We start from the raw sequence: 113,992 nt of genomic DNA, 5'->3' as shown, positions 1-113,992 counted from the left end.
GTATGACCGCTCAGCGGGCTCCCGATCAGGTCGCCCGACTCCACGTCCCACACCCGCACCGTGTTGTCGTCGGAGCCACTGGCCAGCAGCAAGCCGCCATCGGAACTAGTCCCGAACACGACCGCATTTACCCCGCCGGTATGACCGCTCAGCGGGCTCCCGATCAGGTCGCCCGACTCCACGTCCCACACCCGCACCGTGTTGTCGTCGGAGCCACTGGCCAGCAGCAAGCCGCCATCAGAACTAGTCCCGAACACCACGGTATTTACCCCGCCAGAATGACCGATTAGGCGTCGGCGTCTGATCGTTTCGCCCGACTCCATGTCCCATACTCGGACGGTTTTATCGGATCCGCCGCTCGCCAGCAGGAGGCTGCCGTCGACGCGACGCCCGAATGCCACTGACCACACTCCACCGGTGTGGCCGCTCAGGCGTCGTCGGCTGATTTGCTCGCCCGACTCCACGTCCCAAATCCGCACCGTGTTGTCTTGGGAGGCGCTGGCCAGCAGCAGGCTGCCATCAGCACGAATTCCGAACGCCACCGCATTCACGCCGTCGGAATGAATGCTCAGGGGCGACCCGATCGGCTCGCCCGACTTCACGTCCCACATCTGCACCGTGTTGTCATCGGAAGCACTGGCCAGCAGCGGGCTGCCGTCGGCGCGAGTCCCGAACGCCACCGACCACACCACGCCGGAATGACCGCTCATGTGTCGTCGTCTGATCGTTTCGCCCGAGGTCACCTCCCATACCCGCACCGTGTTGTCGTCGGAGCCGCTAGCCAGCAGCGGGCTGCCGTCGGCGCGAGTCCCGAACGCCACCGACCACACCACGCCGGAATGACCGCTCAGGGGCGCCCCAATTAACTCGCCCGACTCCACATCCCACACCCGGACGGACATGTCGGATCCGCCCCCGGCTACCAGTAGCCTGCCATCGGTGCGAGTCCCGAGTGCCACCGACCACACTTCGCTGGTGTGCCCCCTCAACGGCGCCCCAATCCGCTCTTCCGACTCCAGGTCCCACACCCTTACCGTCTTGCCGGCACCGCTGGCCAGCAGCAGGCTGCCGTCGGCGCGACTCCCGAACGCCACCGACCTCACCCCACTGGTGTGACCGCTCAGGAGCTCTCTCCCAATCTGTTCGCCCGACTCAATGTCCCAGACCCGCATCAAGTTGTCGGCACCGCTAGCCAGCAGCAGCCTGCCGTCGGCGCGACTCCCGAACGCCACCGACCAGACCCAACTGGTATGGCCACTCAGTGGTGCCCCGATCGGCTCGCCCGACTCCACATCCCATATCCGCACCAAGTTGTCGGCAGTGCTGGCCAACAGGAGGCTGCCGTCGGCGCGACTCCCGAACGCCACCGCATTCACCCTGCCAGTGTGGCCGCTCAGGGGCATTCCGATCTGTTCACCTAACTCCACATCCCATACCCGCACCGACCTGTCGGATCCGCCGCTAGCCAACAGCAGGCCACCGTCGGCGCGACTCCCGAACGCCACCGCATTCACCCTGCCAGTGTGGCCGCTCAGGGGCATTCCGATCTGTTCACCTAACTCCACATCCCATACCCGCACCGACCTGTCGGATCCGCCGCTAGCCAACAGCAGGCCACCGTCGGCGCGAGTCCCGAACGCTACGGACCTAACCGCACCGGTGTGACCAGGGAATGTCCGATGAATGGTGGTGGGTTGGGCTGTTGTCCACCGTGCCTGCCAGAGGTGCTCTGGTGTAGTAGTGAGAAATTGCAACGATTGGGGTTCGTCGCGAAGCGCGAATGCGTGCAGGATCTCGGCTCGTGCGCCGGGGTCGCTGGTGGTGCGGAGAGAGTCGAGTGTTCGGCGTAGGAGCCGGGTCGTGGGGGTATCGGGAAGGTTGGTGGAGAGTGCGCTGGTGAGGCGGTTGATGTCGGTGTAGAGCCAGAACCGGGTGTCGGTAAGTAGGTCGGGGAGGGTGTGGCCGGCCGCGGCATGGGTGGCGAGGTGTCGGCGGATGTAGGGATTGGTGTGAGCCCAGTCCCGTTCGGTTGGTTGGGGCGGGCTTGTCATGGGCGTTGGGTGAGTTCGAGAAGAGCGTGGGTGATGGTGGCTTGGACGTGGATGTGGTTGATGTTGTGTTGGAAGTAGTCGTTGAAGGCTTGGTGATAGAGCCGGTAGACGGTTTGCCCGTCTTCGCCAGATTCGATGATGTGCGCTCCGGCGTGTTCGAGGACCCAGGCTATGTCTTGTTCGGTGTAGATGATTCCGGGGCGGGCGAGGGCGTTCGCGAGGGCGAGCCAGATATCGCGGCGCGGCAGCCCGGCGCCTTCAGCCCAGGCCAGGGGCGCGAGCAGGTCGTAAACGCGGTCGCGGTCTGCTCCGTAGTTGGTAAGGTCCGCGGCGAATGCTTCAGCTACACCACCGTTGAAAAGCGCAGTGGTGTCGCTGTCGGTGAGGCCGAGTGGCTCTGCCCGGCTGATCAGGGAGCGGGCCAGGAGCCGCGCAAACAAGAAGATGCCGTCGCTGTGCTCGGCGATGGTGGCCGCAGTCATCTTGGCCAGTTCGTGGGAGTGATGCAGGTAGGGGGACGCCGTGGTGGCGTCGAGGAGCCGGTTGGTGATGTAAGTGGTGATGGAGTGCGTTGAGCCAGGGTCGGTATCGAGGCGAATCACCCTGCCGCAGTCAGGTGTAAGGGCACGGATGAGTGGCCCGTCCGCGGTCCAGGGGCCGTCGGGGGGTGTGGTTTCGGTGGTGCGCTGGGTGGGGTCTTCACGGTTGGGTCGGGTACCAACAATGACCCGCACGCCTTGTTGTTTAGCGAGGGCGGCGAGCAGGTCGACCGCGATGCGGGTTTGGTCAGCGGAATGCGCCTCGTCGAGGGCGTCGAGCAGGATTGTGATCGTGCGAGATTCGCGTTCGGCGCGTTCGGCGATCTGTTCGACGAGAGGGCCGGGTTCTTGCCATCCGCCTGCGGGTGGGATGAGCTCAAGGGCTTCACCGAGGATATTGACGCATTCCTGGAGAGTGTGCTGTTTGGCGTGGACGCCAGCGTCGATCACACCTTCCGGTGGCGGTTCGGTACTGCCGGAGCGGTTGGTTTTGTCGACGGCGTGCTGGCGGTAGTCCGGTGAGGACATCGCGGCCAACCACCCCAACAGCGCGGATTTACCCGAGCCAGGTGGGCCAGTGACAACCAGCATGCCGTCGCCGTCACGCAGCCATGCGGTGATGTGGGTTTGCGGGCCGGGGCGCGGTGCGTAGTACCAGCCGTCGGCGGTGAGGGTGTCGATGCCACGGAACTTGATCAGGAAATGCTCAAGCAGGTCGGATTCGGCAAACCCGTGGTCGCGCAAAGTTTCCACGGTGGCGTCGGGTAGGTGCGGCTGGTGCTGGTGGTTGGTGAAGAACGGGAAGAACCGACCCACCGATCGCGCCTGAGAGAACTCGGGCTGTTGAAATGCGCCGACTTCGTTCAGACGCATAGTCAACGCGACGAACAACTCCTCGGGAGTGATCGAAGCATCGTGCGCGGTCCAACCATTGTATGTGTCCGTCGACGTCGGTGGGCCTTTGCGCAGAACGTGCTCCAACGCGCTCGTGAAGACTCCATCGCGTGCGAGTTCACCGTCTCTGGCCGAGGTGAGCACAGCCAAACCTGGTTCCAGCCCGACAGCGGAATCACCGACGTGATGTTTGAAAGCGGTGATGATCGTGTCGACCCCGATCCCTGACTTGCAGGTATCGATGATCACGACGATGTCGACCGCGGAACGTTTGGCCAACAGTTCGCCCAGATCACGGCCCGAGATCACCGCGAACGTCTTGCCAGGTTCGTAGTCCCCGCAGAACAAGGCGATGTCGTTGACGCCAGCCTGGGCGTGCCCTGTCCAGTACAACAGCAGACGCCGTGTCGATGGCTTCCATCGGTCCAGCCAGTCCCGCACTTCGTGCGCGGAGGTACCGCCGGATCTGTGGTCTTCCTCGAAACCTCGCTCACGGAACAACGCAGAGACCCTGGCGGCGTGGCCGGCAATGGTGGACAGCTTCAGTGTCGGGTCGTCGTAGTCGTCGATGACAACCATCGCGAACCGCCCGTGAACATTCTTACCGTCCACTCCGTACCTGCCTTTACTTGCTGACCGTTCGCGGCCTCAGTCGACAACTGGATCGACGGCAGTCACACCACCGTGATCAAGTCCTCTACAAACGCCCGCGGTGTCTTGGTGATCTCCTCGACTCGGACCTGCCATAACCCCGACGGCAACTCCAGCGATCGCTGATAACGGTGTCCAGCGGGATCAGGCAACACCGGAATATGACTGGCATATAACCCGTCGTCGGCGTCGTAGACGCTCGCGTGCAACCGCAAATTCGGAGACTCGCTGGTGACCGTCAACTCGACCAGCTCACCCGTCTCAGCGACTTCGGGCAACTGCAACGACAATTCGTCCAACGGAGCAAGGATCGCACCGAGTTCACGGGAGGTGGCCTTGGCGATCACATCTTCAAGCAGATCCCAATGCTTGGCCAACGGACCATGTTTAGCAGCCCGGAATAGTGCGTGCTCGTCGCGTTCCCATTCCGGCGGGACTGCACTGAAACACGAGACCGTGCCGTCCCCGGCGTGATCGGTGCCGCGTTGGGTCTGCTGGAACACGAGCCTGGAACCGTTCACCGCGACGCTTTGATCCGTGGCCTGGAGTTTGCCGGCGAACACATGAATCGCATACGAGCCGGTGGTGCTGTTGTTACGTGCGATGGCCGCGGCCAACTCGTCGTGGAAACGACGGCCCCGCAGCACCGTTTCCATTGGCAAACTCGGGATTTCAACATCAGTGAGGGGCAGGGGCTCAGTCCCAGGGCCGGTGTCGACGCACCGATAGGTGGGCAGTAGTTCGGCCACCGCTGGGAACGTGCGCGCGACACGGGCCACGCGCTCCCCCAGACCGGGAACCCAGGGAAAGAGATTGCCGGTCAACGCTTTCACCGCTTTCACCGCCCCACTGAACGGAGTCCCGATTGTGATCAACCGCGCTGCGTGCGCACGCCCACCCAGGACCTCAAGGTAGTAGCGGGCGATCAAACCACCCATCGAATGACAAACCAACGTCACCCGACTACCTGGAAACCGCTCTAATGCCCCCTCGACGAACCGCTGCAACCGCAGCGCGGAATACGCGTTCGGCAACCGCCAGTCATACGCGAAACTCAACACCCGCCCCGGCACCGCCGCGCCCATCCGGTCGATCAGCTTGCCATAACCCGACCCGTGCCAGAAACCCGGCCACACATGAAGGCCCCGAATCACTTCCGGCGACTCCAGCGCGAATTCCGCATACTCCGACACATCATCCAAGCCAGCTGGCAGGGTCATCGCGTCCAGTACATCACTCGTATGCACCACACCCCGACGCAATGCCGCGGCCGACAAGCTCCACAACTCATGTTGCCCGCGCGCAAGAACACTGCCGGTGATACCCGGCACAATGATCACGACATCATTGCTCACAGGTCTACTCCCCGTCTCGAAAGATCAACCAGCGCTGCCAAACTAGCCCACCACGCCCACCCCAGAATGCCAACAGCCACAACACTGCAGCAACCAGACCGATCAATCGCACCAAAGGGGAAGACTGATATGCATCCGTCACCGCCCGCGAATCAGAGTGCTCCGGAGCGTGATTGGGCCCAAGCCAATCGCTACATGCCTGCCCGATTCACGCAGTGAGCCCCTCGCCGATGCGACCATCGACACGCGCACGACGACAAATGGATGGCTTGAGACTGGACCGTCATCGAGTCGGCTTCCACCCGCTCCCAACTCGCCAGGGCCCTAGCAAGGTTTCCTGATCACCGGGCTCGACTCTGAAGACGGTGTCCCGGTGACGATCTTGCGCCGGGTGCTGTGTCGACCTCCAAGTACTGAGAATGGAAACACCGTGGCCCGTTGGCTCGGGAGGGCGCCGATGCGAACTGACCGCCATGATCACCGATATCACCTGGCGTGGCCCACACCCGCATCGAGGAAGAACGACCAACATGGCACGACACACCGGCAAAAATGAGCCAAATTATTCATCGCCCCGGTAGTGTCGTCGACATGCCATCCTCCGATTCGCACGTCGCGAGCCCGCGGATGGTGACGTTGGTCCGCGAGGCGAAGGGTTGGTCACAGGCCGACCTGGCGAAGACTGTCGGCGTGACACAGGGTTTCGTGTCCAAGGTCGAGAATGGCCTAACCGAGCTCACCGCTGAACGTTTGGCCGCGTTCGCCGAGGTGCTCGGCTGCCCGGTCGCTCTGTTGACCAATCACGATGCGCAGCATGGGATCGAGGTGTCCTGCATGTTCCATCGTCGTCGACAGAGCAGAATCACTGTCGGGACAGCGAAGAAGATCGAGGCCGTGAGTCACCTGACGCGGATCACGGTTGACTCGCTGCTCGGCGCAGGCGACACCGGCACCAAAACCGCACTTGAGCGTATGGACATCGACGACTTCGACGGCGATGCCGCCCATATCGCGCAGTTGCTGCGGGCACGCTGGCGCATCCCGAGCGGGCCGATCAGCAACCTACACGCGCTGCTCGACGACGTTGGCGTCGTAGTCGTCGTCCGTAGTCTTGACTCGACGGCGCAGGATGCCTTCAGCACCTGGCCGCGGGGCAAAGCGCCACTCATGGTTGTTCGTGTCGGGATGCCGCCGGATCGTGAACGGTTCACCATCTGCCACGAGTTGGGTCACATTGTGATGCACGTTCTGCCCAACGCAGATCAGGAGCACCAAGCTGATCTGTTCGCTGCCGAATTCCTCATGCCCGCAGACGATATCCGGCCACAGTTGGTCGGGCTCACTACACGGGATTTCCCCAGGTTGATGGAGTTGAAGGCGCAGTGGAAGGTGTCGATCGCCGCACTCATTCAGCGAGCGAAGACACTCGAACTGATCAGCGACCGCCAGTTCAGGGAATTCCGAATCAAACTGTCCAAGTTCGGATGGAATACCGTGGAACCCATCGACCTCCCGGTCGAGCGGTCCTTTCTGCTCGACACCGTCATTGACACGTATCGCACCCGGCACGGCTACAGCGACGCTGACCTCGCACGTATGGCCTACATGACGCCAGAGGCATTCCGGGAACATTACTTGCGGGAAATCAAAAGAACTGAACTGCAGGCGGTGAGATCGTGAGCGGCATCGAGGAAGCATTGATCTTCGACGATCCCGGCCAGCTGCCCAACTTCGGGCCGCCTTTCATGGCGCATGCACCTGCATCGTCTGCGCCGATACTTGCGCCGCTGACTCGCTACGACGACGTCGGTGCGGTGATCACCACCCGCAACCACGCGGACGCAAAGCGGGCGGTGCGCGATATCCGGCAGGCCAACCCACGCGCCGCAATCCTGCTCGACGCAAGCAGGTACAGCGGCAAGAACCGCGGCATCGGTGCTCGCTGTATGACCACCGGTTGGATCAATCTGCAAATTAAGATCGGGTCGCGCTGGGCGCTCACTGACTCCGGATATATTCCCGCCAATGATCTGACCGCCCTGCGCGCTGTGCTCCGCTGGGAATCGGAGCTTACGCAAGTGGTTACGGCGCTACCGCTGGCGATCCAGTGGTTGACGCTCGATTATGAGGCTCTCATCGCCGAGCTGACCGCAGCCGGCCGACCGGTCGCGCTGATGCTCGAGTCGGAAGGAGATCCGCTCGCAACGAAGGCAGCGGTCTCAGGGTTGATCGCGGTGCTACGGTGCCCAGTACCCGTGCTGTTGCTGCGATCGGATACCTCCGTCCTGGGTGCTCTTGCGCACGGAGCTGCTGCGGTATCGGTCGGCACCAAATCCGCCCTGCGTCACATCTACCCTATCGTCGACACCGATGGCGGGTTCCAGCCTCCACCGGCCGCATATGTCCCCGCATTGCTGTCCTACAAGCGACTCAGCATCATCGAAGATGGAATCACCCGGAACCCCGATCTCGATGTATGGAAGTGCGACTGCAGTGTGTGTATGGGGCGATCACTCATCTGGATCGTGAATCACCCGGATCCCGAGACAGCGGCGTTCGAGCACTCACTCGCTGCTCAGTCGAAGCTGGCAAAGACTCTCCTGGCGCACCCTTCAGAGCTGCGCGGTAGCCAGTGGAAGACCATGTGCGCCGTCGCCCAATCGAACCATGAGCTGATCGTCAGAAAGAGCGGCAGGACGTGGGAACCAGCGAAAGCGCTCAAAGCATGGGTGTCGTCGACACCGCATCCGCAGGCGAGCACCCCGTAGCGAGTGCCCACTCGAATAACAATTCCTCCTTGTGCCGCGTTGAGGTCAACCGCCGCGCCGTGACGATCGGCCCACACCGCCCCTCCACCGAGACGCTGAAATCGCCCGCCCGTTCGTGCACAACCCCGACACCGGCGACATCGAATTCCGACAATGTCCATGCAGACGGACCGCGAGCTCCAGACGTGAGCCAGAGCCCGGCCCCATAGCCAGCGAGTGAATCGAGCGCGTTCAACGCGTCCGAAGGCTTGAGTGCGATCGACACGAAACCGACGATCGACACGGCCGGTCGAGGCGGTAGTTCGCCCAGATCGGGAGTCCAGGATTCCCAAATCACCAACGTGGACCGGTCGAGTTCCGGGCCGTGTCCTTTGGCTACCCGCTCAGTCCAGACGTCCACATCGATCTCCACGACCGGGAACACCGTGAAATCGCTGACCTTTGTGCGGGGGAGCACCACGCCCGCCCACGCCGCTGCCCGGACACCCTCTTCCACCCACGGTGGCACGGCATCAGGTCGTCCAGAGATTCGTTGGCTAGCCATCAGCATGCAACACTAGACGGCGCCGGATTGTCGTCATCGGGCACCGGGCCAACCTGGGTGCGGTCGGCTGCGAACATACTGATCATCGCCGGATCCTCCTGCGACACAGCGAAACAAACCTCCAGGTTCTTGTCCAGCCCTACATTCCGAGCAAGCGCGTTATTGTCTATCCCGATCGGACCCGACCGGCCTATTGCGGCGTCGCTCCCACCAGCGGCCCCTCCCGTCGCTCATCGCCTCCATGACTATCCGGGTGATCCTTTCCACATCTCGGCTCGTAGCCTTGTCCAAGGCACGCGCAGCTAGTCGATAGCGACAGATCTGGCCGAAGGCGGTCAGCGCAATACTTGCCAAGACCACGACCAAGATGGCCCACCAGGGCATGTCGACTTGTACGACACCGGCGCCGAGTGTCATCGCGACGTCACCGGGACGGTTCACCACGCAGCCCCCACAGTCGGTCGAGCACCAGGACTCCTCCCTACGCGACACGTGAACCGATAATCAGCGACCACGCCCGGATCAGCTTCAACCGCACGAACAGCCCACTTGTGTCCATGTCGCACGCCAGCTTGACGTGCGACCGTCAGCGTAGCACCAACTTCGACACGTGATATTATTTTTTGTGCCCCAGCGGTCGAGCGGACGTCTTCCACGCAACCGACCGAGTCGCGACTAAGGAGACCGGATGATCGACCGTGCCACTTTGATTTCCGATCTCAGGAAACAGGTTGTCGCGGCCGAGACAGACCTGAACACGCAACTGCACACGCTCCCCGAGGTGAAGTCACGACTGCACGACGAATGGACACAAGCCCATAAGCTCGGCCGCACCGCCGCCTCCGAAAGTGCCTGGCACGATGAACGCATCAGCGAGGTCGCCCTCGCCTGGGTTCTTGGCACCGTCTTCGTCCGTTTCTGCGAAGACAACCAACTGATCCCCGAGCCGTACCTCACCGGTCCAACCGCTGGCCGCCGCGATCTTGCTCAAGCTCGCTACGTCGCCTATGTCGAATCCGACCCGGAGCCCACCTATCGTGGCTGGCTGCTTCGCGCGTTCACCGAACTCGGCGCGGGCCAAGCCGGAAGGCTCCTCTTCGATCCGACCCATAACCCGCTGTACCAGCTCCCGCTCTCACACGACGGTGCTCGAGCGCTCATCGAATTCTGGCGCGAGCACGACGAGCACGGAGACCTCGTCCACGATTTCACCGACCCCCTCGACGCCGACGGAATCCACGGCTGGGGCACCGGCTTCCTCGGCGACCTCTACCAAGACCTCTCCGAGAATGCCCGCAAAACCTACGCCCTGCTACAAACCCCTGAGTTCATAGAGGAATTCATCCTCGACCGCACCCTCGAACCCGCCATCCGCGAATTCGGGTACCAGAAGCTGGAAATGATCGACCCCAGCTGCGGGTCCGGACACTTCGTACTTGGAGCCTTTCGTCGACTCGCCCGCCACTGGGCCGAGGACCAACCCACCACTGACCGCCACACGCGAGTCCGCCACGCACTCAACTCAGTCCACGGTGTCGACATCAACCCCTTCGCCATCGCGATCGCACGCTTCCGACTGCTCGTCGCCGCCATGGCCGCAGCCAACGTCCGCACACTCGCCGAAGCCGCCCATTACGAATGGTCGATCCAACTCGCCGTCGGCGACTCACTGATCATGGAACGACATCAGGAGTTGACTTTCGACAACGGTTCAGGAAGCGACCTGGCCGAGTTCTCCTACGCCACCGAGGATGTACAGGAGTATCCGGACATTCTTAAACCTGGTCGATACCACGTCGTAGTAGGGAATCCGCCGTATCTCACGGTTAAGGACCCGAGTCTCAATGCGCTGTACCGAGTTCTCTATAGCCAGTGCATTGGCAAGTATGCACTGACGGTACCGTTCATCGTACGTTTCTTCGAACTCGCAAGAAACGATACTTATGGTGCAGGGTTCGTGGGGCTGCTCTCGTCGAACAGCTTTATGAAGCGGGAATTTGGGCAAAGACTTGTCGAACAGTTCTTCCCGACCGTCGACCTCGCCGAGGTGATAGATACATCCGGAGCCTACATTCCGGGACACGGCACGCCGACGGTACTATTGTTCGGTCGAAACCGGCCACCTACTCGGGCAGCGGTGAGAACGGTAATCGGCCTACTCGGCGAGTCGACCATGCCAGATCATCCTGAACAAGGACTCGTCTGGCAGTCGATACGGTATGCAATCGACCGGGAATCGGGGGACGAGGATCTCTGGACGCAGAGGGTCGATGTCGATAAACCGTCGCTGTGGAAGTTTCCCTGGACCCTCGCAGACAGAGATACCATCGAAATCCTTCGAGACATGGAAAGTACCGGATCCATTCTCAGTTCCATAGCACTCAGAATCGGCTTCTTTGCCATAGCGGGCGCGAATGATGTTCTCCTGTCAACCGCTGCAACGTATCGCCGTAATCGAGTTGAAAGCGACGTTCTGGTGCCGGTTCTTCGCGGCTCCGACATTCGAGATTGGATTGCGACGCCCGAGGAATTCGGCGTTATGTTCAAAGACTCGACCCCTGAACCGAACGCCAGAACCTTCCCCAACCTGTACCGCATGATCTGGCCGTACCGAACCTCTATGCGACATAGGCCGGCACTTATCCGATCCGCCACACCAGCTTGGTATCGGTGGAGTCACGTCACCGAGGTTGCAGGTGCGCATCCATGGTGGATCGCATTCACATGGGTCAGCACCCACAACCACTTCGCGGTTCTGCGCGATCGGGTAGCACCTTTGAATTCCGCCCCCATCATTCGGCTTCCGAACACAGTGTCCAATTCTGATGTACTACAATTGACGTCGCTTCTCAATAGCTCCCTGGCCTGTTTCTGGATCAAACAGAACAGTAATAGCAAGGGGCAACCAGGGGTGGGTCAAATCGGGATAGGAGAGCCATGGGCAGAGTTTTTCGAATTTGCAGGTAATCGCCTGGGCCAGCTCCCGCTTCCTGATGGCCAATGGTTCCAGCGGCAGTGGACAATTTATGCCGATACGATTGATGCACTGACGCGCGAATTGATGGACACAGACCCGCGATCGTTGCTGACGAAAGGTATACCGCCGAACAGAACCGAGCTGGACGCGGCGCGTACTCGAAATTTGAAGGCGAGGGCCAGGCTGATCGGACTACAAGAAGAACTGGACTGGGAGATCTACGAACGCTACGGCTTAATTAACAGCGAGAATCGCCTACTGGCACCAGCAGGAACTGTTCCTGAGATTAAGACGGGCGAGCGCGCCTTTGAGATCGTTTTGGCTCGGCGGATCGCACGCGGAGAGTCCGATACCCTATGGTTCGAAATAAACGGAGCAGTACTTACAACATCGATACCTTCCGACTGGCCCGAAGAGTATCGCAAGACCGTCGAGAGGCGTATCGAATTCATCGAGCGACGGCGAGGCATCAATCGCGTGGAGCAACCGACATTCAAGCGGCGCTGGAACGGTGCCGATTGGGATTCGATGCTGAAGAATGCTGTCCGCTCGGCGCTGCTGGATCGCATGGAAAATCGGGAACTGTGGTTTGACGAGAACGATCAGCCTACGATCCTCAGCCTTTCTCGATTAGTGGATCGGCTGGCTCGGGATAAGGACTTCATGTCGCTAACCGAACTGTATGCCCCAGGCACCGAGTTGACGAAGGTCGTGGCAGATCTGATCACCGAGGAACACGTGCCGTTCTTGTCAGTCCTGCGCTACAAGCCGTCAGGACTCAAGAAGCGCGCCCACTGGGATCAGGTGTGGGCACAGCAACGGGAAGAGGACACCGCTGGCGACGAAGCGGCGAAACGCAAAATCCGCGAAGGGATTTCCATACCCCCCCAGTACATGTCCTCGGACTTCCTTCGGACCTCGTACTGGCAGACACGCGGCAAACTGGACGTGCCGAACGAACGGTTCATTTCCTACGGATCGACCAATGTCGCGACCCCGGAGCTCTACGGCTGGGCAGGCTGGGACCACCTACAGCAGGCACAAGCGCTTGCCGCCTACTGCACGAACCAGAGCCTGTCGACCGAGGAGATCACGCCGCTGCTGGCTGGGCTCCTCGAACTGCAGCCGTGGCTCAACCAGTGGCACAACGACTATGACGATCTCTACAACGGCTCACCCGCCGCATTCTTCGCCGGATATCGGCAGACGGTGCAGGGCGAACACAGTTTGAGCGATGACGATCTACACGCATGGAGGCCTCCGATAGCCAGGAGGGGCAGGCCGCGCAAGAAAGCCGACTGATGTGGACAACGCTTTCAGGAAATTCAACCGTGTACATCGACTGCGAGGAACGGTTGCCCGAGTTGGCTCAATTTAGTGCGCAGTGTGGTTGGTGATCCTGGCGGGGCTTCGGTGAGGTCGGCGGGTAGGGGTCGGCAGCGGTGAGGGTGGTGTGGCCAGCTTTGATGTAGACGGTGCGGTAGCGGTGGGTGGTGCGCACGAATTTCTTGATGCTCCAACCAGTTTGGTGTTCGATCCAGTGGCTGACGGCCAGGGCGGTGAACACGATGGTCAGGTGCGCGTCGATGGACTCGTGTTTGCGGTGGTAGATCGGTCGGCCGTGTAGGTCGTGTTTGGACATGCGGAAGCTGTTCTCGATGTGCCAGAGCTGGTGGTAGGCGTCGATGACGAATTCTGCGCCCTGGCTGGCCAGGTTGGTGGTGTAGCCCTTCGCTCGCACGAGAAATCCCTGGAGAAGTCAGTCCGACGAATCCGTCGGCCGACGGGAATGGCGCCACACTTACTCGACCACACAGTCAGCACATCACTGTGGCTGAAGGACGCGGCCTTGAGGCCCACGCCGAAGTGTCCCAGATCATTGGCGCCGTAATCCCTCTGCCGGCCAAGAGTCATGGCCTTATCGGCCGCAGCAGCGTCCATGCCCTTGCCGTTATCGACCACCTCGACCTGGACGAGCCGATCGTTCTTGGTGAGCAGTCGGATCGAGATCCGGGTGGCTTCTGCATCCAAGCAGTTGTCGACGAGATCAGCGATCGCTGACTCGAAAGTGGGGAGTGTCTGATTTCGGACAGTCCCCGAAAGTGTGATGAGCACCAAGGCTTTTCACCATGCCAGCATCGGGCTTGAGTTGGAGTATGTCGACGACGTCGGTTTCGACTGCCAATCGGAGGGAGTTCCTTCCCGGACGACCTATATCAACGAATTTCGATCTGCTGGGTGGGAAGGTGTGTTCCCTGGTCGTAATTGAAGTCGTTGTGGGCCTTGGTGGGTGTTAAGCTTTCTCCACGTGAAGAAGCCCGAGGTCACTGCGCCAATCGGCGGTGACATTGTCTCGGTGACCACGTGCAGGTTGGTGTTGTGGGTGGGAGATTCCGCTTGCGGTAGAGCCGGGTGAACTCGCGGTTGAGGAATTCCGCGATGCGGGCGACTTCCTTGCGTGGGTCGGTCAGGAGGGGACGGATCCAGTCAAGCGCGAGCCGGTCGACTTTGTGCCGCAGTGGCACCGGCCTGCCGGAGCGCAGGTGCATCTGAAAGCGCTTGGCGCGGTGGATGTTTCGAAGCACACCGGCAAAGCCGCCTTGGGGCGCTCCGGTATGGGTTCGGGTGCGCGCAGAGCAGGAACAACGTGCTCGGTCCAGTTTCGGTGGCGGTCACAGGCAGCGGATGACGCGTGGCTCGGCGAGCACGCCGGCGGCGGATTCGGTGTCAGCTAGGCGCTGGGCGAGGCTGTCGCGGGCCAGATCCGGCGGTAGTGATCCGGAGAATTTCAGGCCCGCCAACGCCTTCGGATCCACTTGTGGCAGGTCGAGTTTCGGATTGGCGAGGGCAGCCGACAGATCGGTGGCGGTGATGCCGGGCAGCAGACGCAGCGACTGCTCATCGATTCGCTGGCTCGGGGCGACCAAGCCTGGTAGCGATGCGTGCAGGGTGCGATTGGCGGCCGTGCCCGCCCAGGTCCACCACCGTCCTGCGCCGCCGGAGGGAAGGACAACCACCAGGCGATCCGAATCGACAACCTCGGTGTAGGTTTCGCGTACGTCGGCCAGTGCGGACTTCGCGCGGTGGGTGAGGGCGACCCCCGCCGGGACGTTGCTCAGCAGGACCGCCCGCATGCCGCGGGCGATCGGGTGCGACCACCCCGCCGACGCCCCGGACCACTTGGCCTTACCAATATCGTCGGCTGCCTCGACGAAGCAGCGCCGCCGGTTCCAGTCGACGTGGGTGACCCGCCACGATCGCCCGCCGAGCAACAGTACGCGCGGCCCATCGACGTCCTCGGTGAGCAGATCGGTGCCGATCGTACCGATCTCGGTGCGTCCGGCCAGGACGAGGAACTCCGGGGGCGCGCTGAATACGGCGGTGAGGTCGGAGAAATATCTGCGGCCGTAACGCCGCTCGGCTTCTGGGCCGATGTGCAGGAAATCGCCGTCGGCCTCGAAAAAACCTTCGGCGACAAGGTATTCCAGGATGTTGTCGGCGTCGTCGTCGAAGATGGGCAACGTGCCCCACCATTCCTTCCAGCGGTGGCGCCCGATCCGGTGCTCTTGTAAGCACAGCGCCATCAATTGCTGGGCCGCGATGTGCCTGGGCGCTGGCGGTGCGGTGATCGGCTCGACCCACCCGTCGGCCCAGCAAGCCAGCATGCCGAGGGTCTGCAGCAGCTGATCGTGGTCCGTGCACAGGAACAGGCAGTTACGTGCGGTGCCGGGTCGGCGGCCGGTGCGGCCCAGCCGCTGGAGGAAGGAGGCGACGGTGCGGGTTGGCCCGATTTGAATAACTCGATCGAGATCACCAACGTCGATGCCGAGTTCGAGGGTGGAGGTGGCGACGATGACTGTGTTACGAGCATCGGCGAACGCTGCTTCTGCGCGCCTGCGTTCGGCTGCCGACAGGGAACCGTGGGACAGGAACGTGGTGACACCGCGATGCTGCAGTTGGGCGCCGAGTTCCTCGGCCTCGCGCCGGGAGTTGACGAAGACTAGGCGCTTCTCGCCGGCGTGCAGGGCGGCGACGAGCTTCGCCGCGTTGGCGAGCGAGCCCACATAGTCGACGGTGAGATCCGGTACTGCGGACGATGTTTCGACGGCGGGTGCGACGACCTCTCCGGGGCGATCGGTGAAACCGCCCTGGAGCCAACGCAATAGAGCCGCCGGGTTGCCGACGGTGGCGGACAGTCCGATGCGCTGCAGGGGGCGGCCGCTGAGGCGGGCGAGCCGCTCGAGCACAGCGAGCAGATGCCAGCCTCGGTCGTCACCGGCGAAGGCGTGCACCTCGTCGATGACAACGGCATGCAGGTCCGCGAAGTACAGCCGGGCGTCGACCTTGGTCGACACCAGCATCGCCTCGAGGGATTCCGGTGTGGTCAGCAGGAAGTCGGGACGTTCGGACAGGATCCGGCGGCGATCCCCGGGCCCCACGTCACCGTGCCATATTGCCGCGGAGCGGCCCAGCCACTGTGCGTAGCGGTGGATCCGCGGTCCGAGATTGTTCAGCAGGGCCCGCAGCGGGCACAGGTACAGGACCGAGGTACCGCTCCAATTCCGCTCGGCCATCGCCGATAGCAGCGGCAGAACAGCCGCCTCGGTCTTGCCGCCCGCGGTGGGTGCGAGCACGATCACGTCGTCGCCGTGCCGCAGTGGGGATACCGCTGCTGCCTGGGTGGGGCGTAAACCGTTCCAGCGCAATGTGTTCGCGAGGTGGTACTGCACACCCGGATGCAGCAGTGTCACCGGATCAGCAGTGCCCCCTGCACCCTCGCTGTGCTCGGTCACGGCAGATCCAGTGCCACATCGTCGGCGGCCAGGGCCTCACGTTCGGCGTCGTTGCGTTCGGCGTCGGTGATGGCGATCTCGTAGTCGCGGTAGGGATCGAAATCGGGATGGATGTCGATGGTGTCGAGCAGATCGACCAGTTTGCGCAGGAACAGGCGCGGGGCGATGCCGACCCGGCCCCCGAGCTGACCGGCGACTGCGGCTGCGAAGCGGTGCAGGAATCCGTCGTCGGCGAGACTGGCGATCCGCTCGGCGTTGCCGGCGCCCGCACAGTACAGCTCCCGGACCCGGCCGCCGAGTTCGGTCAGTTTGTTCAGGTCGAATCCGGTCAGCCGCAGCTGCGGCGCACGCGGGTTGTCGAATCTCGGGTCGCGGGAGAAGTCAGTGTGTAACCGGTCGGCCAGCGGGGGTAGCAACTGTACGCCCTGGCGGCCGTCGAAGAAGGCCGGTGTGCCGGTGATAAGTAGGTACAGGCCCGGATAATGCCCGTCGTGCACCTCGTCGATGAGCTGCCGTAAGGCGTTGAGCGCCTTGGACCGGGCGTCGCTGCGGATGCGCTGGAGCGTCTCCACTTCGTCGAGGATCAGGACCAGGCCGCTGTTCCCCGCGTCGGCGAGGACGGCCAGTAGCCCGCGCAGGAAACCCATGGCCAGGAAATGATCCAGATCACCCTTGATACCGGCTTCGCGTTTGACCGCAGCGGCGACATGTGGTTGTCCGGCGAGCCAGGCGATCAGACCGTCGGCGGTGTCGTGCTCGCCACCGGCCTGCATCCGGTGGTAGGCGCGAATGGCCTGCGGGAAGATCGGGGCCTGGCGGGCAACCGTCGCCAAGCGCCGCTCCAGCAGTTCGTCAGCGGTCGTCTGCTGGCTGTCGGCGTCGGATTCGATGGTGTAGAGCCAGGAATCGAGGATTGGTCGCAACGCACTCGGCGGAATCGAGCGGGTACGCAGCGATTCGATGCTGCGCCGGTACACGGTCTCCAATTTGTGCAGTGGGGTGTCGATCTCGTTGATCTGTACTTCGGCCACCGCGAAGCCGCGATTCATGGCACGATCGGCCAGCCACCGCGCGAAGAACGTCTTACCGGCACCGTAGTCGCCGCGCACGGCTTTGAACATACCGCCGCCGCCCGAAACCATTTCCAGTTCGGCGGTGAGTTCGGATTCGAATCGTCCGAGGCCGACTGCGAGCTGGTCGAGCCCGTTCGAGGGCACGGTGCCGCGCCGCAGCGCGTCGAGGATCTCGCGGCGGCGACGGGGAGATACCGCTGTCACGAGGTCAGTCCGAACTGTTCGCGCAGCATCGGCACCTCCAGTCGCACGTGGTCACGGTCGACCAGCAGTACCTCGTAGCCTTCCACATCGAGGATGCGTTTGATCTGCAGCAGTGCACCGTTTACGCGGGGGGTCGCGATGGTCAGCACGGTCGCGGCCTGCACGGTGGTGATCTCGTGCGCGGATGCGGCCAGTAGGGCTGTGAGCAGATCGGCGATCTGTTCGCTGGTGACGGCGAGGCGGCCGGCCAGCTGGAGTTGGCTCGTGAACACAGGTGTGGCCAGCAACTCGTCCACCAGTGCCGGGCGGGCCACCGACGGGGGTGCGGTGGTGACCGGTTCGGGTTCGAACAGGGTCGGAGCGTTGTCGGCAGGGTGCGGTGCGCGGCCGGTGGTGGCGGGCAGTTCGGTCTCGGGGGACGTGGCCGCGGCCAGCGGGATGCTCCACCAGCCCGGTTCGACCCGGCTCAGTGGGACCAGCCCGGCCGGCTGGTCGCCCGGGCACAGCACGATGACCGGAACGACTACCTCGGCGGGGGAACCGCCCCCGTGGTAGCCGGCGTTGACAGGGCCGTAGTGGATCCGGTCGTCGACGGCCAGTACGGCCGAACCCGAATCGGTGAGTACTCGTGGACCCGTAACCAGGACCTCACCCTCACCGACAGCGTCCAAGTCGCCGTGTGCACGCTGATGGTTGTAGGTGACGCGTGGGTGCCGCACGATGCGTTCGCGGCGGCCTACGACGTGCCCGTGGTCGGCGGTGATCACCACGATCCGGCCCGCAGTGCGTGCGGCGGCGAGTAAGTGACGCAGATGCGGGATGGCGCGCACGTTCCAGTCGGCGTCGCCCACGCCGACTTTGTGCAGCATGTTGTCGACATAGTTGAGCACGGCCGCCACCAGCGGCTGCCCCTGTGTGTCGGCGATCGCGTTGCGGACTTCGGTCGCCAGCTGCTGCCCCGGGATCACCGCGTCGAGCTGACCCTTGTGGAAGATTGGCGGGGGTGTGTTGGATGGCGCCGACAGGGAGTGCTCGGCCAGCAGGGCGAGAAATCCCGCTCGCTCACCATCGGCTTTCACCTCGGTCAGCTGCCCGCACAGCAGCGAGCCACGACTGCGGTGGGTCAGGCTAGGCAGCACGGCCAGCGCGCCGGTGCGTGTGGTGACTCCTGGAGCCGCCGCCTCCGACCAGCCGTGGTCTACCGCGTCGGCGGCAAGTTCGGTGGCCATCGCCATAGACAGCCCGTCCAGCACCAGCAACAGGACGGGCTGTTTTTGCTCGCCGCGTTTCACGATCGGCACGACCACGCGTCGTATGAGGTGCTCAACGCCGAGCACCTCCGGTTCTGCAGTTGTCGAGAGTGCGGTCGCGAATTGCAGGTCGTGCTCCCGGCGGCGGGCCTGTGCGGCCTCGATGACACGGCGCAGGGTCTCGGCGGTGCGCGCGGTGTCGGCGCCGCGGTATGCCGCAGCGATGGCGGCGTCGGCCCAGGCGTCGGCGTTCACGTGGCGGTGGGTGAGGCCGGTGATCCCGGCCGGGGTCTGCGCGTCTGTATGCAACCAGCGGATCAGGCGCACGGCGGCACGGTAGGCGGTGCAGGTCGGATCGGTGTCGGCGAGGATGTGCCGCTGCACGTCCTGCCAGGCGGTTTCCATCGTGCCGAGGGCTGCACCGGACACTGCGCGCTTTGATTTCATGACGGTGTCGATGGCGGCGGCCAGGGCGTTCAGGCGAGCCTCCAGGCCGGGCCGCAGCTGTTCCGACCCGGCTGCCAGGTCATTCAATCCGAGGTCATGGACCAACTTTTCGGCGCGGGCGAAGATCTGGTCGCGGTGACTCGGGTGGATGACGCCGGTCAACACCGCACTGGTGTCGTCGTGCCAGGCGCGTAGTTCCTCGATGGAGATGCCGCGCAACCGGTAGGTGCTCTCGAAATGCCCAAGGGACCGGTCGGCACCGCTACGGCCGTCGAACAGTCCGGCGATCAGTCCCAGCGGCAGCAGATCGGCGACCAGATCCGGGGTCAGCAGGGCTGCCACTGGGCGGCGCACGCCGCCACAGCGCTGGGCGAGCCACCTGGTGACCGCCGCGGTAAGCTCCGCGCCGCCCACGGTGTGCAGGATCCGCAGGTCGTGGCCGGCGCTGGGGCGCAGACTCCACTCCAGCACGGTGAAGGTGTCGATCTCGGTGTCGTACTCGTCGGTAATGTGCAACACACGCTGCGCGACGGTGGTGAAGGCGTGGTCGCGGGTGAGCACCCCACCGGGTGCGGGCCGGTACTCGTCGATGACCGCAAGCAGGCCACCAGCCAGTGCCCGGTCGTTGCCGCCGTCGCGGACCCGGTACAGCGCGGGCTCCAGCGTGGCGGCGGAAAAGTTGTCGCGCACCGCATCCCAGGGCAGCGGTGTCTCCAGTTTCGCGCCGTGCAGATGCGCGAGCAGGCCGATGCCGAGTTCGTCCTGGTCCGCAGAGGTGAGAATGATCAGCCACTCGCCCGGCTTGCGCTGCCCGATCGCCTCCCACACCGCCAACACCGAGGGGCAGGCGGCCACCGTGACCGGTATCCCGCGATGGCTGAAGTCGCCGCCATGCCAGACCGGCTGGGCGTGCAGTCCGAGCACCCCGGGCCGGTAGCGCTTGCGGATCGCCGATTCGAGCTTGGCGGTGACAATCGGGTGCGTCGCGACGAGCAGGGTCATTCGATCCACCAGCTCACACGTAGCCGTTTACCTGTCGTATCGGCCTGCTCATAGGCGCTGCGCAGGCGGGCGGTGACGGTGTCGATGTCATCGACGCCGGACAGGGTGACGGTCTCGGGGTCGGTGAGGGTTTCCGGTGTTGCCTTCTGGTTGGTGCTGCGGTCCCGAGTCGCAGGGGTGGCAGGGTCCGGTAGCGGGTCGGCCGGTGGCGGCGTGATCGGCGGCCGGGGATCGGCCGGAGTGGCCGACACCCATTCGATGATGCGGGCCTTGACCGCGGCGAGTTTCGCGGTCAGGTCCGGATCAGTGGAGGAGACGACCGAGCACAACTGGGTGAGGATGGCCCGTGCCTCCTCCTTCCGCACGCCGAAACCCTCGGTTCCAGCGGATACGTTGTTCAGCAGCGGCCAGTCGAAGCCCTGCAACGCCGCGGTGTCCTCGCCGGCATGGGCAAGTAGCCGGGCGAGGGTGGCCCGCGCGATAGGGAAGTCCGCGGCGGCCGCGGTGTCGACCGCTGCCACGTTGTCGCCGGTAGCGGCGAGCTGAGCGAGGAACTCGAGCAGCCGCTGCGCGATGGTCAGCCGGTCGCCGCCGTCGGGCTGAATGGCCAGGCGGGCGTAGGCCGCCTCGAGCTGGTCCAGTTCCGCGCGCAGTGCTGATTCCGCGGTGGTGGCGCGGGTGCGCAACTGCTGGGTCAGCTCGGCGACATTATCGGGTGTCAGGTGGGTACGTGCGGTGGTGTAACCGAACAGCTCCGAGGCCAGGGTGCGAGCGCGGTCCCAGGCGGTGGCCGAGGGCAGGCGCTGTGGCCGCAGCTCGAGATGCTCGCGCAGTCGGCCCAACGCAGGCGCGTTCACCGCGGTACCCGCCTCGTACCAGGCGCGGCGGCGCAGCATCGCCCAAGCCGCGACGATCAGGTCCCGGGCCTCGTCCCGCAGACCCCACGACGGGGACACGGACTTGATGCGTTGTTGTAGTTCACGGACGGTGACGGCGGCGTCGGGCCGAGCCGGGACGCGGTCCAGCTCCCCGGCCCAGAATGCGAAGGTCTGCTCGCCGAACAGGAAGACGCCGTCGCCCGTAGCCCTGCCGACCCGAAGCTTGTCGGCGATCTTCTGCACCGCCTTGCGCGCCGGACCGGCCTCGATCACCACCCGGCCCTGCGGGTCGGCCACCGCCTCGGCGACGGCGGCACGCACCATCTCGAGGACAGGCGGTCGGATCTCCTCGTCGGCGGGCGCGAATTCCGGATGCGCCGGATGGAGCGCGGCGAACGCCTGATCGATCACCCGGTCCAGGGCATCGCCCATGGTGACTGCGACCGGATCCTTTGGCTGGAAGTCCCTGGTCAGCGACAGCAACAGTTCGCCATCGCCGACCGGTGTCACAAACCGCGGATCGGCAGAGTCTAGGCCGTAGGCCATGCGGAGCATTTGTTCAATGCGGTTCTGCGACCCGTGCCGCAGATTCTCGAGGATCCCGCGGGCCTGCGCGCGCTCGGTTTCGGAGAGGTTGTCGGAGTTGGTGCGCCAGCGGTCGCCGCTTCCGGTGAACAGCCAGTCCAGTATCACCAGCTGGGCCAGTTCTTCGTTGATCTGATCGGTGAAGAACTGTGGCAGCCACACGATGGTGTTGCGGTCGCCGCCGGTGTTGCGCAGCCTATCGATGCGTCGCAAATCGTCGGCATGCGAGTACGGGTGCTCGTCGAACGGGTAGTCGATGATGAATCGCCACGTGCCGGGGCGGGCGTCGAAGGCGTCGTCGTTGAGGGAGGCGGCGTCGCGGACGTTGCCGAAGACGATGTCGACCTCTCGGCGGCTGCCGCGCCAGATCACGGTCTTGGTGGCGGCGCCGGTGAGATCGTCTTGATCGCTGACGATGCCCAGGGCCCGGTGCACGAGGCGGCGGATGAGTACACGACGGCGGCCGGCGTTGTCCTCACCCTTGATACGGTCCAGGACCGATTTGTAGTCGACGTCGGCGAGGGTGACATCGATGATCGGGTCGTTGCCGTCGCGGACCTTGATTTCGGGGGCGACGGTGCGGCTCCAGTCGCGGACCGCCGACAGCGCGATCCGCTGTTCGCCGTTTGGCAGGGGGCTTTTGATGGAGCCGTGGTTGAGCGCTGTCAGCCGACTGGCTGTGATGTCCCGCAGGGCTGGCACTTTCGGCGCGATTGCCGACAGCAGCAGAGTTTTCGCGAGCCGGTCCCGGCCTCGGAACAGACGTGCCTGCTGCGAGGCCGGATCACCGAGCAGCTGCTCCTCGGTGATACCGGCCAGTTGCAGTAGATACGGGCGCAGCTTGCCCCGGTACAGCTCGACTGCGGAACGGAACATGGCCGCCGTACCGGCGTCCAGCGGTGTATTGCCGACCACGATGTCGTCGAACGCGTCACCGACCGGGATCAGATCGTCCACGGTCAGGGTGGCACGCCGATCGGACAGCATCTTCTGCATGACCTTCAGCGCGGTGCGTTCGCGCTGCATGACGCCGGCCAGATTGCGCAGCGTCGACACCAGGGCGGGGGAGAACGGGTAGGTCTTGGCGAATTCGGCCTCCGATGCGCCGCGATGCTCCTCGTCGGTGTTCATGCTGTCGCGCAACGTATCCCAGATCAGTGGATCTCGGGTGACGTTGCGGAACGCCTCATCGAGGACTGGTTGCATGCCCGGTTTCGGCTTCAGCACGCGGGCGTGCGCCACCTCGACGAGGTTGTCGTCGCCGAGCCGGATCGGCAGAAAACGTTCCTCCTGGAAATGGAAGGCCCGGTCGAGCGCCTCCTGCTCGGCGCCCGACGCTCCGGCGTTGGCCAACCATTTGCGCAGGTCGTGCTGGCGGGGGACGAACGAGATCAGCGGGATCGCCCGGGTGCTAGACGCTTCCACCAGTTTCGATAATTTCTGGCTCTCCCGGGCGAAGAAGTCATGGTTGCGGACGTGAAAGGTCAGCCATAGCACCATCTCGTCGATGAACAGCACGACCGCCTCGTAGCCGAGGGATTTCGCGTGCTCGGAGATGATTCGCAGGCCCTTGTCCAGATCCACGAACTGTGCCTGGGAGGTGAACGAACCCCACATTGAATTAACCAGCGCCGTCACAAGATTCGCGCGTTCCTCCGACTCCGGGGCAGCGGCGCGGGCGAGGTGGTAACTGTCGGCGGTCCAGGCGTCCCGTTGGTCGACTTTGTCCCAGACACTGGGTGGCTGGTTTCCGGAGTCGCCGAGCATCGCGAAGAACGAGTCGTCACCCATGTTCGCGCGGGCGACCTCGGCGTCGGCGAGTAGTTCGTCGCTCATATACAGCGGCGGCAGCGTCGCGCCCGGATGCAGGCGCTGGATCTGCTCCACATACTTGCGGAACAGCATCTCCTCCAGCGAATCTGTGCCGACCATGTGGTAGGTGAGGCGCAGGATCCTGCGGCCGGGCAAGAACTCGTCGTACATGCCGACCAGAGGTGCGAACGTGGTGCGCAGGTCCGGGTCGTCGCGTAGCGCCGGTTCGTTGCCGAGCAGGGCGTACAGCACTGCCATGAAATGGCTTTTACCGGCACCGAACGAGCCGTTGAGGAATGCCGCCCGAGACTGCCGCTGCCCGATCGCGTCGGCGATCAGGCCGAGCGCCTGCTCGAAGTTCTGCTTCAGAGAGTCGGTGAGCACGTACTCGGCGAGGGTCCGGTGCAGATGTTCGGCGCTGGTGCCGTCCGTCAGTTTCAGCACGTAGTCGGTGCCGGCACGCACCGGAATATCGATGACGTCCCGCAGGAACGTGCTCATGCTGGGCCCTCCCTCTCGGCGGTGACACGGGTTGCCTTGTGCCGCACGATGTTCATAGCAGGGTCTCGGGCTCATGGGTGCGCCCGGTGGTCCCGCGGCCGCGTCCGGTCGGCTTCGGCCGCCACGCCGCTGCATCCTCCGGGGAGATGCCGAGTTCGACGCAGTGGGTGCGGATTTGCTCGTCGATGAGATCGGCCATGCTGATGCCGTATTCGAGATCGATCTCGCTGTGCCACTGCCGGACCCACGGAGACAACTCCACCAGGCCCGCGACCAGGGGAATGAGAGTGGTCTCGGTGGCGCCGTCCTGGATGCGACTGTCGACGATCCCGGCCAGGGCGAGGGCCTGTTCCGCGTGATTCCAGCCGGCCCAGCCGAGAAGTTCGGAATTATCCTCGGGGCGGTTGGCGTTCGGGTAGGAGATGAAGCGCTCCTTCGGGACGTCGAGTTTGCCGCGGCGGGACCAGTAGGAGGGTTTGGTGAAATCGGTGGGCTTGTATTTGGGTGGGACGGGAATCGGCTTGTCCAGAGTTTCGCCAGCATCCTCACGGCGCTGCTCGGCCCAGGTGTGCTCCCAAGCCTTGCGTGTCTCCAGTCCGGAGGGCTTGTAGCGGTAGGCGGCGAGGAAAGGCACACCCTCCTCGGCGAGGAGCTTCTTCAGGGCTGCGCTGGTGGAAGCTTCAGGGGACTGTGCCCACATACGCAGGACACGGGGGAAATCGGCGTCGCGGTCCAGTTCGTCCGCGAGCTGGGCGACACTCTTCGGGGTGGGGCGACCATCACGGTCGAACCAGAGGGCCCGATCTTCGACCTTGTCCAGCAGCCAGTCGCGGAGAGCGGCGGTGACGCGCTTGTCCCACGGTTCGGTGGCCCAACGGCGCTTGTACTCCGGCTTTTCCAACAGGCGCAGGTGCGGGTTGTCAGCAATGGCGTCCAAGCGGCGTTGCAGGAGTCGCTGGTAGTCGGCGGGAAGGTGCTGTGGGATCTCGGTGATCGGGGTGGAGCGGTGGCGTTCGAACCAGGCGGTGTGTTCGCCATCCTTCATTCGGCGGGCCAGGAGGATTTCGAAAGCGCGTTCGCCCAGGGCGATCTCGGGAACGTCACCAGAGTAAGTGAGTTCCTCGTCTGTCAGGCCGTAAAGGCGGTAACATTCCCAGTCGAGCTCCTCCTGGTGGGCGATCATTTGGTGAAGGATACGGTGGTATTCGGCACGGGCGGAGTCGAGTGACTCTGCGGTGGGTACCGAATGGGCGGCGACGACCGCAGGAGACTGATCCGCAGCTCTTTGTGCGTACTGGTCAATGGCTCGGGCACGTTTGATTGGAAAGTGCGCCGGAAGAGGAAATTCTTTCATGCGACTACCAGCGAACTGATAAAAAACCTCCCACTGATCGCCGCGATAGCCTTCGTTGACGCCCCCGTTGCCCTTTCCTTGGCTGTTCTGTTTCATCCAGAAGCACGCGACAGAACTGTTCAATACGCCAAGCAGTTTCAGATGATCATCCTCGCTCGCCTCCTTGTGCAGCTTGATCACCGGTGCAGTCTGCTTGAATACCTTCCCTCCGCGATCGAAGACGAAATGATTGTGCGTGGCTACTTCGCTATAAGCGATTCCGGGTTGGATCCTTATCCTTTCCGGATAGACCTCCCGAAGCTCCCACCATTTTATGTCTTTAAGCTCATCGATGGCTTTAAGTTCATCGAACGGTATCCCGAATCGTTTCCTTCTTTGCAAGACCCTACGGCATGGCCAAAGGTGCTTCTCGGTATCGAAATCGATCCACGGCGATAGTGACTGATCGTAAGGCCATGCCACCAGGGAGGGTTCGTCGGTGCAGTAGTCCCGCACGCGATCGCCCTCGATAATCGGAACAGCGGTCAACTTTCTTCGCTCGGCTGATTTTTTGTCGGGTACCACAAATGCCGATTCTTCGCCCGGGATCGCTACGCTTCCAATTACTACCGGCATCGAAGAAAGTGATTTCCTCTTCGCCTCGATTGTTGCGAGCGCCTCGACCGCGCCACCGCCTGAGAGACTCCATGGATGCGTGTTGAGGGCCGATCGCTCAAGGCTGGTGACGCTGATCCAGTCGCTTTCATAGTGAGGCTTGGAAGAATTCTTAACTATCGAGGTCCACACGGCTCCTTGGGCGGGAATCTCTGGGCGCCCAGGCTCTCCGCGAATCCCGAGGACAGCTTGCACAGAGGTTCCGGTTGGCGCTCTGTTGCGGGCGATCAGGATTACAGTTGGCGTCCCATGGCCGGGAATGTAAGCGCCAGAAGTATCGATTACCGTTCGGAGATCTCGCTTCGCTAGGAACTCCTCGATCAGCCTCGACCCAAATTCGCGCTTCATAAATGAATTTGAAGTGATTTGCCCAATCCAGCCAGCCCTGCGGATGGACTGTGCCGTGTATCCCAGGTCGAAAAATAACTCCATAAACGGAACAGTCAGCGCATACTGTCGGTGACAAGTCGAGTATAGCAGGCGATAAGTCGAGTTCAACGCCGAATCCTTGACCGTGATGTACGGCGGATTTCCCACCACGACATCGTGCGCCCGCTGCAGAATTTCCTTCAACGCGGTCACATTCTCCGTCGCGTATGCGTATTGTTGCTGCCCCAGCGTAAGTAGATCATCTCCCAGTGCCTGCTGCCGCGACCCCCAAAGCAACGAATCCCCGGTCGCCAAATTCAGCTCGAAATCCACCGCCTGCTCGATCCGGCTATCTCCGCTCGCCTCGAGCGCCGCGAGCAACAGTCGGAACCGCGCGATGGCGACGGCCGCCGCGTTGATATCCACCCCATACACACTTCCCAGTGCTTTCCCTACCAACACCCGCACCGGCAGCGCCGGCGCCTGCCGCTCCCACTCCCGCAATAGCCGCCGGAAAGCCCCGAGCAAGAAATGCCCAGATCCGCACGTCGGGTCGATAACGGTGAGCCCTTCCAGCGGCCGTTCCGCCAAAGCGGGCGTCAAGGTCTGGTCGAGGATGAACTCCTCGACGAACTCCGGGGTCTGCAGTAGTGCGTATGTCTTCTTCGCGAACTCGGAAAGGTCCTGGTACACGTCACCGAGGAACCGGGAGTCGACGCCGGTAAAACTCCACTGCGGATCCCCGGAATCATCGGTGTCCCACCAGAATTCGAGGATAGCCCGGGCGGCGTCACCGGAGGGGGCGACGCGGTGCAGCGGCGAGTACTCGTCGACCAGTGCTCGGGTCGCGTCGTAACGGGCGAAATGGATGACGATCTGCTCAAGCCATTCCCGGTCCGACGGAATGAACTCGGGGGTCGTCTGCTCGGTGAAGTACGCCTGCCTTGCGTCGATGGCGTTGCGGCGTTCGTCGGGGGTCGCACCCGCGATCCAGCGCGGTGTGACCAGTGCGTTGTCCTCCACGTACCGGGCGAAGACGGTCAGCAGTACCCAGGCCACGGCCGACTGGGACACTCGCTCGTCCCGCCACGCTTCCCAGGACGCGGCCGTGCGACGGGCCGCGAACGCCTCGTCGTACTCGCCGCGCCAGGCTGTGTACGCACCGGACTGCCGCTCCACCGCATCCGCCCCGTCGACCCGTGCACGCAGATTGTCCTCCAGCTTGAGCACAAGTTTGCGCAGCGCGGGAACCAGGCCGACGATGCCGGTCATCTACCTCATCACCCTTTCCGGGTCGGGGGCGTCGGCACCGGGCCGGTACTCGACGAATTGTCCAGTGGGAGAACCGAGCTGGATCGGCAGCCCGTCCACCTGAGCGCCGCGGATCTGATGCAGCTCCGGCAGAATCACCCAGATCGGGCGGCGGCGCGGTGCGGTCAGATCGCTCCAGCGGGCCACACGCTGCAGGAATCCGTAGCGAGCCAGCGGTCCCAGTTCGGTGAGGATCAGCGGACGCGCGGACCCGGGCTCGGTGAAGACCGCCGCGTCGATGCGGTCGAGGACTGCTGGGGTGACGCGGTCCACGACCGTGCGCAAACCCCGGGCGTCGCGGGGTGCCGCATCGGCGGCGTCGGCGGTCAACACGTCGGGCCACGGTACCCGGCCGTCGGTGAACTCCCGGATCTCGGCCACCATCGCGCCGGCGACGTCCAGGATGTCGCCGCCATAACGGTCGGCCAGCTGCTCGGCGGCGCGGGTGTGGTCGTCGGCGCGACCGACCGGCACGCCGATTGCGAGGAATCCGTAACCGTCGATCGAGCGGCGCAGGATCGCGGCGCGAGTGCTGTCCGCGTACCCGGTCCACGCGGGTTCGGTATCCATGGGTGGCAGGGACACGCCGGTGGTGGACTTCCGGGTGGGCAATCCGGTGGCACCGGGCGGCTCGACGTCCCGGAACCGGTACACCTTGGCGGACTCGTCATAGACCAAGCCGAGTTCGGCGTTGGTGACAATGACATCCAGGGCCGGGCGCATCGGCAGTTTGTCCGGCACCGGGAACCGTGCGGCCACACGCTGGCGCAACTCGGTCGTGCTGAGGGATTCCGACTGTGACAGCCCGGCCAGGGCGATGCGGATCATCGCCGCCGGTGCGATGTACCTGCCGTGCAATTCGCCGCGGCCCGAGACGACGGCCTGGCGGGAGGCAGCGGCCGCCAGACGGATCAGCCGCTCGTCCGGGGGCGGTGACACGAGCACACCCGGTGCGGCACTGCGGTACCCCTGCAGGTAGGCCTCGCGCACCTCCCGGGCTGCGACTGCAGGCGCGACGACGCCTGCCGGAACGTCGCGGACCAGGTCGTCGGCCCGCCGACCCGCGCGTTCGGCCGCGGCCAGCAGTTTCTCGTCACCTGCGACCAGGGAAAGGCGGCCACCGTGCCGGCGGCGCGCGAGCTTGTGGGCACCGTCGAGCTGCTCGTGTTCGCTGAGCCGGTCGAAGGCGACCCGTACCAAGCCCTCGGCGGCGCGCCTGGCCGCGTACTCGTCGGTGTCCGACGGCTCTGGTAGCAACGCCCGCACCTCGGCACTGAGCATGTCGACAGCTGCTACCCCGCCGAAATCGCCGATCACCCGGGTCACCACGGCCGCCACGTCGTCGAGCAGGGTCGCAGTCGCCGGGACGGCACCCCAATCCTCCTGCAGCTCCTTCAACAGTTGGCTGCCGCGGGCCGGCGACATCCCCAGAGCATCGCCGAGCTCTACCGAGCTGGCGAATGCGTCCAGGCGCCCGGACCTACCGAGAATCAGTTCGGCGGCCTGCTGTCGGGTCGACCTGTTGTCGGCATCGGATTCCGCGGTCTGCGCCTTGCGTCGGGTGCGCTTGCCGGTGCCGATCGCGGTCAACAGTAGGTCGACCGCCTCCGACAGGCCGGGAAATTCGGTGCGGGCCGGCGGTTTCCGGGTGCCCAGCTGTTGTTTCCACTGTTTGTAGCGGGTGGCGATCTCCTTGCGGGTGGCGGTGGTCTCCTTGGACAGCAGCCGGTTCAGCTTGGTGGAGTCCAGAGCGAGCAGTTCCCCGATGGTCGACACCTGCAGATTCGCCAGCGCGGATACTGCGCGCACACTCAAACCGGAATCGGCCAGCGGTGTTGTCTCGCCGACCTGCCGATCTGCGTCCACGATCGTCGGTGCGGTGTCCAGCACGCTGAACACCTGGCGCCACGCTCGCAGCATCTCCTCGGCGGTGCCCGGACGAAGTGAGGTCTCCCGGGATAGGGCGGCTGAGAAGAATTCACCCAGGCCCGTCGCCACGGCCGGTTCGAATCGCGCCGGGTCGATCGTGACATCGTGCTCGACGGTGGCAGGGTTGGCATCCGGATCCGGACCGTATTGGGGCAGGGTTCCGGTCGCCATCTCGTACAGCACGACCGCCGCGCCGTAGCGCTCCGCGGCGCTGTCGTACTGCTTGCGGTCGGCGGTACCGAGGAACGGATCCAGATAGGGCGGGGTGCCTGCTTCCACGTTGCGGGCGTCGACTCCGGCCATGGAGAAGTCGAACAGGGTCAGATGGGATTCCGACTTATGGTTGGACACACCGAGATTCGCCGGTTTGATGTCGCGGTGCGCGATGCCGGCCTGCTCGAGTCCATGCACCGCCGACAGCAGGTCGGCGCCCCACCGTTCCAGCAAGTTGATCGACAGCCGTCTCTTGGCCGACAGCTCTTCGGCCAGTGTGGTCGCGCCGGCGAAGCTCAGCACGAGCGTCATGCGGCCACCCACTTCGGCCCGCTGCATAAACCGCACAATGCGGTCGTGGTCGAGCTCGGCCAGCAGCTGGGCCTCCGCCAGCAGGCGCACCGCTGCGGCATCGTCCTTGGCGACCTTCAGCACCCGCGCGGCGCTCGCCGCCTCCTCGTCGGTGACGAGCAGGCCGACCGCCGTCGACCCGGAACCCAGCCGCTGCTTGTAGACGAACCGGCCGTCGAGGGTGTCGCCCGGACCGGCCTCCAGCGGATCGGCCCGCCCCGACACCCCGACAAGTTCGGCGCGCACCGCGTCCAGCTGGTTCAAGAATTCCGCGACGGTACCCAGTCGTTCGCTCGGGCTCGGGCGAGTGGCGTCCAGGATCAGTTTGCGCAACGACGATGGCACCTGAGGCAGCTCCGCGGACACGTCCAGGCCGCCGGGCCGAAGCCGCGCCATCAGCTCGCCGCGTTCGGCGGCCGGGGCCGCGCCGCCGGTAACCAGGTAGAACGCCAGCATGCCGAGGCCGAAGACATCCATGCGCGCCGGATCGGAGCTCGTACGGCCTTCCGGGCATGCGTACAGTTTGGTGATTTCGAGGCGGTCGCCTGCCAGGCCGGACAGCGGGCTGGACGGCAGGCCGCGCAGGCCGGTGTCCAGCGTCCCGGTGGGCAGCACGCCAGCGGTGTCCCAGTCGGAGATCAGCGGTAGCAGCACGTCGCCGCGCTCCTTCACCGATACGGCCTGCGGGTTCAGCCCTCGATGCACGACGCGGTGCCGATGGGCGTACTGCACGACGGTGGCGATCCGGTTCAGCAGCTCCAGCTGCCGGTCCAGGCTCAGCCCGGATTGCTTGTCGAGCAGCCAGAGATCCAGGCGCGCATAGTCTTTCGGATCGTCGAAAACCCAGCCGACGCCGAGTTCGGTGTCCTCGCACAGTTCGACCGGCACCTGCAGGCCATCGTGACGCAACCGGTTCAGCAGCCGGAAACCATGCGTGACAGCACGTTTGCGTTTGTGGATCTCCGCATCGGGGACGCCGGGGACCGGTGGATAGAACCGGATCCGGGCCTTGCGGGTGTCGTCGACGTAATGGGTTGCGGGCCAGTCCTGCCAGCCGTTGCCGTCGCCGAGGGTGTCGTCGGTAATGATCCAGTTGCCGACCTCGCGAGAGCGCTGCGCGCGGATGCCGAAGGAGTGGATCAGACCGGCGAGCAGATCGGACTGCTTCTCGGAGATCGGCTCGCCCTGGGGTGGAGCGAGCAGGATGCTCGATATTCCGGGCAGGCCGGATGTATGGTCGCGGTTGTCGAGACCATACAGATTGATGCGTGAGGCGAGCGGCAGCTCGCATCGGGTGTGCTCGTGATGCAGGAACACCAATTCCTGGATGTAGGGCACAGTCTGCGATGGCGCCTTGCCCTTGGACACCTTGTGCAGCTCGTTTTTCAACTGGCTGGCGAGGTACTGGGCCTTGCGGCGGGCGAGCAGCAGCGGCGAGGGCATATTCTTGCCGTGACTGCGTTTCCAGCGCTTGTCATCTCCGCTGATCGTGCCGTAGAGATGTTTGAGCTCGAGCAGGTACATCCCACTGCGGGTCAGCACCAGCAGGTCGACCTCGTGCCAGCGTCCATCGTGATCCCGGAACTCGAAATTCGACCACGCCCGATAGGGCGGTGCGTCCGGGAGCAGATCCCTGACAATCTGCAAACCTTCGCGCTCGTGCGGGAACCGCGAGGGACTTTCCTCCACCCACCGGCCGCCCTGCATCGGTGTCACCCCTTCACTCCCGCCCGCCCCCGCCGTTATGCACGGTCCGGCGTTCTGTCGAACTCGATTTTGTGTGTCCGTCGAAAGACTATCCTGCCGAATTGGCCGCGATGGGTGGCGCGTTTCCAGAAGACCGGGAGCGGGTAGCAAATCGCGTGGTAGGCCGCCGAGCGCGCAAACGGTTGGCGAGACGTGGTGGTCAAGTGGTGCGGCTGTGGTGGCCGTTCGACGAACGCGACAATCAGCTGGATGCGACGCGTGCCATGCACGCTGGGAATGTCGTAGCGGCGACCGAGGCAGAATCTCGGGCGGGCCTCGCTTCCGAACAACCAGACGAATCGTCCGATCACGTTGGGAACGACAGCTTTCGCAGTGTTTCCTCCGTCCCGTCGAAGTTGGTGTCAGGTTCGGTCCCCTGCACTGCGGCCAACACTCGGGCGGCGACGAGACTCCGGTCGTTGGCGGCACACGAGGACTGGCAGGGCGGGCAGCTGTTCGCGGGTGCGCTGGTCCATGCGGGCCTTGCGGTGATCTACAAATGGCCAATGACATCGCGGGAACGCCATCTTCGACCCCTGAGATCAGGTCAGCGGAGGATTATCCGGCCAGAGTTCTTCCCTGCCCCGGAATCATCACCTGAAGAAGATCTCGTGCACCAGTTTCGTGCCCATCGCTGTTTGCGCTCCCGGTCACGGGCGATCCATTCCCGGCCCTCGGTCGCCACCGCCTCCAGAATCTGCAGGGCGCTGTCGAACCCAGACGTCTGCACAGACGCCGCGTCCCCCGGCTCGTCGTCCTCTCCGGTCCGGTGATCGCCTGTCGGTCGGGGATTTTCCTTGACTTCGGCGATGCACGTGCCGTTGAGCAAGGTCAGCCGAAACACCCGTCCGCTGAGGTTGTCGACTGAAGGGCGTCCGTCGGCCAGGAAGGTACGAACGCCTTTCTCCACCACGGATGCCGATGCCACAGCATCGTAAGTGCACATCTGACGTTGCTCGTTGCGCACATCACCGGTCGCGAGGCTCAGATACGTCCGCGTGGTACGCATTCCGTATGGAGTGAGCAGGAAGATATAGACCAGATAAGCCTCGTACCGCGGCGGCCCGTTGGTGACTCTTCCCTTGCGCGCGTAGGGAGCTCGTCCGGTCAGCACTACGTGCGTCACCAGGTCACGCTCGCGAAGATTCGCTCGCCGCAGCGCGTCGTCCTTGAGGTAGGCCTTGTCCAAGGCCAGCCAGTGCGCCATCTCCGCATCGCTTGGGCGGTCGGCCAGAACCTGGACCCATCGGTGATACTGTGCCGACTCTTCGGCAAGCAGGACCTCAGCATCATGATCGAGCAGACTCTGTGCCCGGGAGACAGAGACGATGCGAGCGATGCCACGGATACCCCACCAGCCGCCTGCCGCAAGGAAAAACGCCACGAACTGGCCGGCGACTGCCAACGGGGCCAGTCCGGTCGCCCACACCATTACGCCGATGATCCGGAGGTTTGATGCTCGGTGCGCTTCGGGCGGTTCAGCCGGTGGGTGGTCGTACTGTTGGCGGGCTCGCACGCCATGCAACATGATCAGCCATTTCAGCTCACCAGGGTGAACTTCGTCGTCGTTGAACTGATGCTGCAGCCTACGTTTGAGATAGGCTCGATAGCCCGCCGTGATTTCCCATAGGCCACCGGGCGCCACCTGCCGAAAGCACTGGTCGACCAGTGTGTCGAACTTCGTTTCCGGCTCAAAAGGCTGCGGCGGCTGGAAATTCCCCCCCACGCTCTCGGCGCGGCGCACATCGGTCTGCCACACGGTCGTGTAGCGCAACGCCATGTAACCGCCCGCCGCGATCAACGCCAGCCCGACCACGGTGGTGGCACTGATCCCATCAACCAGCAGGAACACGATCGCCAATGCCATTGCCACAGAGCCGAGGATGGAGTCCCGCCAGTCGGTGGCGGTGGATCGAAGCGGCGGTGTCAGCCACTTCATGGGCTGTCGAGGATTGGCTTCGAAGAACTTCCATGCGCGCTCGACGCGGTCACCGCTCATCCGTTCCACCGCGATCTGGTACTTGCGCTCACCGGTAAGTCGCTCCTGCACAGCACCGCTGAGAATCAGGTTCAAGTGCCTGTCGATCTCGTCCTGCCGATCCACGGTCAGCGTGCCAAACGTCCCTAGCGCGCCTGTGAGTTCCTGCGCGGCGGTCCCGTCGCCGAATTCCGCATGGGCGCAGCGCAGTAGCGTGTCGACGACGTCGAGTGCATCCCTCCATTCGTCTCTAGGGAGTCCGGAGGCCGTACTCATGGCGTTGTGGATCTCGTTGGATAGCTCAGCGGTGATCTCGGTGAACGAGCGGTCGCTGAGTATCGAAAGAACGTAGAGGTAGGCGCGTTCGGTAGTGGTGTGGCCGTTCGCGAGCAGACTGTGGAGGATTTCTTCGGCCCGGCGGGGGTTGCCGCTGTCGAGGTGTGCTTTGGCGACTTTGTGCTGGCGCTCCGGCGGATCGCCGGGCAGGGTGGTATAGAACGTCGAATTGTGCAGGACGGAATCGACGAATTGCGTGCCGATCTGTTGCTCCACGTGTGCGTCGCCCGTCGCTGACACGTGGCTGTTCACCGACACCTCGGTCGGCGTGAGGCCGGGGTCCCCAATCACCTCTGCCCCCAGTTGAACTGGACGCCGATTTGCTTGTCGACCTTGGCGTGGTCACGTGCGATCACCTTGTTCTTGATCGTGGGCAAGGTCGGAGCGAGTGATGTGGGAGTCGATGCCGTTGGGTTGGGTTCCGGATCGAGGGAGGCCGCCAGTGCAATGGCAAACGCAGCGGCATTCCGCGCAGCGATGGACTGACCGCCAGCGCGGTCCGCGCTCGCCTTCATTCCATCCGCGTGGTCACTGATACCGCGGACGACCATGGCAGGCACTTGATCGGCGAGGGCCGCCGCATGTGCGAACCCGGAACCCTCCATTTCCACGGCGATCGCGTCGTTGTAGGACGCGTGGATCCGGCGAGCGAGCTCTGACCTGGAGGAGTTCAGCACCACATCTCCCACTGCGATCGGTTCGAAGTACACCTGCGGCGAGGCCGTGCTCGCATGCTTGGGAAGCAAACTGTGCCAACCATTGCCCCTACATAGCCGGCGGGCCAGCTGGTCGAGTCGGTGTGAGAGCTCCCAGGAACGTGGCCGCACCAGAAACGCATCATCTTCGCTGCGTCCGCCCTGGTAGGAGTAAACCTTGGTGGCCACAACGACGTCGCCGATGGCCAGCTTGTCACGCAAGCCACCGGCGATTCCGACGAATATCATTGCGGCGGGCGCGAATTCGGCTCGGGCGCGTTCGGTGAGCGCGGCCGCGGTGGTGGTACCAGCGCCGGTGAGGCCCACGACAACACGATGCCCGGGGTGCCCGGCGATGGTGCCCACATCGAACAACGTGCCCTTGTCGTGCTCGTACACCTTGATGTCGACCAGATGCTCCAGCACGGCGTCCTGCTCGACGCCAAGAGCGGTCAGAATCACGATCATTGTTTCTCCCCAACGTGATCGGAACGGAGCGTCAGTCGAGACCTCCGTTCAGTGACGCTAGTCACCGAGGCAAGTTTACGTCAATATGACGTAAAATGGCGTGCGGAGAGGAGACAAATATGGCCGAACGGATCTGGCGCGCAACCGAAGTCGCCATCGCGGTCGACCTCGCCGTGCTCACCGTGCGGGACGACACTCTGCAAATCCTTCTGGTGGAACGCGGAACTCCGCCGTGGCAAGGTTTCCAGGCCCTGCCCGGCGGCTTCCTCGACGACAACCGCGAGGACCTGGACGCGGCGGCAGAACGCGAACTGGCCGAGGAGACTGGCCTGGACCTCGGCCGCACACATCTCGAGCAGCTCCGCACCTATGGCTCACCGAACCGCGATCCACGCAGACGTGTGGTGACCGTCTGCTACCTCGCGTTCGTTCCCGACCTTCCAGCACCCGAAGCGGGTGGTGATGCGCGAACCGCAGCGTGGACACCCGTCGAATCTGTGCTGAACGCCCACACCGAACTGGCCTTCGACCACGGACGAATCGTCGCCGACGCGGTCGAGCGAGCCAGAAGCAAACTCGAGTACACCACGCTCGCCACCAGGTTCTGCCCATCGGAATTCACCGTCGCCGAGTTACGCAAGGTGTACGAGATCGTCTGGGGCCAGCCCCTTGACCAGCGGAATTTCCACCGAAAAATTACCGGCACGGAAGGTATGCTAATCCCCACCGGCGAGCAGACAAACCGCCACGGCGGCCGCCCTGCTGCGCTTTACCGCTGCGGCCCCGCAGCCATTCTGTATCCGGCGATACTACGCACAACTACACAATCCAGCTTGAACAGAATCTGTCCATGATCCGGCCCTGTCCGACTTTCAGAAAAGCAAGTGAATGGAGCCGAAATCGTTTAACGCCCACGCTTCCCGCACAGCGACCGAGTCGTCCCGATCCGCCTGTGTTAGTTCTCTTTCAACGAAGCACGGTAGGACAGGCCGCCATAAGTCGCCTAAGACCGCCATCGCGAAAAAGACCTAGCCGCGCCCGCCGGGCCGCCAGCCACGTCCCCGCCCACCTCGGGTCGATCGACTGACTGTCGACGTCGACCACGCGCCTTCCCAAGACCTCAGCACGTAGCAACCTCTTCCGGTGCGGCTGCTGCTCAAGGGCGACCTACAAGGTATTGCTGACCCGGGGTATGCGAGGCGTGGTCATCTTCGCAGACGATCCCGCCACACAGGAATTGATTACCGACCTTGTAGATCTCCTCGCATCACCGTAGCTGGATCAGCGATGCATGTGGCCGCCGTCCCGCTTATTCAGCTCGGCCACAGCACAATCCATCACCACCGGCCAGGTCTACCAGCATCGAACCGTGCGAGTGCAGTTGCACTAGCGGTGATCAGGCCGCGGCTGCAAATTCGCCGTCCCCGACTCCTGCCGTAAACGCGATCCACTCGGCAGCCGTGAAGGTAAGCGTGGTGCCATCCTCAGCGGCAATGCTCACCTCACATAATCCATGACGGGTGATGGCAGGAAGACCGGCCGGAATCTTGGCATCGTTCTGAACTGCGGCGTTGAGGAACGTATCCCAGTGCTTCGCAGGTATCTCGATGACCGGCTCGGCTGCGAGGTCATTGGCGGGATTCCGCCTGTACTTGCTATCGCGGATGAACACCGATCGGCCGCCGAAAGCGACTTCGACACACTGGCCGCCGTTCGTTCCGCTGTAGCTCGAGGTCCGCCACACCAGGCGGTCCTGGGAAGTCATTCCATACTCCTACGCTCGCTTGAGACGATCCAGGCGCCCGCGGATTACCTGGACGGACTCCTCACTCGGCAAAGCCAGAGATCGGAGTCGATCTGCAATCATTTTATACATCTCGACCTGGTCCTGATCCTGCACGTAAAGGGCGCCCGTCTGATACTCGATGTAGCCGAGACTCAGCGCTTCGTCGAAGTTCAGGAGCGTGAAATCGCCGTCGAGACCGACATGAACAGCCGTACTGGTTGGCATGACGCGAAGTTCGACGTTCTCGCGTTCCATCAGCTCGAGCAGATGCTGAAGTTGCTCGGCCATGACCGCCGACCCGCCGACCAGCCTGTCGAGCGTGTGCTCCTCGATGACCGCCTGAAGACGCAGAGGATCGGTCTCGTTGGCTAAACGCTGTCGCGCCATGCGAGCCCGAATCGCCTGGGGCAGATCCAACGGCGCGATCTGGAGACCACCGCTGAGCAGCGCGGTCGCGTAACCCTCGGTCTGAAGCTGACCGGTCAGGGTCATTGCCTGATAGGTGAATTGGCTCGTAGCCAAGCCTTCGAGACCGACGAACGCCTTGAACCAGTTCGGCAGAACCTCACTGAAGGGTGCCCACCACGTCGCTTGGTCCGCTCGGCCAGCAAGAGATGCGATGCGGTCAATCTGATCGACATCCGCTCCGTAAAGCCGCATCAACTTCGCGGACTCATCCGGCTGTTGCTGATACTTGCCGGTCTCCATGTTGTTGATCTTCGGTTGAGTGCAGCCAAGCTCCTTAGCAGCATCCGCCTGGCTGACCCCGGCACGCAATCGCGCGGATCGCAGCTCGTGTCCGATCAGGAAGCGTAGCGCTGACGGGTCCGAGCGGCTGACGGTCACTCCCGGGTCCTCCTGCGATCCAAAGTCGTGCGACTCAGTATTCACCACAGCTTGAAGGCTACTCATCCGAGCACTCATAAGCACTTGTATGTGCTTATATATTTGCTTATGGTCGATGCAGGGCGGTTCGACCGCGAAACAACGACCGGGAACAGGGATCAGCTATGACCGTTCTCCACGATTTGAAGCTGCTACGCAGCGATCGCACCGCACACCACGCCCGTAGCGCCGGCGATGGCGGCTGGGTCGTCAGCTACCTGCCAGGGCGGATACTCACCGAACGTCAAGCTGTTGCCGCACTCCTTGCTGCGGAGGAACTTTCGGTGATTCAACAGTGCGTCCAACCACTTGGCCTGACCGCGCTCGAGCTAACGGGTATGGCGGCAACGGAGTGCACCTGGCCGCCGCCGAAGCGATCGCAATCTATCCGCTACTTGACGGAGATTTCCCGATGATGCATGGGCGGGCAGTGCCGCGCGCTTCGGGTATCGCGGTGCTCAGTAACCAGGCAGCGCGTGAGCGGTGTGATCTTGCGGAGCAGGCGTGGAAGCCGATCCGGCCGCGGACGGTGCCGCTTTTGGTGGTCGGTGAACAGCAGAGCCGTCATCGGAAGGCGCGGTGATGTTCGAGCGCTGCCACAGCGTGGCCGAGGTCGCCCACGTGTATCGCGGGTTGGGGTTCGCAGTGTCGTGTGCGTTCGAGCGTGTTTCGGTGATTGCCACTCCAGCTTTGGGTGCGGTGGCGATGCCCGCGGGTCTAGGCAGGCACGTGCGCGAGGTACTTCTCGAGGAGACCCGGTGCGTGTCAATGCCGATCATCAGCTACTCACGACCGAATCGCGACTGGGTCTTCCTCGTCGGTCCGGCGTGGGGCGGCAGGCTCGGCGTGCACACGCTGGCCCAATTAGAGGAACGCGGTGTGCAGATCCTCGCGTCCGGCGAACGAGTCTGGCTTCCAATGACCGATCATCCGACCGGATGGTTCTGGGTGTCGCAGCCCTCGACTGCGCATTCGTTGCCGTCACGTACCAGCGTGGTCTCCGCTGCTCGTCGGCTCCTCAGCCCGGTCCGGTCTTCTGTGGTGTGGCGGTGAGCTGTGCACAGCATTCCAGATCCGGCTGGGAGCGCAAGAGTCTCGGGCAGTTGCGAACCCGGCGCGGTAGCGCTGTTCCCCTCGGGTGAGGCGCTGTTGTCGGCGATCCGGGGGCATCACGTAGGAGTCCATCCACTGGCGAAGCTGGCGCACGACTTCGGTGTCATTTACCAGCGGCGCTTGGCCATGTTCGGCAGTGAATGTCATTGCCGTAGAGATGAACTCGCGCTCGCGGTGGATGTGTGGGTTACCGATCACTTGCCGATCCCGCGGCCCGGGGCGAGCATGCACACCGAGACATTGGGAGCGGTGATAGCCCGGTTGGCTGAAGCCCAGGTTCACGCCTACCACCTGTTGATGACCATCGATCCTGCCGACCCCGCCGTGCACGCGGCCTGGTCCCGGCTCGCGGAACTGGTCGATGGTTATACCGATCTGACCACCGACATCGCGCGGCGGGCGCGGCGACTTCCAGCCCTGGGAGATCACTGGTGACCTTCGCCGGACTCCCCGACAAACATGCCGTGCTCGCCGCCTGCCGGGGGCTCCCCACCATGACCGACCATCCCATGCTGGACGCGGCCGGGAAACTCGCGATACTGCATCAGACCCGCGAACACACGCCGCTGCGCGCACTCGAGCACATCGACCGGCAACGTGCCCGCGTGATGTCGGCAATCGATCAATGGGTGGTGGCGGCCACCCCGATCCCGTTCCCCGCCGCGCGCGTATCCACCCACACCATGGGGCAGGTCATCGACCAGCTCGCGCAGCTGGCCGTGCACACCCATATCGCGCTCGCCACCGCACCGGACGGACTGTTCTACGACGCCTCACTGCAGCTCGCCGAGGCCGCCGACGCGTATCAGGACCTGGCCGACGAACTGTCCTGCGGCATCCGCCGACTGCCACAACACCCCACACGGCAATGAATAGAACTGTCCCCCAAAGTATTCCGCCCACCATCGCCGATCGTCCCACGAAAGGGAGTGCATTGCCCCATGTTCAATGACCGGTACTGCAACAGGACACGCACCCGGCACAACTTCCACACCAGCCCCGCATCGGCGCGGTTCGCCCTCCGCCTGAACTGGCGACGCTGGATCCAATCACATCCACCACAAACGCCCACTACCTCGCACCGCACACACCCTCGCTATCACCAGCCCACACCGACCCATGGCGCAACCGGCTGTAGCCATGTTCGGCTGCACGCCGACTGCGGGCGCGCGCAATTCGACGGCGACAACCGATTAGTCAGCGTGACCTGCCCCGCCGTGCTCTGCGGCTCAGTCCCGGTGTCCGACAACCAGATCGGCGAACACCGCACATGGGACGCCCAACCATGCCAGTGGATCGGAGCGCACATCATCGACGACAACGCGGCAGCAGTACGGGCCGTGTCGTGAAAACCTCGACACCATTCGAACCCGACGATGAGGCGCATCTGACCGACTGCCTCACAGACCCCGGTCCGCTCACCGACGACGACGCGATACGCGCCATGAGCATCCACCGCCGCTGCCCACCCCAATGCCTAGTTCTCGGGCGGGCGCTGGACACCCTCAGTACCGCCATATACCTCGATCACCACCCCACATGCCCAGTCCAACGCGCCAACCCGACGCAACCATCCGCGACCACTCCCCTGCGATCGGCACGATCCAACGAACTGGATCACCACCTCGCCTGCCAACTCCGGAAACTCCAAGCACACATCGGGAGACGAAATGATCACCCCAACAGCGATCTTCGCGCACCCACAAAGCCAAGACCAGCGCTGGCTCATTCTGAATACTGCAAGCGCCCAGGCAACCGCGATTCCGCAGGACCGTCGACAAGAACCGCGGCGGTCACCGCGAGCCGGGGGTTCGGTGACCGCAGGTTCCGGACAGCCGGCCCACGCGGTGAGGCAGGCATGAGGACACCGCTGCCGTCCAAAGACATGATCTTGCAGGCCTGCGCTGGAACAGTGGCCATCGCGCATCCGATCCTGCAAGGCGCCTACGAACTGGCCAGCTTGCACGAGGCCCGTCTGGACCAGAGCACCGATATCGGCACGATCGAGCGCGAGCGCAATCGACTGGTGTCCCGAATCGACAGCTGGGTGAGCGCCGATCAGCCGCCAGCCTTTGATGCCGCATATCGGCACACCGAGACAGTCGGCATGGTGATCGACCGGCTCGCTCAGTTCTCGGTCGATGCCCGCGTCGCCGCGCAGGGCACGTCGACACTGGCTTCTCGCTACACCCAGCATCGCCTCACCGAGCTCGCCGTGGCCTACAGCGATCTGTGCTTCGAGATCGCGGCCGGAACGCGCCGCCTGCCGGACTTCTCATTCCCTGTGCTGGAACGAGATCCGACCGAGCCCGATCACAGACGCGGGCTGTAATGGCAAGCCACCCCTACCCACAGAACAGGGATGACATCGAAAGTTGGTGGATCGAATCCGATGCCGCCTTCTGTACTCTTCCTCGCAGATCAGCAGATTGGGGGCAGCATGGATCGTGGCGAATATCGACTCGAGTCGCGAGCCACGATCACCGCGTTCAACGACGCGGGACCTGCAGACCTTACCGAGCTCGATCCGAACGCTATCCCGAGACGAACCTGGCTGTGCGGTCCGATGATCCATGGGCCGAGAGGTATCGGCGACAAGTTGGACGCCCCTTGCGGTCTCGACGAAGTTCGCTCGACTTGAACCGAGATTGGCGCACCGACCTCGTCGCGTTCGCCAGTACGGCCGTGGACTAGTTCCGGTGGCAGGACACCACAACTCAACGACCGTGCTGCGGGGCGTGTACACATGGGGGGACAGAATGAATTCCGACATCACGTCAACAACTAACGGCTCGTCCAGGTGGCTGGCCTGGCTGACGGCGGCTGCCGGTGCCGTCGGTTTCGGTCTTATCGCGGGCGGCACGATCCTTGGGATCTACAGCCGGTTCTTCGCGGCGAAAGTGCAGCTGGACGACCGGATGGTCGACGGTGAGGACGTGTTCGGGTCGTTCCGGCTACCGATCAACGTCGTGCCCGACAGATTCGCGACCACTGCAGCGGTACTCGGCGCACTCATGCTGGTCGTAGCGGCTGGCATTGTTGTCCGAGGATTGCGCGCACGGGAAGGCTCCCCTCGGGCGATCGTGTTAGTGCTCGCTGCGCTTGTCGCCGCGACGGTGACGGCGGTCGTGGCAGCCAAGGCTCACCTGCCAGGCATGTACGGACGCATCCGATTCGAGTACCCGTTCTTCACCCAGTTGCCGACCGCAGTAGCCGCCAACGGGCTCGTGCTCGCCGGTACGGTACTCGTGATCGGCCTTGCCCTACGTCCGGCAGATGTGCACCGGTTGGGTCGGTGGACCGTAGTGGCGTTGGTGTCACTGGGTCTCGTTGCCACTGCAGGGGTGACCGCAGCCGCGATCAGCGCCGGTGACGACGACGCCAACGTCGACCACAACACTGTTGCCGCGGTGGGGGTTCCGGCGTTTCCACAAAGGTTGGGTAGTGAGCGCTACCGGATCCCGATCCCGCTGATGGCCGTCGATCGGTATCCCGACAACGGCTACGACCTTCGCGCCCCGGACATAGCGGTGGCGGGAAACGGTTTCGTGCTCGCCTCGACCCAAGGTCTCACTGCCTACGACGGGCCCACGGGTACGCCACAGTGGCACTACCTGCGCACGAACGCGCAACGCGGCGAGGAACTCGGGGTCGAATACATTCCCGGATCGCTGCGGTCGGTCGACGGCGGCACGGTCGTGCTCGCGCGCTGGGATAACAAGGGCTGGATCGCATTCGACGCGATCACGGGGCAGCTGCTGTGGACCGAGTCCGATTTCACCCGGACTGCCCCTGATCCGAACACCCATGTCATATCGGTGTCGGAAACGAATCCGTGGCACCTACCGCGAGGACACGACTTCCGACCCGGCTCGCAGTTTCTGATACTTGCCAACCGGACGCATGTAGTGCGATACGACGGCCGGGCCGGAACATCGATGTGGTCGGTAGAAGGGTGCAACGATCCCCGCCACGACGTCCTGGTCACCGACAACGCGGTCTATCGGATCGCACGGTGCACGAACGGCAACGAAACCAGCCTCACCACCATCGCACTGGACCCGAAAACCGGTGCGGTGATCAGCACCCGTGAACTTGCCCGGATACCGACCAAGGCCGACGCCACTGTGCTCACCCACACCTTCGCCAACACCATCGTCGTCAGCTGGTCTTCCTATGATGCACACCAATCCGGAACGATCATCCTCGACCGACCCGATCGCCTCGCGACCGTCCCGATCCTTCCAGGCAACACCCCGACGCCGATCGCCGCCGATCCGAACGGCCCTGACGTGCTGACCGAGGTCCGGACACACCCTTACGATTCGGACGCACTGCAAGCGATGGCAATTGACGAAAGCACTGCCAGCTACATGCTTTCCGGCCTCCACGGCCGCTACCCGCTCCCAGGAGCGAAGGACATATTTCTCGCGACCGAACTCGTCGAAGCGACCCTCTACGAAGGAACCGACGGCCAGCCTCATGCCGAGGTCAACTCATGGAGTCGGACCGACGGCACCCCCGTCACCACCTACCCGCTCGACCGCGACAACAACCGATGCGACGGCAGTACACCGATGGCAGTACCAGGCGCCGTCGTCGCGATCTGCTACCGAAGCACCGAGGTTGAACTCATCGGATTCGGAACGTCATGATCTACAGCAGACCGCAGCCGGGGATCACCCGCAGGGCCAAGCCCATCATGGATCGGACAGCCACGATCGCTCGCTCATCGGCTCTGCGCCAGAAGGACAATCAGGATCCGGTCGCGACGCGGCGATGCAGCTCACGAACGATGACGGCGGGAGAACCAGGTGTGACGGTGGTGTCGTTGTCGTTGACGTCGATGAGGTAGCGACCGGCGGCCGGGTGGTCGTTGCGGATGTCGATCCAGCTCAGGTACTCCGGTGGATGCGGCCGTTGACCGTGGGTGTGGCGTTGGATCCGGAAGTGGCCCTCGGCGGTGCGGGGTAGTCGCAGCAGAGTGCGGATGCGTTCTTCGACGGCACGTTCGCCGTTGGGCGCTGGTTTCCATGAGGTCGGCGGCTGTTCGCCACGCACTCGTGGCGTGTAGCCGATCATCGTTTCGGCGGAACCGGGCGGGGACGGCGGCATGGTCGCGGCGATGTGCTTGGCGAGGTGGTGGCGTTGGGTGACAACGAGTTTGATGTCGCCGCCGAAATCTGGGGTTGGTCCGGATTTTTGGAACAAGATGACGCCGAGGTCTGCCCTCGTCGCGCCGAGCGAGCGAACTCGCTTGGGGGAGTTGAGGGATCGGCCTTTGCAGATGATCCGTAGATCAGGATCTGCGAGAACCCGAAGCGGCCCAGTCAGATCGGGATCTGCTCCGCGTGGGTAGCGGGCGCTGATCGCCTGGATCAGCCTCGTGTATTCCTCTGCGGTCGTGGCCGATTCCAGGATGCTGATCGGGTCCGGATAGACATCGAGCCCGGTTTCGGTCCAAATCCACGCGAATTCGTCCGGAGTGAAGGTCCACACCGTCTGGGTCTTCACTACTCGGCGCCCGACCTTCGCTTCTCGGGCTCACCGGCTGGCTGCTCCGTCGCCGCACCGGCATCGTCTGCGCTCCACCCGTATTCGGCGAAGAGATCATCGAGCGAGGGGCCCGTCCCGGAGAACCCAGCCGACTGGCCCGGCTCTGCTTCGGTGTCTAAGGATGCACGGGGTTCCGACGCTGGCAGCGTATTTGCGGCCGGCGCAGGAGCGGCGTCGACCGCGGTTCGCGGCTCGACCGGTTCAGCCTCAACGAAAGTCGGTGTTATCGGTTGCCGAGTGCGGACCGGCGTCGGCGGAACCGCCTCAACGATGGCAAACGGATCCGCTTCGGGGAACCCAGCCTCACCGATCACCTCGACAGGCGTGTCCAACCCCTCGGTCCAATCCGAGGCAACTCCCCGCAGATAGTCGGGAGCGCGGTGCTCACCGTCGCCTTCACCGTCTTTACGTCGGGCACCGGCACCAGGCGCCATCGGCCCGAAAGTGCCCGTCCCAGTCCGAGATGCTGCCGCCGCGCCCGCAGCAGAGCCGACCGCCCCAGAAGCAGCAGCACCAGGTGCTCCTGGAACCGACGAACCCGGGCCACCCACCCGAGGACTCGTGCCGAGACCGCCAAACCCGTTTGCTCCCCTCCCGAGTCCGCTCAGCCCAGCCGCTCCGGGCGAGCCGAAGCCGTTACCGACACCCGCAGGTGTTGTTGTCGTGCTGGGACCGGTGCCCGCCGTCTCCGGTATGCGCACCCCTGCCGGACTCGTACCGGATGGCTGGGTCGCGGTCGGTGACGACGGATCAGACATGGCGTTTTGCGGTGCCGTAGCGCTATCAGCCCCGGACGGATCTCCAGACGTGCCAGGGCCCGCTCCAGTGCTTCCGGGACTGGTGCCATTGTTCGCGCCGACGACGCCGGGGTCCCCATTCGCCCCGATCTGCGGAACCGTCGCATACGTCGGCACCCCAGATCCCGCCGGAGGAAAGGTCTCCTTATACACACTGTTCAGCGCCCTGATGGCCGCTTGCCGGGCCTCTTCCCGCGCGTTATCGACCTGATCGGAATACTCAGGATTGATCAGGCCCGGCAGCACCGACTGCGCAGGATTATCCGGATCGAGTCCATCTACTACTGACGACGGCGGAGCCGGGACGGCGATGCGCACAGCCTCAGCAGCCCACGCGAGGGAATCCAGGCGCTGGCTCATCGTCTCGAACACCCGCCCCACCTGGTTGGCAACCGCCGAGTACTGCTGCGACGCGCTCTGGGCAGCTGACCCGCTCGCGCCCTGCCAGCCCCCGTTGCCGAAGACCCGGTTCAGCCCCATCAGGTTGAACGTGGACAGGTTCGCCAGTTCGGAGAACGCCTCGAACCACGTCCTACGCAATGTTTGCAGGCCCGACGCGTCCAAACCGCCTTCACCTGTGCCATCACCGTGGACCGCGGCGTACATCGCTTCCAGCGTCATGCCCTCGAAATGCTCTTCGGTGTTGACGTAATCCGGGTCAGCGCCTGCGCCCAAGTCGCTGAGTTCCGCGTCATCGCGTCGTGCTCGTGATTGCGAATCGGCTGACCTCTGTGTAGCAACCTGTACGTCGCGCTGGTCCAACAGATCCTGAAGACCGGGAATCGACGCCGTGGATGGCTTGTCCTGATCACCCATCGTGGTCATTCCCCCTAGGCATCACCGATCGGTCCGTTCGGAGCCTAACACGGCCACTACCAGCAGATCTTCCCTCTTGACGCTCAATGCTGATCCCTCCCAAGGCATTCGGCAGATGCGCTCGCCGACCACAGCCATCAGAGCGAACGTCAGGCGAACGAACCCGATGTCGGCTCGTGTAATCTTCTTCGGAAGCCAGCAGAGTGGGGGCAGCGGTGAGCACGACGAACATCGACTACGGGCAAGCCCAGATCAAAGCCTTCAACGAGGCGGCAGCCGCAGGCGAAATCGCATTCGATCCGCAGGCAGTCCACGAAGCGGTCCGGCTGTACGGCCAGATGATCATCGGACTGCAGAAGGTCCGCCAGAAGCTAACCCTGGCAAAAGACGCGAAAGGGTTCGGCGGCTTCACTTCTGGGCAGCAACTGCAAGCTGGCTTCGTGAACAAGGCCGCCGACGGGATCGAGGTGATCAACCAGTTGATCGATGGAGCGATGCGGCTGCAGGAGGCATACCTGCGCGCCGGGCGGCTCATCTCCGAGGCCGATCAGGTCAGCGCGGATAGGCTCAAGATCATGGGTGATGCGGCAGGGGTGGGTGGCGGTATCCAATGAAGCACACCAGCATCGGAGTGTCGCTGGCGTTGATCGGCCTCATTGCCGCCGGTTGTTCAGGTCGCGACAGCGCGAGCGAACCGACGGACACGACCACATCGACCGCAGCGAAACCAAGCATCGCCGCATCGGTGAAACCCGCTCCGGATCAACCCCCTAACTCCCGCAGTCCGGTGAAGTTCGATCCGTGTTTCGAGATCGGTGACGACGCTGTCGTCAAGGCCGGGTTCGTCCCGAAAACCCGTGAACGCGCCGATCAGGTTCATGACGGCTACGCGTTCATCAGCTGCACTTTCGAACGCCAGGAGGACGTGCACGGCCAGATGGGCGCTGTGGGTTCCTTGACGATTTCTTCGACCAACGTGACTCTCGACGAGTTCCGGAAGCGTGAAGGCAACGCAGCAACGGAGATAAAGGTCAATGGCCGCGAGGCGATTACCTACCGTGAGCCGGCATCAGAGGCATGCTTCGTCGTCATGACCGGCCCGGATGCGACGATTGACGTGTCAGTGAGCAGCACTCTAGCGCTCACGCACTGGAATGCGTGCGATCACGCCCAGGAGATCGCAGCAATCGTCGAGTCAGCCTTGCCCGCCAAATAGCTCGCCCCCTCGTTTCACGAGGAAGGCCCGATCCATTCCGGATAGTGTTTCGCCAGCGGCTCCGGCGGCATCGTGGCACCGGGCGCGACTTCGTAAAAACGCCTGTTCCCTACCCGAATCAGATAGGGAAACTCTTCGCTCCACCAAGTGAAGCAACTGTCCGGAGTCTCGTCCCCGCCCAGGAATTTTACTTTTTTGATCTTCCATGTTCCGAACACATTCCACGCAGGCACTCTGCCGCCGTCAGCTGTGTCGTTTTCCGTAGATTCATCGCGCCGACCGGGTGCCCCGGCGTCGGTCGCGCTGTTTTCAAGAGCGACTCCCTGACAGAAAGTGTGAGCACTGCTTTCCTCTCCAGGGATTGGCTCTGGCCTGGTGTAGAATCGGCACACGACGGCGGAAACTTTATGACTATCGGCAATATAGTTCGTTATATGAAGATATTCTGTTCGACGCTGCTGAGACAGCGTTTCCCATTTTTTGTAGAAGGTTGATTCGATATCATAATTGCCGGGATCGTAGGGCGTTTCAAACGCGGCAGCGTATCCCGGGAACGCTACGTCGATTCCACCGAAGAGCGTGAGATCACCAGACTCAACTGTGGCACGAACCAGTTCCGCCCCCCTACTGAACAGGTCGACGCCCTGATCTGCCGACCATACGTCCGAGTTGATCAGCTCCAGGTTGGTTCGCGTTGGCATGGCGGATGCATGGTTCGCATCGTCACTGGTTGAGCAGCTTGCCGATAGCACTAGCACCGCGATCGCTGCGACGCCAAATCTACGACCGTTACCCATCTTTTCGGACCACGTCGGAGTATCCATTGCGGATCTGATGGCCGTCGCCTCCTCCCATTTGGGTGACCAGCCATTCGAACGCGTCCTTGCGTTGCGGGTCATTTCCGAGTTTGTCTCGCATCTGCTCGTAGTCGAGCAATCTTCCGCTTCCGTCCAACATCCACGACTGCTGCGCAGGGATCTGCGGCAACGAAAGCCCGAGGTCCTGACGTGCCTTGAGGATGGCGTAGTCGTCACGATAGAAATCGACGCCTGACAGGCCAGCAAGCGCGGCGGGACCCGGGCGACCTCCGGTGAATGCGTCCTTCAGCGAGTCCCCGCTGCCGTTGACGAGAGCGTAGGCGAATTTCTCGGTGGTGCTACCGAAACCAGACCCGAAACTGAACGCTGCTTTACCAGCATCGAACCATGCCGATTTCCGCTTGTAGCTCGCTTCCTCTTGCGCATGCTGATCGTCGTATTGGTCCTGAACCTCGATCATGTTGCCCTTGTCGATGAGCCCATGCAGCCTGCCCGCTGTCGACAACCAGCCACCGGCATCGGGGTTCGTCGGGTCTACCCCGAACTTGGTTTCCTGCCGCAGCACTTCAGCCACCGCGGCACCATTGAACAGCTCTCCCGCTTTATCATCGGTGTTCATCAGAGCGAAAATGTTGGCTGATCCGCTGAAACTGTTGTTGCCGTTGGGATCAGCCCAGGACGTGTGGTCCGAACGCAGTAGATTGAAGCCGGGCTTGTCGGGCTGGTCAGCCCCAGCCAGATCCGGCACATACGGTGACATGCTCTTCGATATCGATTGCAGCAGATCTGGATTCAGCTGCCCTGCCGACTGGCCGTCGGTATTGGGAACATTCGACAACAACTTCCACGCCTCGTCGGTGCTGGCTGCCTCAGCTACCGACTGCATGATCCGGCCGGTGCGCATCGCGGACTGCACATCGGCCGGGTTCCCCGGGTCCTCGACGGTGGCGTCTTTGTCCCCGAAGGTGAACAGCGAGGACACCGCTTTCCCATCGTCGGGCCATTGGTGGCTGAGGGCATCGGAAACGAAGTCCTTGCCGTTCGGGCCGGTGACAACCGACTCGACAGCGAGCTTGTCCTGTCCCACGGCGTTGAAGATTCCCTCGGTAATCGCGGAGGTATCGCTTGCACCGTTGCCGTCGACGGTGAACGATGTCAACGCGCTGTGCTGCAACTGTTCATGGTTGACCTGCGCGCCAAGATACTGTCGACCGACATCCAGCAGTTCGCTATCGATCGCGGACCCGTTCCTGAGTTGAGGATCGCTGACTCTGACCATGTTGGCGATGGCCTGGTTGTCGGCCACGCCGTTCAACTCGATGCTGCGGGTTGTTCCATCAGCTGTGTTGTGAAACTGGTTTACCACCAAGTCTTTTCGTGTCAGCGACGTCTGGATCTGCTTGGGGAGTTGGTTCGCGCCGCCGTGTTTCGGTATTGCTGGATCGTTGGTGACACCGGCATTGATCTTCTCGTTCGAGATGATCTGGAATGAATTCGCCAGTGCCCGTTGTCCGTCGGGCGGCAGCTTGGTCATGATTTGTTCGATCTCCTGCGGGCTCTTGCTATCCAGAGACCGACTGATCTGGGTCAAGTACTCCATCTGTGACGCCGGGATCGTCGCTGTGTCGCCACGCTGCAACGCCGCTACCTGCTCCGGCGTCAACTGACCAGCCTCGATCAAGCGCTGCACGCCGTCCGGGCCCAAGCGCATCGGACTGCCCGTCAGGTTCGCCCCGTCCGCCTTACCCTGCTCGACACCGAGCGCGGCCGTGGCAACGAAGGCTGCGCGTAACTCGGCGCGGGCGTTGTTCAGGTCGTCGCGGACCTTACTGTCGGCTTGCACGGTGGAACGGACAGCGTCGTTCAACTCGTCCTGCAGGACCAGAAGTGCCTGCTTGTCCTCGTCAGCGACCGACTTCCCAGGAGGAATGCTCAACGCGAGGGTGTCGGCAATGACATAACCGCGATGAGCCGCTTCGATCAGCGCGCCCCGCGCACGACGCAGTGGAGCATCGATCTCGTCGTACCCCTGTTTGGCGCGCTGCGCGACAGCATTGATCTTGTCGGCGATCGTCTGCATGGTCTTCTGGTCGGCTCGCGCACGGTCCTGCGCCGCGTGAGCACACTGGCCATCCCAGTAAGCACCGTTCACCTTCGTGACGGCGTCGACATATCTGTCGAACAGATGCTCGAGGTCGATGGCGAAAGTGATCCACGAGTCGCCGAGCGCGATCAACTCTGATGGATCAGTGTTCTCGATCCAGCTTTTCGGAGTCATCCCCGCTCCTACGCCGTCCAGTCGCCGGTGGACTTCCGATACAGGTCCATGATGTTGTCCGCGTTGCTCTCGTCGGCGTCCTTGAACTGCTGGGCAATATTGGCCATCACGTCACCGGTCTCGCTCAATCGCTCCTTGAGCGTTGGGATGAGAACCCCCAGAAGTTGTTCGCTCTCGAGCAGCAATGCAGCACCCACGGATTGCAACTGCTCAGGCGAGCTGACCTCAACGGTCCGCTTCGGCTTGACGCCCTCAGCCTCACGGGCCAGGTCGTGCAGCGTGGTTCCGAGCTTCCCCAACTGCTCCAGATCAGCCTTGAACGTAGCCATACGCCCCCCAATTCAACGGTGGAACTGTCCAGCTTGAACCCGCCAGCACCCTACCTCACCCGATATTCGCGAGCACGAACTCACAGGCGCCGCCGAAGTCGAGTCATGGCCATCGGAGGTGGTCCACGCAGGAGCGCTGCCAGCGCAATTGACGTGCCGCCAATCAGATTCTGTTGGCTGACAAGGGATTCGGTCTATGCCCACCGAGATGTCGGAACCGGCCCCCCAGAGGAGACCGGCCAGTTGATTTCAACCGAGCAAACACCAACCAAAAGGTGAGCGCCGCGGCACCCGGGCCCCAAACGGGCAGACACCATCGTCGAGGTTGACGAGGACTACTTCGAGTAGCTCTTCAGGGTTTCCGCCGATTGCGTAGCAGATCCACTCCGCTTGGTCGACAGGTTCACATCGGTGCAAGGATCGGTGGTCGTGCGGGAAGACGAGAAGCTGTTCGACCGGGTGCGTGGGGCAATGTTGGGTGGGGCGGTGGGCGATGCGCTCGGATGGCCGATCGAGTTCTTGCAGTTGGCACAGATCAGGGAGCTCCACGGGGTGGCCGGCGTCACCGACTTCCTGCCTGGCCTGATACCCAATGCGCCGCAACAGATTACCGATGACACCCAGATGACGTTGTTCACCGCCGAAGGCTTGCTGCGTTGTCCGCCGGGTGCGGATCCGGCGCCAGTACTGCGGCGCGCGTATCTGCGCTGGCTGACCACCCAAGAGGAAGCCAAGCCCGCGCCGCAACCCGACGGCTGGTTGGCGGGGCAGCAGTTCCTTTATGCGATGCGCTCGCCGGGCCATGCCTGCACGAGCGGGTTGCGGGTCCAAGCGAAGGAATATCGGGCGCCACATCTACCCGGCGAGCCGGGGCCGGTGAATCCGAATTCGAAGGGATGCGGGACCGTGATGCGGTCAGCACCCTTCGGTCTCGCCGCGCTCGGTCCGCACAAGGCGTTCGACGCCGCGATGCGATGCGCCCAGCTCACCCACGGCCATCCGACCGGCTATCTTGCCGCGGGCGCATTCGCGGCCCTGATCGACAGCGTGCTGTGTGGGGTCGAACTGCCGATCGCCGTGCGCGACATCATCATCCGACTCACCTCGATGCCAGCAGACAGCTCCGAGACGGTGTCCGCCCTTGCCGGTGCGCTGGCGTTCGCTCATCTCGGCCCGCCGACGCCGGAGCGGGTTGAGCAAGTCGGGCAGGGCTGGGTCGCGGAGGAGTGTCTCGCCATCGCCGTCTACTGCGCTCTGTACGCGTTCCGGACCGGCGACGTGCGTGGCGCGCTGCTGCTGTCGGTGAATCATTCCGGCGACTCCGATTCCACCGGTGCGGTGGCCGGCAACCTTATCGGTGCGGTCCACGGATTGTCCGCCCTGCCGCCCGAGTGGGTGTCTGCGGTCGAGGGCCGCGACGAATTGGTCCAGATCGCTGACGATCTCGTCCTGAACTTCTTCTACCGAGACCGTTCCCGCCTCGACACCCGCTATCCGCTCGACACTTCGGTGAACTGAACCGAGCACCAAGCGGCTTCGAGGGTTTCGTTCGCCATCAGCGTGGATCGTCTTCCCCTGGCTATCATCGGACGCAATGCATGTCGACTTGATGCTTGATTCTTTGGATGGACTGTCCGTGGGGGACGCTTTGGGGCAGCAGTTCCCGATCATGCGCCGATCCATCGCAGATCTTCGGGCAGGTAGTCTTCCTGCTGGGCCGTGGGGGTGGACCGACGACACCGAGATGGCCTGTTCTGTGGTTACCGAGCTGTGCAGTCGCGGCGGGATCGACCAGGATCGGCTTGCCACCGCTTTCGCGCGACGCTTCGACCCGGGCCGTGACTACGGCTTCAACGCGGTCGGCACCCTGCACCGAGTCCGCGATGGGGTGCATTGGCGCAAGGCGGCCGCAGCCGCGTACGGTGGCGAGGGTTCCTGTGGCAACGGCGCGGCCATGCGGGTTGCCCCGCTGGGTGCCTTCTATGCCAGCGACCCGGACAAGGTTGTCGCCGAAGCGGTCCGGTCAGCACAGGTGACGCATCTACATCCCGAAGGGATCATCGGCGCCGTCGCGGTCGCACTCGCCGCAGCCCACGCCGCGCATGCCCGCCTCAACGGAACACGGCCCACACCAACCGAATTCATCACCAGCATCCTGGACCGCCTCGACCACAGTGACACGACCCGGCTGATCCGCCGCGCACGCACCCTGCTCGGCGCCCCCGCCGCCGAGGCCGCCAACGAACTCGGCAACGGATCTCGGGTCACCGCCCAGAACACCGTGCCGTTCACGATGTGGGTCGCAGCCACATTCCTGCACGACTACCCGGCTGCAGTCACCACATGTATTGCCGCAGACGGAGATATCGACACCACCAGCGCCATCGTCGGCGGGATCGTCGCCGCCTACACCGGCAACCACACCGTACCGATCGTTGGGATACCTCAGACATGGCTTACCGCACGAGAAGCGCTGCCCCACTGGTGCAACTCGATCGATCGAACCCGCGGGCCCAAGAATTCTGTATTCGGCCGCGCTCGACGATGGCTGTCCGGCGCATCGTCGAGATGACCACGATCGACCGGCCAGGCATCCGCCGCCTGTGATCGTATTCGAGCCCAGGCGGCCGGGATCGGCCTCGGCATCCGCGGCCCGGAAACCCTTCAGCCACTGCCCTACTGTCGCTGGCCGCCACCGTCCCCGGCAGTGGTTCGCAAACGCTCGAGGTCCTCTCGAGGCAGTTGCGGCGACGAACCGACATCCACGGGCGCCGTTGAAGTTTCAGACCTCCGGAATTGTCGTCCTATCCGGCGACTAGCTTGTTCACGAGCGACCCCCGATGCATGGTTCGGATGAAAAGGTCTCTGATGGAACCGAACGTGCGTGGTCCGCGTCTAACCTACTGAGACCAAGACCGACCGACGACTGAGAGAATGTGCATGGCTGAAGGTTCATCAACCGCGGGGACACCGTTTGCGATTGTGCCCGACCATGTTTCCGATGCCGGACAGTATGTGCAGCGGACCGCCCAAACTCTCGTCAACGGTGTGCGATCAGCTGACACCGACGTGCAAGGGCTGATGACGAGCTGGAAAGGCACCGCGGCCAGCGCCTATGCGACGGGGTGGGAGGAGACCCGCGACGGCGCCTTACAGGTGCTCGAGGCCCTGAACACCATGGCCGAACTGCTCGGTGTCGTAGGTATCGAATACACGGCCACCGACACCACCAACGCCGCCGGGCTACGGCAATCCTCCCTGGATCTCCCGTAGCTGATTCCGCCGTAACCGAACAGGACTGTGGCACATGAGGTATCAGGTCGATCTCGACCACCTGGACAACGTGACCGCCCGCATCGGCGGACTCAACGATTTCCTGCGCGAATCCCTACGCGAGATCGATGAACGCATGGACGTGATGCAACAGAGCTGGAACGGCCAGGCCGCCGACAAGCAAGCCGAGGCGCATCGGGAATGGGCGACTGCGGCGCAGGAGGTTCGGGAAGGGATCGAGGCCATGCAGGCCGCAGCCCGCACCGCACACACCGCCTACGGCGACGCTGTCACGGCCAACCTGCGCACCCTGGGGCGCGCGTGACCGCAACTGTTCTCGACGTCGATTCCAGCGTCTACTACGAAGCGGGTGACCGGCTCAAAACGTTGGCCGGTGAATGGTTTTTCGGTGTCGACGCGTTCTGGTCGAAGCTGAACGAATACGGCAATATGACCGGCTCGTATTCCGAGGCGAAGAAGTGGGCCGAGTCCTACGACGCGCGCGCGGCCGAAGCATTGAAAATGGTCAGCGATCTCGCGTACGCGACGTTCAACTACGGCCAAATCCTGATCAACCTGGGGTACAACCACGCGGAAGCCGAATGGACCGCAGCGGGTTCCACCGGGGCCGCTCCGCAAACACCGGCCAAGGCTTTCGCGGGCTATCCGTGCCGTATCCCGCTGCCCTCCGCGGGTGGCCCCGGTAACGGGTTGATCGATGGCGGGGTCAAGCTGGTCGAGGCCATCGGCATCACGGTGCCCGATGGCAACGCCGATCTACTCCAACGCGCCGCCGACACCTGGGCCGCTATCGCCGATGCCGCACCAGTGGCGGGCATGGCCGCGGGCCTAGAACAGGTGGCCGTCCAGTTCGAGGCCATCACCAGCCCCGAAGTGTCGTTCATCGATGAGGACATTCGGGCGCTGAAAGCGGCCGCCGAGACCAGCGTCCGTGTGTTCCGGGAGCTGTCCGGGTCCGCGCGTGACCACCATGACGGCTTGGTCGAAATGCGCGCCAAGATGATCGAACTACTCAAAGAGTTGGGTGAGGAACTGCTCAAAGAGCTGGCGATATCGGTGGCCATCGCGGCCGCGGCATCGGTGGTCACCTTCGGTATCGGCGCGGCGGTGGCATCGGCTCGGGTGGTGTCGATAGCCGCCAAAATGGGCCGCCCAATCCGCATCGTCATCGACGCATTCAAATCCGAACACAACATCGCAAAAGGCGTGAAAACCGAAGAGACCCTTGCCAAACATGCCGACGATGTGAACCGGCTCAAAGGGTTGAAAGCGGACAATTTCAAGGCGCCGCCGCGCGCGGCGCTGACCGCCGAGGACGAAGCGATCCTGCGGCAAGGCGTGAGTGACTCGCGCGGCAATTCACTGACGGCCGCACTCCGCCGCGGTGACGCCACTCCCGAACAGCAACGCCAAGCCGACGCCCTCACCCAAGCATTGAACAAACTCCCCACCCATGAGGGGCCAGTGGTGCGTCACACCAATATGCGCCAAGAACTTATCGACCAATACGTGCCCGGCCAACGGGCGCCCTCAGACCCCGGTTTCATGTCTACGAGCACAAACCCCAAAGGCGCGAACGAATTTATCGTCGATAATTCCAAGGTCGAATTCAATATCCAGAGCAAAACCGGCCGCAATTACAGTCAGTACGGAACGGCGGACGAAGTCCTATTTCCGCCGAATACCCAGTTTCATGTACTCGACAAAACCCCGCCCGATGCAAACGGGCGCGTCGTCATTACCATGATGGAAATCTAGGAGCATCACATGCCTAAGAAAATCGGCGGCAAAATCATCTATACCCCCGAAGAGGCCGAAAACCTGGGGCTGAGAACGCCGTCACCGGAGGAAATCGCACGCGCCCAGGCCATTCTCGACCAATTCCAGAAAGAGCGTGCCGCGGCCGGACCGGCCCCCGAAGGAACCTCACCAGGGTTCGGCGGCCGATTCTCCGACGACTTGGACGGTACCGAATGGGAAGGCTGGACCCTGGACCCGAAAACCGGCCAATGGCGCGACCAGAACGGCAATCCGGTCGATGAGGGCAAGGCGTGACAAGGGAGCCCAGCGTCGAGCGGGGCCGCAGTGGCCGCCTACGCCAGCGCCCTGGATGAGGCCGGAGGCACGGCTCGCGGCCGCATCCGCCGAGGCCAGCCACAACGGCGCGCCATCCGCAGCATCGCGTCCGGCGACCGCCCGCCCACTGCCCCGGCATCGCCTGACCGGCTATCGCGGCGATCGTTGGTCACGTGTACGGGATGCGAACCGTGCTGGGCGGTAACCATTGTCACTGGGTTGAGCTGGTGAACCCGTCTCCGCCGCCTCGGTAAACCACCGAATGTTCACCTCTGCGGGGTATCAGAAACGAGCTGTCGCCATTTCGCTTCAAGTTGATCCATTGGAACAATCGAATTGCAATACTGATCCATTAGCGTTGCCAGTTCTCTGGTATCGGAAAGTGGAATTCCGCAGGATTCTCTCAGGATACTCATCAGTTAAATTTTATGACCCCTAAATTCGCTGGTCGATGCCAAGTAGGACGCGGCGCGAGGAACGCCAGATCCGCTACAACCACGCCGTTGCCGAAATACAACGCGGTTGGCGACGACCTATGCTGATGCCGGAATGATGGCGTATCCCTTGTCATGTCGCCGAAGGGTTTTCGAGGTCGCGGAGTTTAGCGAGCGCCTCGCTCGTCCACGCTCGGCTATCGGCCAGGACCGCGCGGCGATATGACGCCTTCGCAGCCATGAACTCACCGTCACCGGCCAGCAATGTACCGAGCATGACGAGGGCGCGAGGAGCCCACTCGGGATGCCCGCCGCGGGCAGCCTGGTCGTATAACTCCCGTGCCGCCTGTGTTTCCCCCCGCTCAGCGAGAAGATCGGCGAGATGGACCGCTGCAGCCGGCGACCAGGTCGAGTGCGAGGCGCGCAGCGCTTGCCGGAACGCGGTTTCCGCGTCGTCGAGTGCTCCGGTCGCGACAGCCAGCTCACCGAAACGTACCGCTGCTCGCGGCGCCCACTCCGGATGTCCCGATGCGACAACGTAGTTCAAGGCCGACTTCGCTCCAGCAATGTCGCCGTCGGCGTGCAAAATGTTGCCCAGCAGATCGGCCGCCAAGGCACTCCAGTCACCAGCGTTGCTGTCCACCGCCCGTTTGTATGCCTCGCGCGCAACCCACAACTGTCCCGATCGCTCTGCCGCGCGCCCTCGTTCAACTTCTTCCCGCGCCGCGAGAGAGGCTCCCAGCAACGGGCGCGGCCGGCTGACCAGCGCTGGGGTGGGAGCCGGCCCCGGCCCCGCAGCCGACGGAGACTTGGCAAGCGCGATCACGTCAACCGCGGCGGCAAAGCTTCGTTGGGGACGAGAAAGCTGTCGCCGACGCATTCTGTCGGACACATACGTGTATACATCTTCGATGGACAGGTACCCGTCGCCATCACTGTCCTCGGCCTCGGCCGCCAACGCCTCGATGAGGAATCCGGTAAAGGGACTGGTTGTTTCGTCTTTTCCGGCATCCGGGGCAAGCTCCGCACCACGGGACGCGGTCAACACGAACCGTCCCTCACCCGCGAGCCTGCCTGGCATGTTCTCGCCGCCTTTGAAGCTCCCGGAGTAGCAGCAGTCCAGTATGAGGATCTTGGCGCCAGCCGGGGAGGCATCCACAATGGTGCTGATCGCGCTCGTACCGATCGCACTCGACACCAATCGATCGGCCCTGGTGTCAGCGGCACACAGGTGGAGCTCGTCGAACAGATTGAGCTTGCCGTGCCCGCTGTAGTACAGCAGCAGTTGGTCGTCGGGATCGGCGTCCTGGAAGAAGTCCTCGATCCGCCGGAGCACCGCACCGCGGGTCCGATTCGCGAGAATCTCCACGTGCTGAGGATCGTGCAAACCCGTGCGCTCACTGATCAGCACCTCACGCAGTTGCCTGGCGTCTTCACTCGGTCCGCTCAACGGCGGCAACTGATCCGGGTCGCGCGGGAAGTCCCAGTTGGCAATGAGGAGAGCTTTGTGGACACGCTCACCCATCGCCGCAGTTGCGCTCCAACGCCGCGAGCATGATCGATTCGACAGTCGAATCGCCGGTACTGCTGGCATTCAACGCGATCGTCGTCTTCTTCCCCTCGGACTCGATCGTCAGCTTTATCTCCCGTGAACGGTCCCGGCTCAGCCAACTGCGGAAGATCTCGACCGCCGCCGTGATCGCACCCGCGCTACCGAGGGCGATGATCACCTCGTCCAGCGTTCCCTTGCTTCCGTCGGCGCTGCCACCGACTTTGCGGACGGCGCCGATGTTCGCGGCCGAAAGTGAAGTGCTCAGCGTGCTCGCCTGCTTGCGCCATCCGATGTGGTTCGCGTCGTACACCGAGCTGATCGGGTCGACCCGAACCACGATCGTTGCTTGTTCTGACCGGCCGTCCACATCGATCAGCATGACACGCTGAGGTACCCGATGGAATGCTGATCAGCGGCGACCACTGGAAAGAAGCGATGACAGATCCACTCCTCGACCCTCGACGCTTCCAAGATCTACTCGAACAAGCGCAACGCCATGTCGCGCAACGCAGTCGCGGACTCCAACCGGTGTCACAACAAGCGCAGCAGGCGTTACTCGAGGCCACCGCGATGGTCGTCGATCAGCTGGTCTACCGAGTCAACCAACTGCCCGATCGACTTCATCGGTCATTGCTCAATCTGGTTGGAGTTCAGCGGTACCCGCCGACCGCCGCCACAGTGCCTGTGACGTTCTGGTTGCTCGACCCGTTGAACCACGAAGTCCTGATACCACGGGGTACTGAGATCTCCGACGAATCCGGCACCGTGGTGTTCACGACCGACAAGCCGCTCAACCTCGTACCGACCTCGTTGGTCGCATGCGCGGCCCAGGCGGCAGACGACAGTACAGTGACCGACCTGACCAATACGCTCCTCAGCGGTGAGCCGGTCACGGCTTTCGGTGAACAGGTGACACCGGGCAACGTTCTGCTGCTCGGCCTTTCGGCCACCGCGTCGATGTGCGCGATCTCGCTGACCTTCGATTGCCAGCTGTGGGGAATCGGCATCGATCCAAGCAACCCGCCGATCGTGTGGGAGGCGTGGTGCGGCGACGGATGGCTCGCATGCGAGGTAGAGCGTGACGAAACCAGCGGCCTGTGCATGAGCGGCGAGATCGTGCTGCACCTGCCGCAGCGCCATGCGATCGCGAACTTCGCCGAACGCGAAGCCGGTTGGGTCCGCTGCCGGGTGACCGAACCCGAGCGCGGCCAGCCGACCTACACCGCTTCCCCGACAATCAATTCGATCAGGGCGGCGACAGCGGGTGGCACGTGTTCGGCGGTCCACGCCAGATTGATCGAAGATGAGCCGTTAGGTGTCTCCGATGGGACTCCCGGCCAGCGGTTCGCCCTGCGGCACCATCCAGTAACGCTCAATTTCGAGTCGCCCGTCATAGAGGTGCTCGAGGACGATGACTGGAAACAATGGCACCTGGTAACGACGTTCGCGGATAGTGGCCCGTACGACCGACATGTACTGATCGATCCTGCTTCCGGTCAGGTGATATTCGGTCAATTGGTCCATCAAGCCGACGGAGCCGCACACCTGCACGGAGAGTGCCCACCCCCAGACGCACTCATTCGTGCTGTCCGGTACTGGTCGGGCGGTGGAGTAGCCGGCAACATCGCCGTTGGCGCACTGAGCAAGCTACAGACACGAGTCACCGGTCTACCGGCACATCGCGTGGAGAATCTGTCCCACGGGATAGGCGGCACCGACGGAGAATCCGACGAGCAGTTGCGACAGCGTTCCGCGCTGGAGTTCAGCACCCGCGATCGGGCGGTCACCGCTCAGGACTTCGAACAGCTGACTCGCAATATCGCCCCCGAGCTCGCACGAGTGCAGTGCTCCACCGCCGACGACGGCACGATCCGGCTGCTGTTGGTACCCGCTGTAGCCAGAAACCGTTCGGGCCGTATCGAATTCGACCAGTTGCGGATCAGTCCGGACACAATGGACAGGGTCGTGTCGTTTCTGGAGGAACGACGGGTAATCGGCGTCAAACTCAGCATGGAACCCGTTTCGTATCAGGGGTTCTCGTTGGTTTGCAGGGTAGTCGCAAGCCCGTTCGCTGATCGCAACGAATTACAGCGGTCGGCACTCGCGGCGTTATTCCGCCATTTCGACCCGCTGAAAGGCGGAACAGACAGTACCGGTTGGTCTTTCGGGCGTCCTGTCGGAATCGGTGACGTGTATGCCGTGCTGGAACGGGTCCCGGGAATCGACTATGTCGACGACGTTCACATCTTTCCAGCGAACCCGGTCACCGGAAGGCGGTCCGAAGCCGTCCGGCGAATCGAGGTCGCTCGATACGCGTTGCCGTTCGGACTTGATCACCAGATCCGGGTGATGGAGCGATGACCACACCGCGACGCTCGGTCGCCAGGGAACTCCCAGCCGAACTCCGCGACGATCCTTCGGTTCGTGCCGCTGCGGCGGCCATCGACGCGATACTTGCGCCGATCTTCGACGTGGTCGACGGTCTCGATACCTACCTCGACGCACAGACGGCACCTGCCGGAATCGTTGACTGGCTAGCCGGTGTCCTCGGCGTGTACACATACCGACAGCCATCACTGGAACAACGCCGCCGCCTCGTCGCGACCGCACACGAGATCTCTCGATGGTGGGGCACCCGCCGCGGTCTCGCGGCCCTGATTCGTGCCGACACCGGGCTCGAACCCGTGATCATCGAGGGATTCGAAGGCCCACGGCCATGGGTACTCGTCCGATTGGTCGTTCCTCCTGGGATCGAAATCGATCGCCATCGCCTCGAGGCATTGATCGCCAACGCCACCCCCGCACACGTCACAGCCGACGTCGAATTCGTTTGACACAGACAAGGCACGGTACTGGGGACCAGACCTTTCGAGTTGTCCAGCTCGCCGAGCGCGTCGTCTGAGCAGTAGGGAACTGTGGATTTCGGCTCCACTTCGCCGCCGTTTACGGCCTGCATTGCTTGCGATGGCGAGGGAACGCCTTCTGTGCTGTCGGAGCAAATGGCGAGGCCGATCGATGTCAGTGACTGGCGCAACTCTTCAGATGGGATCGCCGGAGTACTCATTCGCGGACTCCTTCGTCCTCGCTCAACAGGTTGCCGGCCGCATCGACTTCCTCATAGTCGATGCTGAATTCGAGTTTCGCGTTTCGGCACTGTTCGGCAAGTTCATCCAGCCGGGAAACGGCGGCCTCAATTGCACCATCGATATGGCCTTCGAGGAGGAAGTAGTTGGGTGGATTCTGCGGCGACGCCTCATAGCAGAGCAGTTCAAAGTCGTCTGTCTCGTAATGCATTTCCCATCCTCGGCGAGGTCGCATACGTAGATCGCCGGTCGAATGCCACGATCTTAATACCCGCTCGACAATTTCCGGATTACCGGTTTCGATACTTCCGTGGAACGACATACGCGGCACGAATCTACTCCAATCTCTGTAATTCAGTACAGTTGACCTACTCTCGCAAAGCGAGCAGAGCACCAACTCCACCAATCGTCGGAATAATTCAAGACTGAATAGGTCAGAGCATGGTCGGGAACACCGAAACCGATGTTGGCATGAAGCACACGCGCTGTCCGATACTGATACTCGGCGCGGAGCTGTCCGATTCGACCATCGTCATCCCTATACCAATATCCAGCACGAATATATCGTCATCATAGACGGCCGAGATGCTGCCGCAGATGATTGCCTCGCCCTCCGATTCGGAGATTTCGTTTGGATATTTGGCATCTTGCGAGACCTCCAGCCAGGACTCTACGCCGTCAATTTCCAGTTCGATATCGCAGTCTTCGCCCGCTTGAACCGTCGATTTGCCCTTCCAGATAACTGGCCAAGTCTTCGTACCGAATTGCCCACGGGTGGACTCTCCTGGGTTCGCATCCTCAAGTATTTTTATTCTCATCACCATGCCCTTTTGGGAAATAGAACTCGGACAATCCCGAGGATTTACGCAGTGGCCACGTTGAGCTCAGCCAGCACACCTTGGGGATCGCTGAGGTAGCTGTATCCCTCCACTGGAGGATTGAACTGGCCGAGCATGTTCGCCACGGCATCGCGTTCCGCTTCAGTGACCGGGATCCGGCGCTTGATGAGACTGGCACACAGCACGTCGACGAGCATCGCCCACTCACCCACGTTGCTGTAGGTCCGGTAGCTTTCGACCAGGTCAGAAGGCAGGCGGTCGGCGACGCTCTCGAGGAGGTCTCGCGAGTCCTTGCTCATCTTGTTGAGCCGACGGTTACGGGCTTCGATGGCTTGTGGGTCTCGCGGACGTTTTCGCGCTTCTCGCGCCACCCTGTCCGGATTCATCGCTCTCCTAGCCTATTTGATCGGGTTGCCATTCGCGTCGTTCCGGACTACCCCAGCACCGCCGATGGGATAGCCGGTCACGACTGAGCCGTCGGGAGCGACGATGACCTCGATTTGGACACCGTTGCGGGTGCCGTTGACCTTCCAATTGCTGTTGTCCTGGAGGACTGGCGGCTGGTCCGGGTCCACACCCCCTGGCATACCGAAGACGAACTGATCGCATACCTGCCGCTCAACCTCCAAGGCAACAAACGCAACCTTGTCCACCCAGAACTCACCGCGATCAGGCAAGCCGTAAGAACACGAGCCACAGCACTTTCCGTGCTGCCGAATCCGGGGACCGGCGGCAAGTACCTTCCGTAGCGGCCACCGGTCCCCGACCGTGTAGCACTCCCGGTCTCGATCGCTCTGAATCATGGTGTGGCGGTGGTAGCTTCGCATGGTGCACAGCAATCCGGATCAGATGCACGCCACGGCCGACCGCATGTCGTCGAGAGCCGACGAGTTCTGGGACGATATCGAGACTCTGCGCACGGAAGCCGACGCGCTCATGTCCGCTGACTGGGTCGGTGAAGCAGCCGACTCCCACGCGGCGCTGTGGACGGAATGGGTCGAATCCGCCCGGAAAGTAGCTGTGGCACTGCGTGAGGACGCGATCCTGGTACATCAGGCCGCGGACAGATACACCAAAACCGACAGCGAAAACGCGGGCGACATTACCTATGTGCGGTTCGATTTGGGTGATTCGTGATGCCAGCCTATGTCGCTGACACCGACCAGATCCTGGCACTGGTCGCCAAGGCTCGTCTCATCGGGCAGCAGATCGAGCAACGTATCGCCGATGTCGAGCGTGAAGTTGCTGCGCTGCATATCGAATGGGAAGGCAGCGCGGCCGAAGCACATCGGGCCAAGCATGACACGTGGCAGCGCGAGATGCAGGACATGCGGACGGCACTGGCCGAACTCGAAACCGCTGCCCGCACCGCGCGGGATCGATATCTGGCAAATGTCGCGCATAACAAGCGAATGTGGCCCTGATGGCGCCAATCTCCGTGGACTCGCGGATTCTGTACAACGCCGCGGTGCTGTACGAAGGCGCCTACCACAACGCCGACAATGTGATCAAGACGCTCGCTGCGGCGCTCGACAACGACTGGGGGTGCGCTGGCAGCGACAGCGCGGGGCGAACGTGGGCGGATAGTTATGACCCGGCCGCGTTCAAGGCCATCGCCTCCGGAATAGATATCGTCAACGCGTTCGGCAAGCTACACGACCTGCTCGCCTTCACCGCCGTCAACCACGCGAACACAGAGAAACTCAACAAGCACCCTCCCGAAACGCCCGACCCCGCCCCTGCGGTTCTCGCGGCAACGACCGCCCCGCTGTTCAAGGGCGCATTCGGCGGTGACTCCGATCCCCCATTCGGCTGGAGCATGATCAGCAGCTGGCTTCAGGGTCACACGTGGCCGAATGGAGACCCCGACAAACTGAGGAGGCTCGGCACCGCGTGGCGTACCGCCGCCAAGGGACTACGTGATGCCAGCGCCGGCACCAGCCAGGCGTGGACGAATCTCGAGGAGAACGCGTCCGAGGAGCTACCGCAGGCCATCGATCAGATGGACGCGGTGTGGATGGGCGTCGAGGCGGTCGCGACACAGTACGAGAAGCTCGGCGGCGCATGTGAGGACTGGGCGCAGCAGATCGAGGACGCGCATCAGAAAATACTCGCGATACTTGCCGGGGCGATCGGGGTCGGTCTTCTCGCGGGCGTCGCGGTCGGATTCTTCACCGCGGGAACAGGAGCGGTAGCAACGACAACAGCGACGGGCAGCGCCGCAGGCGCCGCCGTCGTCACTGTGCTCGTCGCATTCGACGCCGCCGCAGCCGTTGCGGCCGGGGTGACCGTCGCCGCAGGTGCGGCGGCCATCGGGGTGGCCACAGACTTACAACCGCTCCTCGAAGCCAACCCCACCCAGTTCGATACCAGCACGAGCGCAGGCGGGGGCACAAATCCCAGCAGTTATTCTCGACCACCCGAAGTCCCGAGTGACTGGGTACCTCGTACCGCGGACAACGGGAAAGGAGTGGTTTGGCAGAAGCCGGGATCCACCGGGAATGCCGACACCATACGGGTCATGCAGCCGAACTCCCGGTATCCGAACGGGTATGTCAGGTTCTACAATTCGCACGGCCAACCAGTCGATCTCGCAGGCAAGCCGGGCCCCAAGACCACAACACATATTTCCATAAACCCAGATGGAACGTTCCCCAAGCCACAAGGATGGTAATGGAATTGCCGCTTACCGGGCAGCGCGTCTCGGTCGCAGCCAGCGAGTACATGGTCGAGATCACGACCGTCGGCGGATTCGCACTCCAAATCGAGGGAGATATGGAGATCGAATCCAGCCGAGGCGACCGACAGTCGGTCGCGCTCGCGGACGGGGGCAGTTCACCGGTCGACCTCGAACCCGTCCTGCATGGGACGATCACCTCCGCTGTCGTGAATTCCTCAGGGACGCTGACCATCGACTTCGACTCCGGGAACCGACTCGTGGTCCCGCCGGATAGTGAATACGAGGCATGGACACTCGTGGGCCCCAACGGCTACCGGGTCGTATGCATGCCCAATGGCGAACTGGCAACCTGGACAGCCGACTGATCATCCTCACGCGCACGCCCCGACCAGGAGTCGACGACCTCAGGAGCCCCTGATGGAGTACTTGGACCGATGGAACGAAGAGCAACGTCGTGTCGCAGCGGACTGGCGGCGCAAGAATCAGCAGCTACAGCAAGCGCTCGCACAGATCTCAGTCCGCGCCGGCTCCCGTAACGGCGAGCTCAGCGCGACGGTGGACGCGCACGGCAAAGTCACCGATCTGCGGATAACTCCGCAGGCGTTACGGCTCGGAGAAGTTCAGCTCAGGCAAGCCCTGCTGGAAACTATCCAGCGCGCGCAATCGGACGCACAACACCAGGCCGAAGCAATCACCCGCCCATACACCGAGGAACCCGCCAACGCCGCCGCGATGACATTCATCCGCGACATCCTCGGCCCCGCTATGTGAAGCGGTCAGCAGCGTTACCGTGTGCCGCGATGGCAGGCATCCGAATTCGCAGGGCACGCCCCGTGCGATGCGCGGTGTCCCGCCCAGGGGCACCATCTAGTCAGAGCCGAATTCCCAACTCCCGCAGCCATCACGATCGGCATGTGTCCAGCCCGCGGCGTCTGCGGCCACGGACGCTGCGGCGGCTACCTTGGCGAAAGCGACATCGTCGGCGCGGCTGTAGATGGGTTGTGAACCCCACGCGCCCTACCCGGGATCGGCGGGCGGTGCTAAGAGTAGCTGCTGACCATCAACGCGGACACCGTATTGCGGGATGTGTCTGCGGCCGACACCAAAGCAATCTCCATAGCCGAAACGGAGATCCGGCGGATCACCACCGAAGCATCGGCCGCCCAGAACTATGACAACCCAGTGCAATTCCAGTCGCCATGGAGCGGGTTCTACATCACCCGGGCGCTCAGTGACGACTGGTTCTTCGCGATGGGCGGCATCCATCTGTCAGCCACCGGTGTAGTGACAGTGCACAAACCGGCCGAAGGTGCCCAGCCGAGCATCACCGCCGAGTACCAACTGCACGTGCACGACCGCTACAACTGGGACGGTGACAAGAGCACCGAGATCGCCGGTATCACTGTCTCGGACAAGCGCATGGGAGCGCTGCACACGGCGGGCTTGGCGCGGGAGTACGACATCGCAGGATCCAGCCAGGTCCGGCGATTCGAGGGGGACAGTACCGTCGAACGGACCGGTGAACCTGCCAGGGCGCCCGGCGGCCGCGACGGCGAGAGGAGTGATCCCACCCGATGAGGTACCCAACACCTGGAATCCGGCAGATAAGGCTGGCCAGTGTCGTCGCCGGCCTCATGGCCGTGACGGTCGGCATGACCGGCTGCAGCAGCGAAAGACATGACGGCGACCACCGGTCGCAGCCGACCCAGACCGCGAACGACACCGACATCACCAGGGAGGCTTCCGAATTCGGCGGAATCGTCATTCCAGACAATGCCTCCGTGCTCGGCGCCCGATCCGAGCACGGCCGCGACACGCTCTACCGGCTCGCCATATCCACCGATCCGCAGGGCCTTACCCTGCTGCTGACCACATCGAAATTCTCCCCGCCACTGACCAAAGTTTTCCGCGTGGCCGAGACCACCATTGCGGGTCCGCCCCTGGAGACTTCGCCCTCGATCCTGCAGGCCGAGGACGTCTACCATCGCCCCGACGGAAAGTCGGTCAACCGGATCATCATCGTGGACGAGCGCGACCCATCGAGCCGCTTCGTCCACATCCAGCTGTTCGACACATGATCGGCGTCCTCAGCCCGGACGAGGATCAGGTAGACCACCAACGCGGCGACGAACAGAAGCAGCAAAAGCACAGCCGCAGTGCGTTTCTGCCAGTACTCAGCCAGGCCCGCTGTTCCACAGTGGGTCTGGGATTTTCGACCGTGCGACGGCGACGGCAGCCTGGAACCGGTTGTTGCTCCATCGCTGGCCTTCCGGGTCGGGAAGACGAACAACGACACGATGGCAGCCTTCGTCCGGGCGCGGGGTACTCGGGTTACCGTCCCCAGCATGGACATCGCCCTCGACCCGCCCATGGCTGTGGTGCTGCAATACGTCGATGCCTTCAACAACGCGGACTCGAAGGCGATGGCGGCTCTGTGTGCTGACCCGATGCAGATACTCGACGGTGTCGCCGCATGTCTGGCAGGGGCCAACAGCCAGCGAGGACTGGTGGCGGGACGTGTGCACCGAGGGCGAGCACACAGGAGCGTCGGGCTACCACATTGCTCTCGGCGAACCACGACCCGTCGCCGTCACCGGTGACCACGCCTACGTCGTTGTTCCCGCCACCATGACGGTCGATCTACAGGGCAAGCAAGTAACCCAGACCGCCTCGACCTTCACCGTCGCACTCGGCAAGGTGGGGACGCAATGGCGGCTCACAGCCTGGGCTTGGACAAAGGGCGCCTGACGGGGTCGGCTCGACGACGCTGGAATGATGTGCGCCCGTCGGCATCCGGTGTGAAGTGAAGTTGCTTTGGTCCGCGGACGACGCTCAGGTTCGGCACGGCCACGCAGTCAGCCCGCCACAGCGTCCTATGCCCCGAGAACCCGCAACGTATATCCCAACTCCGCACCCCTCACCGCAAACTACCCCCACACACCACAACCAATCCCTAAACAGACCAAATATCTGTCCGGTCCGCGCCAACCTTTCGGGCCGCGCTTGGCTGACCTGCGGCCCGAAAGATTGGCGCGTCAGCGCGGCCGGGCGCCGGGTTCGGATCTACTTTGCGGATTCGGTGGGAATTTCGAGCTGTCGGAGCTGGAGGACGGTCCGGCGATTCTGGCATCGATCCGGTTGAACTCAAGCAACGTCGGCTTGAACACGATGCTGGCCGAGATCGCCGAGCTGGAGGCCGTGCGGACGGCCGCCCGTCTTCGCCGCCACCGAATAATGCACTTACACAACAGATTTCAGGTGCGTAATGCTAGTTCGGCGACCACCGGGTAGATCATTTCGGGAGGACGTTCTCCCTGGCTGATCGGCTTGTTCCTCGCAACGTCGATCGGGGAGACACTCGCCCCCAACAGCACTCACCAACCGACATCACCCGAGTTGCGGAGGCATCAAAATCGGTCGATACCAACATCTTCCACGCCAGGGTGGTGTCAAATTGCCATTGATCAACGGTGTCGTAGATGACCGATGTAATCAGTCAGGAGTGCCCGCGTGCCACATGAAAGCGATTCCGCTGTCTTCCCACATCTGGACACGGACCTGGACCGCGTCCGTGACGTTCTCGGACCCGTTCGACTGGAGGGCAGGCCCGAACTGACCGCACTTACAGACGAAGGGCCGGGCACCACTCGCCGCCTGGTCCGCCCCACTCTGACCTTGCTGTCGTACTACCTGCTCACCGATCCCGCAGCCCCGGCCGACGACCGGGCGGTGCGCGCCGCCGCCGCCGTGGAGTTGCTGCACCTGGGCTCGCTCTACCACGATGACGTCATCGATGACGTGTACGAGCGTCGAGGCCATCCCAACGCCAACGCGGTGTGGGGTTCGCACATGGCCGTGTTGGGTGGGGACTGCGTGACGGCCGCGGGTGTGCGCTTGATGGCCGAACTCGGCCTACGCGAAGTTCTCGCGGGGTCGATCGTGAGTGAGCAGATGTGCGCGGGCATGGTGATCGAGGCCGCCGACCAGTATGTGGTCTCCCGCAGCGAGCAGTCCTACCTGGAGTCGATCGACGGCAAGACCGCGGCGCTGCTGTCGCTGGCCTGCCGGGTCGGCGCTATGCAGGCCGGCCGCTCCGAGGAGCAGGAAGAGGCGCTGGCCGGGTTCGGCCGCCAGTTCGGGATGGCCTACCAGCTGTATGACGACATCCTCGATCTGACCTCGACCGCCGAAGAAATGGGCAAGCCAGTCAACGCGGATCTGCCCGAGGGCATCTACACCCTTCCCGTGATCCGCGCCGCTGCCCGCGACCGGGAACTTTCCCGCCTGCTGCGCAGCAGAATGACCGGTGAGCAAGCCGCGCGGGCCCGCGAGCTCGTCATCGCCTCCGGCGCCGTGGACGAGGCCCGGGCGCGAGCCGATGAATTCATGGACCAGGCTGTCGGTCAGCTCGCCGCCCTGCCCGTCGACCCGCCCGCCCGCCACGCGATGAGCGCCTACGCCCGGTCCATCCTCGACCGGCGAACTCCCCGCCCCACGGCATCCAGGCCTTCGACGCAGTCACCCCAAGCCCACCGTGATGTGTTCCCGCAGGAGGTCACGCGATGGTTGAGGGGCTGGCTGCTGGACACCGGCCTTGTGGTCACCCCAGCCGAGTTGGACCACCCCCGGTGGGCAGGTGCATTCCGGATCCCGGCAGCGCTGGCCTTGGCCCCAGTGGACGCGGCCCGTGGACAGGCCGCTGTCGGCCTCGCCGCGCTGGCCTTTCTGTGGGACGACCTGTTCGAGGATCCGCAACTGACCGCCCCGGAAGCCGTCACTGCGCTGCGGCGTGGCCTGGTGGCAACGCTGCGCCAGGACCCGCAGACACCGTGGCGGCCCGGCGCGATCCCGACGTCCTGGGCGAGTTTGTGGTCGCGCGCGCGAGGGCCGCAGCGCCCGCTGGCAGGAGCGGTTCCTCGACGGCCTCGAGGAGTGGTGCGAAGCGTGCGAACGCGAAGCGCACCATCGCATCAACGGCTACATCCCCTCTACGGCCGACTATCTGCCGCTGCGGAAGTCGACCGGCGCGTTCTACAGCATGATTGCCGGCCTGGAGGTGTACCAGGACCGGGAACTGCCGTCGATGCTGCGCAACCATCCCGTGCTCCGCCGTCTCGAGGAACTGCTCTTCAAGGTGACCTTCGCGGAGAACGACCTGGTGTCACTGGATCGGGACGAGGCAGACCACGTCCCCTACAACCTGGTCAGGGCGATCCGGCACGAGACCGGCTGCACCCGCCGCGAAGCCGTCGAGCAGGTGCAGCGCCAACTGGCCGAGCATCGCACCCAACTCGACGCGGTGACCCGCTACCTTCCCGCGCTCTTCCGCGTGCTTCCCGGCCTGTCCGGCCGATGGAAGGAGTACGCGTCGATCTATGGGGACCTGACGACCGTGTTGCTCCGGACGCATCAGCTCGATCGGTACACGCAGACCTCCACTTCCGCAGCGCCGGACTTGGAACGCCTGCGCCGTGAGATCTACTACCCCGCCACCGAACCGGCTCCTACCGGGCCGTAAGCCCCTGCGGCCCGGCCCAACGCACGGTGTGTCCCGCGCGATCCACCGTGGTGGTCACGCGAGACGCCCCCTCAGGGCTTCGCCGACTGTCTATACCTCGTCGGGCCGGGGATGCGAGGTCCGGGGATACGGATCCACATCGTGGGTCGAAGAGACGAGCGGGTGCGCAGATGCAAAGCAGCCGAGCCCATCACACACGGCGCGAGTCACCGCGACCACGTCGGCATCCCGCGGCTTGATTCGGTGGGCGGGCCGGCAGTCCAGCACCCAGCGCGGCACCGTCGGCCGACCCGGCGAAGTAGTAGTCCGGCACGTGTGAACGTGGCTTGCCCTCCGGTGTGGTCCAGAACAACCAGAACGGCTGAGCCGCAATGCCAATCACGTCCGAATCGAAATCCAGCAGCACCAGCCGATCCCGCTCCAGCCACGACTCGTAGCCGACAAGTGTTCCGGGCGGCGCCGTCCACCAACAGCCGACGTGATTGCACTGCCCTTTGCAGGAGAGGAACCCGCGCACCGGCAGGCACTCCTCGAATGGCACCGACCATGCATCGGTCAGCGCCACACGCCGCTCATCGGCTTCCGCGTCGACATAGGCGATCTCGAACTCTCGATCCCACGGCGACGCCGCCGCGCCGCCGCGGACCACACTCAGGCCCGGCACGGGCACGCAGTCTTCCGGGCCGACCGCCCCTATGTCCCCAGAATCCGCAACCCATGTCCGTACTCCGCAACCACCCCCGCAAACTACCCCCGGACACCGCAACCTATACCTGGACAGAACAATATCCACCCACCCTCAAATTCCCCCTCCACACCCAATTACAACAGGCAGACCTTTTGCATCAAGGATAACGATTAGATAACGACCAGGGCTTTTGGTGGATTTGCCACTAAATAGGCGAACTTCAACCCTAGCTTTTATAGCAGACATCGTGCTTCCTGGAGGTATGACCGCGACACTTCATAAGGTTGTCGCTGGAAACGGCTACCTCTACTACCTCCGCAATGTCGCCGCGAATGATGCATCAGCTCGCGGCCGGTCCAGCCTGGCCGACTACTACTCGACACGTGGTGAGTCACCGGGACGCTGGCACGGTGGAGGCTTGGCCGCGTTGGGGATTCAGCCCGGCGAGGAGGTGACAGAGGAGCAGATGAACGCGCTGTTCGGGTTGGGTCGTCACCCGAACGCCGACCAGATCGAAGACCGTGTGTTCAACGAGGAGATGGACAAAGGCGCCAAGCTCAAAGACGCCGAGCGGGCAGCCGATAATGCGTCACGGTTGGGGCATCCTTTCCGCGTATATTCCGATGTCAATGAATTCCGGAAACGATGCGCGCAAGCCTACGAAGCACACAATATCGCACGCGGTTCGGACCCCGGTGACGCCATTTCCGACGACGAACGCGCGCAGATTCGCAGCACAATCGCGACGAAAATGTTCACCGAACACTACGGACGCGCACCCATGGATGCACGTGAATTGTCGGGGTGGGTGGCACGCAATTCGCGACCACAGACGACAGCCGTGGCCGGTTTCGACGTCACGTTCAGTCCGGTCAAGAGCGTCTCGGCGCTATGGGCGATCGCGCCGCGAGAGGTCGCGGAGAAGGTCGAAGCCGCCCACCATGCCGCCGTAGATGACGCGGTGCACTGGTTGGAGCACAACGCAACGTTCACGCGGCTGGGCCGCAACGGCGTCCGCCAAGTGGATGTCGATGGCCTGGTCGCGGCCCGGTTCGCGCATCGGGAAAGCCGTGCCGGTGATCCTGACATGCACACGCATGTGCTGATCGCCAACCGTGTCCGCACCACCGATGGGCGCTGGCGCACCCTGGACGGTGCGATGGTGTACCAGGCGATCGTCACCGTCTCCGAGATCTACAACACCCGTTTGGAGATGCATCTCGAAGAAATGGTCGGTGTCGAGTTCACTGAACGTCCCGGTGTGGATCCGTCGAAACGTCCGATCCGTGAAATCGTCGGTGTCTCTGAACGGTTGAACCAGTTCTGGTCCCAGCGCGACGCGGAGATCACTCAGCGGCTCGGGCAGCTCACCACAGCATTCCAACGCCGGTGTGGACGCGAACCCATACCCACGGAGTTGTTCGGTTTGATGGACCGGGCAACGCTGGAAACACGCCCCGACAAGCAACAACTACGCACACTCTCGGAACAACGCGCCGACTGGCGAGCCCAGGCCGTCACCCTGCTGGGCAGCCGGGAAGCGTTGGCACGCATGGTCTCCACTGTGCTGCACCCGCCGCACCACGCGCGCCCTGTGGCGGATGCCGCATGGATCGCCCGCACCGCCGACTACGTTCTCGAGACGATCTCAGCACAGCGGTCGACCTGGCAACGCCACCACATCCGCAGCGAAACCGAACGCCAACTCCGCGGCCGGATACGCCTCGAGGACTGCGAACGCGTCGCTGAAGCGGTAGTGGCGCAGGCATTGTCACCGACATCGGCCATCGCTCGCGGTGATCCCGACATCACCGATCAACCGCGACTACGCGCGGTGCCGATGATGTTCGTCCGTCGCGACGGCTCCAGCGTCTACACCACCGCAGGCTCCCAGATCTACACCTCAGCGCAAGTATTGAGCGCCGAACAGCAGTTGATCGACCTGGCGGTGCAGCCCGGTGGCCGCCATTTGCCGAAACCTATTGTCACGCAAGCGGTCCATGCTTATAACAGCGCGAACCCGGACCGCCCACTCAACCCCGGTCAGATCGCGGTCGTCGAGGGCTTCGCCACCTCAGATCTGCGCGTACGCACCGTCGACGCACCCGCCGGTTCCGGGAAGACAACAGCCATGCGTGTGCTCACCGACGCATGGCACGCCAGCGGTGGCACCGTCCTCGGACTCGCTCCCACGGCCGCGGCTGCCTCGGTGTTGGGTGAGTCGATCGGCGCACGCGTCGAGACCATCGACAAACTCCTCGACGTCCTCACACGCCACGCCCCCGAGACCCGGGACAGCGAAGCGAACCGGTCTCTGCCGCAATGGGTATTGCAGATCGACCAGAACACGTTGGTGATCATCGACGAACACGTCAAAGTCGGGAACCTCAAACGCCTACGCCTGCTGCAGTTCCTGGCGTCTCGCAACGCGACGATCCGCTGCCTCGGTGACCCGAAGCAACTGCCCTCGATCGAAGCCGGCGGCGCCTACACCGACATGAACGACGCCGCGAACATCCACAACCTCACCCTCGACCACGTCGTCCGCTTCACCTCCCCAGCCGAAGCATCCGCCAGTCTGCTTCTGCGCGAAGGCGATCCCGCCGCACTCGGCTTCTATCTCGACCACGGTCGCATCCACTCCGGCAGCCACGCCACCACCCACGACGACGCCTACATCGGATGGAGCGCCGACCACTCGAGCGGCCGCGACACCATCATGCTGGCCCCCACCCACGACATCGTGCGCGAACTCAACCAACGCGCCCGCGCCGATCGCATCGCCCGCACCAGCACACCAGTCGGGCCGGAATGCGCACTGGCCGACGGCCTGTGTGCGTCGGTTGGTGACACGATCGCCACCCGCCGCAACGATCCACGACTGCGTCTTGCCGACGGTGATTGGGTTCGCAACGGATACCGGTGGATCGTTTCCTGCGTTCACGACGACGGAAGTTTGACCGTCACGCGCCTGCGTTCGCGTCGCGAACTCGGCCATACGGTGACACTTCCGCCGCAATATGTGACCGCACATGTGCGACTCGGGTACGCGACAACGATCGATTCCGCGCAAGGCGTCACCGCCGATACGTGTCACGTCGCGCTCACCGGATACCAATCCCGCGCGCAGTTCTACGTCGCGATGACTCGCGGCGCGCACGCAAACCACTGCTACCTACCAACCACATTGGACGCCAGCGAGGGATCTTTCTTCACCGAACCAGCAGTATTTCCGCGCACCGCGGTGGAGGTACTGCTGCGCATCCTCGGCCGCGACAGCCCACAAAAGTCCGCGCACACCGAACTACGGGACGCACTCGATCCGTACCGACGGATCGGCCGCGCGGTCGATATCTATATCGACGCGATCGGCCTCGCCGCCGAACACGCCCTCGGCCCAGACGGACTCACTCAGCTCGACACCGCCGCGGAAGCATTGCACACCGGGCTCACCGACACCCCCACCTACCCGATACTGCGCCAGCACCTGGCGACAATCGCACTGACCGGTCGCGATCCGATCGCCGCGCTGCACACCGCCGCCGCGACCCGGGAACTCGATACCGCCGATGATGCTGCCGCAGTTCTGGATTGGCGACTGGATCCAACCGGCGCACATTCGTGTGGTGTCGGGCCGCTGCCGTGGACACGCGGACTACCTCACGCACTCGACGACATCGCCGCCGGGCAGCTGTCGCCCGAGCGCGGATCGTGACCGACCTCGCCGACCAGATCCGCACCGACACCGCTACCTGGTCCTCGACAACCGCACCGCATTGGGCGCGACCACTCATCGGTAGCGACCGCCAACTGCTCGCCGAGCTCGCAGTCTGGCGGGCGTCCCTACACATCGACGACCGTGACCTGCGCCCGACCGGACCGCCACGCTATCCCGTGCTCGAACGCGAACACCAGCAGCTGCTCGATGCTCGCGTCATCGACGCCATCGGCGACATCCATCTCCCCGTCAACCGATGGTCACCACTGGCCAAACAACTCGACGAACGCATCACCAACGACCCATACTGGCCGACCCTCGCCGACAAAATCGACCACGCCGACCGCGCCGGAATCGACATCGAAACGCTCCTCAGCGACGCCGCGTCCCTGCGACCACTCCCCGATGAAATGCCCGCCGCCGCACTCTGGTCACGCCTGGCACTCCAAACCCCCACACCCAACATCCCCGACCGCGATAGACCAACCCGGACCGACGACGAGCACGCAGATCTCGACGAACACACCACCGAACAGGCCAGCACCGATCCGCCCCAGCCTCACATTGCCGCAGCCGTCGACCACACCCACGACGTCGAACCGGCCACCGAACCCACACTCGACGCGCTGGGAATGCTCACCGATGCCGAACTCGAACAACACATCGACGAACTCCACCTACACATCGCCCTCGCCGAAACCGACGCAATCATCTACCACCCGTACATCCCAGCCCCCGACGACGAACGCGCCGCCGAGGCGGCCGCGCACCATCAGCAGGCAGCTAAACAAGCCATCCGCGACGCGCAGACCAGCATCAACGAACTCCGCGCGGCCGAACAATCACTCCAAGCCATCACCACCGAACTCGACCACGCCCGAACCACACTCAGCTCCACACCGGCCTACCGGCGTGGTCAACGCCGCGCACTCCACACCCAGATCACAACCCTCCAAACCGAACAACAGCACCGCACCCACGCCCGAAACTCCGCGCACACCACCGCACACAACGCCCAACGAGACGCGCTCCAACTCGCCGGGTCCGCCGAGAACTGGGAACACATCCTGACCCAACCCATCACCGAGCCGAGAACCCAGCCAACACCCACCACACCATCCGAGCCGACCTACGCCGACACACTGACGGCCGAATATCAGCAAGAACTCGACCAACTGCAATCCGAACAACACCGACGCACCCAACTCACCCCCACCCAAACCGCCGCCGAACAACAACTACGCCAACAACACAACGCCCCCGAGGACGACTCCTGCGACTACTTCGACAGCCCTGTCGAACCTCACTATCCGCAGCCTGACCACGATCTCGGTCTGTAACCAAGCCGCATCGACCACCTACTGCCCGCGCCCAAGCGAGATCGCGCATCGAAAAGCCCCCGCGTCCAAAACATTTGGCGCAAAGCCCGTGATCGCAGTACGGCGACCCAAATGACCAGCTCACAGCCTCCGGACTAGCGAAGTCGCAGCCGATCAGCTTTCATGGTTATAGGGAGAATCGCAGACAGGGCACAACCGAAGCGATAACTCCATGCATACAAGCGGTTTCCAGACGCACCGATCACCGATCCGCGTCCGCCCCAGCTTCCATCCCGTCACATCGAACACAGCGGTGCCCGCACCGTTCGCCGATATCCGCGCGCACACGACTACACCGGTTCCGTGCACCCATCGTGTGGCGAATCAGGTTGCCGCAGATGGATAGTCATTCAGGCGAACAGTCGACCAACACCAGCGCCGAGGTATCCCCGCCACACGAACCCACCTACCCAGTCGAGGTAGGCGCACAGGCGCTCGGTAAATCACGACGGTGGTACCTCACACAACTCAGAGCAGGCAACCTGCCCGGCCACAAGGCAGGCCGGACATGGTTCCTCACCACCTCCGACATCGCCGCCGCGATCGAGCAAACCAGCAAACCAATCACGCCAATCCCCCGACCACCCCACAGACCGTCACCAGAAAACGCGACAGACCAGCCACGCCGCCCTATCCACCGGCGACGACCTCGACGAAGAATCCCTCCCCAGCAACACACCTGAAAGCACCCTGCAGCGCCGAAACCGACAGCGCCGCAGGGAAACGGCACGGCCTGGAGGAGACCGCCAGGTGTTGCCCTGCACCTGCCCCCAGGCCGTGCTCCACCACCCGAAACGAGCACAGGACCGGCCGAACTTCAACCACCCGCAATGAATTTGCGCTGGCGGATGCAACGCAGCGGCGGAGCGAATCGAAAACCGCAACGAATCGCCTACTCCACCAAAAGCACCAAATAACCGACTACGACCACTCACGCGAAACGACCTGAGCCACATCGAGGTTGTCGAGTAGGTGACAGCACTGTCCCCTGATCGAGCTGAACCGGGACAACGAACGGCATGAATTGCGCGAGACGGCCAAGGTGCCGCTCAGCTCGCCGCGGTCCTCCGAATCTTGCCAGCGGTATGCGACGCAGGTCACAGGGCCTGATCCTCCCGCTGACGTTCGAAGAGTCGGAATGCCCTGTCGCACAGCCAAATACGTGGCACGCGAAAGGCAATACCGCACGTATCTGAACGGCCGCCGCACTCGGACTGGCGAATCCGCGTCCAACACGCTTTCATTGTCATAGGGGAAGATTCGCGGATCGGCCTGTAACGAGGTCACAACTCAATGCAAACAAGCGTTTTCCGGACGCAAAGGTCGCTAACCCGCGTCTGGCCAGATTCCGGTATCTCAGAATCGGCTGCGGCGCCGCCCCTATCGCTCGCCGACGCCGAGGGACCGCCTTCGACCTCACACCTGCGACGGTCTCACCTGGCATCCAATCAGGTTGTCGCAGATGGATAGTCGTCCAAGTGAACCGTCCACCGAAGTCGGTCACGAGGTATCACCCCCACACGAGCCCACATACCCAGTCGAAGTAGGCGCGCGGGCTCTGGGCAAATCACGACGCTGGTACCTCATTCAGCTCAGAACAGGCAACCTACCGGGACACAAGGCAGGCCGGACGTGGTTCCTCACCGCCTCCGACATCACCGCCGCAATAGACCAAACCAGCAAACCAACGAAGCGGCTCCCCCGCCCGCCCGGCACACCCTCACCGGAAACGACCGACGAAGCCGACTACCCCGAACAGCGACGACCACGCCGCCGGCCTCGCCGACGCATTCCTCCCCAGCACACCACCTGATGAGCACCCTGCCGCGCTGAAAGCCGACAGCGCAGCAGGGAACCGCACGGTCTGGAGGAGACCGCCAGGTGTTGCCCTGCACCTGCCTCCAGGCCGTGCCCACCAGCAACAACACATCTGTCCGTTGCCAGTTGATCTGGTGTGTGGTCTCCCCGATGAGCTGCGGTACGTCAGATATGGGCAGATTGTCGCGGTCGGTTTCTGCCGGATTAGTGACGCAACCCGAGGTGCATCACTGGGCCAGAGTCTCATTTCGAGCCGGTTGGCCACCAGCAGCGCCTTTGACAGCTCGGGCCGTCAGGCGATCTTGTCGGAGGCCTTGTCGATGAAGATCTGTTCACAGCCGGCCGTGGTGAGCGCGTCGTGCTGGGCCTCGGGATGCTGATCGCGGGTGGAGACCCGCCCGTAGCCGATACGCATGGCGCGGAGTGTATTGCGAACCCCCGACAGGTTGACACTGGCGCGTACACGGCAAGCTTTACAGATCTGGCCTGCGGAAACCTGCTGCGGCCGAGGGTGTCTCGTGAACGATCGTTATCGAGATAAGGCTTGTGGTGCTGCGCGGTAGTGTCACTGCCGATCGGCACCACCGCCACCAACCGTGGGGATATAGTCCTACGTGATCTCGACCAAACAAGAGGAAAAGCGATGTCTCGTCAGGTACCGCAGCGGACTGCGCTCCGGCTGATCGCGGGAGCCATCGGCGCGACAGCGCTGTTGATCGGTTCGGCTGCTGCAGCAGCCGAACCACTCCCTCCATCCGGCAGCGGCTCCAGTGCACCGCCGCCTACGGCGCCGCCAGGCCGCCTGGTCACATTGCTCAGTTACTGCGAGAACAGCGGTGATGTCGCCCATGTAGCCAACGGCCGGACCGTGTACTGCGTACTGGTCGACCGCACCGACGCCCACGTTTGGTCCTACAGCCGACACAGCATGGCCAGAGACCCGAACAATCGGCCCTACACCTGCGACCACGACCGCTGCCGCATGCCCGATGGCACCGACGCCCCGGGCTATACGCGGTGCGGAGTTCTCTGTGATGAGCCGCCTACCAGCGGCGACATACAGAGTGGCTTCTACGACTGCTTCAATTCTGGTGCGTCTTACGAGGAGTGTGAACGCCGCATCAGGTGAGCTGCGCGGCTGCCTCGCCGGTCGCAGGCCACCACGGAGTGCGGGCCGAACTTGCCGGTGTCCCACGGCATCCTGAACCGGCCACGGCCAAGAACCAGACTAGATTCCGAGACCAACCCTGTGACTCGCGGCGGAAAGTGGCGGTGTCTCCGCGATTTCGATGGCGCAGACGCCGGGGGCAGTGTCGAGCCTCCGAAGCAGGATCGCTGTTGCACTCGCGCTGGCGATGGCGATGGCGGGTCGAGGTTGTCGAGCGAACCGCAGGGCGCACACGAGTCGATACTTGTTCCATGGTCGATGTCTTCCGAGCGGTCACCACACGGATAACCGAAGGCGCCACGTCCGGGCATACCCTCGTCGCGATCGACGGAGTCGACGGCAGTGGGAAGACCACGTTCACCGCGGAACTCGTGCGGCGGCTGCACACTCGGCCGGTCATCGTGTTGCACGCCGATGACTTCCTCAACCCGTCCGCTGTCCGGCATGCACGGGCCCGGCGATCTCCGCACGGCTTCTGGCTTGATTCCTACAACTACCGCGCACTGTGTCGTGATGCACTCGATCCGCTGCGTCCCGGCGGTGACGGCTGGTACCGCACCGCCTCCTACGATCCGGACTCCGACACCATCGTGCGCCCCAGCGCACGCCGGGCACCACGCAACGCGATCGTGGTGGTCGAAGGGATGTTCCTGCATCGAGACGAACTCGCAGACATCTGGGATACATCGGTTTTCCTCGATGTCCCGTTCGACGTGACGGTCGCCCGAATGGCCGAACGCGATGGTACTCACCCGGACCCAGCACACGAGACGGTGCGCCGATACGTCGACGGACAACGTCTGTACTTCGCACGATCGCAGCCGTGGTCACGCGCTGGCATCGTCATCGACAACACCCGATACGACCAGCCGCACATCATCGCCCCGGAACATGCTCACGCTGCCCGGTAGCCGAATCCGCATCGAACAACGCTCACGAGTGTCTCGCAACCGTACGTTCTCGAGACACACTGCGCGGCAGGATGTTTCCGCACGCGGATCTGTACACAAGCCATGTACGCGGCAACGTCAGCCGTTCGGGGTTGGTGACGCAACCGCCCGCAGCGCTCCGGGACATGCCGATCGACCAAGAGCAACGCCATATCCGTGATGTTTGGTGATCACTACCGGGACGCCTGTAAGTGACCGCGGTTTCACCCACTTTTCGGCGGCCAGAACCGCGCAAGGATCGGACGGACCGCGCTCGGCACACCGCCATGCCGTGGCGTCGTAGTTCACAGCGTGGAAGGCGAAACGTCGTGCCCGGTCCATCTTCAGTCCTCGGCAGACGGCCGATGTTGTAGGCCGACCATATCGACAGCAGCCGGGTCCTGTTCGACCTGGCGATCGTTGTGCATCGGACTGATCTGCCCGCGGTATGTCCGCAGGATCTCGCTGACTTGGTCGCGGTGTTCGCGGGCGGCGCGGTCGGCCATGGCGTGGGCGGCGGTGATTGCGCGGGAGTACTCCATATCGCGGTGTTCGAGTTGATGGTGGTGTTCGGTGGCCTGGTCGTCGAGTCGCTGTCGCAGAGTTGCGATCTCGTCGACGGCGATCGCGGCGTTGGTGACTGCGGCGTCCCGTTCGCCCTCTGCGTGGGCCTGTGCTGCGCGGGCTGCGTCGAGGTGTCCGCGCATTTCCTTCAGTACTGCTTCGGCCTCCTCGTATACCCGGTCGCGATCTGCCTCTACCTCGGCGATGCGTTCTTGTGCGTCGGTAGCGGCTTGTGCGGCAATGTCTTTTGCCTGCTGTGCTTCCTCGGCGGCTTCGTCGGCGGCGGCCAGGGCCAGCTCCTCGAGTTCGACCGCGCGTTCGAGCCGACGCGCCATGGCCGTAGCGGCTTTCTCCGCGTCGGCGCGAGCCTGTTCGGCGGCGGCGATGCGGACAGTCGTGTCGCGTCGAATCTCGGCGATCTCGCGGTCGATGACCGCGGGGTCGGTGACCTCGGCGATCAATTCACCGGCGTCGACCAGCATGGCTGCCAGTTCCGCGCGCGTCAGTTCGATGCGGTCGACAAGATCGGCGAGCGCGATTGTGCCATCGGTGACCGGACGCAGCGGGCGCTGCTCCACGCGTTTGACAGCCTCATCGGCTTTGCGCTTGCGGCGCAGGGCTTTCTGCGCGGTGTGCTCGGGGTTGTCACAGTATTTGCGCGGTGCGCCCGGTCTGCCGCTGGTCGGGACAGCGGTGTCGCATGTGCCGCCGTTGTCCAAGGGGAACTGGCATCGCGGCGGGGTGTCGGTGGTTGTGGCGCGTGGCGTGACGGCTTTCAGCATCATGGAATTCCGTTTCATTCCATTTCATTTCATTCCGACGCTGCGGTGATGAAATGAATCCTGGTGGGCAGGTGGAGTGCTCGGGGTGTGGCTGGTTCAGGCGACGGTGCGCAGCATCGCGGCGCGGGCGCGTGGGAGCCGTTTGGCGATGATTTGGGCGGCTGCGGCGCTGGCGCGGCGGTCGTTGTGGCCGTAGCGGGCATCGGTGGTGTTGACCGATTTGTGTCCGGCGTCGCGGGACACGACGAACAAGGGGACGCCGTCCTGGAGCTTCCAGGAGATGCCGGTGTGGCGCAGTGTGTACGGGGTGAGCCGTTTGTGGCGCATGGAGGCGATCGCGTCGGCGAAGCGCTCCAGCAGATCCCCCGGATCCGCGCCCTTCCATTGGGCGTTGGGGCCGAACGGGTCGAGGTTGCCGTCGGCGAGAGCACGCAAGCGGCGTATGGCGGGCACCCACGCTTTGGCGTAGAAGTAGCCCGCGCTGATCGGGGTGTCGTTGCTGGTGTGGACCAGCAACTCGTCCCCCGGGCGGTCGAGGTCGAAGCGCTCGAGGGTTTCCAGCGGAACCGTGACGGTACGAATGCCGCGCGAGGACTTCGGTTTTCCCAGCTTCATCTCACCGCCGAGGTACTTCCACGCCTTGTTGATGCGCACATCGCCGGTCCGCTTGTCGATGTCGCGGATCTGGATGGCGGTGACCTCGCTGGGCCGCGCCATCGAGACCAGGCTGAACTCGGCGTGCGGACGCCACCGCGGCGGCATCAACTGCTCGAACAACTCCCATTCGTCGTTGTCGAAGATGTCCAACTCCGGCGCGTCGTGGCGCGGCAGCCGAATACCCAGGCACGGGTTGTAGGGGATCAACGGCGACGGTCGTTCGGCCACCGCCGCGTTCAAACCAGCGGACAGGAATCCGTGTTTGTTGTGAATGGTTTTCGCGCCGTTGCCCTTGTCCTGCTCGAGATGCACGATCCACGCCGCGTCCAGATCCTGGTTGAACGCCGTGATCGGCAGCGAGGAGCCCATGAACGGTTCGATATCGACGTCGATATAGCGGACGTAGCCGGCGCGGGTGCGTTCCTCGATACCGGTCAGGCGCGCGGTGTACTTGCGCAACCACTGCACCAGCGTCATGGACCCGACCGCAGTGCCGAGCTGGCTCTCCCGGATCCGGCGCGCCTCGGCGACACCGACCACCTCGGCCAGCTCACACCAGCGCACAGCGGCCTCGAAGTCGTCGAAGGTCTCCGACGTCGACCGTCGACGCCCGGTCTCGTCGTAGTAGTGGAACGGAACCTGCCAAGCGATCGACCCGTTGCTACGGGGTCGCGGGCGGGGTGTGAGCATGAAGCCTCCAGAGCCGGTAGGTGCCCTGAGAAGCCAGTTGTGACCGCAAATGGTGACGTGGTGACACAGGTGGTGACATACACGTCTACACCAGGGTAGATCATGCTACTGACCTGGCGTTTTAGTGGAGCGGATGACGGGATTCGAACCCGCGACCCTCACCTTGGCAAGGTGATGCGCTACCAGCTGCGCTACATCCGCATGCGCTTCGTTGGGGGCCGGGAGGGCCGCAACGGCGTGCGCCCAAAACTGTAGTCCGTTATCGCGTCCAAATGAAAATCGGACATTCGTCGTGGCGCATCAGGGAGTGCTGTGGTCCGCGAGAGCCGTAAAGAAGGAGGCGTGATCGGCGGCCCATTCGGCGTAGCTGCGGGGTGCGCGGCCCAGGACTTGGTGGACGTCGTCGGTGAGCGTCGCGTTGCCGCCGGCGCGGACATAGGCCTGGCCGGCCAGTGCTCCGTCGGCGAATTCCGGGGACATGCCTGACGAGATCATGTGTTCGCGCGCAACGTCTTCCGGCACCTCGACCACATCCAGTGGGTGGCCGAGGATCGTCGCCAGTGTGGTGACCTGGTCGGCGCAGGTGAGCAGCGCAGGGCCGGTGAGGGTGTAGATGCGTCCGGAGTGGCCGGGTGTCAGCAAAGTCTCGGCGGCGACCGCGGCGACGTCACGTGGATCGATGACGCCCTGGCTGCCGGTCCCGGTGAGATTCGGCACGGGCCGGCCGGATCGGATGGGATCGGCCCAGCTCAACGTGTTGGAGGCGAAGCTCGTCGGACGCAGGATCGTCCATTCGAGACCGCTTTCTCGGGCCGCCTGCTCACCGGGCATATGCCAGGTGCCGACGCGGCCGAGTTCCGGATCGCCGGTGCCGATGGCCGATAGTTTGACGATCCGGCGGACGCCCGCGTCGCGAGCCGTGCGGACCAGCTCGCGATCGGTTTCGGCGTCGTCGGGGCCGAGGACACCGACGAGGAAGGCCGCATCCGCGCCGGTCATCGCGGTGGCCATCGAGTCGGGGTCGTGGTAGTCGCCCCGGACCACCTCGACCCCTGCGGGCACCCGCTCCGGATTCCGCGTCACCGCGCGGACCCGCACCCCACGTGCGGCCAGCTGACGGACGATTTCACTGCCGATGGTGCCCGTAGCACCGGTGATGACGATCATGAGGAGAGCGTGCCGCCGACGCCACCCGGTTCGATAGGAAATTTCGGCACGGCTTCGGGCCCTGTATCCGGCTGTGAGCTGCTTACAGTGGGTCGGGTGACCATGCAGGTAGACCTGATCGAAGCCACGGTGCCCGCGCCGGAATCGCTGCGCCCGTGGATCACCGAGCTGGGGCGCTTCCCCACCGCCACCGATGCGTCCCTGCCGTTCACACATGTGCCGCATGCCGGGACGACGATCGTGCTGCGTGCTGCCGACCGCCCCGACGCACTGGTCCTCGGCCCGCAGACCCGCGCCTCGTACTCCGAAGCCGATAAACCCGCCGGCTGCGCCCGCCTGCGCCTGGCCCCCGGCGCCACCCGCCAACTGCTCGGCGTCCCCGCCGCCGAGCTCGCCGATCGTGTCGTCCGCCTCGCCGACCTCCCCGGCGTCGCCGCCGAATTGGCGAGCGAACTCGCCACGCTGCCAACGGAAGAGGTCCTGCCTTTCCTGGAAGAGGTTCTCCCGCAACGTATCTCCGAAGACACGACTCAACGCACCCACCGCGAACTACTCCGCGATGCGGTAGCCGTCATATCCGCAACACCAACAGTCCACGGACTCGCCACCGACCTCGCCGTCAGCGAACGCCAACTGCGCAACCTGTTCACCAGCGGAATCGGCATCTCCCCAAAGCATTTCGCCAGGATCAGCCGCGTCCGCCGGATCCTCGTCGATGCGAACAACACGGAGGTTTCATTGGCCGACGTCGCGGCCGTCCACGGCTATTACGACCAATCCCACATGTCGGCGGACTTCAAAGCGCTGATGGGTGTGCCACCGGCCAAATTCTTCCAGGGACAGGTGCCCGCACCGACCCCGTGCCGGTCTGCCTGACGAACTCAGCGAGTTCGCCGCTGTGCCGCAGCGCGACGCCGGGCCATCTCTTCGCGCTCGAGCACCGCGGCCTCGGCGAGGGTGGGCGCGCCGCCGCCGAGTCGGGCCGGAACCCAAGGCGCACCCTCGGGCATCGGGTAGCCCGTTTGCGCCTGTTCGAGCAATTCGCCCATCCGCGTACGGATTTCGGCGGTCAGGTAGTCGGTCGGCTCGGCGGGCGGGATCGGATCGCCGATGCGGATATTGATCGGAAAACGATGGCGGCCGAGTTGTTTCGGGAAACCCTTGGTCCAGATGCGGTGTGCACCCCAGATGACGATGGGAATGACCGGCACGTCCGCGTCGATCGCCATACGCGCCGCACCGGATTTGAATTCCCCGAGTTCGAAACTGCGGCTGATCGTCGCTTCCGGATAGACCACGACCAGTTCGCCTTTCCGCAACGCCTCGACGGCGCGGCGGAACGACGCCGCTCCGGCCGCCCGATCGACACCGATTGCCTTGCAGTGCTTCATGAGAAAGCCGACGATGCCGTGCTCGAGTTCGGCCTTCATCATGTAACGGACATTGCGCCGCGATTTGCGCCCGACCAGCCCGACCTCCATGAAGTCCAGGTAGGCGGTGTGATTCACGGCGAGTACGGCACCGCCGGTGCGCGGGATCCGGTCCTGGCCGGTGATGTCGATGCGCAGACCCTGCACCGCGAACATCGTGCGAACCAAACCGGTGAGAATGTCATAGACCGGTTCCCGCGACATAGCTTCCCCTACAAAGAATCCTCGGCTGCCCGACGCGCCGCCTTCTCCTCGGCTTCAGCGGCATCCATGGCATCAGCTTCCTCGAGGGTAGGCGCACTGCCGCCCAAACGTGCCGGTACCCAGTACGCGCCGGGTTCGTGCACGTAGTCCTTCTGCAGATCCAACAGCATGGCCTGCATGGTGCCGCGGAGTTGGGCGGTGAGTTCGGCGGCGGGCTCGTAGGGCTGGATCGGTGCGCCTACGGCAATGGAGATCGGAGTATTGGTGCGGCCCAGACGCTTCGGAAAGCCCTTGGTCCACACGCGCTGGGCGCCCCAGATGACGATCGGGATGATCGGCACGTCCGACTCGATCGCCATGCGCGCGGCGCCGGATTTGAAAGCCTTGATCTCGAAGCTGCGGCTGATGGTCGCCTCCGGGTAGACGCCGACCAACTCGCCCTTGCGGAGGTATTCGAGTGCCGCCTGGTACGAGTCGGCCCCCGCGGACCGATCGACCGGAATGTGCTTGAGCGCCCGCATGATCGGGCCGGAGATGTTGTTGTCGAACACCTCCTTCTTGGCCATGAAACGGATGTACCGCTTGGGGGTGCGTACCGGCAGACCCGCGTAGGTGAAGTCCATGTAGCCGGTGTGGTTCACCGCGAGGACGGCACCACCGCGCGCCGGAATATGTTCAGCGCCCTTGACGCTGAACTTCAAACCTTCGATGAAGAAGACGGTACGGGCAAGCCCGATTATCGTCCGGTAGACGGGTTCCACAATTCCGCTAGCGTAGTCGCTGACTGTCCCATCCGGCAGAGCCGCCGCGACTGCGCGCGTCTGACCCGTCGCTCAACGTCTATGAAAGAGGACCCTCGAAGTGGAACGCGCCCGCCCGATACCGCGTGAACGCGACTGGAAGGACCCGCGCCAACGCGACCGGAGAGGGCTGTTGGCCATCATGGGTGGTCTGGTACTGACCGGCGCCGTCCTGCTCACCGGCTGTGATTCCGTCTCGGGCATTCCCGGCGACGAGCCGGAGCACACATCGGTGCCGACTACCACCACGACCTCCGCCGCGATTGCGACCACAACCACGAAGGTCTTGGCGCATGCGGTCGCGGTGCCGGTCGGTGAGGTTCCCGGCCTGGCCGGCGCGGCGGATGTCGCGGCCCGCTTCGGCGCCGTCCTGGCCGTCTCGACGCCCGCCGAATTGCGGTCCAAGTGCTGGATGATGGCGCCGGGCAATGTGGCCGATATGGCCACCGAGCAGAAGGCCGTCCTCAGCGCCCTCGCACAACCCGCCACCACCACGCAGAACACCGTCACCTGGCAGAACGCGGGCACGACCGTCGCCTTCGATCGGAGCGAAGTCGTGGCGGCCACGAAGAATTCGTCCCAGATCGTCTGTCCATGGGTCGCGCAGGACGGCGCCGAGGCCGGACCCAATGAGGCCGACGCCAGGCATACCGTGCGGCGCTATCTGTCCCGCTCCGTCGGCACCCCGCTCGATCCCGCCGATAAAGAGGGAACCTACCCACTGGTCTGCAAGGCGAGCCCGGCGAACTGGGACCCCAGCGGAACCGGAAGTCCGACAGCTCCTCCGCTGGCCAACAACCCGGGCAGGCTCACCGGAACCACGAAATTCACCGATCCGGAGATCCGCTCGGAGCGGCTGCGCGCGGGCTACGTCACCGTCGAGGTTCCGGTGACGAACTCCTCGGGTGTGACGCAGACCCGAACCTTCACCCTGACCGCGGGCAACGAGGGCTACTGCATCGGCGACGTTTCTGCCTAACCACTACCCTTGATGGCTGGTAACGGTCAGGAGGAACAGCTCGTGCAGATCACCAGCGTCGGACACGCCGGATTCCACATCCGCACCGCGGCCGGGTCGATCCTTTGCGATCCCTGGGTCAATCCCGCGTACTTCGGTTCGTGGTTCCCGTTTCCGGATAACACCCAGCTGAACTGGGACGAGCTGGGCAGTTGCGATTTCCTGTACGTCTCGCATCTGCACCGCGACCACTTCGACGCGGCGCACCTGGCGAAGCACGTCAACAAGGACGCGACCGTGCTGCTGCCGGACTACCCGGTGCCGGATCTGAAGCGGGAACTGGAGAAGCTCGGCTTCCACAAGTTCTTCGAGACCGAGGATTCGGTGAAGCACCGGGTGGCCGGACCCGGCGGCGAGATCGACATCATGATCATCGCGCTGCGCGCACCGGCCGACGGACCGATCGGCGACTCCGGGCTGGTCGTCTCCGACGGCGAGACCACCTGTTTCAATATGAACGATGCCCGTCCGGTGGATATGGATGTGCTGCACGACGCATTCGGGCATATCGATATCCACCTGCTGCAGTACTCGGGCGCGATCTGGTATCCGATGGTCTACGACATTCCGTCGCGGACCAAGTCGAATTTCGGTAAGCAGAAGCGGCAGCGCGGAATGGACCGGGCGCGCAGCTATATCGAGCAGGTCGGCGCCACCTGGGTGGTGCCCTCGGCGGGTCCGCCGGTATTCCTCGACGACGAGTTGCGCTACCTCAATGACGATCGCGGCGACGAGGGCAATATCTTCCCGGACCAGATGGTGTTCCTGGAACAGATGAAGATCCACGGCAACGAGGGCGGGATCCTGATGATCCCGGGTTCGGTCGCCGACGTGCGCGGTGCGGAACTCTCGCTGACCCATCCGTTCGAGCCGGGCCTGATCTATGACAACAAGGCCGAATACATCGAGCTGATGGCGCAGCGTCTCGCGCCGGTGCTGGCGGCCGAAAAGGCCTCGTGGGCAACGGGTGACGAGCGGCTGCTGGAACAGCTGCAGGCGCTGTTCGAGCCGATCATGAAGCAGAGCGATCTGATCTGCGACGGGATCGGCTATCCGGTCGGGCTGGTCATAGGTGACGAAACCGTGGTGCTGGACTTCCCCAAGCGGGTGGTGCGCGGGCCGGTCGAGGGTGAAGGCAAGTACCGTTACGGCTTCCGGATCCCGCCGGAACTGGTGCGCACCGTGCTGCGCGAGGATGAGCCGGACTGGGTGAACACCATTTTCCTGTCCACCCGATTCCAGGCCTGGCGCATCGGCGGCTACAACGAATTCCTGTACACCTTCTTCAAATGCCTCACCGATGAGCGGATCGCGTATGCGGACGGCTGGTTCGCCGAGGCACACGACGATTCCGCCTCAACGGAATTGGCCGGCTGGGAAGTCCAGCGCCGCTGCCCACACCTGAAGGCGGATCTGTCGAAATTCGGCGTGGTCGAAGGAAATAACCTCACCTGCAATTTGCACGGGTGGCAGTGGGACCTGGAATCGGGCCGGTGCAAAACCTCCAAGGGGCATGAGCTGCGCTCGCGCAAGCTCGTCTGAACCCGCTCCCGGGGCATTGTGCCGACTGTCGGCTGGTTTTGAAATTCCAGGCAATTCGGGCGCTGACGTGCTGGTGGGACCTACCGTGCGCTCCTAGAATCAGGACCGTCGGGGAATTTCGGAACTCGACGATCTGCGAGTCAGAACCGCGCGACGACTCGCCGGAAGAAGGCACCATGAGCACCAATAAAGCGCGCGGCAACATCACGCGCCGAATACTCGCGAAGGCCGCACTCATTGGAGCGGCAATGACGGTTCCGATGATTGCAGTGGCGGCTCCCGCTATGGCAGCGCCGACGCCTCGACCCGGTGTAGTACAGGCCGATTGCGACTACGACTTCGACTCCGGCTACAGCAACCAGTGGACCGACGACGGCAAACCGTGGAACGGCCATGGCAAACCGTGGAAAGGCAATCCGTGGGGCGGAGGCTACGGCAAACCGTGGGGCGGCTATGGCGACGAGTGCGGCTTCGGCGGCGGTTCGAGCCAGTGGTTCTTCCCCCCGGGCTGGTTCGGCAGCAGCTGACCGAACGAATCCGAGCGTCGCGAGATAGACCTCTAGGCGACCATTGCGGTGACGTCGCTGGGTGACCCCTATTCGCCCGCATGCCCTCGCGCTAGGCCCCGCCGCTAATGCACAAGTGCGAGAACCGAACTGACCCGGTGCCGGGAAACCAGCCGAATACAAGCCTCACGATGCTGGGATCGCCGTCGTGAGCAGAGCGCTATGGCTCGCGTACCGACGCATTGATGCCCCGGGCCTGCTGGACCCGAGCGCGAGACACTCGGGATGGCCCGCGACCCCTGACGGCGGCCGACCTCTCGGCGCATCGATGACGCGCCACGTGGGACAACCCCTCGCTGCCGGAGCGCGGATGCTGATACCGGACCCGCACGCTCGGTCATCCGCGCACATCGGCGCGTCGACTGAGCCTGTCCCGCGAACTCCGGCAATACGCGTCGGCGACTGAGCCTGTCGAAATTGCAGGGCGAGCCACTGGGTTCGGCCTCGCAAGCGCTTTGCCCTGGACATCGACACCTCGATCACCGGAACTGCAGGCAGGGACCGCCTGCCGAAACTTGGAGCGCGGATGCTGGGGTCAGGTTCGCGAACGAGTGGCGACGACGACCGCGACGAAGGTCAAGGCGCAGCCGATTACGGCGGTTGGTGACAGTCCGGCGCCGGTTGGCGTGAGGAGGTCCAGGGTGATCGAGGCCAGGAGTTGGCCTGCCACCGAGGTCAGCCCCAGGAGCAGGACGCCGATCCAGCGGACGGTGACGGCGGCAAGGGCGATGAAGGCGACGCCGATGATTCCGCCTGGATAGAGCCATGGCTCGCTGGGGAATTCGGTCGGCCAACCGGTGCCGACCAGTATGCAGGCCTCGATGGCGAACAGAGCCGCGGTGCCGATGCCGAAGTTCACCAGGGTGGCCGAGAACGGGCCGCCGACCGCGCCGACGCGACCGTTGACCGCCTGCTGCCAGGCCAGTCCGATCCCGGCGAGCGCGGGCAAGAGGATCAGCGCAGCGGTGGGGCCGGTGCGCAGCCATTCGGGCACCGCCGCGGAACCGACCGGCGCACCGGACCTTCCCACCGCGGCGAGGACCACCGCGACCATGGCCAGCGCCGCGCCACCGACGCGCGAAACCGTGACCGGGGTGCGGCCGTTCGGCGCCAACCCGAGCCGGTCGACCACCAGACTGCTCAGCAGTTGACCGCCGACCGTGGCGACGGTGAAGGCCGTGACGCCGATCGCCGCAACGGTAAGTCCTTGGCACGCAACGAAGAACGCACCACAGAGCCCACCGAACAACTGCACCGGCCGCAACTCGCCACCGGCTACCGCCCGCCGCACCCGTACCAGCCCGTCCCGCAACCGTCGGCTGACCGCGAACGCGATCACCAACACCATCAGACCGAGGCCGAAACTGATGCAGGCAGCCGCGATCCCATCCTGCAACCGCGCCCCCAGCGCCCCATTGATCCGGCCCTGCACCGCCACCCCGACCCCGATGCAGAACCCGAAGGCCAACCCCACCTTCGCCCGCGCCACCATCCCCGCACCGTACCGTCACCCCCGCAATCCTCGACCGAGCCACAACGCGGCGCTTCGAGCACCAGCCGACTCGGACACCCATCGCCGGAGATCACAGCGCCGAATTCGCCGCAGAATGGCCGGTCACCCTCGATGCAAGTTGGCCGAAGGGTGTTCGTCCGATGTGCTTCTGGCTGCTGCGCGATCGACCGAGTCGACCAGCGACAACCACCAACAGACCCGCTCCACCGACCAGCCGAGCGGCCATGCGAGCCGAGGCGCACGGCAAGCACAGGCCATCTGTTACCCGGCGCGCAAGGTGGTGCGGGCGGCGTATGTGTCGTGACGAGCGTAGGTGCGGTCGCCGCCGTTGCGAGCTATAGAGCCGCGGACCAAGCGGGCGCGGATGCGGGCACCCAGGCGTTCGTGGAGGCGGGTAGCGCCCGGGATGATTCGGCGGGGAACTTCTATGGCGCCGTTGACGACCGCGGTGGCCATGACGGCGCTCTGGAAGAATCTGCTGTTCTCCAGGCCGAGGAAATCGGAGTTGGTCGGACCGAGGACGATTCGGCTGTAGGCGACCATATAACTGGTGATCACGCGGCGGATCAGGCGCTGAGCTGCGGTGTCGGTGCCGATGAACAGGCCGCCCGCGGCCGGGACCAAGGCTTGGGCCAGGCGGCGAGAGTCCTCGTCCGGGATGAATTCGGTATCGGCGAGGATCCAGAAAGCGCGCCAGGTATCGGTTTCATTGGTCGGCAGGATTTCGGCGTCGATGCCGAGCAGGAAGCCGACGTAGCGCCAGAGCTGGAATACGGCATCCTTCTCCTGCGCCGAGAAACGCAGGCCGAGCGCCTGTGCACCAACGAGATTCGCCATCGAGAACAGCCCGAGGGTGCCGACGGTGAGCACCTGGTTCACCGGGTGGTCCCAGGCTTCGTAATCCCAATCCGGGCGTCGATTCATGCCCGCCCGGACCAGCGCGTGCATCAGCCGCACCCGCAGCACACTCTTGTAGCCGACCTGATTGCGTTGCAGCCCACCGGGAGTCGTGACGTCCAGCCACCACTGGGTGGTTTCGGCCAGGCGGCGCGGCGCCATGGCGTCGAGGTCGCCGGTGCCGACCAGGGTCTTATCCGCGCGGGAGGCCAGATAGCCGCCCATCAGCGCGAACATGCCCATCGCGATGCCACCCCAGACGCTGGTGCGTTCCACGACCCGGGCACCGCGGTCGATCTTGGTGCGGTCCAGCCAGTACGGGTCGGTCTCGACCTGACCGAAGAATGCCGTCAACTCGGCGGGCGCATTCGGCACCGCATCGATTCCGCGCTCCACGGCCATCTCGAACATCCGCCGACCCTCGCCGACCGGAAGCCGCTTGAACATCGCGACCACATCGTCCGCGAGCGGATCCCCGACCTGCGTGAACCGGCGGAACGAATCCCGCTGCGCCGCGGTGCAGCGCAGATCGCCGGGCGCCAGCACCGGCACCGCGTACCGGAACGGGAACTCCGTGAACAGCGGCGGAGTGGGCAGGAACTGGTTGTCATGCGTCATTGCATTTCACCCATCGCAAGAGAGGTTCGCGCCCGGGTCGAGCACATTCTGACAAGACCGTCTCACAAATTCGGATATCTGGCAAGGAACTATGCCAGAATGGAGCGCGATGGCTACTACCTCGCGGTCCTACGGCGGCATACCGATCGAACAGCGCCGCGCCCGTCGCCGCGCCGCACTGCTGGACGCCGCGCTGGAAATCATCGGGACCTCGGGATTCGCCAAGCTCACTGTCTCCGGACTGTGCACCCACGCCAAACTCTCCGAGCGCTACTACTACGAGAGCTTCAGCGACCTCGACACCGTGTTCACCGAGTTGTTCGAGCGCATCGTCGACGAAATCGGCCAGGCCGTGGTCACCGCATTCATGCGGATCGACGCCGACATCCGCGGCAAAACCCGAGCAGCCATCGCCGCGGCCGTCGACCTGATCGCCGACGATCCGCGCAAGGCCCGCATCGTCACCGTCGAGGCGCAGCTGAATCCGGCGCTGCTCATGCGCCGGGCCGAGGTGATGCGCTCGTTCGCGGGCATCATGATGGCGGTCTACGCCGAGGAGATCGGTGCCGATATCGTCGAAAGTGCCGGTGACCAAGCCGAATTCGCCGCCACCCACCTGCTCGGCGGGCTATGGGAGACCACCAACAGCTGGCTGGCCGGCACCCTCGCGATATCCCGCGACACGCTGATCGACCGCTCGACCGATCAATTCCTGCTGACGGCGACCCATCTCATCGAAGCGCCCCGCGGCTGACAGCCCATCGCCTCACCGATCGGACGCACGACGCGGTAGCGAGGACGGAATCAACAGGGCGATAGCGAGCATGGAAGCGCCCAGCAGCGCGACCGTCGTCGACATCGACAGCCACAACGTGGCGATGGCGGCGAACCCGAAGACCGCCAGTGCGACGACCTCCGCAGCGAGACCGGACACCGAGGTGACCGTCGCCCGTGCCGGACCTTCGATGGCGTCCTGCAACCGAGCCCCCGCCACAACACTGGCGTTGTAGACGATGCCGTAGGAAACACCGATCGCCGTAAACCCCACGCCCGCAAGCACATACACCGCACCCGGCCAGCGGACGGCGAGACCGGCGACCACCGCGCCGCCGACGAACAGCACACCACCCAGCCCCACCGCGATCGCGATGGCGCGCGCCGACATGCCCTCGGTGCGCCCGGCCGACACCGAACCCACCAGCGAACCGACAACCGTAATACCGACCAGCACCGGCACCACTGCCGTCTTCACCCCGACCTCCTGGGCGAGCAATGCGAAGTACTCATCGAAGGCTGTGACCCCGAACAGCAGTGCCCCCAATGCCACGCAATTACGCACGGCACGCACCCGAATCGCCTCCCCCACACCGGTTCGCAGCATGTTCAGATACGTCGCGAACGGCCGTGATTCTGTCGATATCGACACGGAGATGTCGGCGTTGTCCGTCGCCGGGCACAAGACGCCGCCTGCCACGGCCACTTGACCGTCCAGCTCGGTGCCGAACCCGTCTGCCGCGACAGCACACTCGCCTGCACCGGCATCACCACCAGCCGACGACGGGGCAGCCCGCCTGCCCGCACCAACTGCCGCCGCGTGTCCGCTGTCCACCGCGCGGTGAGCATTCGGTTCCCGCGCACCGTCGCACCCGGTGTCCAATTGCCCAGCAGGGGAGACAGACCGGGAGGTGCTCGGCTCCTGCGCCACCGCACCGACCGACATTCGAGCCGGCTCGGATGAACCGGCCGAATTGTCCTCGTCTTCGAGGTCCTCGACCGCCGCAGCCGACACAGCCTTCGGCGCGCTCGGCAACGACAGCCCGACCAGAGTGTGCACCGCCGCGAACGCCACACTGCACCAGCCGAGCAACGGATAGCCGCCCCAGATATACAACGGTGTGGCGGCGAGGATCGCGATCACGATCGCGGTTTCGGATGCCGCCCTGGCATAACCGATGATGCGCGGATACGCCCGCTGCTCATTCCGGGCGACGAGTTCGTCGTAGAGCAATGCCTCGAACGTCCCGGACACCAGCGCGCCCGAGGTCCCCCACAGCACGAAGCCAGCCGCGAAACCCAGGTAAGTCGGCAGCACAGTCCAGCAGGCGAAACCGGCGGTCAGCAGCACACCGCTCGTTACGAGCAGCCCACGCCGTGACACCGTATCGGCCCAGGCACCCGATGGCACCTCGAGCAGGAACGCGGTCGCCGACCACATCGCCAGCAGCGAAGAGATCTGCCCGGTACTCAATCCATGATCGGCGAACAGCACCGCGTACAGCGCATATAGCGGAATGAGATCACCGATGCCCTTGAAGAGCACCGCGCGCGCCGTAAGCGCGCGCAGACCGATCCCGCCGGCCCGCGACCTATCGGCTCAATAGCCATAAATAAGCAAACGCATACCGCCAGCCTGGCGACCTGCCCCCGAGCCCGTCAAGCGATTTTCCGGACGCCACCGCACGAACAGCCCGCCCTCGACCTCTTGTCGACGAACACAACGAGCGCGAGTCCGAAAGGTCGCCACGCTTCGGCAGTGCTCAACCGAGCGGCAACCACCCGTTGGCGGTATGGAGGTCCCCATCGCCGAGTTCCCGATCGTCGAGTCCGGGGCCGACCCGACCCTGATGCTCGTTCAGATCGGTGATCAGTTCCGAGACCGGATGCGAATCGCTGTAGTGATAGCCCTGGGCCAGCGCGAAACCGAGTTCGGTCAGCACCGCAGCCTGATATTCGGTCTCCACGCCCTCGGCGATCACCTGCAGGTCCAGTGCACTGCTCAGTGCGGCGATCACGCCGAGCAGCGGCGGCGCGGGCGAGTCCGAACGGATCGCGGCGACGAAGGACTGGTCGACCTTGAGGATGTCGCTGGGCAGGGTGGCCAGGCGGCTCAGCGAGGAGTAGCCCGTGCCGAAGTCGTCGATCGCGATGCGCACGCCACGCTCGCGCAGGATGTGCAGATTGCCGATGGCCGTCTGGGATTCGGCCGCCAGCTCGCTCTCGGTCACCTCGAGCACCAGTTGGTCGGCGGGCCAGCCGGTGCTCGCCAGGATATTGGCGACGCGGTCCGCATAACCGGTCTCGGCCAGTTCCAGGCCGCTGACATTGACGTTCAGCGTCAGATCCAGTTGCGCGAAGGTCTCCTGCAAGCGAGCCGCGTCCGCACAGGCCCGGCGCAGTACCAGCTCGTCCAGATCGGAGATGAGGTCGTATTCCTCGGCAACCCGGATCAGCCCCTCGGTGGTGACATCCGGCTGCGCACTCGACGACCAGCGCAGCAGCGCCTCGACACCGACCGCCTTACCGCCGCCCTCGGTCAGGCTGACGATCGGCTGGTAGTGCACGTCGAGCGCGCCACGGTCGATCGCCTCGCGCAACTCGACCGCCAGCGGCAACTGCCGCGACGACTCCAGCACCGTCCGGTTACGCCCCGCCTGCTTGGCCCGGTACAGACCGACATCAGCCCGACTCACCAGCAGCGAACCCGACTCACCCGGCTGCCACGAGGTGACACCGGCCGAACACCCGGTGGTCACCGATGCCCGCAACTGCTCGGTCAGCAGAATCGCCGCCTGCTCGGTGGTATTCGGCAGCAGCAGCGCGAAGGCGTCACCGCCGTAGCGAGCGAGTCGCTGATCGGGCGCGAGCAATTTCGACCAGGTATCGGCGACCCGCTGCAACACCGCATCGCCCGCGCGATGGCCGAGGTGGTCGTTGATCTTCTGGAAGCGGTCGAGGTCGACCAACACCAGCGCCAACCCCTGACCGGTGCGGGTGGCGGTTTCGATCGCGCCGTTCAGCGCCCGGTCGAAACCGCGCCGGTTGAGCAGTCCGGTGAGCACATCGATATCGGCCTCGGACGCCATTCGGGTCAGGATGCCGACCACGACGCCGACTCCGAACGTCACACCGGCCGGAATCAACCCGGACCACCACGGCAATGTGGGATGCACCGGCCGCATCGGCATCACCCACAGGCACATGGCCATAGCGAACGCTATGTGCGCGAATGCCTGCGGCCATGCGAAGAACAATGCGGCATCACAGGCCACGAATACATAGAAGGAGGCGAGACTGATCGCGCCGACGGTATTCGGGAACGCGTATACCGCGATTGTCACCAATACCGTCGCAATCGCGACATAACCATGGTGAATCCCATGGGGCAACCGCGGACCCCAGCCGAGCAGGCTGAGTCCGAGCAGCAGCGCCACCGCGGCGGCGGTACCCACCAGTGCTCGATTGCCTTCGCTGCCCGGGGCGATTCCCGTGATCAGCAGGCCGAGCGCGCCCCCCATGACGTAGAAGGCACCGGTGGTCCGGGACATGACCATTGCCGTCGCCAACGCAGACGCGGCCCGCACCCGGGTTCGAGTATCGCCGCGAGACCCGATTCCTCGCACGGGGAATAGCCTAGACATAGAAATTACCGACAGTTGCCACATCCTGTGAATCCGGCATGGCGAACCCCTAGCTATTTACCTGCAGGCAATGTGGGACGGGCTATTTCGACGTGTTTTATCGCAGTGGTGTCAGCACCTCGGTACCGACAAACGGTACCAGCGCGGCGGGCACCCGGACAGAACCATCGGCCTGCTGATTGTTCTCCAGGATCGCCACAATCCAGCGGGTGGTCGCGAGCGTCCCGTTCAAAGTGGCTGCGATCTGCGGCTTTCCGTTCTCGTCGCGATAGCGGACGGCGAGGCGGCGGGCCTGGAAGGTGGTGCAGTTCGAGGTCGAGGTGAGTTCGCGGTAGGTCTGCTGGGTGGGCACCCAAGCCTCGCAGTCGAATTTGCGCGCGGCCGAACTGCCCAGATCGCCCGCGGCGACATCGATAATTCGATAAGGCACCTCGACGGCCGCGAGCATGTCCTGCTCCCAGGCGAGGAGACGTTTGTGCTCGGCCGCGGCCTCCTCGGGCGTGGTGAACACGAACATTTCGATCTTGTCGAATTGGTGCACCCGGATGATGCCACGGGTGTCCTTGCCGTAGCTGCCCGCCTCGCGCCGGAAACACGACGACCAGCCCGCATAGCGCTTCGGGCCGGCGCTCAGGTCCAGGATCTCGTCCGAGTGGTAGCCCGCCAGCGGCACCTCCGAGGTGCCGACCAGGTACAGCTCGTCCTCCTCGAGGTGATAGACCTCGGCGCTGTGCTGGCCGAGGAATCCGGTACCGGCCATGATCTCCGGGCGCACCAGCACCGGCGGAATCATCATGGTGAACCCGTTGGCCACCGCCTTTTGCGCGGCGAGTTGCAACAGACCGAGCTGCAGCAGCGCTCCGTAACCGGTCATGAAGTAGAAGCGCGCGCCCGAAACCTTCGCGCCGCGTTCCATATCGAACAGACCGAGCGATTCGCCGAGCTCCACATGGTCCTTGGGCTCGAAGTCGAATTCCCTTGGCGTGCCGATGGTCTCGAGCACGATGTAATCGTCCTCGCCGCCCGCCGGGGCGCCTTCCTGGACCACGTTCGAGATGGCACGGTGCGCGGTGTCCATATCGGCGTCGGCGGCGTGCTGCGCGGCCTCGGCCTCCTTGACCTTCGCCGACATCTCCTGCGCCTGTTCCAGCAGGACGGACCGCTCCTCCGGCTTCGCCTTGCCGATCAGCTTGCCCATCGCCTTGTGCTCGGCGCGCAGGTTATCGGCGTTGGCCACCGCCGCACGGCGCGCCGCGTCCGCCTCGAGCAGGGCGTCGACGAGGGCGGGGTCTTCGCCGCGAGCGCGCTGCGAGGCGCGGACCGCGTCGGGGTTGTCCCGCAGGAATCGGAGGTCGATCATGGGTGACCAGCCTAATGGTCGCGATATTGCTGTTTCACGCCGATATCCCAGGATGCGGACCGTGCCGCGATGTAGGCGCGCATAGTTGGCTTGTGGGCACAACTTTCGACGAAACCGCTATCGACAACGCAGTGGCCGATCTGGTCGCGGGTGAGAAAACGTGGGCGCACACCCCGCTGCGGCGACGCCGCGAACTTCTCGACGATATCCACACCCGTACCGGCCGCTTCTCCCACGAATGGGTGCGGGCCGCACGCACCATCAAGGGCCTGGATCCGGACTCGCCGTTGGTCGGTGAGGAGTGGATGTCGGGTCCGATGACACTGCTGCAGGCCACCGCCGCACTGTCGGCCACACTCTCGGCGCTGGAGGAAGGGCGCAGTCCGCTCGACGGGGTCGCATTGGCCGAGGCACCGGGCGACCGGGTCGCCGTGCCGATCCTGCCGCTCGACTTCTACGACCGGCTGCTGCTCAGCGGCTTCCACGGCGAAGTGTGGCTGCGTCCCGGCGTCGACGCCGATACCGCCCGCCGACGCGCCGGACTCGCCCAGCTCGATCCCACCGCGACCGGCGGCGTCGGCGCGGTCCTCGGCGCGGGCAATATCACCTCCATTCCCCCACTGGACGTGCTGTACGAGCTCTACGCCCACAACCGCGTCGTGGCGCTCAAGTTGAATCCGATCACCGATCCGCTGTTCACGGTGTACGAGATGGTCTTCGCACCGCTGATCGAGCTCGGTGTACTGCGGATACTGACCGGTGGGGCCGAGGCGGGCGGGCACCTGGTGCACCACGGCGACGTCACGCACGTGCACATGACCGGCAGTATGCGAACCCACGACGCGATCGTCTGGGGTCCGGACGGCAAGGCCGCGGGCCGGCCACTGCTGGACAAGCCGATCACCAGCGAACTCGGCGGCGTCTCGCCGACCATCGTGGTGCCCGGCGAATGGGAGGACGCCGACCTGCGCTTCCAGGCCGAGCACGTCGCGACCCAGCGGCTGCACAACGGCGGCTACAACTGCGTCGCCACCCAGGCGGTGGTGGTCAGTGCGGAGTGGCCGCAGAAAGAGCGGTTCCTCGCAGAGCTTCGGGACGCGATCGAGCGCGCGCCACAGCGCCGGGCCTACTACCCGGGCAGCGACGATCAGGTCGCCGCCGCACTGGATTCCTATCCGGAGGCCGAGCGGCTCGGGCCGGATCGCGAACGCGTACTCGTGGAAAATCTCCCGTCGACCGAAACGCCGCTGCTGCGCACCGAATACTTCTCGCCGGTGCTCGGTGTGGTCGAACTGCCGTATACCGGCGGTGAATTCCTGCAGCGCGCGGTCGATTTCGCGAACGACGAGGTGATCGGGACACTCGGTGTCAACGTGATCGCGCACCCGAGCACCATCAAACGGTTCGGCATCGCCTTCGATCGCGCCGTCGAACGGCTGCGCTACGGCGCCATCGCGGTGAATGCCTGGACCGCACTGGCCTTCCTGGCCCCGCGCGCGTCCTGGGGCGCATATCCCGGCCACACCCTGGATGACGTGCAGAGCGGAATCGGCGTGGTGCACAACGCCTTCCTGCTCGACGATGTGGAGCGCACGGTGGTGCGCGGACCGTTCCGGCCGTTGCCCCGGTCGCTGCTGCGCGGCGAACTGGCGCTGTCGCCGAAGCCGCCGTGGTTCGTCGACAATGCGACCGCGGCCGCGACAGGACGCAAGCTGACCGAGTTCTACGCGACCGCCAATCCGGCGCGGTTGCCCGGCCTGTTCCTGTCCGCGTTCCGCGGATGACGCACCGCGCATAGGTACGACCGGGGCGCTTCGGATCGATTCGGCCAGGTCGTGGCACCAGCGATCAGACGCTGACATGATGGGTCGCGATGTCTGCTGATGATGTGACCAAGGACCCGCGCGAATCCGGGCCGCCCTCGGGCGAGTCGTCGCGCGTGGAATCGTTCCCGCAGTCGGTGATCATCGACCGCGACGCCGTCGCCGACGGCAAGCTGCATCTGTCCGCGCCGAAGCTGCGTTGGGTATTGCTCGCGGCGGCGGCCGGCGCCGTCATCATCTCGCTGGTCGGTCTGTTCATCACCGGCTACGACAACGACAAGGGTCTGGAGGCGCACAATCCCGGTTCGCCCGGCCAGACCGCCCTGGACAAGGAGTTCGGCACCGCGGCCAGGGGCGACTGCCTCAGCTGGAGCAAACAGGACCGCGGCGATCTGGTGAAGGTCGCCTGTTCGAACAAGCATCTGTTCGAGGTCGCGGCCGATGTCGATATGACCAAATATCCCGGCGTGGAATTCGGTCCCGGCTCACGCTTTCCGGACTCGCTGCGGCTGACCGAACTCAAGGAAGAGCACTGCAACCCGGCCGTCGAGCAGTATCTGAACGGCAAGTTCGATCCGCGCGGCCGCTATGTCGTCGGCCTGATGTACCCGAGTCCGGACGGGTGGAAGCACGGCGATCGAATACTGCGCTGCGGACTCCAGTTCTCCGGTAGCACCGGCACTCCGCTGCCGACCACCGGCGCCGCTACCGAGCACGATCAGTCGAAGGTCTTCGAGCCCGGCACCTGCCTGGGCATCAATCAGAACCTGCCCACCGATCCGGTGGATTGCGCGCAGGCGCATGCCGTCGAGATCGTGTCCACCGTCGACCTCGGCCAGCACTTTTCCGGCGGCCCGCCCACCAAGGACGACCAGGACAAGTTCATGGAGGACGAGTGCGCCAGGGCGGCCAACGACTACCTCGGCTCACCCGACGCGGTGCGCAATAAGACGCTGACGCTGTTCTTCGACTACCTCGACGCGCGCAGCTGGCTGGCGGGCAGCCGCAAATTGGACTGCATGATCGGAAAGGGCACCGACCGTGAGGGTTTCGCACCGATCACCGGATCGGCGAAGGGCGACATCCTGATCAACGGCCAGGCTCCGGTGCCGCCGCCGAATTCCGGACGCTCCACGCCCGCCCCGCTGCCCGGCGCCGCACCGCTGCCACCACAGCCGCAACCGCGCTGATGGCGGTGACCATGTCCGCGGACCGGTTCGAGGAGCTGGTCGGCGATGCACTCGATCTCATTCCGCCGGAGTTGGCCCGCGCCATCGACAATGTGGTCGTGCTGATCGAACCGCGCAATCCGGAGGATCCACATCTGCTCGGGCTCTATCACGGAATCGCGTTGACCGAACGCGACAGTCACTACGGTGGCTCGCTACCCGACACCGTAACCATCTATCGCGAGGCGATTCTCGACGTCTGCGACGATGAGCGCGAGGTCGTCGAGGAGGTCGCGATCACTGTGATCCATGAGATTGCACACTATTTCGGCATTGACGAAGACCGGTTGCATGAGCTGGGATGGGGCTAGTCTTATCCAAGCTGTATTTCGGGCTCGGCTCGACGAGCGCGAAACCAGCACGGATGACCGTAAGAAACTTGGGGATTCGATGGAACCGATCGCGTTGCTGTCGCGTCCTATCACTCGAAGGGGGAATTCTCGTGGTTCCGCCCCACAGCCACTAGAAGGAGTCGAGTCATGGTTGGACATGTACTGATCTCGCCGGAGGCCATTCTCGCGGCCGCGGCCGAACTCGATCTGGTCGCCGAGCGGCTTTCCGCAGCGTCCATGATCACCGCGCCGGCGACGCACGTGATTCCGTCCGGTGCCGAAGAAGTGTCGATCGTATCCGCCAGCCACTTCAACCAGGGCGCGGTGACCCACGATCATTCCATAGCGCAGGGCATTCTCGAACTGCACCATGCTGCCCAGACACTGCGTATGCAGCTGGCCCAGCACATCGCCGGCGACGTCGTACGCGCCGCCGGAGTCAACGCTATTCAGGTCTAGTCCGCACGGTTATCCTCAACCACCATTCAGACATTCAGGGGAGTTAAAGCATGGTTGCAGGAGTCACCGGGGTCCTGTGGGTCGCCCGGCCATCCGAAGTCAACTCGGCCACCCTTCACGCGGGCGCACACGCGATCCCGATTTCGGCCGCCGCTACCGCGTGGGGTGCACTCACCGCCGCCTGGGTCGACGCGACGACCACCGTTGCCCGCGTCATGGCCGAGCTCGGCGTCGGCATGCAGGGCATCAACGGTATCGCCGCACTCGGTAAGCTGACCGGATTCCTCGGCTGGTCCGAGCAGCAGGGCGTGCAGGCCGCGGCGATGGGCGGTAAGGCCGCGGCGAACGTCATCGCTTACGGCGTTGCCGCGCTCGCGATGCCGAGTCCGCCCGAGATCGCGGCCGTCAATACCGCACTGGCCGCCTCGGCGAACCCGGCCGGCGCCGTCAGCGGTGCCTATGAGGCCGCCGAGGTCGCCAGGCACGCCATGGATCTGCGCGCGGCGCTGGTAATGGAGACCTATGAGGCGGCGACCTCGGCGATGGTGGCCACACCCGCCGAGTTCATGATGCCGCCGCCGATCGCGGCGGGCGCGGGCCAGGCCGAGCCGAGCGGGAACGCCGATGCCGCGTTCGGAGCGCCCACCGACCCGATCTCGACGGCGGTCGCCGCCGTGCAGGCGTTCGTATCCAACCCGGGTGTGGCCAGTGCCGCTACGCAGGCCGCACAAGCAGTCGGTTCGGTGGTCAGCACCGGTGTGTCCACGGTCGGCAGTGTGGCGACCAATGCTGTCACCGCCGCGGCAAGCACGCCGATGACCACGATGGCCCCGATGGCGATGGGTGGCGCGATGGCCGCGGCGGGCAGTGCGGCCGCGACCCGTGCGGTCTCGTTCTCCGGAACCTCCGCCGGTGTCGGCGGCACCCAGCTCAAACTGCCGGAAGGCTGGGGCAGCGTCATCGGCGGCAACACCGCGACATCGGCACCCGAGACGGTCGCATCTGTCGAAGCCGCACCGGCCCGGTCGAGCAACAGCAGCGCGGGCAACCCGCTGCTGGGGAACCAGGCCCGGGGCGCCGAGGACGACGAGGACGAGCACGACAGCAAGGTCGACCTGCGGTCCGATCACTTCACCGACGGCCGCTTCGCCGCCGACGGGGTGATCGGCGCCAATGCCGGGACGGTTGGGTGACCGTCCTCGGTACCAGTGGTGGGTCGTCCGCACTCGAGGCGGTTGTGCTGTCGCGCGACGAGATCCAGTTTCTCCGCGAGAAGCTGGATCTCGATGACCTTCCGGTTGTGCTGAACGCATACGCCCGCTTCGACAGCGTGCCCGCGCATCAGGCAGCAATGGCCGACGCGGCCGAGTCGCTCGAACAACGAGACCTGCTGATCGACAACATGGTTCAGCCCGACTTGGAGGACCGGCTGCGGGTGCTGAACCGGCCGCACTGGATTGTCACCATGCGGCTGATCGTCGAGGGGTACGTGAGTCGTTTCTGCCTGGCGAAGAGCGACGACATTTCCGTCGTCGCCCTTCGCGGGCAGGACTCGTATGTGATCGACGAAGTGGGAATCGACCTGGCCGGCACCGTGATAGCGGCGCTCGGCACGGCTGCGCCACTCGAGCTCTACGGCATGAACGCACCGACCGAGGAGCTTGCCACGATCTTCGAGGACCTCGGCGATGCCAGTGCCACCGCCGAAAGACTGGCAAAGGTCGGCAATCCCGCCCAAGACGCGCAAACCCTCGCCTCGGCCGTGGTCGAAATCCATTCGCATGCGCAGATCAGCGCCGTGCTGTACGGAGACGGCACCCGCGACATCGTCGACAAGCACATCGCCGTGTTCAACACGCGCAACGGGCGATTCATCTCGACGGCGAGTGTCGCCGACGACGGCACCAAGTGGTCGTCACTGGCCAGCGGTACGCCCGCCCGCCTGCGCGCCGCCGTGGAGGATCTGATTCATTCCTTGCCGGAGCGGGAAGAGTTTCCGAGAAGTCCGACGTTAAAATGAGGGCGCATCCGCTGGGAAGTAATGCCCGCTATGCCGCTTCCTGATCTCGAGCCGATTGCGCCCGCTGCGCCAGATCGGCACCGATCCGGTATGCCTGGTCGATCAACTGTTCGTGAACTCGCGGGTCGTCGGTCTCGGTGCCGTAGAGAAACTTGATGGATGACTCGGCTATCCCACAGTATCCGGCAACGCCGTGCACCATCTGGGTCGTCATCGCCTCCTTGTATCGGCGCCGGTCGTAAGTGCCTTCATCGAGACCGGCAACTGCGATGAAATGCAAAGCTCTTATTGCACTCTGACCGCTTTCCGAGCTGGTGTCGTAGGCCCAGCCTCTGGCGAATACGCGGTCTATCCATCCTTTGGCCAAGGCTGGCATCGACCACCAGTGCACCGGGAAGAGGAGAGCGATTGCATCGGCCGAGTCGAGCAATTCCTGCTCACGCCTGACATCGGCGGGAACCTCGCCCCGTAGCCGGTGCACCGCCAGATCCTGCTTGCCGAAGATGGGATCGAATCCCGACTTTGTCAGATCATGTGTTGTGGCAGTGGTGTTTCCATCCGCCTGGATGCCTTGTTCAACTTCTCTGGCAATGGCCCAGGTAGCGGAGTCGTGATCCGGGTGCGCAACAACTAGTACGACGCTCGGCCGACCGTCTTCGTTCGTCATATGGCCAAGCTAAAGTATGACACTAACGTCAATGTCAAGGAGTTTGCCGGGTGCGGATCAGCGATCTGAGTCGAATCACCGGCGCGAGCCCTCGGATGCTCCGTCATTACGAGGCCGCCGGTATCCTCTCGCCTCGGCGGGATCCCAACGGCTATCGGCATTACCGCCCCGAGGATGTCAAGACCGTGAAGGATATTCGCTGCTTGCTGGCATCGGGACTGTCGCTGACCGAGTCCTACACGATGTTGCACATTGCGTGCACCGCCCCGTCCAGTGCATCCGAGGACGATCGTGAAGCCGTGCTGCAGCAAATCGATGAGCGCACACGCCAATTGGACACCGCCATCGAACGACTCGTCGCCGAGAAGGCGAATCTGCTCGAGCTCCGCTCGGATATCGAGGCTGGCCGATAACACGAAGGCGAGCGGGGAGCATTGTGCCCCAAGGGGATTCAGCCCATCGGGTCATCGGCGGTAGGGGAAACTTCGTAGGCGAAGGGTGGCGTGAAGCGGCCCCAACGGATGCATTCCCAGCCGCCAACGGGGCGGGGGACGAGTTCGATGGTTTCGGTGTTGTCGAGGTGGTTGTTGGTGGTGAAAGGCGGTGCCACACCACTGAGGTTCCGGGAGACCAAGCGCATCGCGGCACCGTGGCTGACCACCAGGATGTCGCCGTCGCTGCCGTCGGCCAGGTATTTGGTGCGCAGGTCCTCGACAACCGGTAGGAAGCGGGCCAGGACGTCATATCCGGATTCGCCGCCGGGGACGCGTTCGGCGAGATCGCCTTCGTGCCAGGCGCGGTAGATCCGCTGGAAGGACGCGTGGGCTTCCTCGGTGTTCAGACCCTCCATCTCGCCGACCTGAACTTCGTGAATGTCATCGAGCACCTCGACCGGTACGCCGGTTGCCGCTTCGATGTATCCGGCGGTCTGTCGGGCGCGCAGCGCGGCTGAGCAGAACAGTGCCTTCGGCGGTCTCAACAGACTCGAGCCGAATGTTTTCGCTTGGGCCGCACCGCGTTCGGTGAGCGGTAGGCCGGGGATACGGGTGTCCAAGATTTTGGCTACGTTGCCTTCGGTCTCGCCGTGGCGAACGAGTATCAGTCTGCCGGTCATAGGTCGGCCACCCCCTTACGCAATTGGGTCAGCCACTCGGCGGCCGGTTCATCCGAGGGCGGTGGGGTTCCGGTCGCCGAGGTCGCGGGCCAGGAACCGAGGAAACGGATCCGCGCCGTGCGGTGCAATGCCTTGAGTGCCTCGGCGACCGCGGTGTCGTCGATATGCCCGACGCAGTCGAGGTAGAAGCGATAGGTGCCCATACCTGTTCGCGTGGGCCGAGATTCGATTCTGGTGAGATCGATGCCACGGGTGGCGAATTCGGCGAATGCGCGCATGAGCGAGCCCGGTTCGTTGGGTAGCTCGAGCACGATCGAGGTGCGGTCCGCACCGGTTGCGGACGGCGCGACCCGGGGACGGGTCACCAGCACGAAGCGGGTGATCGCCTGGTCGTGGTCGGCGACACCCGACGCCAGCGCCGTCAGACCGAGGCGTTCTCCGGCCAGTGCGGTGGAGACGGCGGCGTCGGCACGACCGGCCGCGACGTCCTCGGCCGCTGCCGCATTCGAGGCCGAGGTGTACATCTCGACATTCGGCAGTGTGCGCGATATCCACAGCCGCACCTGCGCCCCGGCGACCGGATAGGCGGCCAGGGCGCGAATATCCGCCAGCTCCGTCCCCCGCCTGGCCAGGATCGCAAAGCTCACCTCGAGCTCGGTTTCGGCGATGATCTGCAGCCGCGGACCGATGGCCAGCGAGTCCAGGGTCGACGAGATGGAGCCCTCGACCGAACTCTCGATCGGCACGACGGCACCCTCGACGTCACCGGACCGGATGAGGTCGAGCGCCGCGCCTTGGCTGGGCGCGGCAATCCGCTCGACCGGTCCGTCGAAGGCTTGCGAGGACTCGAGCTTGGCGAGGGCCATCTCGGTAAAGGTTCCGGACGGCCCGAAGTACGCGATTCGCGGCACGGTTACGACATTACTTGCGTGCGCGGAGGATGCTCAGAGTTCCAGCTAGATCGTCGGGCGCATCGGATTCGATCGCCAGCAACACGCTGCGCGCAGCCTCGACCGCCGGCGGCTTCAACGAGGTCAGATAGGCGATATCGGGCCGAGCCAACGCGGCCCGAATATCCTCACCGCACAACGCCGCAACCGTTCCCGCGACGATAGCCAGCGCGCGCTGCCCATCGGACGTGCGCGCAATGAACCCGCCATCCGAGTGCGCAACATCGACCAGAAAACCGGCGATCTCCGCATCGCTCACGTCCGCGTCGAGAATCCGAACGCCGGCCGCCCCGGTCCCCACCGCCCGCACCAGCCCCTCATCCAAACTCCGCCGCGCCGCCGACGGCGCCGCCAACGAAAGCAACACCGGCTCTCCCGCCACCCCATGCGCCGCCTGCACTCCATCCGCCATACGTCCACCGTAACCACGCCGCCCTACGGCCCCACTCGGGTCGGGTGATAGGGCGGGAATTGTCGGGATTCGGGAGAGGGAACCGTTGCGGAAAGCGACAGCGTGACTTAGCTTAGGGTAACCTAATTGCACCGCGTGACTCGTATGGAGGTCTGCATGCTGAAGCCGACTGTCGCACCATCAACCGCTGAGCGGGTTCGGAGTGCGTGCGCCCATGCGGAGCAGGCGGTGTTGGCGATGCCGGGTATTGATCCGACGCCGATTTCGGTGCATCACGTGCGCCAGTGCGGGGATGCGGTGATCGCGGTGCCGACCGCGTCCATGGCGGCGGTATTGGCCGGGAATTCGGGGGAAAGCGGTGCGCCGGCAGTGCTGGAGCTGACCGATCATGCGCCGCTGCCACTGCGGGAGCCGGTGCGGGCGCTGGTGTGGCTGCGCGGGTGGGTGCGGGCGGTGCCGACGCAGGCACTGCGGGCGCTGGCCACCGAGGTCGCCAAGGATCATCCGCATCCCGACCTGCTCGATGTCGGCCACAGCGCGACCCTGTTGCGTGTGGTGATCAACTCCGCGGTGGTGGCCGACTCGACCGGCGCCGAATCCGTCTGCGTCGACGAACTCCGACTGGCCCAACCGGATCCGTTCTGCGCACTGGAATCTGCCTGGCTGCAGCATATGGATGCCGACCACGCCGACATCATCGCCCTACTCGCCCGGCACCTCCCGCCGCGCCTGCAGACCGGCACGGTGCACCCACTGGCCATCGACCGCTACGGCGTGACCCTGCGCATCGAAGGCCACGACGGCGACCACGACTTCCGCCTCCCCTTCAACTCCCCCGCCGACGACATCGAATCCCTCAGCCGCGCCGTCCGCACCCTCGCAGGCTGCCCCTTCCTGAACGGCCTTCGCCGCATCTGATGCGGATCGCGGACCTGCGGTAGGCACCGAAACCCGGTGCAGCGCAACCCGTCCCGCCCGGTGCAGCGCAGCAAAGATCGTTTGCCTCGACCGTCAGCAGCGACGCACCTCGCCGAGCAAACGCGAACCAACCCAGCGGCCGCACCGGACCGGGCCACCATCCGGTGCGGCCACAGCGTCGTACCTCGCCCGTGAGGCGAGAACGGCAAGCCACCCGGCGGCAAGAGCAACCGATCTCGAACCGCCGACGATGCAGATGGCATCGCAGATTCGCTGCGGCACCGCGAACCGCCGATCAAACGGGACCACCATCCGGGCGGCCGCAATGTCGCCGCCGCAGCCTGTGACAACAGGTGCCGAGATCGCGACGACTGAATCCGAACAGCCAGCGATGAGTCCGCAGCAACAAACGGGGCACACAGCAGGCCACCCCGGCGGCGAACAAGCCCAATCGACGGCGGTGCAGTCGGCACCTCGAACCGCTGATCAACGCGACGCGACACGCACAGCACCCACCGGAGCGACACGGGCAATAGATTCGGACGCATGCGTGCTGAGACCGGTTCCGGGTGGGACGAGCCCGAGCCGACCGATCGGGAGCGGCTGGGGATTCGGCTCGAGATCCTGGTCGTGCTGGTGGTGACGTTCGGGCTGAGTGGGTTGAATGCGGCGCTGTCGTTGCTCGAGAGCGCGCTGTCGCCGGGCGGGGTAGGTGGGCAGACCGTCGCGCTGAATCCGACGCGGGCGGCACAATCGACCATCGACCTGCTCTTCCAACTGCTCAGTGCGTTGCGGCTGGCCGGGTGGGGTGCGCTCGGGCTGTATCTGTTGTGGCGCAGTGGAATAGGGCCGCGGATGATCGGATTGGCCAGGGCCCGTTGGCGTTCCGATGTGCTACCGGGGCTGATCCTCGCTGCGATCATCGGGCTGCCGGGGCTCGGGCTCTACTTGGCCGCGCATGCGCTGGGGTTCAGCGTGACGATCGTGCCGAGTTCGCTCGGTGACCACTGGTGGCGGTTGCCCGCACTCATCGTGTCCGCCTGTGCGAATGCGGCGGCCGAGGAGATCCTGGTTGTGGCCTATCTCATAACCCGATTGCGCAGGCTCGGCTGGTCGGAGAACCGGTCGCTACTGGCCTCGGCACTGCTGCGCGGGAGCTACCACCTGTATCAGGGCTTGGGCGGCGGGCTCGGCAATCTGGTCATGGGTGTGATTTTCGGCCGATTCTGGCAGTGCACCAACCGGCTCTGGCCGCTGGTGCTGGCGCACGCGACGATCGATGCGGTCGCCTATATCGGCTATACATTGCTACGCGGTCACGTTTCCTGGTTGCCGTAACGCGCGCCGGTCCGCGCGGCGAATTTATCGACGAGCGCTCACTCGAGCGCACCCACTTCCGGCCGCTCGTCAAGCCCCCCGACGGCCCTCGAACAGTAGAGTCTGTGTGATGAACGGCTACGACCCCCAGCGCTACGACCGGACGCGCCGGGAGCCGCAACCCTTCGGAAATCCCGGTGCGCCGTCCATGCCACCGCAGCGGCGCGAACCGCATCCGCCGGGTCGTCGCGGACCCGGTCCGAACCCGAGGCATATCGACCCCACCAAGGTTGTCCGCCGCGACGGGTCGGATTACGCACCGCCACTGGCATATTCGCAGGTACCGCCCGAAACGCGAATGCCGCCGCGCAATTCCCGGCCACCCCATGCGCCGACGCAGCGGCCGCAGCCGTATCACGAACCCCAGCCTCGCGGCGTCCCCGGCTATGCGCCGCCCCAGCAGCCGGTTCCCTACCGGGACCCGCCGAACCTGCGCCCGCGCCGCGAGGTGCCCCCGCCGCCGTCACTGCCGCCGTCGCGCCGCGACCGGGAACCCCGCCCGCCGCGCCGTCGTCGCAAACTGCACCTGTTCCGCTGGTTCCTCGTGCTGTTGGTGGTGCTGGTCCTCGCGGTGGTCGGCGCCGTCATCAAACTCGACGGTTCGCTCAACCGGATCGATGCACTCGCCAACTACTCCGACCGCGTCGGCGATACCCCGGGCACGAATTGGCTGCTCGTCGGCTCCGACGGCCGGGCCGGACTCACGGCCGATCAGGAACAGGAACTCGCCACCGGCGGTGAGGTCGGACCCGAGCGCACCGACACGATCATGCTGGTGCACATTCCGAAATCGGGTGCGACCACGCTGGTCAGCCTGCCGCGCGACTCGTATGTGAGCATTCCGGGCCAGGGCAAGGACAAACTCAACGCCGCCTTCGCCTTCGGCGGCGCACCGCTGCTGGTGCAGACCGTCGAAACCGCGACCGGCGTGCACATCGATCACTACGCGCAGATCGGATTCGGCGGCTTCGCCGGCATCGTCGATACCCTCGGCGGCATCGATGTATGCGTACCCAAGGCCATCGACGATCCGCTCGCGGGCATCAATCTGGCTGCCGGCTGCCAAACCCTGGACGGTCCGCAGGCCTTGGGTTTCGTCCGCAGCCGGGCGACCGCCCTCGCGGATATCGACCGGATGAACAACCAGCGCCTGTTCATGGCCGCCCTGCTGAAGAAGGCGACCGGCGCGGGCACACTGGCCAATCCGTTCACGTTCTGGCCGCTGGCTCGAGATACCGCGAAATCGCTGAAGGTCGATAAGGGCGATCACATCTGGAATCTCGGCCAGCTCGGCTGGGCGATGCGCGGCGATACCGTGGCGACCACCGTCCCGATCGGCGGCTTCACCGACACCGATAGCGGAAATGTATTGCTGTGGGATAAGCAACGTGCGGGTCAATTCTTCGACGACCTCGCGAAGGACCAACCGATCCCGGACGATCTGCTGACGAGGTAGCGTCGGGCCTATGCCCGATACCGATGCCGACGAGCCGTTCCCGGACCTGCTGCGCGACCAGATCCGCCGTGGCTTCACCGCCTCACAGCAGTATCTGGCGGCGGCGGTCTACTTCGATTCGAATCGCCTGCCGCAGTTGGCCAGGCACAGCTACGGCAAATCCGCCGAGCACCGCTCGCACGCCCTGCGCATGGTGCAGTACCTGCTGGACCGCAATCTACAAGTGCAGGTCGGCGGCCTCGACGACGTGCAATCCACCTTCGAATCACCGCGCGGCGCCGTCGTTTTCCTGCTGGAATCCGAGCGCGCCCGCAACGCGCAGATCACCGAATTGGCCGGCACCGCGCGGACCTCCGGCGACTACCTCGGCGAGCAATTCATCCAGTGGTTCCTCAAGGAGCAGGTGGAGGACGTCGCCGGGATGACCACCCTGCTGACCGTCATCGACCGTGCCGCGGGCGATCTGTTCGACGTCGAGGACTTCATCTCGCGCGAGCTGCGCACCACACCGCGCGCCGATATTTCCGCCCCGAGAATGGCCGGTGCTGCCAAGAATTAATTAGGCAATACTAGCCTCAATAAGGCTGCACTTGGATGACACGCGGCATGACCAGCGCTAATGTCGCAACTATGTCCAGCCATCCGGAGTCCCCACGCAGCAAATTTCATGGCCTGCTCCACGATCAGATCCGGCACGAATTCAATGCCGAGCATCAATACATCGCGATCGCGGTGTGGTTCGACAATGCGGATCTGCCGCAGCTGGCCAAGCGTTTCTATGCGCAGGCGGTCGAAGAGCGCAATCACGCGATGATGATCGTGCAGTACTTCCTGGACCGGGATATCAGCGTCGAGCTTTCCGGCATCGACGGCGCGAAATCGCATTTCGAGAATGCGCGCGAACCGATCGCGCTGGCCCTCGCACAGGAAAAGAACGTCACCGACCAGATCATCCAGTTGGCGAGCACCGCCCGCGAAGAGGGCGATTACCTGGGTGAACAGTTCATGCAGTGGTTCCTGAAGGAGCAGGTGGAGGAGGTCGCGAATATGACGACCTTGCTCACCATTGCCGATCGTGCCGGGTCGAACCTGTTCGACCTGGAGGATTTCGTCGCTCGTGAAATGAGTGGTCCGAGCGATGCTTCCGGCGCTCCGTCCACTGCGGGCGGCAGCGTCTGATTCACGATTCCCATAGCGGAATCAGGGCCGGCTCGTTGCGACGAGCCGGCCCTTTCGACTTTATGCAGCACTCAAGGAGCTGAGCAGTGTCTTGAGCAGCGCCAGAATGGCTTCCATGATGGTCCTACTTTCCTCATCTTTCGGTGAGACTTCGCTCACCACCACCAGCTTTCGGTGATGCAGAGAACCTAACCGAGGGTTGATTAGAAAGGAGGGTGTTTCACAAAATTCTCCGTGATTTTTTTGAAATCACCGCAGCGTGACCTGACGCGACCGCAGCCCATCCCGGGAACGGCGCTCGTCCGCCGAGAGCGCAGTGTCGTCGGCCAGCGCCGCCGCCAGGCGTTCCCCGAATTCGATCGCCGGCTTGGTCCATTCGCTGGCATGCAGTTCCGGATCCAGGTCGAACACCGGCACCAGCAGGCCGTGCGTGCGGAACGAGCCCGCGAAACGGGAGCCATCGCCGAGATGCAGTCCGCCCGACGCATGCAGTCGCGCGAGCGCCAGCATCAGATCGTCCTCGTTCTCCGGGCGCACCCAGCGCAGATGTGCCTTATCACCGGCATCGACCCACCACCCCGCGCCGACCGCATCGGGGCCGAGATCCAGACGCGCGGACGGCATGATCGCCTGCTTGGCCTGTTCGATGGTCGCGGCGACCTGCGGATCGGGCTGCACGCCCTCGGGTACCCACCAGTCGAAGTCCTGGTGCACGGTCAGTTCCAGCTGTGCGTCCGCATCGATCACATCGGCCAATCGTGGTCCGCCCTCGGCACTCTCGGCCGCGGTCAGCGATTCACCGGGTTCGGCGGACTGTGTCCACAGGATCGCCGCCGCGATATCGGCGGCCGGATCCGGACCCTGGAATTGCACCTGCGTGGCGACGTATCCGGTCGGCGGCTCGCCCGCCCGCACCAATCCGGCGACCGCACCCGGCAATACCGTGGCCAGCACGACGGAACGCTCCGCGGCGATATCGGACGACAGCGGCAGCGTCGCGGTCGCCGACGGCACGAATTCGCGCAGCGCGACCAGATCGCACTCCGCGGCCAGCCCTTCGAACGGACGCGCACCGGACTGCGCTGCCTGCAGTTCCAGTGCCGCCCGCCGCTCGGCGAGACGCTGGGCCCGGTTCCCTCCGGGCTTCGGACTATTGCGCTTGCTTTTACCCACGGCAGGTCAAACTACAGTGGCTGTGTTCGATTTGCCGCGCCTGGCGGCGCGGCGTGTTCGCGGCCCCCTGGTGTCTCGCGGCCCCGGCGGCGGGGCGGCCCCCCCCCGGCCCCGCCCCCGCCCCCCCCCCCCCCCCCCCCCGCCCCCCCCCCGCGCCCC

General features: G+C 64.1%; 91 protein-coding genes, 1 tRNA gene and 3 pseudogenes. 50 read left to right on the top strand and 45 right to left on the bottom strand.

Annotated features, from left to right (window positions below; all coding sequences use genetic code 11):
* The 3 genes from ACIBW7_RS02780 to ACIBW7_RS02770 all read right to left on the bottom strand — a co-directional run.
* On the bottom strand, positions 1 to 2,051 hold a 2,051-nt coding region (locus ACIBW7_RS02780), incomplete at its 3' end, for a WD40 repeat domain-containing protein (RefSeq protein WP_397043409.1).
* Complete coding sequence (locus ACIBW7_RS02775; RefSeq protein WP_397043407.1) at positions 2,048 to 4,096, bottom strand: AAA family ATPase; 2,049 nt, start codon at positions 4,094 to 4,096, stop codon at positions 2,048 to 2,050. The genes ACIBW7_RS02780 and ACIBW7_RS02775, both read right to left, overlap by 4 nt.
* 62 nt (positions 4,097 to 4,158) lie before the next feature.
* Complete coding sequence (locus ACIBW7_RS02770) at positions 4,159 to 5,490, bottom strand: esterase/lipase family protein (RefSeq protein ID WP_397043405.1); 1,332 nt, start codon at positions 5,488 to 5,490, stop codon at positions 4,159 to 4,161.
* 495 nt (positions 5,491 to 5,985) lie between these two features.
* Between ACIBW7_RS02770 and ACIBW7_RS02765 the strand changes: the two genes are divergently transcribed.
* The gene (locus tag ACIBW7_RS02765) at positions 5,986 to 7,170 is read left to right on the top strand and encodes an ImmA/IrrE family metallo-endopeptidase (RefSeq protein WP_397043403.1); all 1,185 of its coding nucleotides are present in this window, start codon (positions 5,986 to 5,988) and stop codon (positions 7,168 to 7,170) included.
* A complete protein-coding gene (locus ACIBW7_RS02760) occupies positions 7,167 to 8,258 on the top strand; it encodes a hypothetical protein (RefSeq protein ID WP_397043401.1) in 1,092 nt (363 codons plus the stop codon). Before ACIBW7_RS02765 ends, ACIBW7_RS02760 begins: the two co-directional genes overlap by 4 nt.
* Here ACIBW7_RS02760 and ACIBW7_RS02755 read toward each other — a convergent pair.
* On the bottom strand, positions 8,209 to 8,802 hold the full coding sequence (locus tag ACIBW7_RS02755) for a hypothetical protein (RefSeq protein WP_397043399.1): 594 nt from the start codon (positions 8,800 to 8,802) through the stop codon (positions 8,209 to 8,211). The genes ACIBW7_RS02760 and ACIBW7_RS02755 overlap by 50 nt on opposite strands.
* A gap of 688 nt (positions 8,803 to 9,490) precedes the next feature.
* On the opposite strand from ACIBW7_RS02755, the gene pglX (ACIBW7_RS02750) reads away from it, so the two are divergent.
* Positions 9,491 to 13,081 carry a BREX-2 system adenine-specific DNA-methyltransferase PglX gene (gene pglX / locus ACIBW7_RS02750; RefSeq protein WP_397043397.1) on the top strand — a complete coding sequence of 1,197 codons (3,591 nt, stop codon included), beginning with the start codon at positions 9,491 to 9,493 and terminating at the stop codon, positions 13,079 to 13,081.
* Between the two features lie 67 nt (positions 13,082 to 13,148).
* Here pglX (ACIBW7_RS02750) and ACIBW7_RS02745 read toward each other — a convergent pair.
* From ACIBW7_RS02745 to ACIBW7_RS02700, 10 genes and pseudogenes are all read right to left on the bottom strand, one after another.
* Positions 13,149 to 13,511, bottom strand: a pseudogene (locus tag ACIBW7_RS02745) (hypothetical protein); the annotation flags it as partial.
* An 86-nt stretch (positions 13,512 to 13,597) separates the two neighbouring features.
* Positions 13,598 to 13,894, bottom strand: a pseudogene (locus ACIBW7_RS02740) (ATP-binding protein); the annotation flags it as partial.
* A gap of 557 nt (positions 13,895 to 14,451) precedes the next feature.
* A complete protein-coding gene (locus ACIBW7_RS02735; protein ID WP_397043395.1) occupies positions 14,452 to 16,572 on the bottom strand; it encodes a DEAD/DEAH box helicase in 2,121 nt (706 codons plus the stop codon).
* Entirely contained in the window at positions 16,569 to 17,849 is a 1,281-nt protein-coding gene (gene brxD / locus ACIBW7_RS02730) for a BREX system ATP-binding protein BrxD (RefSeq protein WP_397043394.1), read from the bottom strand. Before brxD ends, ACIBW7_RS02735 begins: the two co-directional genes overlap by 4 nt.
* A complete protein-coding gene (gene pglZ / locus ACIBW7_RS02725; RefSeq protein ID WP_397043392.1) occupies positions 17,846 to 20,548 on the bottom strand; it encodes a BREX-2 system phosphatase PglZ in 2,703 nt (900 codons plus the stop codon). Before pglZ ends, brxD begins: the two co-directional genes overlap by 4 nt.
* Positions 20,545 to 24,324 (bottom strand): phage resistance protein, encoded by a 3,780-nt coding sequence (locus tag ACIBW7_RS02720; RefSeq protein ID WP_397043390.1) that lies wholly within the window; start codon positions 24,322 to 24,324, stop codon positions 20,545 to 20,547. Before ACIBW7_RS02720 ends, pglZ begins: the two co-directional genes overlap by 4 nt.
* Positions 24,325 to 24,376: 52 nt before the next feature.
* On the bottom strand, positions 24,377 to 27,973 hold the full coding sequence (gene pglX, locus ACIBW7_RS02715; RefSeq protein WP_397043388.1) for a BREX-2 system adenine-specific DNA-methyltransferase PglX: 3,597 nt from the start codon (positions 27,971 to 27,973) through the stop codon (positions 24,377 to 24,379).
* Entirely contained in the window at positions 27,974 to 32,212 is a 4,239-nt protein-coding gene (gene pglW, locus ACIBW7_RS02710; protein ID WP_397044150.1) for a BREX system serine/threonine kinase PglW, read from the bottom strand.
* A gap of 586 nt (positions 32,213 to 32,798) precedes the next feature.
* Positions 32,799 to 34,781, bottom strand: coding sequence for a hypothetical protein (locus tag ACIBW7_RS02705; protein ID WP_397043386.1), 1,983 nt, complete (start codon positions 34,779 to 34,781; stop codon positions 32,799 to 32,801).
* A gap of 71 nt (positions 34,782 to 34,852) precedes the next feature.
* Positions 34,853 to 35,728 (bottom strand): hypothetical protein, encoded by an 876-nt coding sequence (locus ACIBW7_RS02700; RefSeq protein ID WP_397043384.1) that lies wholly within the window; start codon positions 35,726 to 35,728, stop codon positions 34,853 to 34,855.
* Positions 35,729 to 35,901: 173 nt separating this feature from the next.
* Between ACIBW7_RS02700 and ACIBW7_RS02695 the strand changes: the two genes are divergently transcribed.
* Positions 35,902 to 36,582: an NUDIX domain-containing protein gene (locus ACIBW7_RS02695; protein ID WP_397043382.1), complete on the top strand. Its 681-nt coding sequence runs from the start codon at positions 35,902 to 35,904 to the stop codon at positions 36,580 to 36,582.
* A 542-nt stretch (positions 36,583 to 37,124) separates the two neighbouring features.
* Here the strand turns inward: ACIBW7_RS02695 and ACIBW7_RS02690 are convergent.
* A complete protein-coding gene (locus ACIBW7_RS02690) occupies positions 37,125 to 37,493 on the bottom strand; it encodes a DUF397 domain-containing protein (RefSeq protein ID WP_397043380.1) in 369 nt (122 codons plus the stop codon).
* Positions 37,494 to 37,502: 9 nt separating this feature from the next.
* Entirely contained in the window at positions 37,503 to 38,408 is a 906-nt protein-coding gene (locus ACIBW7_RS02685) for a helix-turn-helix domain-containing protein (RefSeq protein ID WP_397043378.1), read from the bottom strand.
* Positions 38,409 to 38,524: 116 nt separating this feature from the next.
* Here ACIBW7_RS02685 and ACIBW7_RS02680 point away from each other — a divergent pair, with 116 nt between their 5' ends.
* The 6 genes from ACIBW7_RS02680 to ACIBW7_RS02655 all read left to right on the top strand — a co-directional run bounded on the left by ACIBW7_RS02680 (position 38,525) and on the right by ACIBW7_RS02655 (position 44,167).
* Complete coding sequence (locus ACIBW7_RS02680; RefSeq protein WP_397043376.1) at positions 38,525 to 38,815, top strand: hypothetical protein; 291 nt, start codon at positions 38,525 to 38,527, stop codon at positions 38,813 to 38,815.
* 346 nt (positions 38,816 to 39,161) lie between these two features.
* The gene (locus ACIBW7_RS02675; RefSeq protein ID WP_397043374.1) at positions 39,162 to 39,452 is read left to right on the top strand and encodes a hypothetical protein; all 291 of its coding nucleotides are present in this window, start codon (positions 39,162 to 39,164) and stop codon (positions 39,450 to 39,452) included.
* Positions 39,453 to 39,455: 3 nt separating this feature from the next.
* Positions 39,456 to 39,947 (top strand): DUF4254 domain-containing protein, encoded by a 492-nt coding sequence (locus tag ACIBW7_RS02670; RefSeq protein ID WP_397043372.1) that lies wholly within the window; start codon positions 39,456 to 39,458, stop codon positions 39,945 to 39,947.
* Positions 39,944 to 40,384 carry a DUF4254 domain-containing protein gene (locus ACIBW7_RS02665; protein WP_397043370.1) on the top strand — a complete coding sequence of 147 codons (441 nt, stop codon included), beginning with the start codon at positions 39,944 to 39,946 and terminating at the stop codon, positions 40,382 to 40,384. The genes ACIBW7_RS02670 and ACIBW7_RS02665 overlap by 4 nt, the downstream gene beginning before the upstream one ends.
* 986 nt (positions 40,385 to 41,370) lie before the next feature.
* The gene (locus tag ACIBW7_RS02660; RefSeq protein WP_397043369.1) at positions 41,371 to 41,844 is read left to right on the top strand and encodes a DUF4254 domain-containing protein; all 474 of its coding nucleotides are present in this window, start codon (positions 41,371 to 41,373) and stop codon (positions 41,842 to 41,844) included.
* Positions 41,845 to 42,271: 427 nt separating this feature from the next.
* Positions 42,272 to 44,167 (top strand): PQQ-binding-like beta-propeller repeat protein, encoded by a 1,896-nt coding sequence (locus ACIBW7_RS02655; protein ID WP_397043367.1) that lies wholly within the window; start codon positions 42,272 to 42,274, stop codon positions 44,165 to 44,167.
* 100 nt (positions 44,168 to 44,267) lie between these two features.
* Here ACIBW7_RS02655 and ACIBW7_RS02650 read toward each other — a convergent pair whose 3' ends face one another.
* Together ACIBW7_RS02650 and ACIBW7_RS02645 are read right to left on the bottom strand one after the other, a co-directional pair.
* Positions 44,268 to 45,026, bottom strand: a complete 759-nt coding sequence (locus tag ACIBW7_RS02650) for an ESX secretion-associated protein EspG (protein ID WP_397043366.1) — start codon at positions 45,024 to 45,026, stop codon at positions 44,268 to 44,270.
* Positions 45,026 to 46,681 carry a hypothetical protein gene (locus ACIBW7_RS02645; protein WP_397043365.1) on the bottom strand — a complete coding sequence of 552 codons (1,656 nt, stop codon included), beginning with the start codon at positions 46,679 to 46,681 and terminating at the stop codon, positions 45,026 to 45,028. Before ACIBW7_RS02645 ends, ACIBW7_RS02650 begins: the two co-directional genes overlap by 1 nt.
* Positions 46,682 to 46,896: 215 nt before the next feature.
* On the opposite strand from ACIBW7_RS02645, the gene ACIBW7_RS02640 reads away from it, so the two are divergent.
* Positions 46,897 to 47,295 (top strand): hypothetical protein, encoded by a 399-nt coding sequence (locus ACIBW7_RS02640; protein ID WP_397043363.1) that lies wholly within the window; start codon positions 46,897 to 46,899, stop codon positions 47,293 to 47,295.
* Positions 47,292 to 47,897, top strand: coding sequence for a DUF3558 domain-containing protein (locus ACIBW7_RS02635; protein ID WP_397043361.1), 606 nt, complete (start codon positions 47,292 to 47,294; stop codon positions 47,895 to 47,897). The genes ACIBW7_RS02640 and ACIBW7_RS02635 overlap by 4 nt, the downstream gene beginning before the upstream one ends.
* 14 nt (positions 47,898 to 47,911) lie before the next feature.
* Here ACIBW7_RS02635 and ACIBW7_RS02630 read toward each other — a convergent pair whose 3' ends face one another.
* The 3 genes from ACIBW7_RS02630 to ACIBW7_RS02620 form a co-directional block, all read right to left on the bottom strand.
* Positions 47,912 to 48,598, bottom strand: a complete 687-nt coding sequence (locus tag ACIBW7_RS02630) for a hypothetical protein (RefSeq protein ID WP_397043359.1) — start codon at positions 48,596 to 48,598, stop codon at positions 47,912 to 47,914.
* 88 nt (positions 48,599 to 48,686) lie between these two features.
* The gene (locus ACIBW7_RS02625; RefSeq protein ID WP_397043357.1) at positions 48,687 to 50,993 is read right to left on the bottom strand and encodes a hypothetical protein; all 2,307 of its coding nucleotides are present in this window, start codon (positions 50,991 to 50,993) and stop codon (positions 48,687 to 48,689) included.
* Between the two features lie 8 nt (positions 50,994 to 51,001).
* Positions 51,002 to 51,322: a hypothetical protein gene (locus tag ACIBW7_RS02620; RefSeq protein ID WP_397043356.1), complete on the bottom strand. Its 321-nt coding sequence runs from the start codon at positions 51,320 to 51,322 to the stop codon at positions 51,002 to 51,004.
* A 429-nt stretch (positions 51,323 to 51,751) separates the two neighbouring features.
* Here ACIBW7_RS02620 and ACIBW7_RS02615 point away from each other — a divergent pair, with 429 nt between their 5' ends.
* The 6 genes from ACIBW7_RS02615 (at position 51,752) to ACIBW7_RS02590 (ending at position 56,671) form a co-directional block, all read left to right on the top strand.
* Complete coding sequence (locus ACIBW7_RS02615; RefSeq protein ID WP_397043353.1) at positions 51,752 to 52,840, top strand: ADP-ribosylglycohydrolase family protein; 1,089 nt, start codon at positions 51,752 to 51,754, stop codon at positions 52,838 to 52,840.
* A gap of 118 nt (positions 52,841 to 52,958) precedes the next feature.
* The gene (locus ACIBW7_RS02610; protein ID WP_397043351.1) at positions 52,959 to 53,894 is read left to right on the top strand and encodes an ADP-ribosylglycohydrolase family protein; all 936 of its coding nucleotides are present in this window, start codon (positions 52,959 to 52,961) and stop codon (positions 53,892 to 53,894) included.
* A gap of 410 nt (positions 53,895 to 54,304) precedes the next feature.
* Positions 54,305 to 54,595 (top strand): WXG100 family type VII secretion target, encoded by a 291-nt coding sequence (locus ACIBW7_RS02605; protein WP_397043349.1) that lies wholly within the window; start codon positions 54,305 to 54,307, stop codon positions 54,593 to 54,595.
* Between the two features lie 34 nt (positions 54,596 to 54,629).
* The gene (locus tag ACIBW7_RS02600) at positions 54,630 to 54,920 is read left to right on the top strand and encodes a WXG100 family type VII secretion target (RefSeq protein WP_397043347.1); all 291 of its coding nucleotides are present in this window, start codon (positions 54,630 to 54,632) and stop codon (positions 54,918 to 54,920) included.
* Between the two features lie 197 nt (positions 54,921 to 55,117).
* Complete coding sequence (locus ACIBW7_RS02595) at positions 55,118 to 56,374, top strand: hypothetical protein (protein ID WP_397043345.1); 1,257 nt, start codon at positions 55,118 to 55,120, stop codon at positions 56,372 to 56,374.
* A 9-nt stretch (positions 56,375 to 56,383) separates the two neighbouring features.
* A complete protein-coding gene (locus ACIBW7_RS02590; protein WP_397043343.1) occupies positions 56,384 to 56,671 on the top strand; it encodes a hypothetical protein in 288 nt (95 codons plus the stop codon).
* Positions 56,672 to 57,259: 588 nt separating this feature from the next.
* Here the strand turns inward: ACIBW7_RS02590 and ACIBW7_RS02585 are convergent.
* Positions 57,260 to 58,651 (bottom strand): caspase family protein, encoded by a 1,392-nt coding sequence (locus ACIBW7_RS02585; protein WP_397043342.1) that lies wholly within the window; start codon positions 58,649 to 58,651, stop codon positions 57,260 to 57,262.
* Positions 58,644 to 59,045: a hypothetical protein gene (locus ACIBW7_RS02580; protein WP_397043341.1), complete on the bottom strand. Its 402-nt coding sequence runs from the start codon at positions 59,043 to 59,045 to the stop codon at positions 58,644 to 58,646. Before ACIBW7_RS02580 ends, ACIBW7_RS02585 begins: the two co-directional genes overlap by 8 nt.
* Positions 59,046 to 59,113: 68 nt before the next feature.
* Between ACIBW7_RS02580 and ACIBW7_RS02575 the strand changes: the two genes are divergently transcribed.
* Both ACIBW7_RS02575 and ACIBW7_RS02570 read left to right on the top strand, forming a co-directional pair.
* Entirely contained in the window at positions 59,114 to 61,039 is a 1,926-nt protein-coding gene (locus tag ACIBW7_RS02575) for a putative baseplate assembly protein (RefSeq protein WP_397043339.1), read from the top strand.
* A complete protein-coding gene (locus ACIBW7_RS02570; RefSeq protein ID WP_397043338.1) occupies positions 61,036 to 61,512 on the top strand; it encodes a phage tail protein in 477 nt (158 codons plus the stop codon). The genes ACIBW7_RS02575 and ACIBW7_RS02570 overlap by 4 nt, the downstream gene beginning before the upstream one ends.
* A gap of 226 nt (positions 61,513 to 61,738) precedes the next feature.
* Here the strand turns inward: ACIBW7_RS02570 and ACIBW7_RS02565 are convergent, their stop codons facing one another.
* The 4 genes from ACIBW7_RS02565 to ACIBW7_RS02550 form a co-directional block, all read right to left on the bottom strand.
* Positions 61,739 to 61,972 (bottom strand): hypothetical protein, encoded by a 234-nt coding sequence (locus tag ACIBW7_RS02565; protein WP_397043337.1) that lies wholly within the window; start codon positions 61,970 to 61,972, stop codon positions 61,739 to 61,741.
* A 223-nt stretch (positions 61,973 to 62,195) separates the two neighbouring features.
* Positions 62,196 to 62,585 carry a hypothetical protein gene (locus ACIBW7_RS02560; RefSeq protein ID WP_397043335.1) on the bottom strand — a complete coding sequence of 130 codons (390 nt, stop codon included), beginning with the start codon at positions 62,583 to 62,585 and terminating at the stop codon, positions 62,196 to 62,198.
* Between the two features lie 38 nt (positions 62,586 to 62,623).
* A complete protein-coding gene (locus ACIBW7_RS02555) occupies positions 62,624 to 62,986 on the bottom strand; it encodes a hypothetical protein (protein WP_397043333.1) in 363 nt (120 codons plus the stop codon).
* 12 nt (positions 62,987 to 62,998) lie between these two features.
* Complete coding sequence (locus ACIBW7_RS02550) at positions 62,999 to 63,253, bottom strand: hypothetical protein (RefSeq protein ID WP_397043331.1); 255 nt, start codon at positions 63,251 to 63,253, stop codon at positions 62,999 to 63,001.
* 172 nt (positions 63,254 to 63,425) lie between these two features.
* On the opposite strand from ACIBW7_RS02550, the gene ACIBW7_RS02545 reads away from it, so the two are divergent.
* From ACIBW7_RS02545 to ACIBW7_RS02500, 10 genes and pseudogenes are all read left to right on the top strand, one after another.
* Positions 63,426 to 63,737: a WXG100 family type VII secretion target gene (locus tag ACIBW7_RS02545; protein ID WP_387287300.1), complete on the top strand. Its 312-nt coding sequence runs from the start codon at positions 63,426 to 63,428 to the stop codon at positions 63,735 to 63,737.
* On the top strand, positions 63,737 to 64,024 hold the full coding sequence (locus ACIBW7_RS02540; protein WP_387287299.1) for a WXG100 family type VII secretion target: 288 nt from the start codon (positions 63,737 to 63,739) through the stop codon (positions 64,022 to 64,024). Before ACIBW7_RS02545 ends, ACIBW7_RS02540 begins: the two co-directional genes overlap by 1 nt.
* On the top strand, positions 64,015 to 65,274 hold the full coding sequence (locus tag ACIBW7_RS02535) for a hypothetical protein (protein ID WP_397043328.1): 1,260 nt from the start codon (positions 64,015 to 64,017) through the stop codon (positions 65,272 to 65,274). Before ACIBW7_RS02540 ends, ACIBW7_RS02535 begins: the two co-directional genes overlap by 10 nt.
* The gene (locus tag ACIBW7_RS02530) at positions 65,274 to 65,645 is read left to right on the top strand and encodes a DUF6188 family protein (protein WP_397043327.1); all 372 of its coding nucleotides are present in this window, start codon (positions 65,274 to 65,276) and stop codon (positions 65,643 to 65,645) included. The genes ACIBW7_RS02535 and ACIBW7_RS02530 overlap by 1 nt, the downstream gene beginning before the upstream one ends.
* Positions 65,646 to 65,697: 52 nt before the next feature.
* On the top strand, positions 65,698 to 66,051 hold the full coding sequence (locus ACIBW7_RS02525) for a YbaB/EbfC family nucleoid-associated protein (protein ID WP_397043325.1): 354 nt from the start codon (positions 65,698 to 65,700) through the stop codon (positions 66,049 to 66,051).
* A 315-nt stretch (positions 66,052 to 66,366) separates the two neighbouring features.
* Positions 66,367 to 66,858, top strand: coding sequence for a hypothetical protein (locus tag ACIBW7_RS02520; protein WP_397043324.1), 492 nt, complete (start codon positions 66,367 to 66,369; stop codon positions 66,856 to 66,858).
* Entirely contained in the window at positions 66,855 to 67,358 is a 504-nt protein-coding gene (locus ACIBW7_RS02515) for a hypothetical protein (RefSeq protein WP_397043322.1), read from the top strand. The genes ACIBW7_RS02520 and ACIBW7_RS02515 overlap by 4 nt, the downstream gene beginning before the upstream one ends.
* Before the next feature lie 385 nt (positions 67,359 to 67,743).
* Positions 67,744 to 68,028: a hypothetical protein gene (locus ACIBW7_RS02510; RefSeq protein ID WP_397043320.1), complete on the top strand. Its 285-nt coding sequence runs from the start codon at positions 67,744 to 67,746 to the stop codon at positions 68,026 to 68,028.
* Positions 68,029 to 68,790: 762 nt separating this feature from the next.
* A pseudogene (locus ACIBW7_RS02505) lies at positions 68,791 to 69,525 on the top strand (polyprenyl synthetase family protein); the annotation flags it as partial.
* A 544-nt stretch (positions 69,526 to 70,069) separates the two neighbouring features.
* Positions 70,070 to 70,798: a terpene synthase family protein gene (locus tag ACIBW7_RS02500; protein WP_397043318.1), complete on the top strand. Its 729-nt coding sequence runs from the start codon at positions 70,070 to 70,072 to the stop codon at positions 70,796 to 70,798.
* 190 nt (positions 70,799 to 70,988) lie between these two features.
* Here the strand turns inward: ACIBW7_RS02500 and ACIBW7_RS02495 are convergent, their stop codons facing one another.
* On the bottom strand, positions 70,989 to 71,462 hold the full coding sequence (locus ACIBW7_RS02495) for a TnsA-like heteromeric transposase endonuclease subunit (RefSeq protein WP_397043317.1): 474 nt from the start codon (positions 71,460 to 71,462) through the stop codon (positions 70,989 to 70,991).
* A gap of 217 nt (positions 71,463 to 71,679) precedes the next feature.
* On the opposite strand from ACIBW7_RS02495, the gene mobF reads away from it, so the two are divergent.
* On the top strand, positions 71,680 to 75,201 hold the full coding sequence (gene mobF / locus ACIBW7_RS02490; RefSeq protein ID WP_397043315.1) for a MobF family relaxase: 3,522 nt from the start codon (positions 71,680 to 71,682) through the stop codon (positions 75,199 to 75,201).
* Entirely contained in the window at positions 75,198 to 76,544 is a 1,347-nt protein-coding gene (locus ACIBW7_RS02485; RefSeq protein WP_397043314.1) for a hypothetical protein, read from the top strand. The genes mobF and ACIBW7_RS02485 overlap by 4 nt, the downstream gene beginning before the upstream one ends.
* 2,149 nt (positions 76,545 to 78,693) lie before the next feature.
* On the opposite strand, the gene ACIBW7_RS02480 is transcribed toward ACIBW7_RS02485, so the two are convergent.
* On the bottom strand, positions 78,694 to 78,816 hold the full coding sequence (locus ACIBW7_RS02480) for a recombinase family protein (RefSeq protein WP_397043312.1): 123 nt from the start codon (positions 78,814 to 78,816) through the stop codon (positions 78,694 to 78,696).
* A gap of 1,004 nt (positions 78,817 to 79,820) precedes the next feature.
* Between ACIBW7_RS02480 and ACIBW7_RS02475 the strand changes: the two genes are divergently transcribed.
* Positions 79,821 to 80,480 carry a uridine kinase gene (locus ACIBW7_RS02475; RefSeq protein ID WP_397043310.1) on the top strand — a complete coding sequence of 220 codons (660 nt, stop codon included), beginning with the start codon at positions 79,821 to 79,823 and terminating at the stop codon, positions 80,478 to 80,480.
* A gap of 362 nt (positions 80,481 to 80,842) precedes the next feature.
* On the opposite strand, the gene ACIBW7_RS02470 is transcribed toward ACIBW7_RS02475, so the two are convergent.
* The 4 genes from ACIBW7_RS02470 to ACIBW7_RS02455 form a co-directional block, all read right to left on the bottom strand.
* On the bottom strand, positions 80,843 to 81,862 hold the full coding sequence (locus ACIBW7_RS02470) for a hypothetical protein (RefSeq protein ID WP_397043308.1): 1,020 nt from the start codon (positions 81,860 to 81,862) through the stop codon (positions 80,843 to 80,845).
* Positions 81,863 to 81,940: 78 nt separating this feature from the next.
* Positions 81,941 to 83,191 (bottom strand): tyrosine-type recombinase/integrase, encoded by a 1,251-nt coding sequence (locus tag ACIBW7_RS02465; protein ID WP_397043306.1) that lies wholly within the window; start codon positions 83,189 to 83,191, stop codon positions 81,941 to 81,943.
* A gap of 125 nt (positions 83,192 to 83,316) precedes the next feature.
* Positions 83,317 to 83,392 (bottom strand) — tRNA-Gly (locus ACIBW7_RS02460).
* A 99-nt stretch (positions 83,393 to 83,491) separates the two neighbouring features.
* Positions 83,492 to 84,358: an SDR family oxidoreductase gene (locus ACIBW7_RS02455; protein ID WP_397043304.1), complete on the bottom strand. Its 867-nt coding sequence runs from the start codon at positions 84,356 to 84,358 to the stop codon at positions 83,492 to 83,494.
* Positions 84,359 to 84,460: 102 nt separating this feature from the next.
* Between ACIBW7_RS02455 and ACIBW7_RS02450 the strand changes: the two genes are divergently transcribed.
* Positions 84,461 to 85,234, top strand: coding sequence for a helix-turn-helix domain-containing protein (locus ACIBW7_RS02450; RefSeq protein ID WP_397044148.1), 774 nt, complete (start codon positions 84,461 to 84,463; stop codon positions 85,232 to 85,234).
* Positions 85,235 to 85,239: 5 nt separating this feature from the next.
* Here the strand turns inward: ACIBW7_RS02450 and ACIBW7_RS02445 are convergent, their stop codons facing one another.
* Entirely contained in the window at positions 85,240 to 85,992 is a 753-nt protein-coding gene (locus ACIBW7_RS02445; RefSeq protein ID WP_397043302.1) for a lysophospholipid acyltransferase family protein, read from the bottom strand.
* 8 nt (positions 85,993 to 86,000) lie between these two features.
* A complete protein-coding gene (locus ACIBW7_RS02440; protein ID WP_397043300.1) occupies positions 86,001 to 86,753 on the bottom strand; it encodes a lysophospholipid acyltransferase family protein in 753 nt (250 codons plus the stop codon).
* Between the two features lie 100 nt (positions 86,754 to 86,853).
* On the opposite strand from ACIBW7_RS02440, the gene ACIBW7_RS02435 reads away from it, so the two are divergent.
* The 3 genes from ACIBW7_RS02435 (at position 86,854) to ACIBW7_RS02425 (ending at position 89,879) form a co-directional block, all read left to right on the top strand.
* Entirely contained in the window at positions 86,854 to 87,771 is a 918-nt protein-coding gene (locus tag ACIBW7_RS02435; RefSeq protein ID WP_397043299.1) for a hypothetical protein, read from the top strand.
* A gap of 42 nt (positions 87,772 to 87,813) precedes the next feature.
* A complete protein-coding gene (locus tag ACIBW7_RS02430; protein WP_397044146.1) occupies positions 87,814 to 89,352 on the top strand; it encodes a Rieske 2Fe-2S domain-containing protein in 1,539 nt (512 codons plus the stop codon).
* A gap of 176 nt (positions 89,353 to 89,528) precedes the next feature.
* Complete coding sequence (locus ACIBW7_RS02425; protein ID WP_397043297.1) at positions 89,529 to 89,879, top strand: hypothetical protein; 351 nt, start codon at positions 89,529 to 89,531, stop codon at positions 89,877 to 89,879.
* A gap of 574 nt (positions 89,880 to 90,453) precedes the next feature.
* On the opposite strand, the gene ACIBW7_RS02420 is transcribed toward ACIBW7_RS02425, so the two are convergent.
* Entirely contained in the window at positions 90,454 to 91,410 is a 957-nt protein-coding gene (locus ACIBW7_RS02420; RefSeq protein ID WP_397043295.1) for a DMT family transporter, read from the bottom strand.
* Between the two features lie 282 nt (positions 91,411 to 91,692).
* Positions 91,693 to 92,946 carry an oxygenase MpaB family protein gene (locus ACIBW7_RS02415; protein WP_397043293.1) on the bottom strand — a complete coding sequence of 418 codons (1,254 nt, stop codon included), beginning with the start codon at positions 92,944 to 92,946 and terminating at the stop codon, positions 91,693 to 91,695.
* Positions 92,947 to 93,055: 109 nt separating this feature from the next.
* On the opposite strand from ACIBW7_RS02415, the gene ACIBW7_RS02410 reads away from it, so the two are divergent.
* On the top strand, positions 93,056 to 93,700 hold the full coding sequence (locus tag ACIBW7_RS02410; RefSeq protein WP_397043290.1) for a TetR/AcrR family transcriptional regulator: 645 nt from the start codon (positions 93,056 to 93,058) through the stop codon (positions 93,698 to 93,700).
* A 12-nt stretch (positions 93,701 to 93,712) separates the two neighbouring features.
* On the opposite strand, the gene ACIBW7_RS02405 is transcribed toward ACIBW7_RS02410, so the two are convergent.
* The 3 genes from ACIBW7_RS02405 to serS all read right to left on the bottom strand — a co-directional run bounded on the left by ACIBW7_RS02405 (position 93,713) and on the right by serS (position 98,724).
* Complete coding sequence (locus tag ACIBW7_RS02405; RefSeq protein WP_397043288.1) at positions 93,713 to 95,266, bottom strand: MFS transporter; 1,554 nt, start codon at positions 95,264 to 95,266, stop codon at positions 93,713 to 93,715.
* Between the two features lie 217 nt (positions 95,267 to 95,483).
* Positions 95,484 to 97,271 (bottom strand): putative bifunctional diguanylate cyclase/phosphodiesterase, encoded by a 1,788-nt coding sequence (locus ACIBW7_RS02400; protein ID WP_397043286.1) that lies wholly within the window; start codon positions 97,269 to 97,271, stop codon positions 95,484 to 95,486.
* Positions 97,272 to 97,461: 190 nt separating this feature from the next.
* Positions 97,462 to 98,724, bottom strand: coding sequence for a serine--tRNA ligase (gene serS / locus ACIBW7_RS02395; RefSeq protein WP_397043284.1), 1,263 nt, complete (start codon positions 98,722 to 98,724; stop codon positions 97,462 to 97,464).
* Between the two features lie 92 nt (positions 98,725 to 98,816).
* Here serS and ACIBW7_RS02390 point away from each other — a divergent pair, with 92 nt between their 5' ends.
* The 6 genes from ACIBW7_RS02390 (at position 98,817) to ACIBW7_RS02365 (ending at position 104,587) form a co-directional block, all read left to right on the top strand.
* The gene (locus ACIBW7_RS02390; protein WP_397043283.1) at positions 98,817 to 100,508 is read left to right on the top strand and encodes an aldehyde dehydrogenase family protein; all 1,692 of its coding nucleotides are present in this window, start codon (positions 98,817 to 98,819) and stop codon (positions 100,506 to 100,508) included.
* An 89-nt stretch (positions 100,509 to 100,597) separates the two neighbouring features.
* A complete protein-coding gene (locus tag ACIBW7_RS02385; RefSeq protein WP_397043280.1) occupies positions 100,598 to 101,737 on the top strand; it encodes a septum formation family protein in 1,140 nt (379 codons plus the stop codon).
* Entirely contained in the window at positions 101,737 to 102,087 is a 351-nt protein-coding gene (locus ACIBW7_RS02380) for a metallopeptidase family protein (RefSeq protein WP_397043278.1), read from the top strand. The genes ACIBW7_RS02385 and ACIBW7_RS02380 overlap by 1 nt, the downstream gene beginning before the upstream one ends.
* A 168-nt stretch (positions 102,088 to 102,255) precedes the next feature.
* The gene (locus ACIBW7_RS02375) at positions 102,256 to 102,567 is read left to right on the top strand and encodes a PE family protein (protein ID WP_040685745.1); all 312 of its coding nucleotides are present in this window, start codon (positions 102,256 to 102,258) and stop codon (positions 102,565 to 102,567) included.
* Between the two features lie 50 nt (positions 102,568 to 102,617).
* Positions 102,618 to 103,760 carry a PPE family protein gene (locus tag ACIBW7_RS02370; protein WP_397043276.1) on the top strand — a complete coding sequence of 381 codons (1,143 nt, stop codon included), beginning with the start codon at positions 102,618 to 102,620 and terminating at the stop codon, positions 103,758 to 103,760.
* Between the two features lie 44 nt (positions 103,761 to 103,804).
* Positions 103,805 to 104,587, top strand: a complete 783-nt coding sequence (locus tag ACIBW7_RS02365; protein ID WP_397043274.1) for an ESX secretion-associated protein EspG — start codon at positions 103,805 to 103,807, stop codon at positions 104,585 to 104,587.
* Between the two features lie 28 nt (positions 104,588 to 104,615).
* Here the strand turns inward: ACIBW7_RS02365 and ACIBW7_RS02360 are convergent, their stop codons facing one another.
* On the bottom strand, positions 104,616 to 105,254 hold the full coding sequence (locus ACIBW7_RS02360) for an NAD(P)H-dependent oxidoreductase (RefSeq protein ID WP_397043273.1): 639 nt from the start codon (positions 105,252 to 105,254) through the stop codon (positions 104,616 to 104,618).
* A 50-nt stretch (positions 105,255 to 105,304) separates the two neighbouring features.
* Between ACIBW7_RS02360 and ACIBW7_RS02355 the strand changes: the two genes are divergently transcribed.
* Positions 105,305 to 105,667, top strand: a complete 363-nt coding sequence (locus ACIBW7_RS02355; protein WP_397043271.1) for a MerR family transcriptional regulator — start codon at positions 105,305 to 105,307, stop codon at positions 105,665 to 105,667.
* Positions 105,668 to 105,705: 38 nt separating this feature from the next.
* Here the strand turns inward: ACIBW7_RS02355 and ACIBW7_RS02350 are convergent, their stop codons facing one another.
* Genes ACIBW7_RS02350 through ACIBW7_RS02340 form a run of 3 tightly spaced genes read right to left on the bottom strand, consistent with a single transcriptional unit; the run spans position 105,706 to position 107,730 of the window.
* Entirely contained in the window at positions 105,706 to 106,368 is a 663-nt protein-coding gene (locus ACIBW7_RS02350) for a histidine phosphatase family protein (RefSeq protein WP_397043269.1), read from the bottom strand.
* Positions 106,365 to 107,279, bottom strand: coding sequence for a prephenate dehydratase (gene pheA / locus ACIBW7_RS02345; RefSeq protein WP_397043268.1), 915 nt, complete (start codon positions 107,277 to 107,279; stop codon positions 106,365 to 106,367). The genes ACIBW7_RS02350 and pheA overlap by 4 nt, the downstream gene beginning before the upstream one ends.
* 10 nt (positions 107,280 to 107,289) lie before the next feature.
* Positions 107,290 to 107,730 (bottom strand): hypothetical protein, encoded by a 441-nt coding sequence (locus tag ACIBW7_RS02340; RefSeq protein WP_397043266.1) that lies wholly within the window; start codon positions 107,728 to 107,730, stop codon positions 107,290 to 107,292.
* Positions 107,731 to 107,886: 156 nt separating this feature from the next.
* Here ACIBW7_RS02340 and ACIBW7_RS02335 point away from each other — a divergent pair, with 156 nt between their 5' ends.
* From ACIBW7_RS02335 to ACIBW7_RS02315, 5 genes are all read left to right on the top strand, one after another.
* Positions 107,887 to 108,648 carry a DUF2470 domain-containing protein gene (locus ACIBW7_RS02335; RefSeq protein WP_397043264.1) on the top strand — a complete coding sequence of 254 codons (762 nt, stop codon included), beginning with the start codon at positions 107,887 to 107,889 and terminating at the stop codon, positions 108,646 to 108,648.
* Positions 108,649 to 109,194: 546 nt separating this feature from the next.
* Positions 109,195 to 109,986 carry a CPBP family intramembrane glutamic endopeptidase gene (locus ACIBW7_RS02330; RefSeq protein ID WP_397043262.1) on the top strand — a complete coding sequence of 264 codons (792 nt, stop codon included), beginning with the start codon at positions 109,195 to 109,197 and terminating at the stop codon, positions 109,984 to 109,986.
* Between the two features lie 109 nt (positions 109,987 to 110,095).
* The gene (locus ACIBW7_RS02325; RefSeq protein WP_397043260.1) at positions 110,096 to 111,481 is read left to right on the top strand and encodes an LCP family protein; all 1,386 of its coding nucleotides are present in this window, start codon (positions 110,096 to 110,098) and stop codon (positions 111,479 to 111,481) included.
* A 10-nt stretch (positions 111,482 to 111,491) separates the two neighbouring features.
* Positions 111,492 to 112,040: a ferritin gene (locus tag ACIBW7_RS02320; RefSeq protein ID WP_397043258.1), complete on the top strand. Its 549-nt coding sequence runs from the start codon at positions 111,492 to 111,494 to the stop codon at positions 112,038 to 112,040.
* A 71-nt stretch (positions 112,041 to 112,111) separates the two neighbouring features.
* A complete protein-coding gene (locus ACIBW7_RS02315) occupies positions 112,112 to 112,660 on the top strand; it encodes a ferritin (protein WP_397043256.1) in 549 nt (182 codons plus the stop codon).
* Positions 112,661 to 112,909: 249 nt separating this feature from the next.
* Here ACIBW7_RS02315 and ACIBW7_RS02310 read toward each other — a convergent pair whose 3' ends face one another.
* Positions 112,910 to 113,833: a DUF5926 family protein gene (locus tag ACIBW7_RS02310; RefSeq protein ID WP_397043254.1), complete on the bottom strand. Its 924-nt coding sequence runs from the start codon at positions 113,831 to 113,833 to the stop codon at positions 112,910 to 112,912.
* Positions 113,834 to 113,992: the final 159 nt, after the last annotated feature.

The organism is Nocardia sp. NPDC049526 (assembly GCF_044465765.1).
Lineage (GTDB): Bacteria > Actinomycetota > Actinomycetes > Mycobacteriales > Mycobacteriaceae > Nocardia.
This window is presented reverse-complemented; position numbering and strand designations above follow the sequence as displayed.

Coding starts and splice junctions, on each gene's coding strand:
- ACIBW7_RS02755 (WP_397043399.1), bottom strand. CDS start 8,802: ATGGCTAGCCAACGAATCTCTGGACGACCTGATGCCGTGCCACCGTGG.
- pglX (WP_397043397.1), top strand. CDS start 9,491: ATGATCGACCGTGCCACTTTGATTTCCGATCTCAGGAAACAGGTTGTC.
- pglZ (WP_397043392.1), bottom strand. CDS start 20,548: ATGACCCTGCTCGTCGCGACGCACCCGATTGTCACCGCCAAGCTCGAA.
- ACIBW7_RS02720 (WP_397043390.1), bottom strand. CDS start 24,324: ATGAGCACGTTCCTGCGGGACGTCATCGATATTCCGGTGCGTGCCGGC.
- pglX (WP_397043388.1), bottom strand. CDS start 27,973: ATGACCGGCATCGTCGGCCTGGTTCCCGCGCTGCGCAAACTTGTGCTC.
- pglW (WP_397044150.1), bottom strand. CDS start 32,212: ATGCAGGGCGGCCGGTGGGTGGAGGAAAGTCCCTCGCGGTTCCCGCAC.
- ACIBW7_RS02700 (WP_397043384.1), bottom strand. CDS start 35,728: ATGATCGTGATTCTGACCGCTCTTGGCGTCGAGCAGGACGCCGTGCTG.
- ACIBW7_RS02690 (WP_397043380.1), bottom strand. CDS start 37,493: ATGACTTCCCAGGACCGCCTGGTGTGGCGGACCTCGAGCTACAGCGGA.
- ACIBW7_RS02680 (WP_397043376.1), top strand. CDS start 38,525: ATGACCGTTCTCCACGATTTGAAGCTGCTACGCAGCGATCGCACCGCA.
- ACIBW7_RS02660 (WP_397043369.1), top strand. CDS start 41,371: ATGAGGACACCGCTGCCGTCCAAAGACATGATCTTGCAGGCCTGCGCT.
- ACIBW7_RS02655 (WP_397043367.1), top strand. CDS start 42,272: ATGAATTCCGACATCACGTCAACAACTAACGGCTCGTCCAGGTGGCTG.
- ACIBW7_RS02645 (WP_397043365.1), bottom strand. CDS start 46,681: ATGGGTGATCAGGACAAGCCATCCACGGCGTCGATTCCCGGTCTTCAG.
- ACIBW7_RS02635 (WP_397043361.1), top strand. CDS start 47,292: ATGAAGCACACCAGCATCGGAGTGTCGCTGGCGTTGATCGGCCTCATT.
- ACIBW7_RS02630 (WP_397043359.1), bottom strand. CDS start 48,598: ATGCCAACGCGAACCAACCTGGAGCTGATCAACTCGGACGTATGGTCG.
- ACIBW7_RS02625 (WP_397043357.1), bottom strand. CDS start 50,993: ATGACTCCGAAAAGCTGGATCGAGAACACTGATCCATCAGAGTTGATC.
- ACIBW7_RS02620 (WP_397043356.1), bottom strand. CDS start 51,322: ATGGCTACGTTCAAGGCTGATCTGGAGCAGTTGGGGAAGCTCGGAACC.
- ACIBW7_RS02600 (WP_397043347.1), top strand. CDS start 54,630: ATGAGGTATCAGGTCGATCTCGACCACCTGGACAACGTGACCGCCCGC.
- ACIBW7_RS02595 (WP_397043345.1), top strand. CDS start 55,118: ATGGTCAGCGATCTCGCGTACGCGACGTTCAACTACGGCCAAATCCTG.
- ACIBW7_RS02590 (WP_397043343.1), top strand. CDS start 56,384: ATGCCTAAGAAAATCGGCGGCAAAATCATCTATACCCCCGAAGAGGCC.
- ACIBW7_RS02585 (WP_397043342.1), bottom strand. CDS start 58,651: ATGGGTGAGCGTGTCCACAAAGCTCTCCTCATTGCCAACTGGGACTTC.
- ACIBW7_RS02575 (WP_397043339.1), top strand. CDS start 59,114: ATGACAGATCCACTCCTCGACCCTCGACGCTTCCAAGATCTACTCGAA.
- ACIBW7_RS02570 (WP_397043338.1), top strand. CDS start 61,036: ATGACCACACCGCGACGCTCGGTCGCCAGGGAACTCCCAGCCGAACTC.
- ACIBW7_RS02565 (WP_397043337.1), bottom strand. CDS start 61,972: ATGCATTACGAGACAGACGACTTTGAACTGCTCTGCTATGAGGCGTCG.
- ACIBW7_RS02560 (WP_397043335.1), bottom strand. CDS start 62,585: ATGGTGATGAGAATAAAAATACTTGAGGATGCGAACCCAGGAGAGTCC.
- ACIBW7_RS02555 (WP_397043333.1), bottom strand. CDS start 62,986: ATGAATCCGGACAGGGTGGCGCGAGAAGCGCGAAAACGTCCGCGAGAC.
- ACIBW7_RS02545 (WP_387287300.1), top strand. CDS start 63,426: ATGGTGCACAGCAATCCGGATCAGATGCACGCCACGGCCGACCGCATG.
- ACIBW7_RS02540 (WP_387287299.1), top strand. CDS start 63,737: ATGCCAGCCTATGTCGCTGACACCGACCAGATCCTGGCACTGGTCGCC.
- ACIBW7_RS02530 (WP_397043327.1), top strand. CDS start 65,274: ATGGAATTGCCGCTTACCGGGCAGCGCGTCTCGGTCGCAGCCAGCGAG.
- ACIBW7_RS02525 (WP_397043325.1), top strand. CDS start 65,698: ATGGAGTACTTGGACCGATGGAACGAAGAGCAACGTCGTGTCGCAGCG.
- ACIBW7_RS02515 (WP_397043322.1), top strand. CDS start 66,855: ATGAGGTACCCAACACCTGGAATCCGGCAGATAAGGCTGGCCAGTGTC.
- ACIBW7_RS02480 (WP_397043312.1), bottom strand. CDS start 78,816: ATGCGTATCGGCTACGGGCGGGTCTCCACCCGCGATCAGCATCCCGAG.
- ACIBW7_RS02475 (WP_397043310.1), top strand. CDS start 79,821: ATGGTCGATGTCTTCCGAGCGGTCACCACACGGATAACCGAAGGCGCC.
- ACIBW7_RS02470 (WP_397043308.1), bottom strand. CDS start 81,862: ATGAAACGGAATTCCATGATGCTGAAAGCCGTCACGCCACGCGCCACA.
- ACIBW7_RS02465 (WP_397043306.1), bottom strand. CDS start 83,191: ATGCTCACACCCCGCCCGCGACCCCGTAGCAACGGGTCGATCGCTTGG.
- ACIBW7_RS02455 (WP_397043304.1), bottom strand. CDS start 84,358: ATGATCGTCATCACCGGTGCTACGGGCACCATCGGCAGTGAAATCGTC.
- ACIBW7_RS02450 (WP_397044148.1), top strand. CDS start 84,461: ATGCAGGTAGACCTGATCGAAGCCACGGTGCCCGCGCCGGAATCGCTG.
- ACIBW7_RS02445 (WP_397043302.1), bottom strand. CDS start 85,992: ATGTCGCGGGAACCGGTCTATGACATTCTCACCGGTTTGGTTCGCACG.
- ACIBW7_RS02425 (WP_397043297.1), top strand. CDS start 89,529: ATGAGCACCAATAAAGCGCGCGGCAACATCACGCGCCGAATACTCGCG.
- ACIBW7_RS02420 (WP_397043295.1), bottom strand. CDS start 91,410: ATGGTGGCGCGGGCGAAGGTGGGGTTGGCCTTCGGGTTCTGCATCGGG.
- ACIBW7_RS02415 (WP_397043293.1), bottom strand. CDS start 92,946: ATGACGCATGACAACCAGTTCCTGCCCACTCCGCCGCTGTTCACGGAG.
- ACIBW7_RS02410 (WP_397043290.1), top strand. CDS start 93,056: ATGGCTACTACCTCGCGGTCCTACGGCGGCATACCGATCGAACAGCGC.
- ACIBW7_RS02400 (WP_397043286.1), bottom strand. CDS start 97,271: ATGTCCCGGACCACCGGTGCCTTCTACGTCATGGGGGGCGCGCTCGGC.
- serS (WP_397043284.1), bottom strand. CDS start 98,724: ATGATCGACCTCCGATTCCTGCGGGACAACCCCGACGCGGTCCGCGCC.
- ACIBW7_RS02385 (WP_397043280.1), top strand. CDS start 100,598: ATGTCTGCTGATGATGTGACCAAGGACCCGCGCGAATCCGGGCCGCCC.
- ACIBW7_RS02380 (WP_397043278.1), top strand. CDS start 101,737: ATGGCGGTGACCATGTCCGCGGACCGGTTCGAGGAGCTGGTCGGCGAT.
- ACIBW7_RS02375 (WP_040685745.1), top strand. CDS start 102,256: ATGGTTGGACATGTACTGATCTCGCCGGAGGCCATTCTCGCGGCCGCG.
- ACIBW7_RS02370 (WP_397043276.1), top strand. CDS start 102,618: ATGGTTGCAGGAGTCACCGGGGTCCTGTGGGTCGCCCGGCCATCCGAA.
- ACIBW7_RS02360 (WP_397043273.1), bottom strand. CDS start 105,254: ATGACGAACGAAGACGGTCGGCCGAGCGTCGTACTAGTTGTTGCGCAC.
- ACIBW7_RS02350 (WP_397043269.1), bottom strand. CDS start 106,368: ATGACCGGCAGACTGATACTCGTTCGCCACGGCGAGACCGAAGGCAAC.
- ACIBW7_RS02340 (WP_397043266.1), bottom strand. CDS start 107,730: ATGGCGGATGGAGTGCAGGCGGCGCATGGGGTGGCGGGAGAGCCGGTG.
- ACIBW7_RS02335 (WP_397043264.1), top strand. CDS start 107,887: ATGCTGAAGCCGACTGTCGCACCATCAACCGCTGAGCGGGTTCGGAGT.
- ACIBW7_RS02330 (WP_397043262.1), top strand. CDS start 109,195: ATGCGTGCTGAGACCGGTTCCGGGTGGGACGAGCCCGAGCCGACCGAT.
- ACIBW7_RS02325 (WP_397043260.1), top strand. CDS start 110,096: ATGAACGGCTACGACCCCCAGCGCTACGACCGGACGCGCCGGGAGCCG.
- ACIBW7_RS02320 (WP_397043258.1), top strand. CDS start 111,492: ATGCCCGATACCGATGCCGACGAGCCGTTCCCGGACCTGCTGCGCGAC.
- ACIBW7_RS02315 (WP_397043256.1), top strand. CDS start 112,112: ATGTCCAGCCATCCGGAGTCCCCACGCAGCAAATTTCATGGCCTGCTC.